The following is an 89,119-nucleotide window of genomic DNA, read 5'->3' as shown; positions in this document are numbered from 1 at the left end:
ATCACCGACCGCGGCAAGCGCCGCTGCGCTCACCGCGATCTTGACTCATCGCCGGAAAGCTAGCCGGGGCGAAACTTCCCGGTCCGCCCCTACACGGGGGTATGACCGAAGCCGAAACGCTCCTACTCGTCGAGGACGACCCGGTCATCCGGACGTTCCTGGCCGACAACCTCACCGCCGACGGCTACGAGCTGCTCGTCGCCGCGACGCTCGAAGACGCGATGCGCGAACTCGAGACCCAGCGCCCCGATCTCGCGATCGTGGACCTCAAGCTCCCCGATGGCTCCGGGCTCGAGCTCGTCCGCCGGGTCCGGGCGGCGGACGGCGTCAGCTCACGGCTGGACCCGTCGCTGCCGCTGATGATGCTCTCGGGCTCAGGCAGCGAGCTGGACCGCGTGCGCGGCTTCGAGCGCGGGCTCGATGACTACGTGGTCAAGCCCTTCGCCTACGGTGAGCTGAAGCTGCGGATCGCGGCGGTGCTCCGGCGCACCCAGGCCCGCGTGCATCGCGGGCTGCTGCGGGTGGGAGAGCTGGAGATCGACCCCGCGGCGCGCGTGACGACGCTGCGCGGGCGCAAGGTCGCGCTGGCGGCCAAGGAGTACGCGTTGCTGCGGACGCTCGCCTCGGCCCCCACCCGCGTGTTTACGAAGGAGGAGCTGTTGCGCGACGTGTGGGGGTTTCGCACCCACGGCTCGACCCGCACGCTGGACTCCCACGCGTGTCGCCTGCGCCAGAAGCTCCGCAGGCACGGCGACCAGTTCGTCGTCAACGTCTGGGGCGTCGGCTACAGCCTCCTCGACGGCCCGGCCGAGAGCGAGGCGGCGTGATCTTCATCGGGTCGAGCTGGCTGCTGACGCTCGCGTTCATCGCGTTCTACCTGCGCGCGCACCGCCGGCTCGTCCTGGTCGCGCGCGCCGCCCACGAGCTCCGCGGCCCCCTGTTCGCGATGCAGCTCGGCCTCCACGGCCTGGGCGGCGAGCCCGCGCGGGTGGCCGCGATCGAGCTCGAGCTCCAACGCGCCGGGCGTGCGCTGGACGACCTCACCGCCGCGCCGTCCGGCGCCCGCGCCGAGACGAGCCGCGAGCTCGTCGACCTGACCGAGCTGGTCGAGTCCTACGCTCCGGCGTGGCGTGCGCTGGCGTCGGGGTACGGCGCCGAATTGCGGGTGGAGCCGCCGCTGATCCTGACCCGGGTCGACCCGGCGGAGCTCACGGCGGCGTGGCCGCGCCGCCGCACGGCGCCCGCGCCGCCGGCGAGGTCCGGCGCGCCGACGACGCCCGCGACCTCGCCGCGCAGCGCGCACGCACCGCCCGCGCTCTCCACCCGCGCGTCTCGCGCAGCCGCCACGACGGTCTTCGCCGACCCGCTCCGGATCGCGCAGGCGTGCGCGAACCTCATCGGCAACGCCGCCGAGCACGGGGGTGGGGTGGTGCAGGTGCGGATCCGCGCCGGCGGGGCGCACGTGCGGATCGAGGTGGCCGACGACGGTCCCGGGCTGCCGATGAGCGTCACGGCCCTGACGGCGTCGGCGCGTACGAGGCGGGGGCGGCGCGGTCACGGCCTGGCGATCGCCGCCGCGATCGCCGAGCACCATGGCGGTCGCCTGCACGCCGCCCCGTCGGACGCCGGTGCGCGGTTGATGCTCGAGATGCCCGCGGCCAACGACCCGGTCGTCGCGTGACCCGGCGGCGGCGCGCGGCCGTGCTGCTCGGATTGGCGTTGCTGCTCGGGACGTTGTCGGCGACGCACATGGCCCGGCGCGAGGCGGCGCTCCGCGCGCAGCTCGGGCCGGTGGCGGACGTCGTGGTGGCGCGCGACGACCTGGCGGCGGGTCATACGCTCGAGCTCTCCGACCTCGGGGTCCGGACGCTGCCCGCGCGCTACGCCCCGCCAGGCGAGCCGGTGTTCGCGGCCGCGCTCGCCGGGCACAAGCTCGCCGTCGCGGTGCCCAACGGCGGCGCCGTGTCCGCCGAGCTGCTCCAGCAGCGCCCGCAGGCGCCGGAGTCGGCGATCGCGCGTGGGCAGCGCGCCGTGGACGTGGTCGCCACCGGCTCCCCGCAGGCGGTCGTCGCCGGGGCGCACGTGGACGTGCTCGTCACCACCGAGCGGCGCGACCGCACGAGCGGGGCGACGCGGGTCGCGCTCGAAGACGTTGAAGTGCTCGCCGCCAGAGCGCCCGCGCAGGCTGAGGACGCCGAGAAGGGCCGCGTCGACGCGACGCTGCGCGTCACCGCGGCGCAGGCCGTCTACCTCGCCGCCGCGCAGTCCTTCGCGCGCGACGTCCGCCTGCTCACCCGCGCGCCCGGTGACCGGCGCAAGATCGGCGCCCTCGCCGTCGACGACGGGCTGTGACGCTACTGTCCCGCGATGGTCATCGAGGACGCCGACACCCTCATCGCGCGCGCTCGCGAGCTCGCGGCACAGGGCGGACGGCGGATTCTCGGCATCGCCGGCCCGCCCGGGGGCGGGAAGTCGACGGCGGCGCGGCAGGTGGTCGCGGAGCTGGGGGAGCTCGCGCGGCTCGTGCCGATGGACGGCTTCCACCTCGCGCAGTCCGAGCTCGTGCGCCTCGGGCGGCGGGACAGGATGGGCGCGCCGGACACGTTCGACGTCGCCGGGTACGCCGCGCTGCTCACCCGCCTGCGGGGCGATGAACCCGTCGTCTACGCGCCCGAGTTCCGGCGTGAGATCGAGGAGCCGATCGCGGGCGCGATCGCCGTGCCACGCCAGGTCCCGCTCGTCGTCACCGAGGGCAACTACCTGCTGGTGGGCGACCACGGCTGGGACGCGATCCGGCCGTTGCTCGACGAGGCCTGGTACGTCGAGACCGACGAGGAGCTGCGGGTCCAGCGACTCATCCAGCGCCACATCCAGTTCGGCAAGACCCCCGAGTACGCGCGCGCGTGGGTCATGCGCAGCGACGAGCGCAACGCGCAGATCGTCGCCGCCACCGCCCACACGGCCGACGTCCTCGTTCGCTTATAGCTTGAGCTCTTGCAGCGTGTTCCCGCCGTCGACGACGAGCGACTGGCCGGTCACGTACGAGGCGCCCGGCGAGGCGAGGAACGCGATCACCTCGGCGATCTCGTCCGGCGTCCCCGGCCGCCCAACAGGAGTGTTCGCGCCCGCCCGCAGCTCTTCTTCGGTCGAGGAGCCGGTGGCGATCCACCCGGGCGCGACGGAATTCACCGTCACGCCGCGCGGTCCCAGCTCCAAAGCCAGGGCGCGGGTGAGCCCGTCAACGCCCGCCTTCGCCGCCCCGTAGGCGGCGGAATACAGCAGCGCGACGTGGGGCCCCGTGACCGAGGACACGTTGACGATCCGCCCGCCCGCGCCCAGCGCCGGCGCCACCAGCCGGCACAGACGGAACGTGGTGTGCAGGTTGATGTCGATCCCGCGCAGCCACTCGTCCTCGGTCAGCTCGCTGAACAGGCGATCCGGGGATGCGACGCCCGTCTGCACCATGCCCGCGTTGTTGACGAGCACGTTCACCGGCCCCGCCGCCTCGACCAGCCGCGAGGCGTCTTCCATCGACGTGAGATCGGCGACCACGCCCGTCACACCCAGCTCGGCGGCGCGATCGTGGATGCGCGCGGTCGTCGACGTGATCGTGACCTCGTGACCGCGTTCGGCGAGCAACCGCGCCGTCGCGTACCCGATCCCGTCCGCGCTGCCCGCGCCGGTGACTAGCGCGCGTCCCACAGCGCCTCCAGGCAGCGGTCGCAATCGGCGGCGGAGAGCACGAGCGGCGGCTTGATCTTGAGCACGTCGTCGAGGGGGCCGTCGGTCGAGATCAGGACGCCGCGCGCCTTGAGCGCTTCCTTGATCCGTTTGGCCTCTTCGCGGCTGTCGAGCTGGACGCCCAGGAACAGCCCGCGCCCGCGCACGTCGGCGAAGTCGAACGCCCGCAGCCCATCGACCAGCCGCGCCCCCATCGCCAGCGCGTTCGCCTGGAGCCGCTCGTCCGCGATCACGTCGAGCACCGCGAGCCCGATCTCCGCGGAGACCGGGTTGCCGCCGAACGTGTTGAAGTACTCCATCCCGGTCACGAACGAGGCCGCGATCTCCGGCGTCGTGACCACCGCGCCGAGCGGGTGGCCGTTGCCGATCGGCTTGCCGAGCGTGACGATGTCCGGCACGGCGCCATCGAGCTCGAAGCCCCAGAAATGCTCCCCGACGCGCCCGAAGCCGACCTGCACCTCGTCGGCGACGCACACCCCGCCCGCCTCGCGCACGGCCGCGAACGCGCTGCTGAGATACCCCGGCGGATAGACGATCTGCCCGCCGCAGCCTTGCACCGACTCGGCATAGAACGCCGCGGGCTCCTCGATCTGGGCCGTCAGCGACTCCAGCGCGCCCGCCTCGGTCGGCAGCGCGGCGACCCGCGTGCTCGCCGGCCGTCCTTCTCCGCCACGCCCGTTGAACTTGTACGGACTCAACGCGATCTGCGAGCGCAGGTTCCCGTGGTAGGCGTGATCGAGCACGATCACCTCGTCGCGCCCCGTGTGCGCCGCGGCGAGGCGCAGCGCTAGGTCATTGGCCTCCGAGCCGGAGTTCACGAAGAAGCAGACGTGCAAGGGGTCGGGGAGCGTCGCCGCGAGCCGCCGGGCGTAGTCGATCACCGACCCGTGCAGGTAGCGGGTGTTCGTGTTCAGCTGCGCCATCTGCCGCGCACCCGCCTCGACCACGCGCGGGTGGCAGTGGCCGACGTGGGCGACGTTGTTGACGAGGTCGAGGTACTCGCGGCCGCTCGCGTCATAGAGATACGCGCCCGCACCGCGGACGATGTGCAGCGGCTCGTCGTAGGCCAGCGAGAGCGCCTGGCTCATCACGACGGGGCGCCGGGCGGCGATGTCGGTGCGCGGCGGCCGCGCCGCGGTCCCGCCCGGGAGGCCGAGCAGCAGGTTGGGATCGGGGCAGATGCTGCGCCAGACGTCGGCCTCGTCGCTCAGCGCCACGCCTGGCAGGTCGCTCACGAGATCGGTGAAGAGCTGCAGGTGCAGGTGCGGCTCCCACCCGCCGTTGACCTCGGCCGCGCCGAGCCGGGCGATCTCCTCGCCGGCGCGCACCTCGCCGCGCGCGAGCGTCTCGGGGTCGAGATGCCCGTGCAGCGTCCAGAAGCCGTCGTGCTTGAGCACGAGCAGCCCGCCGTAGTCACCCTGGCGATTGCGGTTCTCACGCACCTCGACGACGCCGTCGAAGGGGGCGAAGACGGGCGTGCCGGCGGGGGCGAAGATGTCGACCGCCATGTGCCGCGTCCGCCAGCGCCCGTCGGGGGTCTGGAACTCGGGCGCGGTATAGATCGAGCGCTCCTCGTCGTAGCGGCCGATCGCCAGCCCGTGGACCGGCGGCATCCCGTTGCCGAGGTCCAGCAGCGGCGCCCCGGCCAGGTCGCCCTCCATGACGGGATACGCACGCTCGCGGGCGAGCCGTGCCCGCACGGCCCGTGAGTTCGGGCTCGCCTCATATCCGCAGGCATCCCTGAAGCGGAAGTGCGCCAGCGTCGCGTCCTCGCCTTCGAGGCGCTCCAAGACCTCGCGCACACCCGCCTGCGAGATCAGCAGGTAGTCGTTGTCAGGGGCCGCCGCGTGTTGCTGGGCGGCCATCGCGACGCTCATCTCCAGCCGCGCTCGCATCAGCCCGAACAGCACCGCGAGCTCGTCCTCGCGCAGCGGCGAGACCTCGTGGTAGCCGCGCACGACAGGCACGACCGCCCGCGCCGGGTCCTTCTGGCCCTGCATCGCGTAGGCGCCCGCGACCGCGAGCCCGCAGACGCGGGGGGAGAAGACCACGTCGCCGAAGTCGATCAACCCGATCACGACGCCCTCGTCGTCCACGAGGACGTTGTGCTCGTTGGCGTCGTTGTGGATGACCTGGTGGGGGAGGCCGTCGAGCGGCGGCAGGGCGATCCCGAAGTCCGCCGCGCGGCGCAGGTCCCACCGGTGCGGGCGCTCCATGTCGGGGTGGGTGAAGTCACGCAGCGCGCGGTCCACCCGCGCGACGACGCGGCCCAAGCTGGCGAGGTCGCCGCCTTGGTCGGCCCACGGACGCCCGTCGAGCCAGCTCAGCAGCCGAACCGTGTGGCCGTTGTCGGCACCGGTCCCGGCGAGCCGGGGGACGGCGGGCTCGTCGCGCAGGTGCTGCAGGACCGCGTCCTCGAGCGCGAGATCGGGGCGCGGCGCGTGGAGCTTGAGCACGTAGCGCGCGTTGTCCGTCTCCAGACGGAAGTTGTGGTCGTGCTCGCCGGGCAGCGCCGTGGCCGCGCCGTCCAGCCCGAAGAGGTCACGCGCGACGCGCTCGGGATCGATCATGCTTGCCAGCCTATGACGACCGTGCTCGTGACCGGCGCGACCGACGGCCTTGGCCGCGCCCTTGCTGGAGAACTGGTGCAGGCGGGTGACACCGTGCTGATCCACGGCCGCGACCCGCGCCGTGGCGAGGACGCGCTGGCCTCGACCGGCGCCTCGCAGCTCTTCCTCGCCGATTTCGCGCGCCTGGATGACGTGCGCGCGCTGACCGAAGCGCTCCCGCCGATCGACATCCTCGTCAACAACGCCGGGATCGGGTTCGGCGACCACCGCGAGGAGAGCGAGGACGGCCTCGAGCTGCGCTTCCAGGTCAACTACCTGGCCGGCTACCTGCTCGCGCGCGAGGTGCGACCGCCGCACGTCGTCAACGTCTCCAGCGCCGGCCAGGCGCCGATCGACTTCGACGACCCGATGCTCACCCGCGGCTACAGCGGCGACCGCGCGTATTGCCAGAGCAAGCTCGCCCAGATCATGCACGTCGTCGACCTCGCGGAGGCGGGAGCGACCGCCAACGCCCTGCATCCGGCGACGTTCATGCCGACCAAGATGGTCGTCGACGCCGGGATCAGCCCGCTGTCCTCGCTGGAGCAGGGCCTGGAGGCGACGCTCGCGCTGGTCCGTCGGACCGACGTCAGCGGTCGCTACTTCAATGGCTTGCAGGACGCGCGAGCGCAGGACCAGGCGTATGACGCCGATGCCCGCGCGCGGCTGCGGTCGCTCAGCGACGAACTGCTGGGGGCGAAGTCCTGACGCGCGCGCCTATGTAGGGCATGGACCTGCTCGACACCCTCGCCACCGACCTGCGGGAGCGCCTGCTGGCGGGCGCGGGTTCGGGGGACGAGGGAGACCTGCCCGGGCGCATTCGCGCGCTCGTGGATCGCGAGGCCGGCGTGCTCAGTGAGGACCGGCGCGCGGATCTCGTCGCGCGGATCGCCGAGCGGGCGTTCGGTCTCGGGCCTTTGGAGCCACTGCTGAGCGACCCGACGGTCGACGAGATCATGGTCTCCGGCGTCGCGCCGGTGTGGGTGGAGCGGCGCGGGCGGCTGGAGGCGACGGGGGTGCGCTTCGAGCGTGAGGCCGACCTGCGCGACGCGATCGAGCGCATCCTCGCGCCGCTGGGGCGGCGGGTGGACGAGGCGGAGCCGCTGTGCGATGCCCGTCTGCCGGACGGCTCGCGGGTCAACGTCGTGCTCCCGCCCCTGGCGCTGGACGGCCCCGCGCTGACGATCCGCCGCTTTCGCCGGCGCGGGTTCGCGCCCGCGGACCTGGTCGAGAACGGCACGCTGACCCGCCCGCTGCTGGACTTCCTCGGCCGCGCGGTCCGCGCCCGGGCCACGATCCTCGTCTGCGGTGGCACCGGCTCCGGCAAGACGACCACGTTGAACGCGCTCTCCTCGTTCGTGGGCGATGACGAGCGGGTGGTCACGATCGAGGACGCGGCCGAGCTGCGGCTCCGCCAGCCCCACGTGGTGCGGCTCGAGGCGCGCCCGCCGAACTTGGAGGGCCGCGGCGAGGTCACGATCCGGCGCCTGGTGCGCAACGCGCTGCGGATGCGACCGGACCGGATCATCGTGGGCGAGGTCCGCGGCGCGGAAGCGCTGGACATGCTCACAGCGCTGTCGACCGGCCACGATGGTTCCTTGTGCACCGTCCACGCGGGCTCGCCCGCCGAGGCCCTGCGTCGCGTCGAGGTGCTCGCGCTGATGTCCGACGTGGGCCTGCCGCACGCCGCGATCCGCGAGCAGATCGCCGACGCCTTCGACCTCGTGGTCTGCCAGGCACGCTGCGCCGACGGCTCGCGCCGCGTCACCGCGGTCTCCGAAGTCGTCCGCGTCGCCGCGGGCCCGGGCGCGCGGGAGCTCTACACGTGGCGAGACGGCACCCCGCACTGGGCCTCCGCGCTCGGCGACGAGCTGGCGGCGCGGCTGGAGGCCGCGGCGTGACCGTCGCGGCGGCGCGCGTGGGCGTCGCCCACGCCGGCTCGTGGCGCCGCGGGTGTGGCGCGCGCGGGCGGCTCGTGGCGCCCGGCGTGCGTTCGGCCGGCGTGGTCCCTCAAGCACCCCACGGGTGCCTCAGCGACCACTCGGCCGCGCGATGTGGTCACTTTGCCCCGTCCAGCGGGGAGAAGTGACCACTCGTGGCGGTGATGCTCGCGTTCGGAGCGGCGGCGGCCGCGGTCGCCGGGGTCTGGGAGTTGCTCGCCGCCGTGGAGCGCACGCGCGTCGTCGCGGCGCTCACCCGCACGGTCGCGCCCGTGATCCGCGCCGGACGCGAAGGCGTGTCGCCGACGACCAGTGAGCGGCGGCGCCTGGCGATCCTCGCCGCCGCGGCGCTCGCGGCGGCGGGATGGCTCGTCGGCGGGGTGCCGTTCGCGCTGCTTGCCGGCGTCGCCGGCCCGGTGACCGCGACCGCGCTCGTGCGCGCGCGCAGGCGACGCTTCCGCGCCGCACTCGCGGCCTCCGCGCCGGTCGTCGCACGCGCGTTCGCCGACGCGCTCAGCGCCGGGCACGCCGTGCGCGGCGCGCTCGGGATCATCGCCTCGAGCGTCCCCGGAGCCGCCGGCCACGAGCTCGACTCGGCGGCGCGAGCGATCCGGCTCGGCACCGGGACGGAAGCCGTGCTCGAGAAGCTCCGGCGCCGCGCCGCCTCACCCGCCTGGGACGCGATGGTCGCCGGCATCCTGCTCCAGCGCGACGCGGGCGGCGACCTGCCCGCGCTGTTGAGAGACCTCGCCCTCGCGTTGGAAACGGCCGCGCGGCAGGACCGGGACGCGATCGCCGTCACCGCGCAGGCCCGGTTCACGGCGCGGATCGTGCTCGTGCTGCCGGTCGGCGCCGCGCTCCTCGCCGAGCTCGCGCAACCCGGCCTGATCGCCGGCCTGTTCGGCAACCCGGTGTCGGCATGGCTGACCGGGTTCGCCGTCGTACTCCAGTTGATCGCCCTCGCGTCGGTGCGCCGCCTCGCCCGGAACGTGATCCGGTGACGACGGCGAGTGGGACCGCGCTGCCACAACCGCGACGCCGGCTGCCGCGCGCGCGGCGGCACCCGGCCGGAGCGCCCGCGTGAGCGTCGTTCTCGCCGCCCTCGCCGGCCTCGCCGCCGCCGCGGCGCTCACGGACCTGATCGAGGCGCGACGCCCGCGGCGGCGCCACCGCGGCGCCGCGCTCAAGCTCCTCACCCGCCTCGGCGCGATGCTCGGGTTCAAGCCCTCCGGTGGACTCTCGGCGAGAGCCGCCGCCGCGGGCATCGACCGTCCCACCAGCGAGATCGTCGCCCTCCAGGCGGGCCTCGCCGTGGTCACGACGCTCGCCACGCTTCCGGTCGCGAGCGTCGCGCCCGGCCGGCTCGGGCTCGCCCTGCTCGCCACGGCGCCGATCGCGGGCTATCTCGCGCCCGAGTACGCGATCCGCCGCCGCGCCCACTCGCGCGCCCGCGTAATGGACGCCGAGCTGCCCGACGTGCTCGACCTGCTCCGCGTCGCCGTCGCGGCGGGCCTCGCGCCGCGCCGCGCGCTCGCCGAGGTGGGCCGGCGCCACCCGGGGCTGCTCGCCCACGAGCTCAAGCGCGCCGCCGACCTGGCGGACATGGGGGAGCCGGCCACCCACGCCCTCGACCGCCTCGAGCAGCGCGCGCCGCCGGCCGCGTCTCTCGTCGCCGCGCTCAAACGAGCGGAGCGCCACGGCGCCCCACTTTCCACCACCCTGCAAGCCCAGGCGCTCCAGGCACGCTCCAAACGCGCCGCCAAGCGCAGCGAGCAAGCGGCCAAGGCCGCGCCCAAGATCCAGCTCGTGGTGGCGCTGCTGCTCGTCCCCGCGGTGCTGCTGCTCGTGGCCGCGGCGCTCGTGCCGGCGCTCACGACACGCTGACGCCATTTCCTCCCACTTCGCCCCCCACGAGGGCGAAGAACACCGTCAAAGCCGCAACAGACGCTGCAAACGCGCCGGCTGCATCTCGCCGTGCAAAACGCCGGTCGATCTGCACGAAATCCGTCCCACAACAAAACTCCCGCAAACGGGCCACTTTTCGCCGACCGCCAGCAACCGGATGAGCCAAAGTGGGGCGCGATGCGGGTTCTGTGTTGCAGAGTGGGACGAAGTGGGGTACTTTGACTCTTGCGAAGCCGTTCCCGGGTGGCGGGGCTCCTCCCACTCCGCCACCCGGGATCGACTGACCTCCCCTTCCGCTTCGCGATCTGACATGCGCCTTGGCCTTCACCGGCACCTTCGACCACAACCTCGACGCCAAGAATCGGCTGACCATCCCGTCGAAGTTCCGGGCGGAGCTCAGCAAGGGCGTGTTTCTTTCGAGGGCGATGGACAACTGCATCTCGCTGTATCCGTCACAGACCTATACGGACATGGCGGAGCAAGCCCTCTCGCAGGTGCGCAATCCGCTTTCACAGCAGGGGCGGGAGCTGCGGCGGCTCCTGTATGGCAACGCGTTGGAGACGGAGCTGGATTCCGCCGGCCGCGTGATGCTGACGCCGAAGTTCCTGGAGCACGCCGGGATCGGCCGCGAGGTCGTGATCACCGGCGTCGGCGACTGCCTCGAGCTCTGGGACCGCTCCACCTGGGAGGGCTACGAATCCGACCTCACGGCGCGAGCCTCTGATCTAACCGAGTCCCTTGGCCACACTACTTGACATGCCCCAGACGCACGTCCCGGTCCTCGCCGGTGAGCTGATCGAGGCGCTGGACCCGCGTGCCGGCCAGATCGCCGTCGACTGCACGCTGGGCGCCGGCGGCCACGCACGGCTCGTCGCCGAGCGGATCGGCCCGACCGGAACGCTGATCGCGATCGATCGCGACCCGACCGCCGAGGCCGCCTTCGCGCAGCTCGCGGCCGAGGTCGCCTGCGACACCCGCTTCATCCGCGCCGACTTCGTCAGCGGCCTTGCACAGCTGATCGAGGAGGGCGTCCGCGCCGACCTCGTCTACATGGATCTGGGCATGAGCTCGATGCAGGTCGACACCCGCGAGCGCGGGTTCGCCTACGCCTACGACGCGCCGCTGGACATGCGCATGGACCCCGACCAGGAGCTGACGGCGTTCGAGATCGTCAACACCTGGGACCGGCGCCGCATCACCCGCGCGCTGCGCGAGTACGGCGAGGAGCGCTTCGCGGACCGGATCGCGGGCGAGATCGTCCGTCGCCGCGCCAAGAAGGAGCTCGAGACCACCTTCGAGCTCAACGACGCGATCTCCGCCGCCATCCCGGCGCCCGCCCGTTTCGCCGGCGGCCACCCGGCCAAGCGCACGTTCCAGGCGATCCGGATCGCCGTCAACGGCGAGCTCGAGCAGCTCGACGAGGCGCTCCCGCTCAGCTGGAGCGTCACGAAGATCGGCGGCCGCATCGGCGCGCTGACCTTCCAGTCGCTCGAGGACCGCCGCGTCAAGCGCTTCTTCGCCGAGAAGGCGCGTGGCTGCCTCTGCCCGCCCGACCTGCCCGTGTGCGTGTGCGGAAACACGCCCGAGGCGGAGCTCGTGCACCGTCGCTCGATCGTGCCCACCCCGGGCGAGATCGCCGCGAACCCACGATCGAAGTCGGCTCGCCTCCGGGCCGTCCGCAAGCTCAGGGAGGAGCGCTAAAGCATGCCCGAGCACGCACGCGTAGCCAGCCGCACCGCACCCATCCATCCGCGCCGGGTCTCCGGCCCGTCGCGCCGCCTGGCGCCGGCCGTGGCGATCCCGCGGGGCCGGACGAGCGCGTTCGAGAAGCTCTCCCGCGTCCCCGACCATCGCGTCGTCGACCGCCTCCTACGCGGGCGCGCGTGCATCTGGCTGATCGGGATCCTGCTGGGCGGGATCGTCGCGATGCAGGTCTCGCTGCTGCGGCTGAACTCGGGCATCTCGCGCGCGGTGCAGACGCAGGGCACGCTCGAGCAGCAGAACATGGCGCTGCAGACGTCGATCGCCCAGTTGACCTCCAGCGACCGCGTCACCAACGGCGCGGCGCAGGGGCAGATGATCGACCCGCCCGCGGGTCAGACTCGCTACCTGACGGCGCGCCCGGACACCGACCCGGCCCGCGCCGCCCGGCGCTACAAGCCGCCGAGCGCGCTGGCGAAGGCGGTTGAGGCCAACCACGGCATGATCCCCGGCGTCCTCGCGGCTCCCGGCTCGGCCGCCGCGGCGCTGGCCGCCTCGCTCACCGGGGGCGCCACCGGCGCGACCCCGACCACCGGCGCGACCGGCGCCACGGGCACGACCACGCCCCAAGCCACGGCGACCCCGCCGGCGGCCACCCAGTCGACCGTGCCGCCCGTCGCCACCCCGGTCGCGACCCCCATCGCCACACCCACGCCCGTCGTGACCGCCGTGCCGACCGCTCCCCCGGTGACGACCGTTCCCGGCACGGGCGGGGCGACGGCTCCACAGGGATAGCGAGTGCAGCTCGTAGAGCGTCGCATCGGCCTGCTCTTCGCGGTCTTCCTGCTCGCGCTCGCGATCGGTGCCACCAAGGCCGCCTGGCTCGGCGTCGTCAAGGCCGGCCCGCTCAAGCGGGCCGCCGTGACGCAGCAGGAGGCGGACATCCAGATCCCCGCGCGCCGGGGAACGATCAGCGACATCAACGGCAACGACCTCGCCGTGTCCGAACCGGCCTATGACATCGCCGCGTCCACGTACCTGATGCCGGACGTGACCAAGGCGGCGGCCCAGCTCGCCCCGCTGATCGGGCAGCCCGAGGCCGTGCTCCTGGGCAAGCTCGCCAAGCGCACCAACTTCGTCTACGTCGGCCGCGGCGTCGCGGCGGCCAACGCCGACCAGATCCAGAAGCTCAAGCTCCCCGGTCTGACGTTCATCCCGCGCTACAAGCGCGAGTACCCGCACGACTACAGCGCGGCGCAGCTGCTCGGCAGCACCGGAACCGACGATCAGGGGCTCGGCGGGCTCGAGTACTCGCTCGACAAGAAGCTCACCGGCACCGGCGGCGTGCGGCGGGTGGTCAAGGACGCGATGGGCCAGCCGATCGAGATGCGCGACACCAAGCCGGTCCGGCCTGGCCACAACGTCCGTCTGACCCTCGACGCGAACATCCAGGAGAGCGCGGAAGACGTGCTCAAGGAGGTCGGCGCCAAGTGGAAGCCCAAGGGCGCGACCGCGATCGTCATGGATCCCAACTCCGGCGCGATCCTCGCGCTCGCGAACTGGCCGCTGGTGAACGCCAACGCGCTCGAGGAGGCCCCGGAGTACGCGCGCCAGAACCGCGCGATCGGGGCCACCTACGAGCCCGGCTCGACGTTTAAGGCCTTCACCGTCGCCGCGGCGCTCGAGGACGGCAAGGTCACGCCCGACACGACGTTCGACCTCCCGCCGGAGCTCCAGGTGGCCGACCGCACGATCAAGGACGCCGAGGCGCACGGCTACGAGACGAAGTCGGTCAGCGACATCCTCAAGGTGTCCTCGAACATCGGCGCGGTGCTGATCGCTAAGCAGGTCGGGACGACGGCCTTCGACGCATGGATCCACAAGTGGGGCTTCGGCAAGCCGACCGGCGTCGATCTCCCGGGCGAGCAGCAGGGCATCGTCCTCCCGCTCAAGGACTACTCGGGCGCGACGATGGGCAACCTGCCGATCGGCCAGGGCATCGCGGTCACGCCGATGCAGATGGCCGCGGGCTACGCCGCGATCGCCAACGGCGGCATCCTGCGCCCGCCCCACATCGTCGCCTCGGTCGGGGGCAAGAAGACCAAGGAGCCGGCCGGCCACCGCGTCATCTCCGCCGCGACGGCGGCCTCGCTGCGGACGATGCTCGAGGGCGTCCTCGGCCCGGGCGGCACCGCCTCCGGCGCCGCGATCGAGGGCTACGACCTCGCGGGCAAGACCGGCACCGCGGAGAAGCCGGTCAACGGCACCTACTCCAAGGACAAGTACGTGGCGTCCTTCGTCGGCTTCGCGCCCGCCAAGGCGCCGAAGCTGCTGGTCTCGGTGATGGTCGACGAGCCCAACGGCGACATCTACGGCGGCCAGGTCGCCGCGCCCGCGTGGAAGGAAATCGTGAACTTCTCACTGGGGTATCTGAAGATCCCACCCGGTTAGGCTGGATGGGTGGCTGTCGAAGTCTCCAATCAGTCGGTTCCGTTCGAGGACGTCGATCTGCTCGCGGGGGACGCCGCGCTGCGGGAGGCGCTGGTGCGCGAGGGCGCGGAGTGGGCGCTCGAGCGGGTGCGCGAGGCCGGGGCGGTGGCGGCCTCGGCCGAGGCGCAGGCCCACTCGCGGCGCGCGGAGCGCAACGAGCCGCGCCTGATCACCCACGATCGCTTCGGCTACCGGGTGGACGAGGTCGAGCTCGATCCGTCCTGGCACTGGCTGCTCGAGGGCGCCATTGCGCGGGGCATCTCCTCCTCGCCGTGGGCGGATCCGCGGCCGGGCGCGCACGTCGCGCGCGCCGCGCTGGAGTTCGTCTGGACGCACGCCAACGCGGGCGTCATGTGCCCGATCTCGATGACGTACTCCGCCGTGCCCGCGCTGCGGGTGGACCCGGAGATCGCGGCCGAATGGGAGCCGCGGCTCGCCGGCGGCGCGCTGTGCGGGATGGCGATGACCGAGAAGCAGGGCGGGTCCGACGTGCGCGCGAACATCACCCGCGCCGAGCCCGTCGGCGACGGCCGGTACGAGCTCACCGGCCACAAGTGGTTCTGCTCGTATCCGCCGTGCGACTTGTTCCTCGTGCTGGCACAGACCGCCTCGGGTCTTTCGTGCTTCGCGCTCGAACGCGGGGCGGGCATGGAGTTCCAGCGCCTGAAGGACAAGCTCGGCACTCGGTCGCTGCCGTCGTCGGAGGTCGAGTTCCACGCCGCAGGAGCCCGCCTGCTGGGCGAGGAGGGCCGCGGCGTGGCGACGATCATCGAGATGGTCACGCACACCCGCCTGGATTGCGTGATCGGCTCGGCCTCGTCGATGCGGCGCGGCGTGGCCGAGGCGATCTGGCACGCGCGGCACCGCTCGGCGTTCGGCGCGCGCCTCGTCGACCAGCCGGCGATGATCAACGTGCTGGCCGATCTGGCGCTGGAGAGCGAGGCGGCGACCGCGACCGCGCTGCGGCTCGCCCGCGCCTACGACGAGGGCGACCACGCGCTACGCCGGTTCGCCACCGCGATCGCCAAGTACTGGGTCTGCAAGCGCGCGACGCCGCACGCGGCCGAGGCATTGGAGTGCCTCGGCGGCAACGGCTACGTCGAGGAGTCGCCGATGCCGCGCCTGCTGCGCGACGCGCCGCTGAACGGCATCTGGGAGGGCTCGGGGAACGTCATCGCGCTCGACGTCCTGCGCGCGCTCTCGCGTGAGCCCGACGGGCTCTCGGCCTTCCTGGCCGAATGCGAGCTCGCCCGCGGCGGCAACGCGGTCCTCGACGACCATCTGGACGCGCTCCCGCGCTCGATCGACCCCTGGGGCGCGCGCCGCGCCGTCGAGGAGCTCGCGCTGGCCTTCCAGGCGTCGCTGCTGGTGCGGTTCGCCCCCGAATTCGTCTCCGACGCGTTTTGCGCCGCCCGCTTCGGCGGCGGCGGGCGGGTCTACGGAACGCTGCCGGCAGGTGTGGACGGCGCGGCGATTGTGGCTCGTGGACTAGAGATCGACTGAATACGCCGTGAAGACCCGCCGGAAGCCCAGCTCTAGGTAGACCCGCTCCGCCGGGTTGCCGTGGGTGACGGCGAGCCCGAGTGAGCCTCTCGTGCGCTGCAACGCCCGCGCGAGCAGCGCCCGCCCGGCGCCGCGCGCCTCTGGAGCGCGGAACACCTCGAGGATCCAGGGACCGCCGAAGGGCGCCGGCGCGTCGGCGATCGTCGCGATCAGGATCGCGCCGACGACGCGTCCGTCCTGCACCGCCAGCCCGCTTCCCGGCAGCAGCTCACCGAGCCCGCCGGCCAGGATGCCTTCGAGGTGGCGCAGCGCGTGCGGCGGCTCCATCCGATCCGGGTGCCCGGGGGCGAAGGCCGCGAGATAGACGGGCAACAGCTCGGTCGCGGGCCGGTCGACCGGGGTGAGCTCGAAGCGGGACGGGATCGGCGGGAGGTCGCGGAGGTCGTGCGAGTAGGCGTGGGAGTGGCGGTGCGGGCGCGCGCCGGCGGCCACCAGGGCGCGTCCGAGCTCCGGCGATCCGGCGATCCGCGTGTCGCGCAGCTCCGCCAACACGTAGGGCAGCGCCCGCTGCACCGGCACCTCGAGCTCGAACAGGTCCGCGACCACGCGGCCGTCGCGCAACACGTGCACGTAGCGGGCGAGCGGGATGCCGTCGGGATCGACGAGCGTGTGGCGTTCCGGGCGTTCCGGGTCGGGGACGATCGGCATGCCGACCATTCTCGCCGCCGGACGCGCTCGTAGACTGCCGGACGCATGACGCTCCGCGAGCTGCTCGGGGACGGCCCCGACGTGGTCGTAACGGGCCTGACTTTCGACAATCGGCTCGTCGCTCCAGGCACCCTGTTCTTCTGCGTGCCAGGGTTCACCCGCGACGGGCATGACTTCGCCGCCGACGCGGTCGCGCGCGGCGCGGTGGCGCTGGTGGTCCAGCGGCCGCTCGGGCTGGGCGTGCCGGAAGTGCTCGTCGAGGACGTGCGCGCCGCGATGTCCGTCGCCGCGGCGCGCTTCTACGGCGACCCGACCGCGACCCTGCGCGTCGCGGGGATCACGGGCACCAACGGCAAGACCACGACCGCGTTCCTGGTGCGGGCGCTGCTGGAGGGTGCCGGGCTGCAGACCGGGCTGCTCGGCACCGTCAAGTCGGTCGTCGGCGGGGAGGACCGCGAGGTCGTCCGCACGACGCCGGAGGCGTTCGACCTGCAGCGCACGTTCCGCGAGATGCTTGACGCCGGCGACGTCGCGTGCGCGATGGAGATCTCCTCCCACGCGCTGGAGCTCAAGCGTGCGACCGAAATGCACGTCGCGGCCGCGGTGTTCACGAACCTCACGCAGGACCATCTCGACTTCCATCCCTCGATGGAGGAGTACTTCCAGGCCAAGCGGCGGCTGTTCGCTTCGGAATTGACCGGGACGCGGATCGTCAACGCCGACTCCGACTACGGGCGGCGGCTGATCGACGAGTTCGAGTGCGTCACGTTCGCGATCGATCGCGAGGCGACGTACCGCGCGGTCGACGTGCGCACGGACGCCACGGGGTGCGACTTCACGGTGGTGTCTCCGGATGGGTCGTTCGCGGCGCGGGTGCCGCTCCCGGGGCGCTTCAACGTATTGAACGCGCTGGGCGCGTGGGGGGCGGCGCGGGCTCTGGGGGCTCCGGCGGCCGGGTTGGCCGCCTCGTTGGCGGGTGCGGTGACCGCCCCAGGCCGCTTCCAGCCGGTGGATGCGGGTCAGCCGTTCGGGGTGGTCGTCGACTACGCCCACAAGCCCGACGCGCTCGAGCAGGTGCTGCTCGCGGCGCGCGAGATGGCGTCCGGGCGGCTGATCGTGGTCGTCGGCGCCGGCGGAGACCGCGACCGCGGCAAGCGGCCGATCATGGGCGAGATCGCCGCGCGGCTGGCCGACGTCGCGCTGATCACGTCCGACAATCCCCGCTCGGAGCCGCCGGAGTCGATCATCGACGAGATCTGCGCGGGGATCGGATCGTCGCCGCACGCGTCGGTCTCGCGGGACGCCGACCGGCGGGCGTCGATCTTCCGCGCGATCTCGCTGGCGTCGCCCGGCGACGTGGTCGTGATCGCGGGCAAGGGGCACGAGCAGGGCCAGGAGTTCGAGAACGGCCGCAAGGAACCGTTCGACGACTCGCAGGTCGCCCGGGACGCGATCGCGAAGTACGTCACATGATCTCCTGGAGCGCGGCTGAGGTCGCTTCGGCGGGTGGTGCGTCGCTGGTGGCCGGCTTCGCCGAGAGCGGGCCCTCGCGGGCGGCGATCGACACGCGCGCGATCGCTTCGGGCGACCTGTTCTTCGGGCTCGTGGGCGAGCGGGTGGACGGCGGCCGGTTCGCCGCCGACGCGCTGGCCGCGGGGGCGTGGGGCGTCGTCGTCACGCCGTCGCATGCCGCCGGGCTGGCGGGCGGGGTCGTGCTCGTCGCCGACGATCCGCTGCTGGCGCTGCAGCGCCTCGCCACCGCCTGGCGCCGGGCGCTCGACGCGGCCGTGATCGGCGTGACCGGCTCGGTCGGGAAGACCTCGACGAAGCAGCTGATCGCGGCGCTCGTGGCCCCGCATCGGCGCGTGGCCGCCAATCCGGCCAATTTCAACACGGAGATCGGGCTGCCGCTGGCCGTGCTCGCCGCGCCGCCCGACACCGAGGTGCTGGTCCTGGAGATGGGCATGCGCGGGTTCGGGCAGATCGACGAACTGGCGCGGATCGCGGAGCCCGACGTGGGGGTGATCACCAACGTGGGGCCGGTGCATCTCGAGCTGGTCGGATCGTTGGAGGGCGTCGCGCGGGCGAAGGCGGAGCTGCTGGCGCACGTGCCGGTCGCGGTCGTCCCGGCCGACGAGCCGCTGCTCTCGCCGTATCTCCGCGATGACCTGGACGTCGTTCGCTTCGGCACGGACGTGATGCTCGAGGACTTCGACCCGCCGCGGGTGTCGATCCTCGCCCGCGAGTTGCGCGTCGAGTTGACGGTTCCGTTCACCGCTCGTCACCAACTCGTGAATCTGCTCGCGGCCGTCGCGGCGGCGCAGGCGGTCGGCGTAGAGCCGTCAGGCGCGGTGGACGTGGAGTTCGGGGCGCTCCGCGGCGAGCACATCGCGCTGCCCTCGGGCGTCGTGATTATCAACGACTGCTACAACGCCAACCCGCTCTCCATGCGCGCCGCACTTGACGATCTCGCCACGCAGGCGCCCGCTGGGGGGCGGCGTGTCGCCGTTCTCGGAGACATGCTCGAGCTGGGCGCGGGTGAGGCCGAAGAGCACCGCGCGGTCGGGGCGTACGCCGCGTCATCCGGGGTTGACGTGCTCGTCGCCGTGGGGCCTTTGTCGTCGGTCATGCCGGCATCGTTCGGCGGCGAGTCGTACGTCGCCGCGGATGCGACATCTGCGGCCTCGGTGGTCGCCGGCCTGGTTGCGCCGGGCGACGTCGTGCTGGTGAAGGCGTCGCGCGGGATCGGCCTGGAGACCGTCGCGGAGGCGCTCGCTCGTGGGTGAGGTCCTGATCGCGGGCACGGCCTCGCTGCTGATCTGCGTCTTTCTGTCGCCCAAGTTCATCTCGTTCCTGCGGGCGCGCGAGTTCGGCCAGAACATCCGCGAAGACGGCCCGGAAGGGCACCACGCGAAGGCCGGCACGCCGACGATGGGCGGGATCATCATCTTCACGGCGATCGCGGTGCCGTTCCTGCTGTTGACCGACTGGGGCTGGAGCGCCGTGGGCGTGTTCGGCGTGGCGGTGGCGTGCGCGCTGCTCGGCTTCGCCGACGACTACACGAAGCTCGTCAAGCGGCGCTCGCTTGGCTTGCGCGGGCGGACGAAGCTCTTCGTCACGGTGCTGATCTCGATCGGGCTCTGGCTGGTCGCGACCAAGGGCGCGGGTCTGCCGGACACGGTCAATCTGCGGATCGTCGACGCCTCGATCGATCTCGGGTTCCTGTACCCGGTCTTCATCTACCTGGTGGTGGCGGGGACGACCTCGGCGGTGAACCTGACCGACGGCCTGGACGGGCTGGCGGCAGGCTGTGCGGCGATCGTGCTGCTCGCGTACATCGCGATCACGTTCACGACGGGGCAGCTGGGGCTGTCGCTGGTCGCCGGCTGCCTGGTGGGCGCGTGCGTCGGGTTCCTGTGGTTCAACTCGTTCCCGGCGTCGATCTTCATGGGCGACACCGGGTCTTTGGGCCTGGGCGGGGCGATCGCCGGCATGGCCGTGATGACCAAGACCGAGGTGCTGCTGATCATCCTCGGCGGCATCTTCGTGATCGAGGCGCTGTCCGTGCTGATCCAGGTCTTCTCCTTCCAGACCTTCCGCAAGCGCGTCTTCAAGATGGCGCCGATCCACCACCACTTCGAGCTCGAGGCGTGGTCGGAGACCAAGATCATCCTGCGCTTCTGGATCGTCGCCGCGGTCTGCAGCGCGATCGGCTTCACGCTTTACCAGCAGTCCATCACGTAACTGCACCTTTTCTGCACCAACTCTGCGCACTGCGGGGTTGTCCGGGCGTTCTCGTGATGGGGTCCCAGGTCGAATGACGACCCCTCCCGAAAAGGAGCCTTCTCATGGACCTCGACCTCGTGCGCGAGACCGTCGCCGCCATCCCGCCCGGCGCCTGGATGAGCTACGGCGACGTCGCCGCGGCCGCCGGCGGTTCGGACATCCACGCCCGCACGCTCAACCAGCGCTTCATCCGTGAAGGCCTGGAGGGCGCCCACCGCGTCCTGAAGTCCGACGGCACGGTCGGCGGCACCGCCCTGGGAGACCCGGCCGAAGTCCGCCGCCGCCTCGAAGCCGAGGGCCTCGAGTTCGACGGCGGCCGCGCCAACAAGGCCGCCCGCCTGCGCCCACCGGCGGCGCTCGCCGCGCAGGTTGCGGCTGCCGTGGGCGACGGGGCCGGCGACGACGGCGCGGCCGTGGGCGGCGTGGACGAGGACGGACGCGCCTTCACCGGCACGGACGCCGCGCCGACCTCGACGGCCGCGGCGGCGTGAGACCCGCCGCCGACATCGCGGCGTCGCTCCCGACTCGGCGCCCGGGTTCACGCGGGCGCCGGGTCGACGGGCCGCGCCGTCTGACCCTCGCGACGCTCCTCGCGGCGGCCTTTCCGGCCGCCGCGAAGGGAACGCCCGGCGAGAGAAAGGTTCGTCGTGTACAGCACGGCTAAGTCTTCCCTCGCGCCGCACGGCGGGTCCTCGGCACCGGGTGGTCCGGGCCGATCGCTTGAATGGGTGCCCGTGATCGAGCGTCCGCCGCTTCCGCCTGGGCCGTTTCTCGTGCTCGGCCTCGCCCGTTCGGGGGTGGCGGCCGCCCGCGCGCTGACCGATCGTGGGCAGCGCGTGGTCGCCACCGACGCCCGCACCGTGAGCGACGAGGTCCGCGCGGCGCTGCTCGCGATGGGCGCCGAGGTGCGCGATGGCGAGGCGGGTGCCGACCTCCTGGACGACATCGCGACCGTCGTCAAGAGCCCCGGCGTGCCGCGCGAGGCACCGCTCGTGGCCACGGCCCTCATCCAGGGGGTCGAAGTCATCGGGGAGCTGGAGCTCGGGTGGCGCCTGCTCGAGAACGAGTTCATCGCCCTGACCGGTTCCAACGGCAAGACGACGACCGTCGAGCTGATCGGCCACATCCACCGGACGGCCGGTCTGCCGGTCACCGTCGCCGGGAACGTCGGCACGGCGCTGACCTCGCTTCCCGGAACGCTCGACCCTGACGCCGTGGTCGTGTGCGAGGCGTCGTCGTTCCAACTCGAGGACACGTTCGCGTTCGCACCCGACGCCGCCGTGCTGCTCAACCTCGCCGAGGACCACCTCGACCGCCACGGGACCTTCGAGAACTACCGCGCCGCCAAGCTCGCGGTCTTCGCCCACCAGCCTCCCGGCGCGCTCGCCGTCGTCCCGGCCGGCCTCGCGCTCGACGACGCGGGCGGCGCCGCCACGCGCATCACGTTCGGGGACGGTGCCGGGCCCGATCTCGCACATCGCGACGGCACGCTCTACTGGCGCGGGGAACGCTTGCTGGCCGCCGCCGAGATCCGGCTGCGTGGTCCGCACAATCGCGAGAACGCGATGGCCGCCGCTGGGGTGTGCCTGGCGCGCGGGCTCGATCCCGCCGCGGTCCGCGAGGCGCTGCGGACGTTCACGGGGGTCGCCCACCGGTTGGAGGAGATCGCGACGGTCGGGGGCGTGGCCTTCGTCAACGACTCCAAGGCGACGAACGTCGCGTCGGCCGAGGTGGCGATCCGGTCGTTCGAACGCGGTGTCCACCTGATCGCGGGCGGCAGCGAGAAAGGGTCGGACTTCGCGCCCCTCGCCGAGCCCGTCAAGGCGCGCTGCGAGGGCGTGTATCTGATCGGCGAGACCGCGCCGCGGCTGCACGCCGCGCTGACGTCTACGGGCGTCCCCATCGACGACGCGCAGAACCTCGAGCGGGCGTTCGCGCACGCCGTCGCCGCCGCGGGACCGGGGGACGTCGTCCTGCTCAGCCCGGCCTGCGCGTCCTATGACCAATACCGCTCGTACGAGGAGCGAGGTGAGCATTTCCGTGACCTGGTCGCCCAGCTCACATAATCCCGGAAGGCGTCGGGCGGGCCGCGTCGAATGGCCCTTCGATGGGCCGTCAAAAGCAGCAGCCGCTGGAGCATCGACTGCTGCTCACCGCCACGTTCTGCCTGCTGGCGGGCGGAGCGGTCATGGTCTACTCGGCGTCGTCGGCGCGAACCCTGCTCCAGGGCCAGGGGGACGGCACGTCGTACCTGGTCAAGTACGTCACGTACGGGGCGATCGGGCTGGTCGGGATGTATCTCGTCTCGCGCCTGAACCTGGAGCTGATCCGGCGCTACACGGGCGCGCTGCTGATCGCGAGCTTCGTGATGCTCGTGCTGGTCAAGGTCCCGGGCGTCGGCGTGCGCGTCAATGGCGCGCATCGCTGGCTGGGCTTCGGGCCACTCCAGTTCCAGCCGAGCGAGATCATGAAGATCGCGCTTGTCCTGCACATCTCAGGGGTGGTCGCGAACCGGCCGAAGATCGCCCGGTCGATAAGAACGCTCACCGGGCCGGTGATCGGCGTGTCGGCCGCGGCGGTGCTGCTGATCGCGATGCAGCCGGACCTCGGCACCGACCTCGTGATCTGCGCGACCGTCGCCGCGATGATGATCGCGGCGGGCCTGCCGATGCGGCAGCTCGGCCTCGCGTTCGGCGTCGGCGCGACGCTGGTGATGCTCTTCGCGATCCTCGAGCCCTACCGGCGCGCCCGGCTGACGAGCTTCTTGAACCCCTGGGACCACGCCGCGGGTGCGGGCTTCCAGGCGGTGCAGGGGCAGATCGCGATCGGCTCGGGCGGCCTGTTCGGCCACGGGCTGGGCGCGTCGATCCAGAAGATCTTCTACGTCCCCGAGGCCCACACCGACTTCATCCTCGCCGTGATCGGCGAGGAGCTCGGCCTGGCGGGCATCCTGGCGCTGCTGTCGCTGTACGGCATCATCGGCTACGCCGGGCTGCGGACCGCCCGCAACGCCGTGGGCATCTACTCCAAGTTGCTCGCCGGCGGCCTGACCTCGCTGATCCTGTGTCAAGCCACGCTCAACGTGTATGCCGTGCTCGGCCTCGCGCCGCTGACCGGCGTTCCGCTTCCGTTCATCTCCTCCGGCTCGACTTCACTGATCGTGCTGCTCGGCGCCATGGGCCTGCTGCTCAATGTGGCCGCCGGCGGCTCGACGCAGTTGCGGGTCGTGCCGGAGCCACGCTCGAGGGAGTCGCGTGACCGCGCCACCGAGGATCGTCATCGCGGCCGGGGGCACGGCGGGCCACGTGGTACCGGCCATAGCGGTCGCCGACGCGCTGCGAGCTGAGGGCGCCGAGGTCAGCTTCGTCGGCGGCGAGCGAGCTGAGGCGGAGCTGGTCCCCAAGGCCGGCTACGAGCTCGACACGCTCAACGTCGAGGGCCTGAGCCGCACGAACCCGCTCAAGGCCGCCCGCGCCCTCGGCAAGGCGGGCGCGGCGTTCGGTCAGGCGCGCAAGATCCTCAAGCGCCGGCAGGCCGACGCCGTGCTCGGGGGTGGGGGATACGTGGCGGGCCCGGTCGGCCTGGCCGCCGCGACGAGCGGCACGCCGCTCGTGCTCGCCGAGGCCGACAGTCACCTCGGGATCTCCAACCGTGCACTGGCATCGCGCGCCCGCCGGGTGTGTCTTGCGTTCCCGCTGGAGGGGCGGACGGGCGACCGCTACCGGGTGACGGGCCGGCCGGTGCCACCCAAGATGACCGATCGGGCGCTCGCCCGCGCGCAGCTCGGCATCGCGCCGGACGAGACGTGCGTGCTCGTGTTCGGCGGGTCGCTCGGTGCCCGCTCGATCAATCGCGCGGCTCCGATCGCGTTCAAGGACGCGCCGTACCGCGTCGTGCATGTCGCAGGCACCCGCGACTACGCCGATCTCTCCAGCCCTGGGCCGCACTACGTGCTGCTCGACTACCTGACGCCGTTCGGGATCGCGCTGGCCGCCGCGGACGTCGCGGTCGGCCGCTCGGGCGGGTCGGTCTTCGAGCTCGCGCAGTACGGCCTGCCGTCGGTGCTGATCCCGTACCCGCACGCCTCGGCCGACCACCAGAGCGCCAACGCGAAGTGGATGGCCGACGCGGGAGCGGCGCGGATCGTCCCCGACTCCGAGCTGACGCCGGAGCGCCTGCGCGAGACGACCGACGCGGTGCTGGCCGCGCGCGAGCCGATGTCACATGCCGCACTGTCGTTGGCCAAGCCGAACGCGGCGCAGGACATCGCACACGAGATCCTTGCCGCGGTTACAGGGGAAAGAGTTCATCCCTCCGAGTGACGGTGGATCGGGGCGGTGGTTGGGAGAGTCCTTCGTGCAGCCACCGTCCTCTCCGAACCGAAAGTCTCGATCCTCACCATGATCATCCGTACCTCTCTCGTCGGCCTCCTCGTCGCCGCGTCCGTCGGCATCGCCGCCTGTGGGGGCGGAGGCATCTCGCAGAAAGAGGCCGACCAGCTTCAGGACCGCGGCGTCGCGCTGCAGCAGAAGGCCGCGCAGATCTCCGCGGACGTGAAGTCCGGCAAGATCACCGCCGAGGAAGGCGCCAAGCAGCTCCAGAACGACGCGACGAACCTGGCCGACGACACGATCGACGCGGCCAACGGCTCCAACCTTCCGCCGGACGTCCAGAAGCAGCTCGACGACGCCAAGAAGCAGCTCGACGCCGCCAACGCCGGCAACTAGCGCTCATGCCGCGGCGACGCGGCCCCCAGCTTCGAAATCGAGCCCGCCCGGCACCCGCCGGCGGGCTCGTTTTGGTTCTTGATCGGACATCCGGCCAGAACCGCCGATTCGCTTAGGTTCGAGGTCAAACGGGTCTACCGTAGGCCCTGGCCGACTCCCCCTTTCGGCCGCTCCCCAACCTCGCTCTTAGGAGTTTCCATGCTGGCTCGTCCCGCTGTTCGGCGGCGCAGGCGCGTGCTCGCGTCCGCGTCGCTGCTGCTCGCCCTCGCAGTGCCCGCGACCGCTTCGGCCGCCGACCCGCTCTCGACCACGCGCGGGTTCACCGTCTTCACGGCGGGCGACGCCACTGTGACCGCCAACGAGAACGACGGCTCGATGGCGGCGGGCGGGGACCTCGTCCTCCCGGCGGGTGGTGACTACCGCGTCGGCAACAACGCCAAGAGCACGTTCACCGCGACCGGCACCTCGGCGCCGACCGCGCTGTACATCGGCGGCACCGCGCACATCAATGGCGGCAAGCTCACGGTCAACGGAAATCAATACGCCCGCGTGGTCAACTCGACCGGGTTGAAGGGCGTCAAGAGCGGCAGCACCGCCTCCATCACTCCCACGACCGGCAGCGGCTCGATCGCGATCAACACGGGCCAGGCGACCACGACCATGTTCGGCGCCCCGTCGAACGCGATCAACTTCACCTCCGCGTTCACCTCACTGCGTGCCGAGGCCGACACCTACGCGACGTACGCCAACGACCTCACCGTCAAGAACGCGACCGGTGGCACCCTCGACTGGACGACCGCGACCGTCAACCCGTACATCACACCCACGAGTGGGACGAACGTGTGGCGACTCACTTCGGACCAGTTGCGCCGCCTCGGCACGATCACCTTCCGCTCGATGCCGTCCAACGCGACGCTGCTGATCGTCGTCACCGACTGGACGACCGGCACCTGGAAGGCACCGAATTTCTCCGGCATCGGCATCGCACAGGCTGACCAGATCCTGATCGATTTCCCGACCGCGACTGCACTGACACTGTCCGCCGACAGCGCCACCGTCGAGGGTTCGATCCTCGCCCCGCGCGCCGCCCTGTCACTGCTCACCCACAGCAACGTCGAGGGTCAGATCGTCGCGGCGAGCTTCAGCCACACGGGTGGCGGTGAGATCCACAGCGCGCCGTTCGCGGGGGAGATCAAGTGCGTCACGGTGATCAAGCCGACGCCGACGCCGACGCCGTCTCCGACGCCGACGCCGACGCCGTCTCCGACGCCCACGCCCACGCCGTCTCCGACGCCCACGCCCACGCCGTCTCCGACGCCGAGCCCGACGCCCACGCCGACGCCGACGCCGTCTCCGACGCCGACGCCGTCTCCGACGCCGACGCCGACGCCGACGCCGACGCCGACGCCGACCCCGACGCCCACGCCGAGCCCGACGCCCACGCCGACGCCCACGCCCACGCCGACCTCGACCCCCGACCCCGAGCCCACACCCACCGTCTCCGCCCCCGACCCGCGCCCCGCCGACGAGCCCCGCGGCGAGGTCCTTGCCGCCACCGACACGCAGGTCAAGCCGAGCGCCCGCATCACCGGCCTCGCCGGCTGCGTCAAGACCACGAAGACGGTCAAGGTCTCGGGCACGCACATCCGCTCGGTCGCCTTCACGCTCGATAGCAAGAAGCTCCGCACGGTCACCGCCGTCAACAGCACGCTCGCCGTGACCAAGGTCACGGTCGGTCACCTCAAGGCAGGCACCCACACGCTGACGGCCAAGGTCACCTTCGCCGACGGGACCAAGAAGACCCTGAAGCTGCGCTTCTCGCGCTGCACGACCGCGAAGGTCGCGCCGCACTTCACGGGCTGAGCGACCGTCGAGTTTCTCGAGTACCGCTCGAGAAACTCGACGCTCGCGGGCGGTCAGCCAGCCTGATACGCCGTGAGGATCGAGCGCTCGCGAACCACCGCGAGCGCGAGCGTCTTGTAGCCCGCTTCGTCGAACAGCACGACCATCGAGTCGTCGTCGTAGCGCTGCACGACACCCGAGCCCCACTGTCCGTGCACCACGCGGGCGCCGACCGCGAACGGGAGGTCCGCCGGCGGCTTGTGCACCCGCCCCGCCTCGCAGTTGTCGCAAAACCCGCAGGGCGGCTCGAACGGCTCGCCGAAGTAGGACAGCAGGAACGCTCGCCGGCAGTCGCCCGATTCGGCGTAGGCGCGCATCATGTCCACGCGCGAGCGGTCGAACGAGCGGCGCATCTCCTCGGCCTCGGCAGCGCGCATCAGCGCGTCGGCCGGGGCGGAGTCCAGGCCCTCGACCTCGCCGTCGGTCCGCACGTGCAGCGCCCCCGCGTCCTCCAGCCGCGCCAGCGCGGAGGCGACCTTCGTCTGCGAGAGCGACAGGGAGTGCTGCAGCACGTCGGCGCCGACCGGATGCCCCGCGCTTCGCACCGCCTCGAGTACCTGTGCCAGCTCGTCGACCTCGACGTGCCCACCCGCGAAGAACCGCCGCAGCCCGACGTCCTCGGACCGGTAGTAGAGGACGATGTCCGCGCGCGCCCCGTCGCGACCGGCGCGCCCGATCTCCTGGTAGTAGGCATCGAGCGACTCGGCCACCTCGGCGTGAAAGACCCAGCGGACGTCGTGCTTGTCGATCCCCATGCCGAACGCGGTCGTCGCCACGACGACCTCCAGGTCCCCGTCCATGAAGCGCTCCTGCACGTCATCGCGCTCGTGCGGCCGCATCCCCGCGTGATAGGCGGCGGCGTTCGGGACCGCCGCGGCGAGCGATTCAGCCTCGCGCCGCGTGGAGACGTAGACGATCCCGGGCCCGCCGGACGCCGCGACCCGCTCCTCCAAGGCGCGCAGCTTCCGGTCAGCGCCCTGCTCGCCGTTGAAGCGCTCGACCGCGAAGTGCAGGTTGGGCCGGTCGAACCCGCGGATCAGGATGTTCGGGGAGCGCAGACCGAGCCGCTCGACGATCTCCTCGCGCACCGGCGGGGCGGCCGTCGCGGTCAAAGCGAGCACCGGCGGGCGACCGAGCGCGTCGATCGCCGGCCCGAGGCGCAGGTATTCCGGCCGGAAGTCGTGTCCCCACTCGGAGATCGTGTGCGCCTCATCGACGACGAACAACGAGATGTCGGCCACCGCGAGCTCGTCGAGCACCTGCGGCCGTGCGAGCTGCTCGGGCGCGAGGAACAGGAACTCGAGCGTTCCCTCCGCCAGTTCGTGCAGCGCATGCGCGCGCTCACCCGCCGGGATCGTCGAGTTCAGCTGCGCCGCGCCGCCGGCGCACAGCCCGCGCAAGGTCTCCACCTGGTCGCGCTGGAGAGCGATCAGCGGCGAGACGACCACGGTCGCGCCGGGCGTCAGCAGCCCGGCGATCTGGTAGATCGCGGACTTGCCCGAGCCGGTCGACATGACCACGAGCGTGTCGCGGCCGGCCAGCGCGGACTCGATCGCCTCCCGCTGCCCGGGCCGCAGCTCCGGGTAGCCGAACGCCTCGCGCGCGACACGATCGATCGGGGACTCGTCGGCCAGGGGCCCTAGATTGACAGGAATGGACCAACCCTGGTCAGGACGAAGACTGCACTTTGTGGGGATCGGCGGCGCCGGTATGAGCGGGCTCGCCGTAGTCGCGCACGCGCTCGGCGCGAGCGTCACCGGCTCCGATCGCGCGGCCGGCTCGCCCTACGGCGGCCCGCTGAAAGCGGCCGGGATCGAGCCGACGATCGGCCACGACGCCGCCAACGTGCCCGAGGGTGCCGAGGTCGTGTACTCGAGCGCGATCCCGCCGACCAACGCGGAGCGCCGCCCACCCGAGATGCATCGCGCCGACCTCCTCGGTGAGCTCACAAGGCTCAAGCCCACGATCGCGATCTCCGGCACCCACGGCAAGACCACGACGTCGAGCATGGTCGTCCACGCCCTCGAGGCCAAGAGCTACCTCGTCGGCGGGGAGGTGCGCAGCACCGGCTCAAACGCCGGTTGGGGGGACGACGCGTGGCTGATCGTCGAGGCCGACGAGTCCGATCGCAGCCTGCTCAAGCTCAGCCCCACGATCGCGGTCGTGACGAACGCTGAGCTGGACCACCACACGACCTACGCCTCCCAGCGAGACGTCGACGACACCTTCGCGCAGTTCCTCGCCAAGGCGACCCAGCGGGTCGTGCCCGAGAACCTCACCCGCCTCGCCGAGGACCCGACGACGTTCGCCGCCGAGCCCACGCTCAGCGCCGCGGGCTCGTCCTTCGACTTCGACGGTCACGTCGTCACCCTGCAGATCCCCGGCGCCCACAACGCCGCCAACGCCGCGGCCGCGCTGACCGCGATCAAGCTCGCGGGCGGAGACGTGGCCGCAGCAGCGCAGAATCTCGCCTCCTTCGAGGGAGCCGGCCGCCGGTTCGAGCGGCTCGGCACCACACCCACCGGGGCGCTGGTGGTCGACGACTACGCGCACCACCCGACCGAGGTCCGCGCCACGATCGCGGCCGCCCGCACCCTGCAGCCCCGCCGCGTGATCGCGTGCTTCCAGCCGCACCTCTTCTCGCGCACGCAGCGCGAGGCGACCGCCTTCGGCCGGGCACTCGCGCGAGCCGACCTCGCCGTGATCCTCGATGTGTATCCCGCCCGCGAACGCGCGGAGGACTTCCCGGGCGTGACCGGCCTGCTCGTGGCCGAGGCCACCGCCGACGCCGGCAACGGAAAACGCGTCGCCTGGATGCGCACCCACGCCGCGGCCGAGACCTTCCTGCGCAACGAGTTGTGCAGCGGTGACGTGCTGCTGACGATGGGCGCCGGCGACGTCGACTCCATCGGGCGGGCGCTTATATAGAAGGGACCGGCGGAACGGGGTCGAAGCTCTGCGCCAATGGTCGCCATGACCGTCACCCGCCGCGGCCGGCGCCTGTTGCGCCTCGCCGTCGGCCTCATCCTCGTGCTCGCGTTCGCGAGCGGCGGGTGGATGTGGCTGCGCGATTCCAGCCTCGTCGCGGTCCGCGACGTGCAGATCACGGGCGTGACCGCGTCCGACGGCGAGCAGGTCAAGGCCGCGCTCACGAGCGCGGGGCTCGATATGACCACGCTCCACGTGCAGCCGCAGGCGCTGAAGGAAGCGACCGCGAACCTGACCTCGGTCGAGTCGCTGAAGGTCCGCTCCGACTTCCCGCACAAGCTCTCGATCCAGGTGATCGAGCGTCAGCCCGTGGCCGCTCTGGCGACCAAGGGGGAGGAGCGGATCCCGGTCACGGGCGACGGCATCGTCCTGCGTGGCGTGACCGCCGAGCGCGACCTGCCGAGCCTCACGCTCGACGCCGGCGCGGTCGGGCCGAAGCTCACCGACCACCGCGCGCTTGGCGCGCTCAAGATCGCGGGCGCCGCACCCGATGTCCTCCTTCGACGCTCGAATGCGCTCGTCGTCAACGGGAAGGGCATCGTCGTGACGCTTAAGAATGGCCCCGAACTGGTGTTCGGTTCAGCCTCTGACGCGCGCGCGAAGTGGATTGCCGCCGCACGCGTCCTCGCCGAGAGCTCCGCTGCAGGCGCCACCTATTTGGACCTCCGGATTCCGGGGCGGGTGGCCGCAGGAGGGCTCGCGCCGATCGACCCGGAGGCCGATAACCCGAACCCTCAACCTGAGGCTCAGAATAGCCCAACTCTCAACCAAGGGTAGAGACTTTGGCATTCTGCAACGATCTTTGCGGCGGTTCGTTCTCGTTGACATTGGGAACGAAATCCCCGTACCTTGCGGTAATCCGCCCGGTCAGTGAGCGTGCTAAAACGCTCGACCCTAACTAGAGGCACGGACGGAATCTCTCATGGAAGCCAGCGGTTATCTCGCAGTCATCAAGGTCGTCGGCGTCGGCGGCGGTGGAACCAATGCCGTAAACCGGATGATCGACGCCGGCCTGTCCGGCGTGGAGTTCATTGCCGCCAACACGGACGCGCAGGCGCTCCAGATGACGGATGCGGACCTCAAGCTGCACATCGGCGCGAACCTCACCAAGGGGCTCGGCGCGGGCGCCAACCCGCAGATCGGCCAAGGCGCGGCGGCCGAGTCACGCGACGACATCAAGGAGGCGCTCAAGGGCGCGGACATGGTGTTCGTCACGGCAGGGGAGGGGGGCGGCACCGGTACGGGCGCCGCGCCGGTGATCGCCGAGATCGCCAAGAACGAGATCGGTGCGCTCACCGTGGGTGTGGTCACGCGCCCGTTCTCCTTCGAGGGCTCCCAGCGCGGCCGCCAGGCGCAGGAGGGCATCGACCGCCTGCGCGAGATGGTCGACACGCTGATCGTGATCCCGAACGAGAAGCTGCTCGCGATGGTCGAGCGCCGCACGAGCATCCTCGACGCGTTCCGCGAGGCCGACAACGTCCTGCGCCAGGGCGTCCAGGGCATCACGGACCTGATCACGATCCCGGGCCTGATCAACCTCGACTTCGCCGACGTCCGCACGATCATGGCCAACGCCGGGTCCGCGCTGATGGGCATCGGCACCGCCAACGGCGAGTCGCGGGCGAGTGAGGCCGCCAAGCAGGCGATCTCGAGTCCGCTGCTGGAGGAGTCCGTCGAGGGCGCCACCGGCATCCTGCTCAACATCACCGGTGGTCGCGACCTCGGCCTGTTCGAGGTCAACGAGGCCGCCGAGCTGATCCACTCCGCCGCCGACGCGAACTCCAACATCATCTTCGGCGCCGTGATCGACGAGGCGATGGGCGACGACATCCGCGTCACGGTGATCGCCACCGGCTTCGACCACGGCGGCGTGCGCGCCGCCCGCGAGGAACGGGCCCGCCCGCCGCGCGACCGCGGCCCGCGGATCGACGATCGCCAGCGCGATTCGCTCGTCATCCGCGACGACGATCTCGACATCCCGCCGTTCCTTCGCTGACGCACCGCTAAAGGATCGGCGTCCAATACGCCGATACCTGGAGGTGTGAGTGTCCAGCCGCGCAGGTCTCTGTTCTTCGCCCTCGTGGCGTGCGCGGTCTGGCTGGGTGTCCACGAGGTCCGCGTGGTCGGCTTCGACGGGATCTCGCTCGGCCCGCTGAGCTCCCGCTTCGCCCACGACGTCGTGCTCCTGATCGCCGCCGGCGCCTGCCTGCTGCGCGCCGCCACCGTCCGCGTCGAGCGCACCGCGTGGCTGCTGATCGGCCTCGGAGTCCTCGGCTGGACGTTCGGCGAGATCTACTACACGGCCGTGCTCTGGGATGAGAGCGCGCCGCCGATCCCCTCGCCCGCCGACATCGGCTACCTCGTCTTCCCGGTCGCGACCTTCGCGGGCATGATCTTCCTCGTCCGCGGACGCGCGAAGTTCACTCCGGCGCTGCTCGTCGACGGCATCGCGACCGCGCTGGCCGTCGCCGCCCTGAGCGCCGCGATCGTCTTCCAGACGGTCCTCGACCACGCCTCCGGCGACGTCGCCTCGGTCGTCACCTCGCTGGCCTATCCGGTCACGGATCTGATCCTCGCCGCCGTCGCCGTGGGCGCCCTCGCGAGCACGGGCTGGCGCGTCGATCGCACCTGGGCGCTGCTGACCGGCGGCATCCTGCTCTTCTGGTTCGCCGACTCGATGTACCTCGTGCGCACCGCGGAGGGCGTCTACGAGGCGGGCGGCTGGTTCGACGCGGGCTGGTGGGGCGGGCTGGTGATGATCGCCGTCGCCGCCTGGCAGCCGGTGCCGCTGCGCCGCGTCCGCTGCGCGGGTGACTCGCTGCGCCTGATCGCGGCGCCGCTCGCCTCCGGCGCGATCGCGCTCGAGCTGCTCGTCTACGGCTCGCTCGTCTCGCTCAACCCGCTCGCCGTCGGCCTCGCCGCCGCCGCGCTCGTCTTCGTGATGATCCGGCTGACGATGACGTTCCGCCAGAACGTCCGGATCCTGCGCGCGTCCCGCGACGAGGCGATGACGGACGCGCTGACCGGTCTCGGCAACCGCCGCGCTCTGACGGTCGCGCTGGACGAGGCCTTCGCCGAGGCCCGCGACGACTCCCCGCTCGTCCTCGCCATGTTCGACCTCGACGGCTTCAAGCACTACAACGACACCTTCGGCCATCCCGCGGGCGACATCCTCCTCACCCGCCTCGGCGCGAACCTGCGCAAGTACCTCGGCACCCGCGGCACCGTCTTCCGGATGGGCGGCGACGAGTTCTGCGCGCTGTTCACGCTCCACGCCGGCCAGGACCGGGTCGAGCTGCTCGACGGCGCCGCCCTCGCGCTGAGCGAGCACGGCGACGGCTTCTGGATCGGCTGCTCCTACGGCTCGATCGCCGTGCCGGGCGAGGCGACCGACGCGGCCGAGGCGCTGCGGATCGCCGACCAGCGCATGTACGCCCAGAAGCACGCGGGCCGCGCCTCGCCGTCGCGCCAGGTCAAGGAGGCGCTCCTGAGCGTCCTCGCCGCCCGCGACCCCGAGACCACCCGCCACGCCCGCGCCGTCGCCGCCCTCGTCGACTCCGCCGCGCAGCACCTCGGCCTCGGCCAGGACGAGCGCGAGACCGTCCGCCTCGCCGCGGAGCTGCACGAGGCCGGCCGGCTGATGCTCCCGTCGGGCTCGAGCCCCGACGACATCGCCCTCGCCAGCGAGCGCATGGTCGCCGCGACCCCCGCCCTCGCCCCCGCCGCGCACCTGATCGGCGCCGTCCACGAGCGCTGGGACGGGAGCGGCTTCCCGAACGGCCGCGCGGGCGAGGAGATCCCCCTCGGCGCACGCATCGTCGCCGTCGCTGACGCGCTGGAAGCGATGAGCGCCGACCGCACACCCACCGAGGCGCTCGCGGAACTGCAGCGCGGGGCGGGTACGCGGTTCGACCCGAGGGTCGTCGCCGCCTTCACCGCCACGGCCTCACCGCACGCCGTGCCCTTCGTGCTCTCCTAGCTGTGAGTCACACGCGGCCAGCGTCGCGTCCAGTAATAGACCGGTGTGACGAATCCACCGAAGACGACCAGCAGGATGGTCCAGGTCGTGCGCTGGGTGTCACTGAGTGAACGGTCCTGGTTGGCGTCGACGGCGAGGATGATCGCCGGCACAAAGTTCACCATCGTCCACAGGAGCATCAGGATGAGCGCCGCGACCGGGAACTCACCGTCGGCCGGCGGTGAGGCGATGAGTAAGACGACGAAGGTGAGGAAGATCGGGATCGGCAGCAGCGTCGCGACGCCGAGACACACCTCGAAGACCCGGCGAGTCCCGCTCACCTGACGCGCACGACGACGGACCTCGAGTAACCGAGGTCATACGGGAAGACGTCCTCGCGGCGGATGCGCAGGCGGATCGGGTAGCGACCGGTCCGGCCGGCGAACCGGTACGTCGACGCCCATGCGCCCTTCGACCCGCGGGCGCGTGCGGTGGCGAACGTGCGCCAGCGCCCGCCGTCGAACGCCTGCAGGTCGACGAGCTTGCCCGACCGCGGCACCGTCGCGCCACGCAGACCGAGACGGCCGGAGAAGCGCACGCGGCCGCCGCCGTCGAGCGTCCGCCGCGACGCATGGATCGTGCTGGACGCGCGCACGCGCAGCTGTGCCGTGCGGGCGAGCGGCGCGAGACCAGGGCTCCCGGCGAAGGCGAACTGCAGTTGCCGGCTCGGCCCGGCGGGGGCGCGATAGGAGAAGCGGCCCTTCGCGTCGGTCGCGACCGTGCCGGCGACGGTCGGCACGGCACCGGACGTCCGGAGCGTCTGGTTGACCGCGATCGCCTGCCCGCCCAGGGGCTGCCCGTCTCGGGTCGTGATCTGGCCGCGGAACGTCGCCGTCCGGCCATACGCGATCGACGCCGCACCGCCCCGCAGCGCCTGTCCACCGACGCGGAGTGACATCTCGCTCAGCTCGCCGTCGGTGACATTGCCCGCATTGTCACTCACGCTGACCCGGATGCCGACCCGCGCCGCGCTCCCTCGATCGAGCTTCGCGGTCAACCGGCCGTTCGCCAGCGTCGTCGGAAGCGCGCGGAACGGCTCACCGACCGAGTTGCGCACCGAGACCGTTCCGGAGGCGACGCCGGACGCGGCGTCCGAGACCGCCAGCGTGATCGTCTTCCCGCTCGCGCGCGTCAGCGTGACGGTCGGGGCGGTGCCATCGAGTTGGATCGACTTCGTCACCGTCGTCGCATTCCCGGCGGAGTCATCGACGACGAGTTTGAGCTCGTGCCGCCCATCGCCGACTGGGCCGAGACCGATCGGCGTGGTCGCGACGTTGGGGCAAGGCACCGGCCGTGTCGCGTCGCAGGCCGAGTCGGCCCTGGACGCCGGCGCCCCGTCGACCAGGAGTTGTCCCGACCGGATGCCCGCGTTGTCGGAGGCCGACCAAACCAGCGAGTCCGTCGGCCGTCGCCAACCGTCCGACGTCACGAGATCTCCTCCGAGCGATGCGACGGGCGCTGAGTCGTCCTGAAGCTTGACCGTCGCGCCGTAGAGGACGAATTGTGCCTGCGGCGATGACCCATTGCTCGTGTAGCAGAACTGCAGCGTGTCTCCGCCGCAGAGCACGCCCCATTTGAGCGAGCTCGTCGCGACCTGGATGACGCCGGTCTCCGCTCCGGAAGGAACTCCGATCGTGCACGGAAAGCCGGGTGACGGCTTGCACTGCTCCTTCCCGAACACGCCACCCACGAGCGACCCGGTCGCGTCTTGGAGGTAGAGATCCCAGCGACCGCCGTCAGGCTCCGGCGTTGCGGGATCGTCTGCCATCGCCTCGCCGTGGAGAAAACGACTGGCCTGCAGCGCCACGATCGTCGTCCCCGATGGCGCCACGAAGTTGAACGAGCCTCCCGACAGGTAGTTCGCCCGCTGCCGGCCGGTTGCGGTGACCGCCACGAGACCATCGGCGCAGTCGGTGTCGAACGCGACCAGACCGGGCTGGGGCCCGAGGTTGGCCGCGAAGTCCAGGTTCGGCGTCCACGAGTGATTGACCCCATTCGCCCCCGGCGCGTTGCAGGCGACCACGTCATACGTACCCGCCTCCGCCCGCGCAGGCGCGAGCGCGAAGAGCGCCATGACGACGAAGATGAAGGTCAAGGTCCTGCGCACGTGCGAGCGAAGTACCCGCTTCGCCCGCGGTTCAGCGGACGGTGATGACCACGGAGGCGGAGTACCCGAGCTCATACGGGAACAACGCTTCGCGGCGGATGCGCAGGCGGATCGGGAAGCGGCCCGCGTTGCCGCGGAAGTGGGCGACGGCGTGCCAGGCGCCGTCGCGACCGCTGGCGCGGACGGCGTCGACCGTCGTCCAGCGGCCGTTCTGGGAAGCCTGGAGGTCGACGATCTTGCCGCCGGGCGGCAGCGAGGTGCCGAGCATGCGCAGGCGACCGGAGAAGCGGACCGAGCCGGCGCCGGAGAGCCGGACCTTCGACGCGCGGATCGTCGCGCTGGCCGGGACGCGGAGTGCGACCTCGCGGGTGCGGGTGAGCATCCCCGCCGCACCCGGATAGACGACGGTCAGCCGCTGGCTCGGGCCGGCCGGGAGCGTCACCGAGAAGCGGCCGTCGGCGTCGGTGGTCGCGGTCGCCACCTGCGACGAGGTCGCGCCGGCGCGGTGCTGAATGCCGTTGAGCACGATCGGCTGACCCGCGACCGGAGCGCCGTCGGTGGACGTGAGCCGGCCGAGGACGGTGACCGCGCGGCCGTAGCCGACGGTCGCGCGGGCGTCCTGGACCTTGCGCGCGTGCCCGCTCCCGATGCGGGTGCTCAGGCTCATCGAGGTCACGAGCGACGCGATCGCGTTGCCGGCGTTGTCCGTCGCCGACACGCGGATGCCGTAGCTGCCCTTCACCGATTTCGGCACCGTGGCAACCAGCTTGCCGCCGCGCAGCGTCGTCGGAAGCGCGAGGAACGGCGCGTCGCGCTTGCCGCGGATCTCGATCGTCCCGCCGGCGACGCCGGACGACGCATCCGAGAGCAGCGCCGTGATCGTCCGCCCGCTCACCGGAGCCTCGGCGATCACCGGAGGCGTCCCATCGACATCGACGGTGCGGTCCGCGCGGGTGACGTTCCCGGCAGTGTCCTGCACGATCGTCGTGAGCGCATGGCGACCATCGATGACGCCCGTGAGGTCGTACGCCAGAGCGGACTGCGTCGGGCACGGGGCGGGGAGGTGGTAGTCGCACTCAGCGGCTTGGGACACCCGCTCCGCGCCATCGAGGATCATGCGGGTGAGGCGAATGCCGCTGGCGTCTGTGCCCGTGGCGGTGAACGCATCGGTGGGACGTCGCCAGCCGTCGAGCGGGCTCGAGAGGGCCAGCTCGGGTGCGACTGTGTCCTCGACCGTGACCTTGGCACCCTGAAACTGCACGCCGGCGTGCGGGCCGTCAGCGTTCGCGGTCGGGCAGGTCGCGGTGGTCGCGGCCGCCGCACACTCGATGCCGAGGGAGACGACGGGCTGCCCGACGGCGGTGTAGGTCGAGCTGACACTGCCCGTTCCGAAGCCGTTGACCCCTCGGCCGCAATAGGCCGGATAGATCAAGGTTGCGCCCGAGCAATAGTCGGGTCCCGAGGTGCCGCCGAGCACCACGGCACCGCCTGCAGACGTTCCCGCCCGCGCGACCGATACCCAGTACGGGGCGCCGACGGCGGCGCTCGTCGCGCGCGACTGCGTGAAGCGCCAGAAGGTGACGTCCTTGACCGTCGCGTCGGCAGGCGCATGGAAGACGAACGCCGCGCCGTCGTCGACGCGGACATTGGTCGGCGCGACCGCGGCGGAGCCCATCGTCAGGCCGGCCGGCGTCGAGCAACGCTCCAGCGGCGGTATCGAGAACGCCGATGCCGGCGGCGTTGACTTCCCTGCCCGGTTGTACGGCTCAACGGTCCATGCACGATTGATGCCGCCGCCGTCGCCGCCGACCGTGTTGCACGCCACGACGTCGTACGTTCCTGCCCGCGCAGAGGCCGCCGGCAAGGCCAGCAGTCCGACGATCGTCGCCACCAGCAACGCGGCGTCCTTGCGCATCAATCCGGCCAACACTGGCGGCGCAGAATAGTTGCATTACGCACACCGGACCACTCGCGCTAGGGTCCCGGCCCCATGGCCGTAGGTACAGAGACGCTCAAGCGGACCCCGCTATACGACCAGCATGTCGCCGCGGGGGCGAAGCTCGTCCCGTTCGCCGGCTGGGAGATGCCGGTGCAGTACGCGGGCATCAAGGAGGAGCACCTCAACGTCCGCGGCCACGCGGGGATCTTCGACGTCTCGCACATGGGCGAGATCGAGACCACCGGGCCGGACGCGGAGCGGTTCCTGCAGCGGATCCTCTCCAACGACGTCTCCAAGCTCACCGACGGCGGCGCGCAGTACAGCGTGCTGACCAAGGAGGACGGGGGCGTCCTGGACGACCTGTTCACCTACCGCCTCTCGCCGTATCGGTACCTGACGGTCACCAACGCGGCCAACCACGAGAAGGACCTCGCGTGGTTCCAGAACCACTCCGAGGGCTTCGACGTGACGCTCATCGACCGCCTGCACGACTACGCGATGCTCGCCGTCCAGGGGCCTGAGGCCAGAACGATCGTCGCGGGCCTCACCGAGGGCGAGCTGCCCAAGCGCTTCAAGACGGCGACGCTGACCGTCGCGGGCGCGAAGGACGTCCTCGTGTGCGGGACGGGTTACACCGGCGAGGACGGGGTCGAGCTCCTGGTCGCCCCGGGCGACGCGCCCAAGGTCTGGGACGCGGTGGTCGCCGCGGGCGCCAAGCCCGCCGGCCTCGGCGCGCGCGACACGCTGCGCCTGGAGGTCTGCTTCCACCTCTACGGCAACGACCTGATGGAGACCCGCGGGCCGATCGAGGCGGGTCTGGGCTGGTGCGTGAAGGAGGACACCGGCTTCATCGGCGCCGAGGCGATCAAGGTCGCCCGCGCCAACGGTCCCTCCGAGAAGCTCGTCCCGTTCGTGATCACCGGCCCCGGCATCGCCCGCCAGGGCAACGGCATCATCGGCGGCGGCGAGGTCACGTCCGGCACCCTGAGCCCCAGCCTGAACATCGGCATCGGCATGGCCTATGTCCCCGTGGACAAGGCCGAGCCCGGAACCGCCTTCGAGATCGACGTCCGCGGCAGGACGCGCTCCGCCGAGGTTCGCGAAAAGCCCCTGTACAAGAAGGAGAACTGACCCGTGGCCGAGGCCAGCTACCCCGACGACCTCAAGTACCACGCCGAGCACGACTGGGCGCGCGTCGACGGCGACACCGCCACGCTGGGCATCACCTGGTACGCCCAGGACCAGCTCGGCGAGGTCGTGTTCTTCGATCCGCCGGAGGTCGGCGCGACGATCACCAAGGACTCCCCGTACGCCGAGGTCGAGTCCGTTAAGGCCGTGTCGGACGTCATCGCGCCGGTCAGCGGCGAGATCGTCGAGGTCAACGAGGCGCTCAAGGACTCCCCTGAGCAGATCAATGACGACTCCTACGGCGAAGGCTGGCTGGTCAAGGTCAAGCTTTCCGATCCGTCCGAGATCGACGCCCTGATGGACTCCGACAAGTACCAGGAGTCGCTGTCATAAGCTGAGCGGCTCACTATGAGCCGCTACACATCCGCCACTGAGGCCGACCGGCAGGAGATGCTGGCGGCGGTCGGTGTTGAAACGATCGACGACCTCTTCGCCGACGTCCCCGAGGGCGTCAGGCTCGGCCGCGCGCTCGATCTCCCACCGGGTAAGCCGGAGCAGGAGGTCTACGCGAAGCTGCGCGACCTCGCCGCCAAGAACGTGTCCGCCGAGGACGAGCTGAGCTTCCTCGGCGCGGGCATGTACGACCACTACGTGCCGGCGCTGATCGACTCGATCCTGCAGCGGTCGGAGTTCCTGACGCCCTACACGCCCTACCAGCCCGAGATCAGCCAGGGCGGGCTGCAGGTGATGTTCGAGTACCAGACGGCGATCAGCGAGCTGACCGGCCTGCCGGTCTCCAACGCGTCCGTCTATGAGGGGCCGAGCGCGATCGCGGCCGCCGGCTGGCTCGCGCACACCCACACCAAGAAGACCCGGTTCCTGGTCTCCGAGGGCCTGCACCCGCACAGCCGCGAGACGCTCGAGACGACGTCCGCCGGCTGGGGGACGACGATCGAGACGATCCCGCTCGCCAACGGGCTCACGGACCTGCAGGACGTCGGCGACGACGTCGCGGCGGTCTTCCTCGGCCAGCCGAACTTCTACGGCGCGATCGAGGACCTCGAGACGCTGAGCCCGATCGCCCGCGCCACCGGCGCGCTGCTGATCGTCCAGTGCGACCCGCTCACGCTCGGCGTGCTGCGGCCTCCGGGCGACTTCGACGTCGACATCGCCGTCGGCGAGGGCCAGACGCTGGGCAACCGGCTGGACTTCGGCGGCCCGTCGTTCGGCTTCTTCGCCGCCAAGCAGGACTACATCCGCCGGATGCCGGGCCGGATCGCGGGGGAGACGACCGACGTCGACGGCCGCCGCGGCTTCGTCCTGACGCTGCAGACGCGCGAGCAGCACATCCGCCGCGAGAAGGCGACGCACAACATCTGCACCTCACAGGCGCTGAACGCGCTCGCGGGCGTGATCTACCTGAGCTGGCTGGGCCGCGAGGGGATCGTCGAGCTCGGCGAGCTGCTCGTCTCCCGCACCCACTACGCGCGGGAGACGCTGACGGCGCTGGACGGCGTCGAAGCCCTCCACGACCAGCCGGTGGTACGCGAGTTCGCGCTCAAGCTCGCCAAGCCGGCGGCCGAGGTCGTCGAGTTCTGCGCCGAGCGCGGCGTCAACCCGGGTCACCCGGTGGGCGAGGACGTCCTGCTGGTGGCGATCACCGAGCAGCGGTCCAAGGCCGACATCGACCGCCTGGCGGAAGTCCTGACGGAGGCGCTCGCATGAGCAGCATCACCGAGAACCGCCTGCACGCGGACCCGAGCATCGAGGGTCACGACCCGCATCCGCGCCGCAGCGCGCTGGTCGAGACCGACATGCAGCGCGACCGCGCGAAGACGATCTACGAGAAGTCCAAGCCGGGCCGCCGCGCGTTCGTGGCGCCGGAACTCGACGTGCCGTCGCACGCGCTCCCGGAGAAGTTCCGCCGCGCGGAGCCGCCGAAGCTGCCGGAGATCGCCGAGCCGGAGATCGTCCGCCACTACAACCGGCTGTCGAAGCGCAACTTCGACCTCGACACCGGCTTCTACCCGCTCGGGTCGTGCACGATGAAGCACAACCCGAAGCTGCATGAGCGCGTGGCCGCGCTGCCGGGCAACTCGAGGTTGCACCCGCTGCAGAACCCCAAGCGCGCTCAGGGCGCGCTGCAGCTGATGCACGAGTTGCAGGGCGCGCTGTCGGAGGTCGCCGGGCTCCCCCACGTCAGTCTCCAGCCGAGTGCGGGCTCGCACGGCGAGCTCGCCGGCGTCCTGCTCACCCGCGCCTACTTCGAGGACCGCGGGGACCAGCGGACGAAGATCCTCACGCCGGACACCTCGCACGGGACCAACCCGGCGACGGTGACGATGGGCGGCTACGAGGTCGTCAAGGTCGGCACCGACGAGCACGGCGGCGTCGACGTCGAGGACCTGCGGGCGAAGGCCGACGAGCAGGTCGCCTGCCTGATGCTCACCAACCCGAACACGCTCGGCGTGTTCGACCGCAACATCGAGGAGATCGCCAAGATCGTCCACGGCGTCGGCGCGACGCTGTACTACGACGGCGCCAACCTCAACGCGGTCATGGGTCGCACGCGGCCGGGTGACATGGGCTTCGACATCGTGCACTTCAACCTGCACAAGACGTTCACGCAGCCCCACGGCGGCGGCGGTCCGGGCGCCGGGCCGATCGCGGTCTCCGATCGCATGGAGCCGTACCTGACCAAGCCGCAGGTGGTCAAGCGCGACGACGGCACCTTCGACCTGGACTACGACCGGCCGAAGTCGATCGGCCGCCTGCGCGGCTTCCAGGGCAACTACGGCGTCTTCGTGCGCTCGTACGCGTACATCCTCAGCCTCGGCTCCGACGGCCTGCAGGAGGCGTCGGAGACCGCGGTCCTCAACGCCAACTACCTGCTCGCGAAGCTGCGCGCGCTCGGCGTGACGGAGTACCTCCCGCCGGCCTACGACCGCCTCTGCATGCACGAGTTCGTGCTGTCCGGCGCGCCGATGAAGAAGGAGCTCGACCTGCGCACGCTGGACCTGGCCAAGCGCCTGCTCGACCACGGCTTCCACCCGCCGACGGTCTACTTCCCGCTGCTGGTCGACGAGGCGCTGCTGATCGAGCCGACCGAGACCGAGACGATGGAGACCCTCGACCTGTTCGCCGAGGCGCTGGCGAACATCCTGCGCGAGGGCGCCGAGGATCCGGAGATCGCGCGCAACGCGCCGTACGGGACGCCGGTCCGGCGCCTCGACGAGGCGGGTGCGGCCAAGCGGCCGGTCATCCGCCAGCCGCTGTAAGCAGCGTCAACGTTCGTGACACCCGGCGGCCCTGCCGTCGGGTGACATGACATCGCGGTTTCGGCCGCACCGCGCGGATCGCGGGCCGTCCGCGTCAATTGCTTCTGACGTCGCGGTCCTGAAAGCGTCGCGCGCCTTTTCGCGCCCCGAGCGGCCTGGGGAGCCTCCCTGGCAAGGCAATTCAAACCTCGTAGGGGAGGAACCCTCATGTCCAGGATGTTCAAGGCCGCCACGGCGGCCACGCTCGCGTGCGGCCTGATGCTGCTCGGCGGCACCGGTATTGCCAGCGCGCAGGATGGTCCGGCGCGGCTCACGCAGGTGGTGCCGATGACCGGCAAGGCCAAGGGCGGCAAGACCTTCACCGGCACGTACACGATCCAGAAGTTCATCGCCAAGGGCGGCAAGCTCTACTCCGTCGGCACCGTCAAGGGCAAGCTCGGCTCCAAGAAGGTGACCAAGGACAACGTCCAGGCGCCCGCCGCCGTCGCCAACGCGACCGCGCCCGCGAAGGCCGCCCAGGTCCCGCCGGTCCCGCTCCCGCCGCTGCCCGCCGGCAACGCCTGCTCGATCCTTAGCCTCGACCTCGGCCCGATCAACCTCAACCTGCTCGGCCTCGTCGTCCGCACCGATCAGATCCAGCTGCGCATCGACGCCGTCCAGGGCCCGGGCAACCTGCTCGGCAACCTGCTCTGCGGCATCACCGGAATCCTCAACCCCTCCGGCACCCTCGCCAACACGCCGCTCGGCCAGCTCGCCCAGATCCTCAACGCGCTGCTCGCCCTCTCGCCCCGCACCGCATAGCAGCCGGTTGACGAATTCCGGTGCGCCCGCTGCGGCGCATCCGCGGCGCCTCGCGCCACCCACGCTGCTCACGTGCCAGAGGCACGCATCGCGAGCGCGGGCGGCCCGACGCACTGGCGGCTGCACCACATCGGTCGGACCGGCCATTCGCCAACCGACTCCAGCGAGCCAGACTCGAACCATGCATACCGCTCGTATACCGGGGTCAGACCCCGGTATACGACTTGCATGCAAGAGCCGCCCGGTACTCTGAGCCGCCAGCGATGGTGATCTTCTCTGGCATCCAGCCCACCGGGCGCAAGCATCTCGGCAACTACATCGGGGCCATCCTGCAGTACGTGGAGGGCCAGGATCGAGCGGATCCCGCGATCTACTGCATCGTCGACCTGCACGGCACGACGGTGGCGTACGAGCCCGCCGAGCTGCGCGAGCGCTCGCGGGACACGGCGGCGTTGCTGGTCGCCGCGGGGCTCGATCCGGAGCGCTGCGTGCTCTTCCGCCAGAGCGACGTTCCCCAGCACACCGAGCTCACGTGGCTGCTGTCGAGCGTGACGTCGGTCGGGCAGCTCAACCGCATGCACCAGTTCCGCGACAAGGCCGGCACCGCGCGCGACCGGGTGTCGGCGGGGCTGCTGTATTACCCGGTCCTGATGGCCGCCGACGTGCTCGCCTACCGCGCCCACGAGGTGCCGGTGGGGGAGGATCAGCGCGAGCACATCGAGCTGATGCGCGACGTCGCGGAAGCGTTCAACAAGCGCTTCGGCGAGACGCTGGTCGTCCCAGAGGGCAACATCCCCACGGTCGGCGCCCGCGTGCGCGACCTCAAGGAGCCCGACAAGAAGATGTCGACCACCGGCGGCACGCCCGCGGGCACGGTCTACGTCGACGAGGAGCCCGCCAGCATCGTCAAGAAGTTCAAGCGGGCGGAGACCGACTCGGGGCGCGAGATCGTGCGCGCCGACGACAAGCCCGGCATCTCGAACCTGATCGAGATCCTCGCCGTCGTGCGCGGCACGGCGCCAAACGCGATCGAGCACGACTTCGAGGGCAAGGGCTACGGCGACTTCAAGACCGCCGTCGGCGAAGAGGTCGCGGCCTGGCTGTCCCCGGTGCGCGAGCGCTACCTCGAGCTGCGCCAGGACACGGCGGCGATCGAGGAGATCTTCGAGGCCGGGGCCGCGAAGGCTACGGCGATCGCGGCACCGGTGGTCGCGGACGTGCGCGACGCGATGGGCGTCGGTAAGCCCGTCCGAAGCGCCACCTAGCCTTCGGGGCGTGCGGATCGCCCACCTCGAGCTGGACCTCGACGTCTTCGCCGGTCCCTTCGACCTGCTCCTCTCACTGATCCTGCGCGAGGAGCTGGACCTGCTCGAGGTCGACCTCGCCGAGGTCGTGATCGCCTACCTCGACCACCTCGAGTCACTGGAAGAGCTCGACCTGGAGTCCGCGACCGAGTTCCTGGTGCTGATCGCGGCGCTGCTGGAGCTGAAGTCGCGCCTGATGCTGCCCGGCGAGGAGGTCGAGGAGCTCGACGAGCTGCAGCCCGCCGAGGCCGCCGAGGAGCTGGTCGAGCGGATGCTGCAGTACGCGCGCTTCCGCGGCGCGGGCGCCCACCTGGCCGAACGTCACGCCTACGGCCAGTCCTTCCTGCTGCGCTCCGCCCGCCTGCCCGAGGGCCTGCGCAAGGTCCCGGTGGCCAGCGCCCAGGCGGCGTACGACCCGGCGGTGCTGGGCGCCTCGCTCGGCGCGCTGCTGCGCGTGCCGGCGCCGATCGACGTCACCCACATGGCGACCGCGCGCGTGACGGTCGGTGAGCGCCTGCAGATCCTGCGCGACCTCCTGCGCCGCGGCCGCTTCAGCTTCGACGAGGCCGTCAAGGACGCCGATCGCGTCACGGTCTGCGTGACCGTCTGGGCGCTGCTGGAGCTCTACAAGCGCGGCGAGGCCGCGTGGGAGCAGGATGAGCCCTTCGGCCCGATCATGGTCACCGCCGACGCGCCGCAGCGGGCGGCGGCGTGAGCGCGCGCACCGCCACCTCGCCCGGCGAGGCGCGCCGATGAACCTCTCCGCGCACCTCGAGGCGCTGCTCTTCCTCGCGCCCGACCCGGTCTCGATCGAGGAGCTCGCCGATGCGCTGCAGGTCGGTGAGGACGCGGTGACGCAGGCGTGCAAGGAGCTCGAGGCCGACCTCGAGGGTCGCGGGCTCGTCATCCGCCGGATCGCCGGCGGCCTGGCGCTCGCCTCGCACCCGGACGCCGAGGAGGCCGCCCGGCGCCTGCTCGCCCGCCCGCGCACGCCCGCCCTCACACCCGCCCAGGCGGAGACGCTCGCGATCGTCGCCTACCTGCAGCCGGTGAGCCGCCCCGAGGTCGCCCGCATCCGCGGCGTCGCCTCGGAGTCCGCGACCTCCGCGCTGGTCGAGCGCGGCCTGATCGAGGAGGCGGGGCGCTCGCAGTTCGGCGCGGTCCTCTATCGCACGACCGCGCTCTTCCTCAAGCTCTTCGGGCTGGACTCGCCGGAGGAGCTGCCGGATATCGCGCAGTGGGACCCCTCGCCCGAGGAGGCCACCGCGCTCAGAGATCGCCTGCTCCGCGCGGGTGAGGCCCGCGGCGAAGCCGCCGCCGCGCGGTAGGCCGTTGAGCGCGATGCGCAACTTCTCTGCGCTTGGCGGGTTGCGAGCGGTCGTGCGGAAACTGATCCTCGCGCTCGGCGCGATGGCGGCCGTGTGCTGCCTCTCATTCATCGGCCTGGCCCAGGCGCAGACACCCCCGGTGACCTTCTCGGTCTATCCGGTCCCCGGGACGCTCACGGCGTCCGCCAAGACCCAGATCAGCTTCCGCGGCGGCGACCCGGCGACGCTCGGGACGATCACCGTGAAGGGATCGAAGAGCGGCACCCACGCCGGGACGCTGAAGCCGCACTCCGACGGGCTCGGCGCCAGCTTCGTGCCCACCAAGCCGTTCACGGCGAACGAGAAGGTCACCGTCACGACGGACGACCAGATCGTCGGGACCGCCGCCGGCGACTACTCGTTCTCGATCGGCGAGAGCACCGGGCGCAAGAACCGCCCCGTCGAGGGCGCGATGGTCGGCAACGGCACCGTCCAGGGCTTCAAGACCCGCCGCGACCTCGCGCCGCCGTCGCTCACGGTGACCACCAACAAGCCCGGCACCGCACCCGGGCTGATCTTCCTGGCCCCGAAGGGCGGACGTGGCCAGGACGGCCCGATGATCGTCGACAACAGCGGCAAGCTGATCTGGTTCAAGCCGATGGAGGGCAAGCTCGCGGCTGACTTCCGCGTGCAGACCTACAACGGCCAGCCGGTGCTGACGTGGTGGGAGGGCGTGCTCTACGGCGGCGACGGCGACGGCGTCGGCCAGATCCTCGACTCGTCCTACACGCCGATCGCGCAGGTCCACGCCGGCAACGGCTACTCGTTCGACATCCACGAGTTCACGATCACGCCGCAGAACACCGCGCTGGTGATCGCCTACGAGCGCGACAAGCGCGACCTGCGCAAGTGGGGCGGTCGCAAGGACGCGCGCGTCGTCGACAACATCATCCAGGAGATCGACCTCAAGACCGGCCTCGTGCTGTTCGAGTGGCACAGCTTCGGCAACGTCTCGCCCGCCGACTCCTACACGCCGCCCCCGAAGGAGAACGGGTTCGAGTGGGAGTACTTCCACGCCAACGCGGTCACCATCGACACGGACGGCAACTTCCTCGTCTCCGGCCGCAACGTGTCGACGATCTACAAGATCAACCGCGCGACCGGCAAGATCATGTGGCGGCTCGGCGGCAAGCACTCCGACTTCAAGCTCGGCAAGGGCGTGCGGTTCGATTACCAGCACAACATCCGCCGTCAGGCCGACGGCACGCTGACGCTGTTCGACAACTCCGCGGCCCCGCCGACGAAGAAGGCCTCGCGCGCGATCACCATCCGCCTCGACGAGCAGGCCAAGACCGCGACGCTCGTCAACGCGTTCACCCACCCGGACAAGCTGCTCTCCTCCAGCCAAGGCAACAACGAGCGCCTGCCCAACGGCGACGAGTTCGTCGGCTGGGGCTCGCAGCGCTACTTCACCGAGTTCAGCCCGACGGGTGAGGTGCTCTTCGACGGCCACCTCGCCAAGGGCAACGACAACTACCGCGCCTTCCGGTACGAGTGGAGCGGCCGCCCGACCACGCCGCCGAAGGCCATCGCGAGCACCAAGAGCGGCAGCATCACCGCGACGGTGAGCTGGAACGGCGCCACCGGCGTGGCCCGCTGGGAGCTGCTCGCCGGCGCCGACGCGAACACGCTCGCCCCGATCGGGTCGGCCAACCGCGCCGGCTTCGAGACCTCGATCACCGCGAAGTCCACCGCCGCCGTCGTCGCCCTGCGCGCCTACGACGCCGCCGGCAACGTGCTCGGCACGAGCCCGGCGATCACACCCACCCGAGCCTGACTCATTGCTCAGCGCGCGGACGCGTAAGTCCGCGCGCTGACTTGGGGATATACCCCAGCCGAAATCCGGCGCGCTGTGCTCTCATGCGGGATTCGCGCGCGCGCCGCGATGAACCGGCTCCGCGGTGTCTCGGACCGCGCTATACCGACCGCGGAATGGGGCGCGAACGCAGCGCTGGAGACGATGTCGAGCTCGTCGCCGTGGTCGTCGGCGGGCAAAGTTGGGCATTTCCGCTGGCGGCCGTCGCGCGGGTCGTCGGCATGGTCGCGGTGTCCCCGCTGCCTGAGTCGCCGATGGGGATCCGAGGGGCGGTCAATGTCGGCGGAGAGATCGTGCCGGTCCTCGATCTCGATCTGCGCATCGGGCGTCCCACCACTGAGCGCGGTCCGAGCGCACGCCTCGTCCTGGCACGCACGAACACGCGCCGCGTCGCCCTGCCGGTCGACGACGTCCTCGGCGTGATCTCCATCGAGCGCGGCCGGATCGGCCCGCCGGTCGAGCAGTCACCGGCGCCGATGGCGGGCGTGGCGTCACTCGAGGACGGCGTGCTCGCGATCTACGACCTCGATGCCTTCCTCACCGCCGACGACGAGGTCGCGCTCGACGCGGCGCTCACGGGAGCAGCGCGCTGACGCTCCCGGGCGACGTCATGGACGAGGCCCGGACGCTCGTGCGCGACCGGCTCGGGCTCGACTTCCCCGCGCGCCGTGAGGCGGATCTCGAGCGCGCGCTCGACGGCGCCACCGACGCGCCGCGCGAGCTGCTGGACGCGCTGCGCGCGCAGCCGACCACCGATCCGCGCTGGCGCGCGCTGATCCGCGCATTGACGATCCAGGAGAGCTACTTCTTCCGCGACGCGGCGCTGTACGCCGCCCTGGTCGAGCGCGTGCTGCCCGACCTGATCGCCCAGCGCCGCGCGGCGGGCGACCTGCGCCTGTCGCTCTGGAGCGCGGGTTGCGCCGCGGGACAGGAGCCGTACTCGCTCGCGATGGTGGTCGACCGCCTGCTCCCCGATCGCACCGGCTGGCGGGTGTCGATCCAGGCCTCAGACCTCGACACGCACGCGCTCGAGGTCGCCCGCTCCGGCGTCTACGGCGACTGGGCGCTGCGCGACCTGCCCGTCTGGGCGCGCGGCCACTTCGACTCGCGCGATCCCAGGCGCCACGTCGTCGACGAGCGGATCCGCGCGATGGTGCAGTTCGCGCCGCTGAACCTCGCGACCGAGGCCTACCCCGGCTCGCTGGACCTGATCGTCTGCCGCAACGTCCTGATGTACCTGGCCGACGACATCCGCCACGAGGCCGTGGTGCGGCTCGGGCGGGCGCTCGCGCCCGAGGGCTGGCTGGTGGTGAGCCCGCTGGACTCCACGCCCGCGTCCGAGGCGAACCTGCTGGCGCCGGTGGAGCTCGCCGGTGTCCGGCTGCTGCGCCGGCGCGACAGCGCTCCACCGGTGCCCACCCAAGCCCAACCGGACCAGCGCAAGACGCCCGCCGCGCCCCCGCTCGAGTCCGCGCTCCAGCGCGCCCGCGCGGCCGCCGACCGCGGCCAGCTCGACGACGCCATCGCCCTCTGCCTGCAGGCGCTCCGCGACGACCCGCTCGACGCCGAGGCGCACCTGCTGACCGCCGCCGTCGAGGAGGAGCGCGGGGATCTGCCCGCCGCGATCGCCGCCGTCCGACGCGCGATCTACAGCGAGCCCGACTCGGCCAATGCCCACTTCCGGCTCGGCTCGCTGCTGTTGCGTCGCGGCGACGAGGAGTCCGGCCGCCGCAGCCTCACGACCGCCGCCGAGCTCTTCGGCGAGCACGCGCCCGCCTCGCTCCTGGCCCGGGTCGAGCGATGACGCAGACGTTCGATTGGGACCTGGCCCGCGAGCGCCTGGCGGCGGCGCGCCGCGCCCTCGTCGAGACTCAGACGCCCGAGGAGGAGCGCGCTGTGCTGGCCGAGCGCGCGCGCCTGCTCGCGATTCCCCCCGCCGCCGACACCGGCGACGCCGGCCGTGACTACGTGCGGATCACGCTCTGCGGCGACCGCTTCGCGCTCGCGGCGGAGCACGTGCTCGAAGCGACGCCGTTGGGAAGCCCGACGCCGGTGCCCGGCACGCCCGGCTTCCTCCTGGGCGTGGTCAACCATCGCGGGCGCGTGCTGCCGGTGATGGATCTGCGCCGCCAGCTCGTCCCGCACGGCGACCCAAGCGCCGAGCTGACCCAGACCGTCGCGGTGGCCGTCGACGGCATGACGTTCGGGATCGCGGCCGAAACCGTGGAGCAGACCACGCGCGAGCGGGTGCAGGACCTCGACCGCGACCTCGTGACCGTATTGGACCTGGAAGCGCTCGCCGCGGACCCGCGGCTGCGCATCGACGACGAATGAAAGAGATGCCGTGATGCGCAACCAGACGATCGGCCGGCGGATCGCCGCCGGATACGGCGTGGTGCTCGTGCTGATGCTCGGGACCGCGGTGTTCGCGATCCTCTCGTTGCGCTCCTCCCGCGAGAACTTCACCTCCGCGGTCGCGACGCTGCAGGACCGCGCCCTCGGCGGAACTGAGTCGCTTCAGGGCCTGGACGCGTCGTCGGTCGCGATGACGAGCTACCTCCTGACCGGCCGCGCCGCGACGATCGACACGCTCGAGGAGCGCTTCAAGGTGGCCCGCGCGGCCGCGGTCGGCGTGCGCGAGTCCAGCACGACGCCCGCGCAGGTCTCCGGCTGGTCGGAGGTCGTCCGCCAGCTCGACCAGTGGCACACCGCCGTCCAAAACGCTGTCGACCTCAAGCGGTCAGGTGACGACGCCGGGGCGCTGAAGGCCTACAACGAGAACGTCATCCCGGTCCGCTCGTCGATGCGCAACCTGGCCGTCGACCTCGTCGCGGCGGAGCGCAAGCGGTCAGGGACGACCGCCACGGAGGCGGCCGACGACGCGCTGCGCTCGATCTGGCTGCTCGTCGCAGTGGCCGCCGCGGCGATGATCCTCGGGGTCCTGATCGCCTGGGGGCTCGGGCGCGCGGTCACCCGCCACCTGCACGACGCGGTCGCCACGATCGCGTCGGCCTCCACCGGCATCCTCGCCGCCACCGCGCAGCAGGCCAGCGGCGCGGCGGAGGAGGAGACCGCGATCCACCAGACGACCGCGACCGCCGACGAGGTCAGACAGACCGTGGCGCTGACGACCGAGAAGGCGCGGCTCGTAGCCAAGGACGTGCGCGAGACGGCGGAGATCTCGCGCGACGGCCGGCGCGCCGTCGACGAGAGCGTGCGCGGCACGCAAGAGGCGCGGGCGCGGATGGAGGCGCTGGCGGAGCGCATCCTCACGCTCTCCGACCAGGCGCAGGCGATCGGCGAGATCGTCCGCACCGTCAACGGGCTCGCGGAGCAGTCGAACCTGCTCAGCGTCAACGCGGGCATCGAAGCCGCCAAGGCGGGGGACGCGGGGCGCGGCTTCGCCGTCGTCGCCTCCGAGGTGAAGTCGCTGGCCGAGCAGTCGCGCCAGGCGACGTCGCAGATCCGCGACATCCTGAGCGAGATCCAGGGTGCGACGCAGGCCGCCGTGATGGCCGCCGAGCAGGGCGTCAAGGCCAGTGAGGCGGGCGAGGCGATCACGACCGAGGCGGGCGAGGCGATCCGCCAGCTGGGCGACCGGCTCGCGCAGGCCGCGGACTCCGCCCAGCAGATCCTCGCGTCCTCCCAGCAGCAGATGACCGGGGTCGACCAGGTCGCGCTGGCGATGCAGAACATCCGCGAGGCGTCGTCGCAGAACATGGCCGCGACCCGCCAGGTCGAGCAGGCCGCGCGCGAGCTCGACAACCTCTCCAAGCGCCTCACCGACCTCGTCTCGCCGAACGGTCGCCGCGACCGCACGCTCGCGGGGGCGTATGCCGAGGCGTGACTCGGAGCTGATGGCGCGGCTGCTTGCGACGTTCGCCGTCGAGGCCGACGAGCACCTGGTCGCGCTCCGCCGCCACCTGCTGGAGCTGTCCGCCGAGCGGCCGGAGGAGGAGGCCCGGGCGCTGGTCGAGTCGACCTTTCGCGACATGCACACGCTCAAGGGCGCGGCGCGGTCCGTGGGTCAGCGCGACGTCGAGCGCCTCTGCGCGAGCTGTGAGGCGCTGCTGAGCGTCCTCAAGCGCTCGGAAACCCTGCCGGGCGAGGCGGTGATCTCCCTGCTCGACGAGGCGGTCGCGGCGATCGCGGTGCTCGTCGCGAGCGGCCCGGGGACGCCCGTGCCGCCGGACCTTCTGGAGCGCCTGGACCGCGCGGTGATCGACCCGGATGACATCGCGCCGCAGCCGAAGCGTGCACCGGAACCCGAACCCGAGCCCGAGCCGGCGGCGGAGCCGGATGCGCCGGTTGCCGTCCCCGGGCCCGCGGTCGCGGCCAAGCGCGCCGCGACGATCCGGATGGCGACCGACGACCTCGACGTCCTCCTGCGGCGGGGCGAGGAGTTGCTGGCGATCAAGCTCGCCGCGGACGAGTGGGTCACCGGCGCCGAGGCGTTCCACGAGCGGCTGCGCCACGCCCATCGCGCCGAGGACCCGCTGGCCGAGATCCGCGCGCTGGAAGCGACCGCGCGCGCGATGGTCACCGGGCTGCGGCGCGACCGGCGCTCGATCGCGGGCGCCGTAGACGGCCTGCTCGAGCAGGCCCAGCGCGTGCGCATGATGCCCGCCTCCAGCGTGCTCGACCTGCTGCCGCTGATGGTCCGCGACCTCGCGCAGAGCCAGGACAAGCGCGTCGAGTTCTCCGCCACCGGCGGCGAGCTGCGGGTCGACCGGCGGGTGCTGGAGGCGATCAAGGGCCCGCTCATCCACATGGTGCGCAACGCCGTCGACCACGGCCTTGAGCCCGCAGACGAGCGCACCGCGCTGGGCAAGCCCGCGATCGGCCGCCTCACGGCCACGGTCCGCCCCCTCGAACGCGGCCGCGTCGAGTTCGTCCTCACCGACGACGGCCGCGGGATCGACGCGCAGCGCGTCCAGGACGCCGCCCGCCGCGCGCGGATCGCGGTTCCGGCGTCCGAGGAGGAGGCGCTGGCGCTCGTCTTCCGCTCGGGGTTGAGCACGAGCTTCGTCATCACCGACGTGTCCGGCCACGGGCTCGGGCTGGCGATCGTCAAGGAGCAGGTCACCAAGCTCGGCGGCGAGGTCCAGCTCGACACCCGCCCGGGCGAGGGCACGACGATCCGGCTGATCGCGCCCGCGACGATCGCGACCTTCCGCGGCCTGCTGGTGCGCGCCGGCGAGCAGCGCTTCCTCCTGCCGATCGAGAACGTCGACCGCGCGATCGCCCCCGAGCCGCTGACCCAGGGCGGGCAGCTGAAGATCCGCTACGAGGGCGAGCTGCTGCCGTGCGCGCCGCTGGCGAACCTGCTCGGGATCGAGGCGTCGCACGCTCCGAGCGAGCGACTCGCGTGCGCGATCCTCAATGCTGGCGGACAGCGGGCCGGCGTCCTCGTCGACGAGATCGTCGGCGACCGCGAGGTGCTCGTGAAGGACTTCGAGCCGCCGCTGATCCGCGTGCGCAACGTCGCCGCCGCGGGGTTGCTCGGCGCCGGCGAGCTGGTCCTCGTCCTGCGCCCGGCCGACCTCGTCGCGGGTGCGGCCGAGGCGCGGACGATCGCTGACACGAGCCCCGAGATCGCCGAGCCCGCGCCGGAGCCCGACGGCCCGCCGTGGGTGCTCGTCGTCGACGACGCCGTCACCACCCGCGCGATGGAGCGCGGCCTGCTCGAGCTCGCCGGCTACCAGGTCAAGGTCGCCGTCGACGGGCTCGACGCGTGGACGACGCTCAAGAGCGAGCGCTTCGATCTCGTCGTCTCCGACGTCGACATGCCGCGCATGAACGGCTTCGAGCTCACCCAGCGCATCCGCGCCGACGAGCGCCTGCAGGACCTTCCGGTGGTGCTCGTCAGCGCGCTCGAGGCGCGCGAGGACAAGGAGCGCGGGATCGAGGTGGGCGCGAACGCCTACGTCGTCAAGTCGAGCTTCGAGCAGTCCAACCTGCTCGAGATCATCAACCGGCTCGGGGTCAGGCCATGATCCGGGTGCTGCTGGCCGAGGACTCCGCGGTCACCCGCGCCTACCTCAGCTACCTGCTGGAGGACGACCCGGGCATCGAGGTCGTCGGCGCCGCCAAGGACGGGCGCGAAGCGGTCGAGCTGGCCGCCAGCCTGCGCCCGGACGTGATCCTGATGGACGTCCACATGCCCAACGTGGACGGCTACGAGGCGACGCGCCAGATCATGGCGAGCACGCCCACGCCGATCGTGATGGCGACCGCGAGCTCCAGCCAGTCCGAGACCCGCGGCGGCTTCACGGCGCTTGAGGCGGGCGCGCTGATCCTGCTCTCGAAGCCACCGGCACTGTGGGACGAGGGGCATGAGGAGTCGGCCGCGGAGCTCCTGCGCACGCTGAAGCTGATGGCCGAGGTCAAGGTCGTCCGCCGCTGGAACGGGCGCCAGGTGAACGGCACGCATCCGTCCAACCGCTTCCCGCGCCCGCACGAGGCGAAGGTGGTCGCGATCGGCGCCTCGACCGGCGGCCCGCAGGCGATCTCCGCGATCCTGGCCGCGCTGCCGGGCACGCTCGGCGTCCCGGTGCTGCTCGTCCAGCACATCTCCGACGGGTTCATCGATGGGTTCGTCGAATGGCTGGGCACGCGGACGCCGATGGAGGTGGTGGTCGCGAGCCAGGGCGAGGCGTTGCGGGCGGGGACCGTGCACGTCGCGGGCGGCGGCCGTCACATGACGGTCACGCGCGACGGGCGCCTCAACCTCGACCATGGACCCCCGATGAACGGGTTCCGGCCATCGATCAGCAGGCTCTTCAGCTCGGTCGCGTCGACCTGCGGGCGTGAGGCGGTCGGCATCCTGTTGACCGGCATGGGCCGCGACGGCGCCGACGGCCTGCGGCAGATGCGCGACGCCGGCGGCCTGACGATCGCCCAGGACGAGGCGTCGAGCGTCATCTTCGGCATGCCCGGCGAGGCCGTCCGCCTCAAGGCGGCGTGCGAGGTGCTTCCTCCCGCCGCGATCGCGGAGGCGCTATGGGCCGTCGAGATGGAGCGGGTGCGATGAGCGAGATCCTGGTCGTCGAGGACAGCCCGACCCAGCGCGAGCAGCTGCTGTTCCTCCTGCAGCGCGCCGGCTACGAGACGATCGCGGCGCCCGACGGTGCGGCCGCCCTGGACATCGCGCATTCGCGCCATCCAGCGCTCGTGCTGACCGACGTCGTGATGCCGCGGATGGACGGCTACACGCTGTGCCGCGCGATCAAGGCCGACCCGGTGCTGCACGACACCCCGGTGATCCTGCTCACCTCGCTCACCAGCCCGCAGGACGTGATCGAGGGCCTCGCCTGCGGCGCCGACAACTTCGTCCGCAAGCCGTACGAGAGCGCGTCGCTGCTCGCGCGCGTCCAGCGCTGCCTGGCCGACGGCGTCGAGCGCAGCCGCGTGCCCGCCGCCGCGACGGTGGGCGCCGAGCGCGAGCAGGTGCTCGAGTTCCTCTTCTCCACGTTCGAGGAGACGGTTCACCTCGACGACGAGCTGACCCGCTCCTACCAGTCGCTGGACCTCCTCTACCGCCTCGCCGAGGGCCTGAACCGCTCCTCGACGCAGCACGAGGTGGTGCTCGAGGCGCTGGCACGGGCGCTCGAGCTGCCCGGCGTGCGCGGCGCGTGGATGGAGGTCGAGGGCGACCGCCTCGCGGGCGGGGCGGGGACGTGCTCGCGGATGACCTCGCTCGACCAGGCGCCGCCGGTGGACTTCACGGTCGAGCTGCGCAGCGGCGGCGGCGGGCTCGGCCGGCTCCAGCTCGTCGGCCCCGACGAGCGCCTGCTGGACGACGACGAGCTGCGCACGCTGGACGCGTTCGGCATCCAGGTCGGCGCGGCGCTGGATCGCGCGCTGCTGCAGGAGCACCTCGAGCGGCGGGTGCAGGAGCGCACCGCCGAGCTCTCGGCCGAGGTCGCGGCGCGCCAGCGGGCGGAGGAGGCCGTGCGCGCGATGGCGGCGATCGTCGAGTCCGCCGACGACGGGATGGTGCGGCTCGGCACCGACGGCCGGATCCAGACCTGGAACCGCGGCGCCGCGCGGATGTACGGCTACGTGGGCGACGAGGCGGTCGGCAACTCGATCGAGCTCGTGGCCTCACCCGACGAGGTCGACGAGCTGCGCTCGATCATCTCCCGCGTCGCGTGGGGCGAGTCGGTCGTGGGGCACGAGATGGTGCGCCTGACGCGCGACGGGAAGGAGATCGAGGTCAGCCTGACGCTCTCCCCGGTCCGCGACGCCGACGGCGCGGTCGTGGCGATCGCGGAGATCGCCCGCGACATCACCGCCCGTAAGGAGCTCGAGCGGGCGCTGCTGCAATCCCAGAAGCTCGATTCGGTCGGGCGGCTCGCGGGCGGCATCGCGCACGACTTCAACAACCTGATGACCGGCGTGATCGGGTTCTCCGAGCTCGCCCTGCCACAGCTCGACGAACCGCAGCGGACCTTCATCGAGGAGGCCAAGCGGGCGGGCGAGCGGGCGACCGAGCTCACCCAGCGGCTGCTGGCCTTCGGGCGCCGGCAGACCCTGCGGCCCAAGCCGATGGACCTCAACACCGTCGTGGCGGAGATGGAGACGCTGCTGGCGCGGCTGATCGGCGAGCAGATCGACATGGCGCTCGAGCTCGATCCCGCACCGTGCCCGCTCGTGGCCGATCGCAGCCAGCTCGAACAGGTCGTGATGAACCTCGCGATCAACGCCCGCGACGCGATGGACGGCCGCGGAAAGCTGCGGATCGCCACCGTGGCGAACGACGAGGGCCACGTGCGCCTGAGCGTGACCGACACCGGGACGGGCATGGACGCCGAGACCCAGACGAAGATCTTCGAGCCCTTCTTCACCACCAAGGAGGAGGGCAAGGGCACGGGCCTCGGCCTGTCGACGGTCTTCGGGATCGTCCACCAGAGCGGCGGGCGGATCGCCGTCGACAGCCGTCTCGAGCGCGGCACGACGTTCACGATCTTCCTCCCGCGCGGCGGCGAAGCGCTGGGGGAGGCCGACGCGGCGCAGCCCGCCGAGACGCCCGAGCGCGGCTCAGGTTCGGTGCTCGTCGTCGAGGACGACGACTCGATCCGCGCGCTGATGCGGGCCGTGCTGGAGCCGGCGGGCTACGAGGTGCGGCTGGCGGCCGGGGGGGAGGAGGCGCTCAACGGCGCCGACGCCGACCTGTTGATCACGGACATCCTGATGCCCGGCATGAACGGGCGCGAACTGGCCACGCGCATCACCGAGCGCGCTCCGGAGACGCACGTGCTGTTCATCTCGGGCTATACGGGCAAGGACACGCGGCTCCAGGACGGCGAGCGCTTCCTCGCCAAGCCGTTCACGCCGAGTGCGTTGCTGGAGCAGGTGCAGGCGCTGCTGACGGCTGATCGGTCTTAGCGGCGAGCTGGCCGCACGCGGCGTCGATGTCGCGCCCGCGGGTCAGGCGGACCGTCGCACGGAGCCCGTGCTCCTCGAGCGCGGCCTTGAACGCGTCGATCGAGTTCCGGGACGACCCGTCGTAGATGCTGTCGGTCGGGTTGTACGGGATCAGGTTGAGCTTGTAGATCTTCGGGTCCAGCAGCTGGGCGAGCTGGACGGCCTGCGCGTAGCCGTCGTTGACACCCGCAAGCATCACGTACTCGATGAAGATCTGACGGCGCTTTTTTACGTAATGGGCCTCGCAGGCATCGAGAACTTCGCGGATGGAGAAGCGCTCGTTGACGGGCATGATCTTCGAGCGCAGCGCGTCCTCGGGAGCGTGCAGGGAGAGCGCGAGGCGGATCGGCATGTCGCTCTCGGTGAGGCGCTGGATGCCGGGGACCCAGCCGACGGTCGAGATGCCGGTGCGGCGGTGGGTGATGCCGACGTCGGGCAGCTTGCTCGACGCGGCGAGCACGTTGTCCAGGTTCATCATCGGCTCGCCCATCCCCATGAAGACGAGGTGGTCGACCGGCTCGATGCGGCGGAAGTGCAGCACCTGGTCGAGGATCTCGGCCGCGGTCAGGTTGCGGCCGAACTTCATCGTCCCGGTGGCGCAGAACGTGCACGTGAGCGGGCAGCCGGACTGCGAGGAGACGCAGATCGAGCGGCGGCCGTCGCGGTAGCGCATCAGCACGGCCTCGACGGCGCGGCCGTCGTGGGTGTGGAAGAGCGCCTTGACGGTGCCGTCTGACGCGTGCGCTTCCTTGACCAACTCCAGCGTGGAGAAGGGGACGGCTTCGTGCAGGCGGGCGCGCAGCGCCGCCGGCAGGTCCGTCATCTCGTCGTAGCCGTGCGCGCCGTTGGCCGCCCAGCGCCACACCTGGCGCGAGCGGAACGCCGGCTCGCCCGCCTCGGCGAGGGTCCGATCGAGCAACTCGAGATCCACGCCACCTATCGTGGCAGGCCACTCGAATGCGCCTCGCCAAATACCTAGCCCATTCGGGGGTCGCCTCGCGGCGCGCCTCCGAGACGATCATCTTCGACGGCCGCGTGACCGTCGACGGCGCCGTCATCACCGATCCCGCTCGCGACGTGGACGACCTCAACATCGTCAAGGTCGACGGCAAGCGGGTCAAGACCGAAGGCCACGACCGGGTCGTCTACCTCCTGCACAAGCCGCCGAACGTCGTCTCGACGGTCAAGGACCCTGAGGGGCGCCGCACGATCGTGTCGCTGATCCCGAGCAAGGAGCGCCTGTACCCGGTGGGCCGCCTCGACTACGACACGACCGGCCTGATCCTGCTCACCAACGACGGCGACCTCGCCCACCGGCTCACGCACCCCTCCTTCGAGGTGCCGCGGACCTACCGCGCCCGCGTCGCGAACTCGCCGGTGCACGAGCCCGCGATGCGCGCGCTGCGCGAGGGCGTCGAGCTCGAGGATGGCGTGACCGCGCCCGCCAAGGTCCGCAAGATCGCCTCGAACCACCTCGAGCTGACCATCCGCGAAGGCCGCAAGCGCCAGGTCAAGCGCATGCTCGAGGAGGTCGGCCACCCGGTCCTCTCGCTTGAGCGCGTCGCCTTCGGGCCGCTGCGTCTGGGCGAGTTGGAGATGGGCGCCTGGCGCGAGTTGAGCAGGGTGGAGATCGAGCACCTGCGCGAGCTTGGTTGAATGGCGGACATGCGGCTGGTCGCGCTCCGAGGTGCCAACACCGTCACCGAGAACACCGCCGAGGCGATCCTCTCGGCGACGGACGCGCTGATGCGCGAGATCCTGTCCCGCAACGGCCTCGGCGCCGACGACCTCGTGAGCTGCATCTTCACGCTCACGCCGGACCTTGACGCGCAGTTCCCCGCGGTGGCGGCGCGCGAGATGGGTCTCTCGTCCGTCCCCCTGCTGTGCGCCCGCGAGATCCCAGTGCCGGGCGCGCTGCCGCAGGTGATCCGTGTGCTGATCCATGGCTACAAGCCCGACGGGACGACGCCCGAACACGTCTACCTCGGCGACGCGGCCAAGCTGCGCCTGGACCTCCAGGGCGCGCAGTGAGTCATCGACCCATCCGCTGATAGCGGCGGATCGCCAGCGGCACGAAGATCGCCATCAGCACCACGGCCCAGATCAGCGACGTGATCACCGGGTGCTGGAGCGTGAAGACGTCCGGCAGCGGGCCGGTGGGCGAGTGGAAGAGCTGGCGCATCGCCGTGGCCAGCGAGGTCAGCGGGTTGAGCTCCGCGATCTGGCGCAGACCGTCCGGCAGGCCGGCGACCGGCACGAAGATCCCGCTCAGGAACATCGCGGGGAAGATGATCGACATGACGATGCCGTCGGCACCGTCGGGGTCGCGCACCATCAACCCCACCCACACGCCGGCCCAGGTCACGGCGAAGGCCATGAAGAGCAGCAGCGCGAAGGCGCCGGCGGTCTCGACCACGCTGCCGTCCGGCGACCAGCCGACGATCAGGCCGCAGAGCGCGACCACGAGCAGCCCCCCGCACAGCTCGACCAACTCGGCCACCGTGCGGCCGGCGATCACGCTGCCGCGGGCGATCGGGAGCGTCCGGAGCCGGTCCATCAGGCCCGAACGGTTGTCGGAGGCGACGCCGACCGCGATCCCCGGCAGCGTGCCGATCATCGTCTGGGCGAAGATCCCGCTGACCAGGTAGGCGTGGTAGTTCCCGCCGCCTGGGACCTGGATCGCGGAGCCGAAGACGTAGGCGAAGAGCAGGACGAAGACGAGCGGCAGCAGCACCGCGCCGAACGCCTTCTCGGGGATGCGCGGGATGTGGCGCAGGCTGCGGCCGGCCAGCAGCCGGACCTCGTGAAAGGAATGGCTGATACGTGGTGCGCGGAGGACGTGAGCCGCCAGGCGAGCGTCCTCCACGGCATGCGAGCGCGCAGCGCGAGTCATGCCGCGCGTTCGCCGGCCAGCGCGAAGAACGCGTCGTCGAGCGTCGGCTGGCTCAGCGACGCCTCCTCGACCGTCAGGCCCGCTTCCTCGAGCATGTCCAGCGCCGCCTTCAGGTCCTTCGGCCCGTCGGGAGCGGGGATCGAGAGCGTGCGGGCGCGGACGTCCAGCTCCGGATCGAGGCGCTCGAAGACGCGCGCGGCGCCGGCCAGCGCCCCGTCGGCGGGGATCGTCAGGTGCACGCGGCGGTCGCCGACGCGCGCCTTCAGCTGGGCGGGCGTGCCGGCGGCGACGGTCTTCCCGCCGCGGAGCACCACGATCTCGTCGGCCAGGCGATCGGCCTCGTCGAGGTACTGCGTGGTGAGCAGCAGCGCGGCGCCGTCCTGCACCAGGCCTTCGATCGCGCCCCACATCTCGGCTCGGCTCCCCGGGTCGAGGCCCGTCGTGGGCTCGTCGAGGAACACGACCGGGCGATGCACGACCAGGCAGGCCGCCAGGTCGAGCCTGCGCCGCATCCCGCCGGAGTAGGTCCCGACCTGGCGGTCGGCGGCGTGCTCGATGCCGAAGCGGGCGAGCAGGGCCTTGGTGCGGGCGACGGCATCGCCCTTGGACAGCTTCTGCAGACGCCCGAGCAGCGTCAGGTTCTCGCGCCCGGTCAGGCGCTCGTCGAGCGAGGCCTGCTGACCGGCGAGCGAGATGCTCTCGCGCACGGCGCGTGGCTCGCGGGCGACGTCGTGGCCGGCGACCAGCGCGCGGCCGGAGGTGGGGGCGAGGAGCGTGGTGAGGATGCGCACCGCGGTCGTCTTGCCGGCCCCGTTGTGGCCGAGCAGGCCGAGCACGGTGCCCGGCTCGACGGTCAGGTCCAACCCGCTCAGCGCCTCGGTCTCCCCGAAGCGCTTGCCCAGGTCCTCGGTGAGGACCGCAGAGTCTCGTACGTTGTACGACATAGTACGGCGTACGATAGGAGTACACTGTACGTGTGTCAAGAGACGTTGAGCCGAAGGCGCCGATCTGGGCCCGCCCGGAGCCGCGCGGCCGCGGCCAGCGCGGCGGGCTCTCGCGGGCCGAGATCGTCCAGACCGCGCTGAAGATCGCCGACTCGGAGGGCCTGGCGGAGGTGTCGATCCGGCGGCTCGCCCGCGAGCTACGAGCGGGCGCGATGTCGCTCTATCACTACTTCGACTCGCGCGACGAGATCCTCGACCTGATGGGGGACTCGGTCGCCGCGGAGATGCTCGTACCCGAGCTGCCGGCCGACTGGCGCGAGGCGCTGCACGCCATCGCGATGCAGAGCCGCTCGGCGTTCCTCAATCACCGTTGGCTGCTCACGACCCTGCAGGACCGGCCGCGCGTGAGCCCGAACCTGCTGCGCCACATCGAGCAGTCCGCCCAGTCGGTGACCCAACTCGGGGAGCAGGGGCACCCGCCGGAGCTGCTCAGCGGCATCGTGATCGCCGTCGACGACTACACGATCGGCTACACGTACCGGGAGCTCGAGGGCGGCGGCAGCGACGACCGCGGGCGGAGGATGGCGAAGCAGTTCCGCGACGCCTACGACCAGCCGCACGTGCGCTACCTGCTCGAGAGCGGCGAGTTCCCGATGCTCGAACGCTTCGTCAGCATGGGCCAGCCGCTGATCACGCAGCCGTTCGAGGTCGGCCTGAACTGGCTGCTGGACGGCTTCGAGGCCTCGTTGCGCCGATAACCTCTTCTGCGATGGCCATCGAGTACGCCGAGAAGGTCCGCCGCATCCCCGTCTATCCGGCCGCCGACGGGTACGCGTCGGAGGGGCCGATCGCCAAGCTCGCGTCCAACGAGTCGCCCTACCCGCCGATCCCGGCCGTGATCGACGCGGTCACGAAGGCGCTCACCGGCCTCAATCGCTATCCGGACCCGACCAACGCGGCGTTGCGCAAGCGGCTCAGCGAGCGCACCGGCGTCCCCGCGCAGCGGATCGCGGTCGGCAACGGTTCCTGCGACATCCTGCTCGCCGCCGGCGACGCCCTGCTTGAGCCGGGCGCGGAGCTCGTCTACGCGTGGCCGTCCTTCAGCGTCTACCCGCACCTCGCGGCGGCTTCCGGCGCTCGCGCGATCGAGGTGCCGCTGGACGCCAAGCACTACCACCAGCTCGACAAGATGGCCGAGGAGATCACCGTGGCCACGCGCCTGGTGATCGTCTGCAACCCGAACAACCCGACCTCGACGGCGCTGCCGCTGGACGAGATCACCGACTTCGTGAAGTCCGTGCCGCGCCACGTCGCGGTGATCCTCGACGAGGCCTACATCGAGTTCAACGTCCTGCAGGACCCGGACGAGTCGATCGACCTGCTCGACAAGCACCCGAACCTGGTGCTGCTGCGGACCTTCTCGAAGGTCTACGGGCTCTGCGGGCTGCGGGTCGGCTACGCGCTGTGCGGGTCTGAGGACTTCCGGACGGCGGTCGACCAGGTCCGCCAGCCGTTCTTCTGCAACGCCGCCGCGCAGGCCGCGGCGCTTGAGTCCTTGAACCACACCGACGAGGTCACGCGGCGGGTGGAGCGCAACCTGGCCGAGCGGATCGGGCTGATCGACGGGCTGCGCGAGCTCGGCCTCGAGCCCGCGGAGTCGCAGGCCAACTTCGTCTGGTTCGACCTCGGCGAGGAACGTGTGGAGGCCGACGTCATGCGCGGGCTGGCCGAGCGCGGCATCCTCGTCCGCGCCGGCGGGGCGCTCGGGCGCGAAGGCGCGCTGCGGGTGACGGTCGGGACGCAGGCCGAGAACGAGCGCTTCCTGGAAACTCTGGGCGCGCTGTTGTAACCTCGCGGCTCGCGCATGGCTTCGACGCCCGCCATCTCCGCTCTTTCACACCGGAACCGGGCGTTCGGTCGTACCTACGCGTATTCCACCTGGCGATTTAGCTAGGCGCTCGGCCGGCGTGTGATCGCCGCCGCATCAAGGCCCAAGGGTCGAGCGCCGGAGCTCTCACGTCGTATGTTCTAGCCAGGCCTTTCCCAGGAGTACGCAAATGATGATCGTCATGAAGCCGACGGCCACCGAGGAGGACATCCTCTCCGTCATCGACCGCATCGAGAGCTGCGGTGCCAAGGCGCACCCGTCGCGCGGCGAAGAGGTGACCGTGATCGGCGCCGTCGGTGACCGTGAGCACGTGCAGCGGCTCAACCTCGAGCAGCACGCGGGCGTCGAGCAGGTCGTCCCGATCCTGAAGCCCTACAAGCTCTCCTCGCGGCAGTTCGCGGCTCATGGCGAGCGCACGGTGATCGAGATCGACGGGCGACTCATCGGCGGCGACCACTTCTCGATGATCGCCGGGCCGTGCACGGTCGAGTCGCGCGATCAGACGTTGACCACCGCGCACGCCGTCGCCGAGGCGGGCGCCTCGATGTTCCGCGGCGGCGCGTACAAGCCGCGCTCGTCGCCGTACAGCTTCCAGGGGCTCGGTCAAGAGGGCCTGCGGATCCTCGCCGAGGCCAAGGCACAAACCGGCCTGCCGATCGTCACCGAGCTGATGGACGCGCGTGACGTCGAGGCGATCCTCGAGGTCGCCGACGTCATCCAGGTCGGCGCGCGCAACATGCAGAACTACCCGCTGCTGGCCGAGATCGGGCGCACCGGCAAACCGGTCCTGATCAAGCGCGGGCTCTCCTCGACGCTCGAAGAGCTGCTGATGGCGGCGGAATACGTCTTGAAGGAGGGCAACCCGAACGTGATGCTGTGCGAGCGCGGCATCCGCACCTTCGAGACCGCGTACCGCTTCACGCTCGACATCATGGCCATCCCGATGCTCAAGGAGCTCTCGCATCTCCCGGTGATCGTCGACCCGTCGCACGCCCCGGGCCGGCGCGACATGGTCCTCCCGCTGTCGCTCGCCGCGGCCGCCGCGGGCGCGGACGGCATCATCGTCGAGGTGCACCCGAACCCCGAAGAGGCCATCTGCGACGGACCGCAGCAGATCTACAGCGACGCGTTCGGCGCGTACCTGGAACAGGTCGAGCGGGCGGCGGCGGTGGCCGGCAAGGTCCTGAGCGCCGCCGCGTGAAGGTCGCCGTCGTCGGCGTGGGGCTGATCGGTGGCTCGATCGGCTTGGCCGCCCGCCAGCGCCTCGGGGCGCACGTGAGCGGCTACGACCCGTCGGCGGCGGCGCGTGAGACCGCGATCGCCCGCGGAGCCGTGATCGAGGCCCACGGCTCCGTCGAGGCGGCGGTCGAGGGCGCGGACTTCGCCTTTGTCGCGGCGCCGGTGCAGTCGCTGGCCGCGATGGTCTCCTCGGTGCTGGAGGTGGCGGCCGACTCGTGCGTCGTCACGGACGTCGGGTCGGTCAAGCGGGCGGTCGCGGGTGCGATCGAGGACCCGCGCTTCATCGGCGGGCATCCACTGGCGGGTGCGGAGACCTCCGGCGTCGAACACGCCCGCGCCGATCTCTTCCAGGACGCCACCTGGTACCTGACGCCCACCACGGTGACCCGCGGCGTGGCCTACGAGCGGCTGCACCGGCTGATCACCCGCATCGGCGCGTGGCCGACGGCGATCGAGCCCGACACCCACGACGTCGTCATGGCCTCGGTCTCGCACCTCCCGCACGTATTGGCCAACGTGCTGGTGGCGCAGGCCGCGCGGGTGCTGAGCGCCGAGGGCGAGCGCCTGCCCGCCACCGGCCCGTCCTTCCGCGACGTGACCCGCGTGGCGGGCGCCAACTCCGTCGTGTGGGGCGGGATCTACCGCGCCAACGCCGACGCCCTGGTGGCCGCGATCGACGACATGGTCGGGCGGTTGACCAGCTTCCGCGACCAGCTCGCCTCCGGCGACGACGCCGGCATCCGCGAGTGGAACGAGTCCGCCCGCGAGGACCGCCGGCGCCTGCTCGAGTCCGACCTGGCGGGCGGCGAGGTCCACGAACTGCGGGTGCTCGTCCCCAACCGCCCGGGCATCGTGGCCGAGATCGCCTTGGCCCTGGGGCGTGCCACCATCGACATCGTCGACATGGGCCTCTATCCCTCTTCAGGCTCGCACGGTACGGTCGCCTTGTGGATACGAGGCGGCGTGGTCGCCGAGCAAGCTGAACGATTGGTCCGGGACCTCGGATTGGAGGTGGCTCGCGCATGACAACGACTCGGCCTTCGGCCTCGCGTTGTTGGGACGTCGCCCAGGGGGCGACCTCCCGGGCCGTGGGGGCTCCGTCGTGACCGGCGCTGATTCCACCGATCCCCCGCGCGGACGGGCGCGGCTGCGTGTCGTTCCGCCGCCGCCGGACGATCAGCCCCTAGACGAGACCGCGCCGCTGCGCGCCGTTCCGTCGCTCCGTCTTGTCCCGCCGTCGCGGCCTGTGCTGCCGCCCGATGACCCGCCGCGAGGTGCCGCGTGAACCGCCGTTTCGATCCATCCGGTCCACTCCGCGGGTCGCTGCGTGCGCCCGGCGACAAGTCGATGTCACATCGCGCGGCGCTGTTCGGCGCGATGTGCGACGAGCCCGTACGGGTCACCGGCTACCTCGAGGCCGCTGACACCTACTCGACGCTCAACGCCGTGCGCGCGTGCGGTGCGCTGGTCGAGGAGGGCGCCGACCGCGGCACGCTGACGATCCGCGGCGCCGGCCTGCGCGCGGCGGCCGAGGCGCACATCGACGTCGGCAATGCCGGCACGCTGATGCGGCTCGCGCCCGGCTGGCTCGCGGGCCAGCCCGGCGGCGAGTGGTCGTTCGACGGCGACGCGTCGATCCGCCGGCGCCCCGTCGACCGCGTGGCGATCCCGCTGCGGCAGATGGGTGCCTGGATCGAGACGACCGACGACCGCTTCGCCCCGTTCACGGTGCACGGCATGCCGCTGCGTGGCATCGAGTACGAGCTGCCCGTCGCTTCGGCGCAGATCAAGTCGTGCGTGCTGATGGCGGGCCTGCTCGCGTCCGGCACGACGACCGTGATCGAGTCCGAGCCGAGCCGCGACCACACCGAGCGCCTGCTCGCCCGCGCGGGTGTGCGCATCACCCGCGACGGCGACCGGATCGAGCTGACCCAGCACGACGAGCTCGAGCTGGGCGACATCCACGTGCCGGGCGACCCGTCCTCGGCCGCGTTCCACATCGCAGCGGCGATCCTCGTCAAGGGCTCGCGGATCGTCATCACCGACATGAGCGCGAACTGGACGCGGACGGGGTTCGTGCGGATCGCCGAGCGGATGGGCGCGGTCGTCATCGGCGACCTCGAGAAGCCCAACCCGGGCACGATCGCCCGCGACGAGCCCGTGTGCGAGGTCGACGTCGCCTCCGGCCCGCTGAAGGGCACGACCGTCGAGCCGCACGAGGTCCCGCTCGCGATCGACGAGCTGCCGCTGGTCGCCTTGCTCGGGTGCTTCGCCGAGGGCGAGACCGTCGTCACCGGCGCCCAGGAGCTGCGGGTCAAGGAGTCCGACCGGATCGCGACCGTCGTCGACGGCCTGCGCGGCCTCGGCGCCCACATCGAGGCCACCGAGGACGGCTTCGTCGTCACCGGCAACGGCGGCCTGCGCGGCGGCACCCTCGAAGCCCACGGCGACCACCGCCTCGCGATGCTCGGCGCGGTCGCCGGCCTCGCCTCCCGCGACGGCGTCGAAGTCGTCGGCATGGACGCGGCCGCCGTGTCCTACCCGGGCTTCGAATCCGACCTCGCCTCCCTCCTAAAGCCCACCTAAGGGGCCTGGCCCCTTAGGTGGGCTTTAGATCGCTTTCGGCGTCACGGCGTGGGTTCCGCGGCGAGCGCCTACCTAAACGCCACCTAAGGGGTCAGACCCCTTAGGTGGGCTTTAGGTTTCGCTAGCTCACGGTGTCGTGGTCGCCAGCGTGAACGTCAGCGTCTTGCCGTAGCTGCCCGTGCGCAACGCGTCGGCGGCCGCGATCGCCTGTTGGAACGTCACGGCCACGGCGTCGTTGGCCACCGGGGCGGCGTAGGTGAGCACCGCCGTCGGCGCCGCGGAGCCGCCGACCGGAGCGAACGCGCCGCCCGTCCCGCCCGGGCTGACAGCCCGCACGGACAGCGGCGTGGGCAGCGAGAACGTCCCGTTGACCAGGCGGCCGGTCGCGTTCGAGCTGGGATCGGAGACGCTCAACACAGCGTCACCCGCGCTCGAGACGACGTTCGCCGTCGTCCCGGCGGTGTACGTCCGCGCCACGCCCGGCGTGAACGCGCCAAACGCGGCGGGGGTGCCGAGTGACAGCGCCAAGGTCGCCGGCACGGTGGCACCGACGGTCCCCGGCGCGGTGGTCTTGACCACGGTGACGCCGTTGCCGTTGAACCCGGCCCAGTTCAGGTTGAACAGGTTGGCGCCGGTCGCACCGCCACTCACCGTGCGGAACACGAAGAACAGCTCGTGCTTGCCGGTCATCGCGATCGGGAACGTCTGGCTCGCCCACGTGGCCGTCCCGCCCGTCGACACCAGACTCGCCGTCGTCAGGATCGGGCCGGTGATCGAGTCCTGGCGGACCTCGATCGCCGCGAGCGGCGAGCCGGCCGTGCGCCCACCCGCCGCGTCCGCGTAGCGGAACGTGACCGACTCGATCCCGAACAGGTTGAACGGGCCGTTGAGCTGCACCCAGTCGCCCGCGCCGAGACCGGAGCGGTGCACACCGGCGCCGCCGTCGGTGTTGGTGGCCGTGTTGGTGCCCGACTGGGCCACGACGTGCTCGACCTCCTGGCGCTTCTGCCGCGTCTGGATCTGGCCGGTGCCCGTCAGCGACGGGACGCCGCCGGCCGCGCCCTTGTCGGCGTACGTCGCGCTGATGACGCCGAACACGTTGCCGCCGTGCGCCACGTCGTCGGCCTCGGTCGGCAGGAACCCGGTGCAGCCGGTGGTGGACGCCTCCGCGTGGCCATGGGTGTCATGCCCGAGGACGAACGTCACCTGGATGTCCTTGCAGTCGATCGAGGCGTCCTCCGGGTCGGTGACGACGACCTTGAACTGCAGCTCGTCCCCGAAGGAGAACAGCCCGCCGTCCAGCGGCGCGACGACCTCCACCTTCGGCGTCGTGTTGCCCGACGTGATGACCGTGCTGGTGGTGGTCTTCTCACCGGAGGAGTCGAGCACCGTCAGCGTGGCGGTGAACCGCCCGCGCGCCGTGTAGACATGCGTCGGATTCGGCTCGGTCGACTTCGCCGTGCCGTCGCCGAAGTCCCATTCGAAGCGGATCGAGTCACCCGGATCCTCGTCGAGCGACCCCGCGCTCGAGAAGTTGACCGTCAGCGGCGACGCGCCATCCGTGCGATCCGTGGTGAGCACCGCCTTTGGCGGCCGCTTGCCCTTGACGTACTCCCACTTGTACATGCCGGCGTCCGGGCTGATGACGTTGAACCCGTTGCCGTAGGTGAGCAGGTAGAACGCGCCGTCCGCGCCCCACTGCATGTCCATGGGGTTGTCGCACTCGAACTGGAACGTGCCCGCCGCGGTGTTCGCGCGGCTGCCGCAGTCCAGGAACCCGTTGATCTTGAAGATCCGGTTCTGGTCGTCGAGCTTGGCCTCACGCAGCGTGTCCTGCGTCCACTCGCCGAAGATCACCGAGTCGTCGTAGTACGGCGGGAACTTCTTCGGGTTCGGGTTGCTCGGCTCGTAGTTGTACTTCGTCATGCCGTGCGGGCCGACGCCCCCGGTGTAGAGCTCCGGGAACAGCCGCGGGCACTCGGTCGTCGAGCCGGGCGCGATCGCCCCCGGGGTGGGCGAGTAGTAGGCGAAGCAGGGCGTGCCCAGCGGCGCCGCGGCCAGGTTGTCGCGGTACGAGTACCAGATGTCCGGGTCGGTGACCGGCGGCACGTCGACCAGGCCGGGCTCCACGGACGGGCCGCCCTCGAGGTTCCAGCGCGAGTCGTTGTGCTGCGCAGGGCCGTCGCACTCGTGCACTTGCGCCGGGGTGTTCAGCGGCGTGCCCGCCGAGGTGGTGTTCGGCGCGAACTCGTGGAAGTTCCACTTGTAGTAGGGGAGATCGCGCTTGTAACAGGTCGGCCAGCCGTAGTTGGACGGCTTGCGCACGATCTCGTAGCGGCCGGTGCCCGACGGGCCGCGCGAGCGCTGCTGCGCGTTCGCGTCCGGCGAGTAGTCGCTGATGTACGCGACGTCGTTCTCGTCGACCTGGATGCGGAACGGGTTGCGGAAGCCCATGGCGTAGACCTCGGGCCGCGTCTTGGCCTGCGGCGCGCCCGCGACGAGCGGGAACAGGTTGCCGCTCGGGATCGTGTACGCGCCACCCGCGCCGAGGTCGGCCTTGTTCTGGTCGGCCGCGGTGATCGTGTCCTTGACCTTGACGCGCAGGATCTTGCCGCGCAGGTCGTTGGTGTTCTGCGACGTGCGCCGCGCGTCGCCGGTCAGCCGCTGATACCAGCCGCCGGGAGCGGCGGTCGCCGTGGTGAGCGTCGGCGACGTGCCCGTGAGCGCCGCGCCGTCACCGGTGATCTGCGCCTGGTCGGACTGCTGCAGCGCCCGGCGGAAGAACACGTTGACGTTGGCCGTGTTCACCGGCCCGCCACTGGTCTGGATATCGTCGGCGCCGACGTTGGGCAGCGCCTCCAGCGCCGCGTCGATCTGGGCGCTCGTCGCGTTGTAGGCGATCGGCGCCGTCGTGGAGCCGTTGAAGCTCAGCGTGAACGTGCCGCCGGTCGCGTTGGTGGCGCGGACGGTCTGCTGCTCGTCGGTGAGCTGGTCGTTGAACGGGCCGTAGCCGCCCGCGTTGACGCCGCCCGCGGGCGTGTCATCGCCGGTGACCATCCACATGTTGCCGTGCTTGTCGAAGTCGATGTCACCCGCGACGTGGCAGCACTCCTGGCGGTTGTTGGTGACCCGCATGATCTGCTGCTCGGTGCTCAGGTCCAGCCGCGGACCGGCTGCGTCCTCGACGAACTTGAAGCGCGAGAGCTGGAAGTAGCCGACGTAGGGATCCCACGCGGTCTTCGAGGCCGCCGTCGCGGGCGGGTTCGTCGTCGGCGTGGTCTGCGTGACGATCGAGCCGTCGGAGAGCTTGACGTCCTGGACCGTCATCGGCGAGTAGAAGAGGTACACCCACTTGTTGGTGGCGAAGTTCGCGTCGACGGCCGGGCCGTAGAGGCCGTCCTCGCCGTTGGTGTAGATCCGCTGCGTGGTAGGCAGGCTGGTGCTCGTGAAGTCGGCGATCACGGTGCTGGTGCCGGCGACCGGATCGTGCAGGCGCAGGGTTCCCAGGCGCGCGGTCTGGATCACGCGGCCGTCCGGGAGCTGGTCGAAGCCGACCGGCTCGTTGAGGTTCGGCGGAGCCGAGATCTTCGTCTGCTGGTAGTTCTTGAGCACGGTGGCGCCGCAGTCGCTGTAGACCGGATCGCTTACCCCGGCGGCCCAGTTGATCGCGCCCTTGAGGTGCGCCGTGAGGGTCGCGTCGAACGCCTCGGGCGTGTTCCCGAGTGCCGTGTAGAACGAGCGCCCGCCCTGGTAGTCCTTGCAGAACGAGACGGGATGGTTCGCGCCCATCGTGCCGCCCGCGATGCCGTCGAGCACCGCGCCCTGCGGCTGCGGGCCGAACGGGTCCTCGACGACCGACGCCAGGACGTGCGAGACGCCGCGGACATTCGTCGCGAGGTTGTACCAATGGTCGGTCCGCTCCCAGTAGAGCGGCAGCGGCTTGCTCGCGTCATGGACGCGGTCGAAGACCTTGACCGTGCCCGACTGCGCCGCGGTGCGGCTCGCCGCGCGGGTGCCGAGGGCGTTGGACAGGAACTGCCACGCCGGATCGGTCTCGATCGCCGAGCCGATCCCGACGAACCCGCCGCCCTTGCGGAAGTACGCCTCGAAGACCGTGCGCTGCGCGTCGGTCAGCGGGCTGGCTACGCCCGTGTTGAGGAACACGACCGCGCGGTAGATCTCCAGGTTCGCCGGCGTGAATTCAGCGCCGACGGCGGCCGGCGCGGGCGCCGTGACGGTGAACGCCCCGCCCGAACCCGCCGTGTTGATCGCCGCCAGTCCGGCCGTCGTGAGTGCGTCCTGCGTACTCGTGACCACGAGCACCTTCGGCGCCTCCGCGGCTTGCGCCTTGGGCTTCGCGGACGCCGTGGCCGGCACGACCAGGGCCAGGCTCAACAGAGCCAGGCCGATGCTTCCCCTCCCCATCGCCTCTCCTCTCCACTGCACGCGTGGCTGGACGCCGTTGCGTTTGTTGGGTGAGGCGGCAAATTACCCTCATGGACTTCTCATGTCAATTTCATGACGCGCGTCAGGCCAAGAGGGCCAGCATGCACGAGAGCGCGAAGATCAGGCAGCCGGCGGCGCCGTAGCGGCGCGCGGCGAGGCTCGCGCTGAGCACATGCTCCGGCGCGAACAGCAGGAACAGTGCGACGAGCAGCCAGAAGGCGGCGATGAGCCCAAGTGCCATGACCGCAGTTTCACACGGGGTTGACTTCGAGTGCACCATGAAGTGGTCATGTGCGGGGCATGAAGCGACTCCTCGCCGCCACCGCGGCTCTGACCGCCCTGCTCGCGGGCTCCGCGCACGCCGCCGAGCCGAAGCTCGAGGCCCGGGCGATCCTGCCCGCCGACGCGTCGTTCCCCGCGCCGTTCAACGGCGTCGTCAACACCGACCCGGTGTTCGTGCCCGGCTCCAGCCAGCCGGTCGGTGGGTTCTCGGCGCTGCTGGACGCCGGCAACGGCGACTTCTACGCCATGCCCGACAACGGCTTCGGCTCCAAGGCCAACAGCCGCAGCTTCATCCTGCGCCTCTACACGGTCCGCCCGAAGTGGAAGACCGAGTGGAGCGGCAAGGGCGACGTGAAGATCCTCGACGCGCTGACGCTGAGCGATCCCGACGCCAAGGTGCCGTTCCCGATCGTCAACGAGAACACGCCCGAGCGGATCCTGACCGGCGGCGACTTCGACATCGAGTCGGTCCGCCAGGCGCCGGACGGCACGTTCTACTTCGGGGAGGAGTTCGGCCCGTTCATCGTCCACGTCGACGGCAAGGGCCGCGTGCTCGACGCCCCGGTGCCGCTGCCGCGCGTCTTCTCGCCCGACAACCCGTTCCTGCTCGGCCGCACGCCGAACCTGGCGTCGAGCAACGGCTTCGAGGGCATGGCGCTCTCCAAGGACGGCAAGACGCTCTACCCGTTCCTCGAGGGCCCGCTGGTCGGCGACGACCCGCTCGTCCGCCACGTCTATGAGTTCGACGTCTCCGAACGCCGCTACACCGGCCGCAACTGGATCTACCGCATGAGCATCCCGGGCACGCTCGTCTCGGACGCCGTCGCCTACAGCAAGGACCAGCTGATCATCACCGAGCGCGACAACGGCCAGGGCCCGGCCGCCGCCTGGAAGAAGGCCTTCGTGATCGACGTCCCGGCCAACAAGCCGAACCTCCAGAAGCACGAGATCGTCGACCTGCTCAACGTCAACGACAAGGACGGCATCTCGGAGAACCCGATCCGCCCCGGCGACTTCGGCCTCGGCAACCCGTTCAAGTTCCCGTACCAGACCGTCGAGGCCGTGCTCCCGCTCTCGAACAACGAGCTGGCATTCGTCAACGACACCAATTTCGGGTCGACCGGCCGCAACCCGAATCTGCCGGATTACAGCGATTTCATCATCGTCAAGGTGCCCGGCATCAAGGGTTGACCTGAGGTGTACGTTCCGTCTCATGGGAGCCTCGGGAGGGCTCCCGGAGACGGGAAGGACTGGTGCAATGCACTTGCGCAGGGCGGGAACGATCGTGCTGACGATCGGTGGACTGGCCGTGGCCGGCGGGGCGGCGACGGCGCGTGCCGCGGACCCGGGTGAGCAGATCGCCCGCCTGCAGGCGATCAAACACGACCTCACACCCCCTGAGCGCAAGGTCGACAGCCGGCTCGCGGTCGACCTCCACAACCGGGTGAAGGCCGGCACCGCCGAGGTCGACATCGAGGCCGCGCCGGGCTCGGGCCTCGTCGCGCGCCTGCAGGCGCTCGGCGCCAACGTCCGCTACGCCTCGCCGCGCACCGGGGCGATCCGCGCCGCGGTGCCGATGAGCAAGCTCGCGACCGTCGCCGGCTGGAGCGAGGTCGAGCGCGTCCACGAGGCGGCGCGCGCGATGACCGCGAGCCTGCGCCCGCCCGAATCCAAGGACGTGCGCGCCGCCCGCCGCGCCGCGGCCATCCGAGCGGCCGCGGCAGTGGTCACCTCCGAGGGCGATGTCACCCACGGCGCCGACCTCGTCCGCGCCCGCGACCACGTCACCGGCATCGGGACGAAGCTATGCGTCCTCAGCGACGGCGTGGACTCGCTCGCCGACTCCCAGGCGGCGGGCGAGCTGCCCGCGGTCGACATCCTCGCCGACCAGGCCGGCGACGGCGACGAGGGCACCGCGATGCTCGAGATCCTCCACGACCTCGCGCCCGGCGCCGAGCTCGGCTTCGCCACGGCGTTCACCAGCGACGCCAGCTTCGCCGACAACATCGAAGCCCTGCGCTTCACCGCGCACTGCGACGTACTCGTCGACGACGTCCTCTACTACAACGAGAGCCCGTTCGAGGACGGCCCGATCGCCCAGTCGGTCAACGCCGTCACCGCCGACGGCGCGCTGTACTTCAGCGCCGCCGGCAACGAGGGCAACATGGTCGACGGCACCTCCGGCACGTACGAGGGCGACTTCCGGCCGTCCGGCCGTGGGATCGGCAAGTTCGCCGGCGACGCGCACGACTTCGACCCTGGGCCGGCGACGCAGATCGTCGACCCGATCGCGGTGCCCAGCGGCGGCGCAGTCGTGACGCTGTTCTGGGCGGAGCCGCTCGGCCATGCCACGTCGGACTACGACCTCTACCTCCTCAATGCCTCCGGAGGCGTCGTCGACTTCTCCCAGGACGTCCAAGACGGTGACGACGACCCGTACGAGATCCTCGGCACGCCCAACGCCACCGGCCTGCGCCTCGCCGTGGTCAAGTACGGCGGGGAGCCGCGCTACTTCCAGCTGAGCGCGCTGCGGGCGCGGTTCCGCTCGTCGACGGCCGGCGTTCCCGCGTGGGCGACCTCAGGCACGCTGCGTGGACACGCCGCGGCCGCTGACGCCTTCGCCACCGCCGCCGCACCCGCCGCGACGCCGTTCGACGTCGTGCTCGTGCCCGGTGACCCGCCGCACCCGTCGGGCCCGTTCCCCGGTGTCTTCACCGCGCTGCAGGCGCCGGAGATCTTCACCTCCGACGGCCCGCGGCGGATGTTCTTCCCCGCGCCGGTGACCCGCGCCAAGCCGGACATCACCGCCGCCGACGGCGTCAACACGTCGGTTGGAGGCTTCGACCCGTTCTTCGGCACCTCCGCCGCCGCGCCGCACGCGGCTGCGATCGCGGGCCTCGTGCTCTCAGGCAATCCGGGCGCGACGACCGCGGACGTCCGCGACGCGTTCAACGCCACCGCGCTCGATCTCGCACCCGCCGGCGTCGACACCCGCACCGGCCACGGTCTGCTGCGCGCCGACCAGGTGCTGGCCTACACGGGCGCGACGCCACAACCGCTCGTGCAGGCGCAGGCGCCCGCGGTCACGCCCGCCACCGGCGACGGCGACGCCTACCTCGAGGCGGGGGAGACCGGGACGCTCCGCGTGCCGGTGACCAACGCGGGCGACGGGACCGCGACCGGCATCAGCGTCACCGTGAGCACCGGCGACCCGCTGGCGACGGTCACGCCGCGCTCGCGCGCCTACGGCGATCTGCCGACGGGCGCGAACACCGCGCGTGACTTCACGCTCGCCCTCGCGCCCACCTACCCGCTCGGCAAGCGGGTCCGGCTCACCGTCCGCGTCACGTTCGCCGGCGTCCTCTCGCCGACGACGGCGACGTTCAGCATCGCGACCGGGCAACCGGCGACCACCGCGCAGCGCTTCGCCTATGCCGGCCCGCCGGTCGCGATCCCCGACGATAGCGCGCTCGGTGCCTCGGTGCCCGTTCCGGTCACCGGCGTCGGCTACGCGTCCAAGCTGACGTTCTCGATCGACGGCGCCACGTGCACGACCACGACGCCGTCGACGACGGTCGGCATCGACCACCCCTTCGTCGCCGACCTCACGGCCACGCTGGCGGCGCCGGACGGCACGACCGCGCGGCTGTTCACCGGGGTGGGCGGGAACGGCAACAACCTCTGCCAGGTGGTCTTCGACGACGGCGCGGCCAAGTTGCTGGCGAGCGCGCCGGCGTCCGCGAACCCGTTCACCGGCACGTGGAAGCCGGAGCAGCCGCTCGATGGGCTGCTCAACGGCGCCGCCGACGGCACCTGGACGTTCCATGTCACCGACGACGCCTCCCGTGACACCGGCTCGATCCGGGCGGTCTCGCTAAGCCTGACCGGGTTCCAGTAGAGCTGACAAGGCCGCGTCGACGTCCGCCTCGGTGTTGTAGAGGTGGAACGAGGCGCGGAGCTTGCCTGCGCGGGCGGCGGCCATGATCCCCGCCCGCGCGAGCTTGTCCGTCGCGCCTTCGAAGGCGGTCGAGACGATCGCGGAGTTCGACGGCTCGAGGCCGAGGCCGGCGCGGAACCGGTTGGCGAGCGCCAGGTCGTGATCGTGGATCGCCCCAACGCCGATCTCGTTGATCAGCGCCAGCGCCGGCTCCGTCCCCACCCACGAGAACCACGCGGGCGACGTGTCGAAGCGGCGGGCGGTCTCGGGGAGCCGCAGCGGCGGGCCGAACTGGTCCGTCAGCGGGTCGTTGGCGGCGAACCAGCCGGCCTGATGCGGGGTCATCGTCTCGCTCAACCGCTCGCTGAGGACCAGGAACGCCGTGCCGCGCGGGCACATCAGCCACTTGTAACACGCGCACGCCACCGCGTCGAAGCGCGACGCGTCCAGCGGCAGCCAGCCGATCGCGTGCGTCGCGTCGACCACGGTCATCGCCCCGTGGTGCGCCGCCGCGGCCGCGATGTCGTCCAGCGCCGCGACCTCGCCGGTGGACGACTGCACGGCCGACACGGCGACGACGTCGGTCGTGGCGTCGATCGCCTCGGCCAGCCGGTCCACCGGCACGACCTCGACGGTCACCCCGCGCCCCTCTTGGGCGAGGAACGGGAACAGCAGCGACACGAACTCCGGCTCGGTGGAGAGGACCCGTGACCCGGCGGGGAGCGCCGCCGCGACCTGCGCGATCAGCCCGGAGACCGTCGAGCCGACCGCCACGCGGTCGACGTCGGCGCCGACGAGCGTGGCGTACTGCGCCCGCGCCCGCCCGGTCACCGCCGTCCAGTGCTCCCAGCTCACCCGCCCCGCGCGCCAATCCCCCTGGGCCTGCTGGAGCGCGTCCCACACGGGATCGGGAGGGAGCCCGAAGCTCGCGGTGTTCAGGTAAATCGTCTCGGCGTGCCACAGCGCTTGCGCCTCGGCGACCGAACGCTCTCGGATCCCGGTCATCCAGGCAGCTTGCCGAATCGGACCACCGCTTCCCCGTACGGTCAGACAAATGACATTCCGCGTTCGCGCGCGGCTGCGTGCCAGAAGGCGGCTGCGCCTGTGCGGGTCAAACACGGCCTGAGTGGGAGACGATCGTTGAATGGGCGATGATCGCTCGGTTGACGTGCTGCACCAGGCTCTGATAGATCGACGTCTGATTGATAACCCGGCAAGAAGGAGGCGAGTCTCCTGGATGCGCCAAGGCCGGCCGCTGAGCTGCCCCAACACGTTCTCGTCATCGAGGACGAACGCAAGATGGCGTCGGTCCTGGATCGGGCGTTGGGGTTGGCTGGGTTCTGTGTCACCGCCGTGGGCACCGGGGAGCGCGGTCTCGCCGCGCTCAATGATGCGCCCTACGCGCTCGTGATCCTCGACCTGCTCCTGCCCGACGTGGACGGCGTCGCGGTGCTGGCGAGGGCGAAGGCGGTCGCGCCGGAGGTTCCGATCCTCGTCCTCTCGGCGGTTACGGACGTGCGCTCCAAGGTCGTATGCCTCGAGTTGGGAGCGTGCGACTACGTGGCGAAGCCGTGTGACCTCCCGGAGCTCGTCGCGCGCGTCCGGTTGCGCATCCGCCGCCCGGAGAACGGGATCGGCCGCCGGCTGACGCGCGGTGACCACGTCCTCGACCGGCAGCGCCGGGTGGTGCACAACGGCGGCGGCGACGTCCAGCTCACGACGCGCGAGTTCGTGCTGCTCGAGTACCTGATGGAGCACTCGGGCGACACCTGCAGTCGGGACGAATTGCTGGAACACGTCTGGGGATACACGTTCGACCCCGGGACGAACGTGGTGGACGTTTGCGTCGGCCGGCTGCGGCACAAGCTGGGCGGCGACTGCCTGGTGACGGAGCGCAATGTCGGATATCGCTTCGTGGACGCGTGAGCACAAGCTCGAGGTCGCGTGGGGCGTCTTCGCCGTCGCGAACTTCGTGGTGCTGTTCACGCTCATCGACTACCAGACGGTGCCCTTCCACTTCGTGTGGGTGAGCCTGACGCTGTTGTACGGCGCGCGAGTGTGGGGCATGGGCATGACCCTCGCGGTACTCAGCGCCGTGTGCGCGGCGAGCGCCGTCACGCTCGGCTACGCGGTCTCCCAGGACGTCGTGTCCGCCGACGAGCTCACCGAGATCCCGCTGATGAGCGCGATGTTCCTGGTGATGGTGTGGTACGCCCGCCGGCGTGAAGCCGCGCTCGACCAGGCGCGGCGGGCGGCCGATCGCGAGCGTGAGTTCATCCGCGACGCGTCGCACCAGCTCAAGACGCCGCTGGCCGTCGCCCGCGGGCTTGCGGACCTCCTGCGCGAATCCGAGCCCTCCCACTCGCGCCGGCGCGACATCGGCGATCTCGTCGAGGAGCTCGACCGCCTCGGCACCATCGCGAGGAGCCTGGTCATCCTCGAGGTGGCCGAGCAACCCGACTCCCTGGTGCGCGCCGACATCGACGTCGAGGACCTGGTCGTGTCGGCGGTCCGGCGCTGGAGTCGCGGAGTGCAGCGCGCGTGGCGCGTCGACGTCACGCTGGAGGGCACGCTCGCCGGCGATCGCGAACGGCTGGATGCGGCGCTGGATGCGATCGTCGAGAACGCCATCCAGGCGACGGGCGAGTCCGACCTGGTCGCCGTGCGCGCGTTCGCGGCCGGAACCGACGCCATCATCGAGGTGACCGACACCGGCGTCGGCATCCCGGCGGACCTGCTGCCGCGCATCTTCGACCGCTTCTCGCGCGGCCGCCCGATGCCCGGCAAGCACGGCACCGGACTCGGCCTGCCGATCGCGAAGGCGATCGTCGAAGCCCACGGCGGTGCGATCTCGGCGCGCAGCGTCCCGGGCGACAGCACGACGGTCGCGATCCGCCTGCCCGGCCTGGTGGCAGAGCCCGTACTCGAGCCGGCGCCGAGCGACCCGGAGCTCGCGCTCGATCCGTAGACCTGCCGTCGCCCGGATGACGCTGGATGACGGTGTATGACGTCGTTGCAAGGAAGCTGGATTCCGCGGTCTCCGATCTGAGATGAATGGCCGGTCCCGCTCACCCCACGGAGGGCGACCATGCATCACGGCCGGTCGATGGTCAACACGGTTCACGCGTTGTCGAGCGGGAGCCGGCGCGCACGCTTCCTGCCCGCGCTGACGCTGTTCCTTGCGCTCCTCGCGCCGGCGGCGGCGCACGGCTCGGCGATGACCGTCCACGCGCGCGATCTCGCCACCAATGCGGTCCTGGGCCAGTTCACGTACCTGGTCAACGTCGACAACACGCGCGACCCGCATGCCGCCAACGTGCTCGACCGCACCGGCGTCGCCCCGACCGAGAGCAACAGCCCGATCGTCGCCGAAGGCGACCAGAGCAGCCCGACGACGCCGAACCTCGCGCCGGGGCGGTACCTGGTCAGCGTCCGCTCGCCCGATCACAAGCTGTGGGGCAAGCACGTGACGATCCCGGCGAGCGACCCGCCGTCGACCGACGTCACGGTGGCCCTGCGCAACACGCCCCTGCCGCTCGGCAAGATCCGCGTGTTCGTGTTCGCGGACAACGCGTGGACCAACGGCGCCCCGGACACCGAGGAAGGCGGGCTGCAGGGCTTCCACGTCACGCTCGAGGAGCAGACCAACTCCCAGGTCAGCGTCGACTACTTCAACCACCCGTTGTGCGGCGGCACGTGCCTGACCGAGAACGACGGGTTCGTGCAGATCGACAACCTCGGGCCGGCGACCTACTTCATCTACGTCACGCCGCCGAACACCCCGTGTGACAGCGCCAACCCCAACAGCCGCTGGACGCAGACGACGACGATCGACGGCGGGCTCGGACTGCAGGCCGGCGTCGAGGAGAACAGCGACGGCACCGGCGCGCCCGGGGAGCAGCTCTGGGAGCCGCCCAACCGGCGCACCGCGTACTGGTTCGGCTTCGTCTGCTCGTCGATGGGCTTCGCGACCGCGGGCACGGGCTCGATCTCGGGCCAGGCGCTCAACTGGGTCGGCTGGCCGCCGTTCGACGTCCTCGTCCCGGACGCGTCCGAGCCCGTCGAGGAACCGTACATCGCGCTGAGCGACAGCACGACCGACCGCACGGTGTTCGTCGGCCGGGGCGACAGCGCCGGCAACTTCGCGGTGCAGGGCGTGCCGCCCGGCACCTACAACATGGCGGTCTGGGACGAGCAGCTGAGCTACATCATCCGCTTCCTCCCGGTGACCGTCGCCGCCGGCGAGCAGGTCGACGTGGGCCAGCTGGGGGTCTCGCGCTGGTTCGGCTGGCTGGACGGCGACGTGTTCATGGACACCAACAAGAACGGCGTGCGCGACGACGGCGAGCCCGGGATCGGCAACACCGACGTCGACCAGCGCTGGCGCGACGGGTCGATCAAGGAAGAGACGTTCACCGACGGCACCGGGCACTACGAGTACCCGACCGCGGAGGGCGGCCCGCTCGGCAAGTGGTTCATCGGCGAGCAGGGGTTCGCGCGCTTCTCGGCGCTGCCCGGCGCCTTCGTCCACGACGAGTACGACCCGAACATCGTCCATCACGTGCCGACCGACCTCGGCGGCGCGCTGCTGACCAACCAGCTGATCACCGAGGGCCATCGCGCCACCGTCGACTGGGGCAAGCAGCAGTACGACCCCGGCAAGCCGGGACAGATCGTCGGCATCACCTACTTCGCGACGACCCGCAACGAGTTCGACGCGCGCTTCCAGGCCCACGAGAACTACGAGCCGGGGATCCCGGACGTCACCGTGCGCCTGGAGGCCCCGAACGGCACGGTGCTCAACGAGTACGTCACCGACCACTGGCTCCAGCCCTCCGACGGTGACGGCCAGTCGTGCGACGTCCTGGACTCGCTCGGCGCCGACCTCAGCGGCGAGCTGAACCCGCTGGTCGGCCCGCACTGCGTCGAGGTGCCGCTCGCCGGCAACGAGACCAAGGACGGCGCGTTCGACGGCGGGTACGCCTTCGCCGACTACTGCCCGGTGGCGCGCGGCGGCTTCGATCACTTCGACGACAACGGCGACACCGTCTGCCATGACGGCCAAGGCCCGCAGGACCTCGTGGCGGGGACGTACGTCACGCACGTCCTGATGCCACAGGACGCCGGCGGACGCCCGCTCTACCACATCGTGCGCGAGGAGGACGTCAACGTCGACCTCGGATCCACGTTCGTGCCGGCGATCCCGCCGCCGCCGTGCGCCGGCGACCCGCACACCGTGCACATCGACCCGGTCGTGATGCCACGCGGAAGCCCGTATGACGGCCAGGACCGGCCGCTGTGCGACAAGCGCCTGATCGTCCTGCAGAACAACCAGAACGCGAACGCGGACTTCTTCATGCAGACGAACTTCGCGAACGGCAAGGACGTCGCGGAGCCCGGGCGGATCGTGGGCCTCGTCAGCGACGACATCTACTTCGACACCGACAAGCACTCGATCTGGTACGGCGAGCCGCGCCCGCTGGCCAACCTCCCCATCGGCATCCGCGACTACAACATGCGGCTGCTGACGACGGTCGACACGAGCGAGAACGGCGCCTATGAGGCGCTGCTGCCCTCGACCGAGACCTTCAACTGCCCGATCCCGCAGGGTCCCTGCCCGGGCATGTACGTCGTCGTCGTCAACGACCCCGGCGACAAGGACCACCCGAACCCGAACTACAACCCGGACTACCTGACGGCGTCTTCGGCGTGGGACGTCTGGCCCGGCCAGACCGACCAGCTCGACACGCCGCTGGACCCGATCTCGGGCACAGGCTGCGAGCCGGCGACGGGCACGCCCGAGCTGCTGCAGGTCGACAAGCCAGGGCGCGCGCTCGGGGAGCAGGGCCCGTTCGTCCGCTCGGGCGACGCGACGGCGGCCAACCGGCGGATCACGCTGCACGGCGTCAACTTCGGGACGATCGGCACCGGCGGCAACGCGGGCCAGGTCACGCTCTCAGACTCCCGCGCGCTGCAGTCGAGGACGTTCACCGGGCTCGCCACGGCGGCGCAGCTCGCGAACCTCAACGTCGGCGGCATCGTCAGCTGGAGCGACACCTCGATCGTGCTCCAGGTGCCGGCGGTGCAGGCGCTGCTGTTCCAGGCCGGCCCGCGGCAGCTGCTGATCCGCAAGCAGGGCGGCGACGGCGCACTGACCACCGTCAACGGCATCACGGTCCACGTGCTCGGTTCCGGCTACGACCCGCCGGTCGTGAAGGTCCCGCCGGCGACCGCCAACGGCACCCAGCTCCAGACCGCGATCAACGCGGCGCCGGCCAACAGCCTCGTGGTCCTCGGCGAGGGCACCTATCGCGAGAACGTGCTGATGTGGAAGCCGCTCAAGCTGCAGGGTCTCGGGGTCGGCGGCGCCGTCGGCACGGTCGAGCCCGGCGGGCCGCCCGCCGAGGACCCGCGGTTCCTGATCACGGGCTCCGCGATCAACGGCGCCTTCTTCGCGGACAACCAGACCAGCTGGAACGCCGCACTCACCGCCGCCGGGACGATGACCGGCGTCAACACCGCCCACCCGGTGCTCAAGGGCGCGGCGCTCACGGTCGCCGCCAGTGCAGCGACCGGCGCCTACCCGAGCGGCCTCGGAGCGGCTCGCATCGACGGCATCGGCATCTTCAACGGGCACGGCGAGGGAGCGGGTGGCATCCAGCTGCAGGCCGCCACGAGCAACCTCCAACTGACCAACGACGTGCTCGAGCACAACGGCGGCGTGTTCGGCGGTGGCATCGGCATCGGCCAGCCGTACTACGACGCCAACAACCAGGGCGTGAAGGTCCTGTATGACCGCGTGCTCGGCAACGGCGGGCTGACCCGCTCAGGCGGGCTCGGCATCTTCCGCAGCTCGAACAACTACGAGATCGCCAACAGCGTCATCTGCTCGAACTTCGGCGTCGAGTACGGCGCCGGCATCTCGCACTGGGGCCGCAGCCCCGGCGGGTCCATCCACGACAACCAGATCTACTACAACGAAGCCGTCGACTCCGGCGCGGGCATCGCGATCTCCGAGGAGACGCCGCTCCCCGTCAACGGGCAGAACGTGCTCGGCACCGGGTCGGGCGCGGTCGACATCGACCGCAACCGGATCCAGAGCAACTACTCCGGCGACGACGGCGGGGGCCTGTTCATCATGAACGCCCAGGGCGCGCGGATCAACCTTCGCACCAACCTGATCGTCGCCAACGGGGCGGCCGACATCGGCGGCGCCGTGATGCTCGACGACAGCACGAACGTGGCGATCGTCAACAACACGATCGCGAACAACGTCTCGACCGCGTCGTCGGAGAACTCCGACGGCAACCGCCACTCCGCGGGCCTGGCCTCCGAGGCCAATGACCCGCTGTTCCAGGCGACGATCCCGGGCGGACCGCGGTTCTCGCGGCCGGTCGCCCTGTTCAACAACATCTTCTGGAACAACCAGGCGTTCACCCTGTCCCAGCCGGGGCCAGGAGCCACGCTGGTCAACGCGGGGTTCCTGGACTTCGAGGTGCGCGGCACGCTGAACGCGGCCGACCGGTTCGAGCCGCGCTACTCGCTGATGACCAACGGCGAGCAGCTCGCGGGCGACGGCTCTTCGGTGACGATCCCCGGCGGCGGCGCGCCGATCGTGGGCTTCCCGACCAACGCCGGCCAGAACGGCAACGTCACGGGCGTCGATCCGCTGTTCGTCGCGCCCGTGCTGCTCGAGCTCACGGTCACCGGTTCGCGGCTGGACCCGCAGGTGGCCGCGGTGACGCTGACCGGCGCGGATCCGCCGGTCGGGCTGCCGGGCGACTACCACCTGCAGCCGGCCTTGGGGTCCAACCAGATCTCGGGCGCCGTCGACCGCGGCGTGCACTGCTCCAACACGCCCGTCCCGCCGCCGCTGAACCCGCTCGGCGCCTGCCCGGCGGGCGGGATCGAGGCACCGAACCTCGCGACTGACATCGACGGGCAGCTGCGACCGCAGTTGCGCACCCTCCGCGCCCGAACCCCCTGGGACTTCGGCGCCGACGAGCGGCCCACGGTGGGGTGAGCGAGATGGATAAGGCAATGGTGCACTCCTCGACGCGCCGGCAGTTCCTGCAGGCCGCGGGTCTCGGAGCCGCGACGGTGGCCGTGGGCGGCGGCGTGCTCGCTGCCACCCGCGGCGCCGTCCCGGCCGCGGCGCAAGTGACCGCGGTGAGCGCCCGCGATCGCGTCGTGCTGACCGGGGGGAACATCCTGCTCGCGGCGACCGACGGCTACATGACCGTGCCGGGCCGCGAGGACGACCCGCTCTACATCTTCGGCTTCATCCCGGTCATCGAGGACACGGTCGCGAACCTCGAGCACGACTTCAAGGGCCGCGCCCAGCACATCGCGCCGATCCTCGACACGACCGAGGGCGCCGACGTCTACGTCAAGCTGACCAACCTCGGGCTGGTCCAGCGGCCCGACCTCACCGACTCGCACACGCTGCACTGGCATGGCTTCCGCACGCCGACGGCGCTCTTCGACGGCGTCCCCGAGGTCTCGGTCGCCGTGCCGATCAGCCGCCAGTTCACCTACTTCTACCGGCCCCACAACGCCGGCACGTACATGTACCACTGCCACTTCGAGGACGTCGAGCACGTCCAGATGGGGATGACGTCGATCGTCTTCGTCCGCCCGGCGGGTCACCCGAACTGGGCCTACAACGACGCTTCGACCGCGTTCGACCGCCACTTCGCGATCCTGCTCAACGAGGTCTGGAACCGCTTCCACGACGGCGACCGCGACATCCAGGAGAGCATCGCGACCGACTATGACCCGCAGTGGTTCACCCTCAACGGCCGCTGCTATCCGCAGACCGTGCTGCCCAACGACGACCCGTCGCTGCCGGACGCGCTGCGGATCCGGACGCTGAACGCCAACAACGGCGACGAGGAGGCGAGCCAGCCGATCTCGGCGCTGATCCAGGTCAATCCGGGCGAGCGGGTCCTCCTGCGGCTCGCCAACCTCGGCTACCAGCAGCACGCGATGGAGTTGCCCGGCATCCCGCTGTTCGTGGTCGGGCAGGACGCGACGTTCCTCGGCGCGGGCACCAGCCTCGGCGTCACCTACGGTGACCGGCGGGTCACGACCAACACGCTGTATCTCGGTCCGGGCGAAGCGCGCGACGTGCTGTTCACCGCGCCGCCCTACAGCGCCTCCTCGCCGGTGTTCAGCGATGCCTGGGGGACGTACAACCGCTACTTCTTCCGCAACCGGGACTACCGCAAGCTCGCCAACGACGGCGCCCCGGGGGCGGGCGGTCCCAACGAGGCCGTGACCGGCCTCGGCGGGATGGCGACCGAGGTGCGCGTCTACGCGCCGGCGAGCGCCGTCCCCGCCCCGGCCACCGACTCGGCGGGACGGATCTCACCCAACCTGACCTACGTCCGGTGATGACGATGCTCAAGACAGCTGGACGACTCGCAGGGCTCGCGGTGTTGCTCGTCTGGACGTGCACGGCGCAGGCGGCGACGCCGAAGATCGGGATGGTCTGCAACGGGGGCGGCCCGGCCTTCGACCTGGTGGCGAACACGGGTGACATCGCGACGCCGGACGGCAACAGCGTCTTCATGTGGAGCTACGCGAACGCGAGCGGGCAATTCCAGACGCCGGGCCCGGTGCTGTGCGTCAATCAGGGTCAGACGGTCACGATCCACCTCCACAACACCCTGCCGGAGAACGTCTCGATGGTGTTCCCCGGCCAGGAGAGCGTCGCCGCGTCCGGCGGCAGCGCCGGATTGTTCACGCGCGAGGCGGTGCCCGGCGGCGATGTCACCTACTCCTTCGTCGCCACACGGCCGGGAACGTACCTCTACGAGAGCGGCACCGACACGCCCAAGCAGCTCGAGATGGGGCTCTACGGCGCGCTCGTCGTGCGCCCGGCCGGCTTCCCCGACAGGGCATACGGCGATGCCTCGACGCAGTTCGATCCCAACCGCGAGTTCCTGATCATGCTCAACGAGCTCGACCCCGACCTGCACCACGCCGTCGAGACGAATGGGACCTACGACTTCACGACGCTGCACAACCGCTACTTCAACGTCAATGGGCGCGAGTTCCCCGACACGGTCCAGGACAACGGCGTGTCGTGGCTGCCGAACCAGCCGTACGGCGCGCTCGTCCGCGTGCAGCCGTACTGCAACCCGTCGAACCCCGCGGACCCGCTGAACCCGCCGGGGTGCACCGCGGCGTCGCCCGCGAACCGGCTGCCGGCACTCATCCGGATGATCAACGTCGGCGAGCTCAACCACCCGTTCCACCCGCACGGCAACCACCTGCGGCAGATCGCGCAGGACGGCAGGCCGTTCGCGAGCGGTGCGTCCTCGGAGCACTTCGGCGAGACGATCGGCTCCGGGCAGAGCGAGGACTACCTGCTGACCTGGGCCGACCAGGACTTCTGGGACGTGACGGCGCGGCCGTTCCCGGGCGGGGTCGCGGGCATCGACTACCGCAACCTGACCTTCAAGGACGGCAACACGTTCTTCAGCGGCAACGCCTACCTGGGCCGCAAGGGCACGTTGCCCACAGGCGTCGTGTCACAGAACCTCTGCGGTGAGTGGTACTTCCCGTGGCACAGCCACGCGCTGAACGAGTTCGCGAACTTCGACGAAGGCTTCGGCGGCATGGCGACGCTGATGCGCGTCGACCCGCGCGGCGGCTGCTCCGCGTACCCGAGCGCGACCACGATCCTGGGTGGCGCGCTCAAGAGCGGCAGCGTCACCGATCTCAGCGTCGACGACGCCGACTACTACGCGGTGAACCCGAAGACGACGACACGCCCGACGGCGACGACCGCGGCGCAGACGACGGTCACCGTCGCGTCCGCCTCCGGCTTCCCGGCGGCCGGTGCGTACTTCGTCCGCATCGACAACGAGGTCCTGCAGGTCACGGGCGGCCAGGGCACGACGACCTGGACGGTCGCGCGCGGGCAGCTCGGCACGACCGCGGCCACGCACGCCGCCGGCGCCGTCATCACCGCGCTGGCCGACGACTGGTACGCGGGCTTCAGCGGGCTCCCGGCGGGTGCGCAGAACCTGAAGGTGAGCTTCAGAGGCAAGAACTGCGCGAACACCACCGGCACGGGGTGCGCGGCGCTGACGACCAACGTGCCGCAGCAGACGCTCAGGATCTGCAACTGGACGATCGCCGGCGCGACCGGCTGTGCGACGGCAACTTCGAGCGGCTGGGTGACGCTGCCGCCGCCGCCCGCTCAGCCACGTGCTGTCGGGTCGACCGAGGACCCGGCGCCGACGACCTGGACGCTGCCCGGCTCGGCGAGCGCCTACGTCGGCACGGGTGCCTACAAGGGCCAGGTGCGCGTGCTCGTGCACTCGCAGCGGTGGTCGGCGGCGAATCCGACCCCGTTCTCGACCTGGGGCAATGTCATGCAGCTCGTCTACGACGCGCCGTAAGGAGGAGAGGCACCGATGCGCACACGAGCGTACACGCGGGTCCCGCTGGTCCTCGTCCTCCTCACGGCGGCAACGCTGGCCGTGGGAGTGACATCGGCGTCACCGGCCAACCAGACGATCAACCTCTGCGCGACGACCGGGACCGTGACGCTGCCGGGCAACCTCGTCGTCGACATCTGGGGCTTCGTCCCCAAGGGCGTCGCCGCGAATTGCAGCGACGTGGCCGGTACGGCGACGATCCCCGGTCCCGTGCTCACGGTGGACCAGGGCGACGTGGTGACGCTCAATGTCACCAACGCGCTCCCGCCAGGGCACACGATCTCCGTCGAGGCGCCCGGGCTGAGCTTCGATCCCGGGCCCACCGACGCCGCCGTGGGGAGCACCGTCACACGGACCTTCACCGCCGGCGCGCCCGGCTCCTACCTCTACGAGAGCGTCGGCGGTGGAGAGCGGCAGACGGCGATGGGGCTCTACGGCGCGCTGATCGTCCGCTCCGCGACCGCGGGGCAGGCGTATGGCACCGCGGCGAGCGCGTATGACGTCGAGGCGCGGCTGCTGCTGAGCGCCATCGATCCCGCGTTCAACGCCGATCCGGACGGCTTCGACATGCGCGGCTACCGGGCGACGTACTGGCTGATCAACGGCAAGGCGCACCCGGACACGGACGTCATCCACGCCGCGCCCGGCCAGCGGGTGCTGCTGCGCTACCTCAACGCCGGTCACGACAACACGACGATGGTGCTGCTCGGGATGGACGAGCGCGTGATCGCCAGGGATGCGCAGGTGCTCGGCAACCCGTTCGACGCGCATGCCGAGACGATCCCCGCGGGCGCGACCGAAGACACCGTGGCGACCGTGCCGCCAGGCACCTCGGGGCTGACCCACGGGTTCCCGTTGTACAACCGCCAGCTGCAGCTCGGCAACGGTTCGCCGCCGTCGCCGGGGGGCATGCTGACCTTCATCCAGTCTCCGTGAGCGGACGCCGTGCCCGGACTCCCTTCGGCCACCCGATCGCGCGCTCGGGTTCTCGGCGGGGTGACCGGCGCGGTGCTGATGCTGGTCGCGATCGCGGGTTATGAGACGTCGCGTGACCGAGGGGAGAGAGCGGTGGCCGCGTCGCCGGCGGGGGCGAGGGCGGCCGCCGCGCCGCTGGTGTCGAACGCGGGGTTCGAGCGCCGCAGCGGCGTCCGGATCGTGCGCGTCGCGGTCTCGGGCGGCGGCGGGCTGGTGGATCTGCGCTATCAGGTGCTCGACCCCGACGCGGCGGCGTCGATCCACGACCTGGCGACGCCGCCGACCCTCGTCGAGGAGCGCACGGGCGTCCTGGTCGACGCGCTGTTCATGGACCACAGCCACAAGGGACGGCTGACGGCGGCGCAGACGTACTACCTCGTGTTCGACAACCCCGGAGGCCTCGTGCGCCGTGGCAGCCGCGTCACCGTGCAACTCGGAGCGGCGCGGGTGGCGCACGTGGCCGTGCGGTGACGGTCGATGGCGCGCCGCTTCCTCGCCGTCCTCACGCTCGCCTTCGCCGCGCTGGCCTCCGACGCGAGCGCCCACGCGGTCCTGACCCGCGCGACCCCGGCTGACGGCGCGCGCCTGGCGCGGCCTCCGCACGAGCTCCGGCTGGAGTTCAGCGAGCCGCTCGCGCCGCGCTTTCGCGTCGTTCGGCTGCTTGACGCGCGCGGCCGGAGCGTCGCCGGCACACGGGTGCGCGCCGGCGGCTCGCGAGGCGTGATCGTGACGCTTCCACGGCTCCCGCGCGGCGCCTACCAGGTGACCTGGGAGGTGCTCGCCGCCGACGACGGGCACGTCACCGGCGGCGCGCTCGCGTTCGGGATCGGGACGAGGCCGATCGCCGCCCGTGCGGCCGGCGGCCCCGGAGCGGCGCCCGCCCCGCTCGAAGCGGCGTTGCGCTGGCTCGACCTGACGCTGCTGGTGGGGCTGATCGGCGCGCTGGCGATGTCCGCGTTGCTCGGTCGGGTGGCATCGCCGATCGCACACGAACCGCTGCGCCGCCTGCGCGCCGCGGCCGCGATCGCGGCTGCGGCCGGGGCGGCGCTCGGGCTCGTCCTGCTCGCGCGCGAAGTCGCTCGCATCGGCTCCACGGTCGCTCCGGGCGCGAGCGTGGGGGATGTCCTGCGAACCCGCTGGGGCGAGCTCTGGCTCGCCCGCGAGGCCCTGCTCGCCGCGCTCGTCGCCACAGCGCTGGGGTGGCGCGCGTCGCGCGACCCGGCGGTCACGGCGCCGCGCCGGCACGCGCGGCGCGGGGCGGGCGGCGCGGCGGGGGAAGTCGGATCGTA

Annotated in this window: 72 protein-coding genes; 59 read left to right on the top strand and 13 right to left on the bottom strand. The window is 71.3% G+C overall.

Going from position 1 to position 89,119, the window contains the following annotated elements:
• Window positions 1-101 precede the first annotated feature (101 nt).
• The 4 genes from OM076_RS31540 to OM076_RS31525 are packed head-to-tail and all read left to right on the top strand — an operon-like array spanning window position 102 to window position 2,985.
• Window positions 102-827 (top strand): response regulator transcription factor, encoded by a 726-nt coding sequence (locus OM076_RS31540; RefSeq protein ID WP_270044118.1) that lies wholly within the window; start codon window positions 102-104, stop codon window positions 825-827.
• Window positions 824-1,681 (top strand): ATP-binding protein, encoded by an 858-nt coding sequence (locus OM076_RS31535; protein WP_270044116.1) that lies wholly within the window; start codon window positions 824-826, stop codon window positions 1,679-1,681. Before OM076_RS31540 ends, OM076_RS31535 begins: the two co-directional genes overlap by 4 nt.
• The gene (locus OM076_RS31530) at window positions 1,678-2,352 is read left to right on the top strand and encodes an RcpC/CpaB family pilus assembly protein (RefSeq protein ID WP_270044115.1); all 675 of its coding nucleotides are present in this window, start codon (window positions 1,678-1,680) and stop codon (window positions 2,350-2,352) included. The genes OM076_RS31535 and OM076_RS31530 overlap by 4 nt, the downstream gene beginning before the upstream one ends.
• A 15-nt stretch (window positions 2,353-2,367) precedes the next feature.
• On the top strand, window positions 2,368-2,985 hold the full coding sequence (locus OM076_RS31525; protein ID WP_270044113.1) for a nucleoside/nucleotide kinase family protein: 618 nt from the start codon (window positions 2,368-2,370) through the stop codon (window positions 2,983-2,985).
• Here OM076_RS31525 and OM076_RS31520 read toward each other — a convergent pair.
• Window positions 2,980-3,702, bottom strand: a complete 723-nt coding sequence (locus tag OM076_RS31520) for an SDR family NAD(P)-dependent oxidoreductase (RefSeq protein WP_270044112.1) — start codon at window positions 3,700-3,702, stop codon at window positions 2,980-2,982. The genes OM076_RS31525 and OM076_RS31520 overlap by 6 nt on opposite strands.
• The gene (locus tag OM076_RS31515; RefSeq protein WP_270044111.1) at window positions 3,687-6,311 is read right to left on the bottom strand and encodes an aminotransferase class III-fold pyridoxal phosphate-dependent enzyme; all 2,625 of its coding nucleotides are present in this window, start codon (window positions 6,309-6,311) and stop codon (window positions 3,687-3,689) included. Before OM076_RS31515 ends, OM076_RS31520 begins: the two co-directional genes overlap by 16 nt.
• A gap of 12 nt (window positions 6,312-6,323) precedes the next feature.
• Here OM076_RS31515 and OM076_RS31510 point away from each other — a divergent pair, with 12 nt between their 5' ends.
• From OM076_RS31510 to OM076_RS31470, 9 genes are all read left to right on the top strand, one after another.
• Complete coding sequence (locus OM076_RS31510) at window positions 6,324-7,058, top strand: SDR family NAD(P)-dependent oxidoreductase (RefSeq protein ID WP_270044110.1); 735 nt, start codon at window positions 6,324-6,326, stop codon at window positions 7,056-7,058.
• A gap of 20 nt (window positions 7,059-7,078) precedes the next feature.
• Window positions 7,079-8,251 (top strand): TadA family conjugal transfer-associated ATPase, encoded by a 1,173-nt coding sequence (locus OM076_RS31505; protein WP_270044109.1) that lies wholly within the window; start codon window positions 7,079-7,081, stop codon window positions 8,249-8,251.
• A gap of 203 nt (window positions 8,252-8,454) precedes the next feature.
• Window positions 8,455-9,291, top strand: coding sequence for a type II secretion system F family protein (locus OM076_RS31500; RefSeq protein WP_270044120.1), 837 nt, complete (start codon window positions 8,455-8,457; stop codon window positions 9,289-9,291).
• Between the two features lie 79 nt (window positions 9,292-9,370).
• The gene (locus OM076_RS46420; RefSeq protein WP_270044108.1) at window positions 9,371-10,174 is read left to right on the top strand and encodes a type II secretion system F family protein; all 804 of its coding nucleotides are present in this window, start codon (window positions 9,371-9,373) and stop codon (window positions 10,172-10,174) included.
• A gap of 338 nt (window positions 10,175-10,512) precedes the next feature.
• A complete protein-coding gene (gene mraZ, locus OM076_RS31490; RefSeq protein WP_270044107.1) occupies window positions 10,513-10,950 on the top strand; it encodes a division/cell wall cluster transcriptional repressor MraZ in 438 nt (145 codons plus the stop codon).
• Window position 10,951: 1 nt separating this feature from the next.
• A complete protein-coding gene (rsmH, locus tag OM076_RS31485; RefSeq protein WP_270044106.1) occupies window positions 10,952-11,896 on the top strand; it encodes a 16S rRNA (cytosine(1402)-N(4))-methyltransferase RsmH in 945 nt (314 codons plus the stop codon).
• Window positions 11,897-11,899: 3 nt separating this feature from the next.
• Window positions 11,900-12,691 carry a hypothetical protein gene (locus OM076_RS31480; protein WP_270044105.1) on the top strand — a complete coding sequence of 264 codons (792 nt, stop codon included), beginning with the start codon at window positions 11,900-11,902 and terminating at the stop codon, window positions 12,689-12,691.
• Between the two features lie 3 nt (window positions 12,692-12,694).
• Window positions 12,695-14,347, top strand: coding sequence for a peptidoglycan D,D-transpeptidase FtsI family protein (locus tag OM076_RS31475; protein ID WP_270044104.1), 1,653 nt, complete (start codon window positions 12,695-12,697; stop codon window positions 14,345-14,347).
• Between the two features lie 9 nt (window positions 14,348-14,356).
• Window positions 14,357-15,889, top strand: coding sequence for an acyl-CoA dehydrogenase family protein (locus tag OM076_RS31470; RefSeq protein ID WP_270044103.1), 1,533 nt, complete (start codon window positions 14,357-14,359; stop codon window positions 15,887-15,889).
• On the opposite strand, the gene OM076_RS31465 is transcribed toward OM076_RS31470, so the two are convergent.
• Window positions 15,875-16,597: a GNAT family N-acetyltransferase gene (locus OM076_RS31465; RefSeq protein WP_270044102.1), complete on the bottom strand. Its 723-nt coding sequence runs from the start codon at window positions 16,595-16,597 to the stop codon at window positions 15,875-15,877. The two genes, OM076_RS31470 and OM076_RS31465, sit on opposite strands and share 15 nt — an antisense overlap.
• Before the next feature lie 45 nt (window positions 16,598-16,642).
• Between OM076_RS31465 and OM076_RS31460 the strand changes: the two genes are divergently transcribed.
• From OM076_RS31460 to OM076_RS31420, 9 genes are all read left to right on the top strand, one after another.
• Complete coding sequence (locus OM076_RS31460; protein WP_270044101.1) at window positions 16,643-18,070, top strand: UDP-N-acetylmuramoyl-L-alanyl-D-glutamate--2,6-diaminopimelate ligase; 1,428 nt, start codon at window positions 16,643-16,645, stop codon at window positions 18,068-18,070.
• Window positions 18,067-19,383 carry a UDP-N-acetylmuramoyl-tripeptide--D-alanyl-D-alanine ligase gene (locus tag OM076_RS31455; RefSeq protein WP_270044100.1) on the top strand — a complete coding sequence of 439 codons (1,317 nt, stop codon included), beginning with the start codon at window positions 18,067-18,069 and terminating at the stop codon, window positions 19,381-19,383. Before OM076_RS31460 ends, OM076_RS31455 begins: the two co-directional genes overlap by 4 nt.
• Window positions 19,376-20,341 (top strand): phospho-N-acetylmuramoyl-pentapeptide-transferase, encoded by a 966-nt coding sequence (gene mraY / locus OM076_RS31450; protein WP_270044099.1) that lies wholly within the window; start codon window positions 19,376-19,378, stop codon window positions 20,339-20,341. The genes OM076_RS31455 and mraY overlap by 8 nt, the downstream gene beginning before the upstream one ends.
• 104 nt (window positions 20,342-20,445) lie before the next feature.
• Window positions 20,446-20,874 (top strand): MGMT family protein, encoded by a 429-nt coding sequence (locus OM076_RS31445; RefSeq protein ID WP_270044098.1) that lies wholly within the window; start codon window positions 20,446-20,448, stop codon window positions 20,872-20,874.
• Window positions 20,875-21,117: 243 nt separating this feature from the next.
• Entirely contained in the window at window positions 21,118-22,449 is a 1,332-nt protein-coding gene (gene murD, locus OM076_RS31440; protein ID WP_270044097.1) for a UDP-N-acetylmuramoyl-L-alanine--D-glutamate ligase, read from the top strand.
• A gap of 41 nt (window positions 22,450-22,490) precedes the next feature.
• Window positions 22,491-23,729, top strand: a complete 1,239-nt coding sequence (gene ftsW / locus OM076_RS31435; protein WP_270044096.1) for a putative lipid II flippase FtsW — start codon at window positions 22,491-22,493, stop codon at window positions 23,727-23,729.
• Window positions 23,689-24,705 carry a UDP-N-acetylglucosamine--N-acetylmuramyl-(pentapeptide) pyrophosphoryl-undecaprenol N-acetylglucosamine transferase gene (locus OM076_RS46415; protein ID WP_270044095.1) on the top strand — a complete coding sequence of 339 codons (1,017 nt, stop codon included), beginning with the start codon at window positions 23,689-23,691 and terminating at the stop codon, window positions 24,703-24,705. The genes ftsW and OM076_RS46415 overlap by 41 nt, the downstream gene beginning before the upstream one ends.
• 78 nt (window positions 24,706-24,783) lie before the next feature.
• Complete coding sequence (locus OM076_RS31425; protein ID WP_270044094.1) at window positions 24,784-25,110, top strand: hypothetical protein; 327 nt, start codon at window positions 24,784-24,786, stop codon at window positions 25,108-25,110.
• Window positions 25,111-25,308: 198 nt separating this feature from the next.
• Window positions 25,309-26,973: a choice-of-anchor A family protein gene (locus tag OM076_RS31420; RefSeq protein ID WP_270044093.1), complete on the top strand. Its 1,665-nt coding sequence runs from the start codon at window positions 25,309-25,311 to the stop codon at window positions 26,971-26,973.
• Between the two features lie 53 nt (window positions 26,974-27,026).
• On the opposite strand, the gene OM076_RS31415 is transcribed toward OM076_RS31420, so the two are convergent.
• A complete protein-coding gene (locus OM076_RS31415) occupies window positions 27,027-28,628 on the bottom strand; it encodes a RecQ family ATP-dependent DNA helicase (protein WP_372518102.1) in 1,602 nt (533 codons plus the stop codon).
• 37 nt (window positions 28,629-28,665) lie between these two features.
• Here OM076_RS31415 and murC point away from each other — a divergent pair, with 37 nt between their 5' ends.
• From murC to OM076_RS46410, 4 genes are all read left to right on the top strand, one after another.
• Entirely contained in the window at window positions 28,666-29,940 is a 1,275-nt protein-coding gene (gene murC / locus OM076_RS31410) for a UDP-N-acetylmuramate--L-alanine ligase (RefSeq protein ID WP_270044091.1), read from the top strand.
• A gap of 45 nt (window positions 29,941-29,985) precedes the next feature.
• Window positions 29,986-30,777 carry a cell division protein FtsQ/DivIB gene (locus tag OM076_RS31405; protein ID WP_270044090.1) on the top strand — a complete coding sequence of 264 codons (792 nt, stop codon included), beginning with the start codon at window positions 29,986-29,988 and terminating at the stop codon, window positions 30,775-30,777.
• Between the two features lie 145 nt (window positions 30,778-30,922).
• Window positions 30,923-31,996, top strand: coding sequence for a cell division protein FtsZ (gene ftsZ / locus OM076_RS31400; RefSeq protein ID WP_270044089.1), 1,074 nt, complete (start codon window positions 30,923-30,925; stop codon window positions 31,994-31,996).
• 45 nt (window positions 31,997-32,041) lie between these two features.
• The gene (locus OM076_RS46410) at window positions 32,042-33,979 is read left to right on the top strand and encodes a diguanylate cyclase domain-containing protein (RefSeq protein WP_270044088.1); all 1,938 of its coding nucleotides are present in this window, start codon (window positions 32,042-32,044) and stop codon (window positions 33,977-33,979) included.
• Here the strand turns inward: OM076_RS46410 and OM076_RS31390 are convergent.
• From OM076_RS31390 to OM076_RS31380, 3 genes are read right to left on the bottom strand one after another with little or no spacing between them, the layout of a single operon-like run.
• Entirely contained in the window at window positions 33,976-34,272 is a 297-nt protein-coding gene (locus tag OM076_RS31390; RefSeq protein WP_270044087.1) for a hypothetical protein, read from the bottom strand. The two genes, OM076_RS46410 and OM076_RS31390, sit on opposite strands and share 4 nt — an antisense overlap.
• 23 nt (window positions 34,273-34,295) lie before the next feature.
• Complete coding sequence (locus OM076_RS31385; protein WP_270044086.1) at window positions 34,296-36,125, bottom strand: hypothetical protein; 1,830 nt, start codon at window positions 36,123-36,125, stop codon at window positions 34,296-34,298.
• A 31-nt stretch (window positions 36,126-36,156) separates the two neighbouring features.
• Window positions 36,157-38,055 carry a carboxypeptidase-like regulatory domain-containing protein gene (locus OM076_RS31380; RefSeq protein ID WP_270044085.1) on the bottom strand — a complete coding sequence of 633 codons (1,899 nt, stop codon included), beginning with the start codon at window positions 38,053-38,055 and terminating at the stop codon, window positions 36,157-36,159.
• 60 nt (window positions 38,056-38,115) lie between these two features.
• Between OM076_RS31380 and gcvT the strand changes: the two genes are divergently transcribed.
• The 16 genes from gcvT (at window position 38,116) to OM076_RS31300 (ending at window position 57,148) form a co-directional block, all read left to right on the top strand.
• Complete coding sequence (gene gcvT, locus OM076_RS31375; protein ID WP_270044084.1) at window positions 38,116-39,195, top strand: glycine cleavage system aminomethyltransferase GcvT; 1,080 nt, start codon at window positions 38,116-38,118, stop codon at window positions 39,193-39,195.
• Between the two features lie 3 nt (window positions 39,196-39,198).
• A complete protein-coding gene (gene gcvH, locus OM076_RS31370; RefSeq protein WP_270044083.1) occupies window positions 39,199-39,585 on the top strand; it encodes a glycine cleavage system protein GcvH in 387 nt (128 codons plus the stop codon).
• 15 nt (window positions 39,586-39,600) lie between these two features.
• Window positions 39,601-40,917, top strand: coding sequence for an aminomethyl-transferring glycine dehydrogenase subunit GcvPA (gene gcvPA, locus OM076_RS31365; RefSeq protein ID WP_270044082.1), 1,317 nt, complete (start codon window positions 39,601-39,603; stop codon window positions 40,915-40,917).
• Between the two features lie 89 nt (window positions 40,918-41,006).
• Window positions 41,007-42,470, top strand: a complete 1,464-nt coding sequence (gene gcvPB / locus OM076_RS31360; protein WP_372518101.1) for an aminomethyl-transferring glycine dehydrogenase subunit GcvPB — start codon at window positions 41,007-41,009, stop codon at window positions 42,468-42,470.
• Between the two features lie 207 nt (window positions 42,471-42,677).
• Window positions 42,678-43,271, top strand: a complete 594-nt coding sequence (locus OM076_RS31355) for a hypothetical protein (protein WP_270044080.1) — start codon at window positions 42,678-42,680, stop codon at window positions 43,269-43,271.
• 263 nt (window positions 43,272-43,534) lie between these two features.
• Entirely contained in the window at window positions 43,535-44,536 is a 1,002-nt protein-coding gene (gene trpS, locus OM076_RS31350) for a tryptophan--tRNA ligase (protein WP_270044079.1), read from the top strand.
• Between the two features lie 10 nt (window positions 44,537-44,546).
• On the top strand, window positions 44,547-45,290 hold the full coding sequence (locus OM076_RS31345; protein ID WP_270044078.1) for a segregation and condensation protein A: 744 nt from the start codon (window positions 44,547-44,549) through the stop codon (window positions 45,288-45,290).
• Window positions 45,291-45,327: 37 nt separating this feature from the next.
• Window positions 45,328-45,903 (top strand): SMC-Scp complex subunit ScpB, encoded by a 576-nt coding sequence (scpB, locus tag OM076_RS31340; protein ID WP_270044077.1) that lies wholly within the window; start codon window positions 45,328-45,330, stop codon window positions 45,901-45,903.
• Window positions 45,904-45,955: 52 nt separating this feature from the next.
• Window positions 45,956-47,719, top strand: coding sequence for an arylsulfotransferase family protein (locus tag OM076_RS31335; RefSeq protein ID WP_270044076.1), 1,764 nt, complete (start codon window positions 45,956-45,958; stop codon window positions 47,717-47,719).
• Window positions 47,720-47,874: 155 nt separating this feature from the next.
• Window positions 47,875-48,351, top strand: a complete 477-nt coding sequence (locus tag OM076_RS31330; protein WP_270044075.1) for a chemotaxis protein CheW — start codon at window positions 47,875-47,877, stop codon at window positions 48,349-48,351.
• Between the two features lie 17 nt (window positions 48,352-48,368).
• A complete protein-coding gene (locus OM076_RS31325) occupies window positions 48,369-49,562 on the top strand; it encodes a CheR family methyltransferase (RefSeq protein WP_270044074.1) in 1,194 nt (397 codons plus the stop codon).
• Window positions 49,559-50,092, top strand: coding sequence for a chemotaxis protein CheW (locus tag OM076_RS31320; RefSeq protein WP_270044073.1), 534 nt, complete (start codon window positions 49,559-49,561; stop codon window positions 50,090-50,092). The genes OM076_RS31325 and OM076_RS31320 overlap by 4 nt, the downstream gene beginning before the upstream one ends.
• Before the next feature lie 13 nt (window positions 50,093-50,105).
• A complete protein-coding gene (locus tag OM076_RS31315) occupies window positions 50,106-51,605 on the top strand; it encodes a HAMP domain-containing methyl-accepting chemotaxis protein (RefSeq protein WP_270044072.1) in 1,500 nt (499 codons plus the stop codon).
• The gene (locus OM076_RS31310) at window positions 51,592-53,754 is read left to right on the top strand and encodes a hybrid sensor histidine kinase/response regulator (RefSeq protein WP_270044071.1); all 2,163 of its coding nucleotides are present in this window, start codon (window positions 51,592-51,594) and stop codon (window positions 53,752-53,754) included. Before OM076_RS31315 ends, OM076_RS31310 begins: the two co-directional genes overlap by 14 nt.
• Window positions 53,751-54,791: a chemotaxis-specific protein-glutamate methyltransferase CheB gene (gene cheB, locus OM076_RS31305; RefSeq protein WP_270044070.1), complete on the top strand. Its 1,041-nt coding sequence runs from the start codon at window positions 53,751-53,753 to the stop codon at window positions 54,789-54,791. The genes OM076_RS31310 and cheB overlap by 4 nt, the downstream gene beginning before the upstream one ends.
• Window positions 54,788-57,148: an ATP-binding response regulator gene (locus OM076_RS31300; protein ID WP_270044069.1), complete on the top strand. Its 2,361-nt coding sequence runs from the start codon at window positions 54,788-54,790 to the stop codon at window positions 57,146-57,148. The genes cheB and OM076_RS31300 overlap by 4 nt, the downstream gene beginning before the upstream one ends.
• Here the strand turns inward: OM076_RS31300 and rlmN are convergent.
• Window positions 57,090-58,118, bottom strand: coding sequence for a dual-specificity RNA methyltransferase RlmN (gene rlmN, locus OM076_RS31295; RefSeq protein WP_270044068.1), 1,029 nt, complete (start codon window positions 58,116-58,118; stop codon window positions 57,090-57,092). The genes OM076_RS31300 and rlmN overlap by 59 nt on opposite strands.
• A gap of 26 nt (window positions 58,119-58,144) precedes the next feature.
• Here rlmN and OM076_RS31290 point away from each other — a divergent pair, with 26 nt between their 5' ends.
• Window positions 58,145-58,843, top strand: coding sequence for a pseudouridine synthase (locus tag OM076_RS31290; RefSeq protein ID WP_270044067.1), 699 nt, complete (start codon window positions 58,145-58,147; stop codon window positions 58,841-58,843).
• Window positions 58,844-59,218 (top strand): chorismate mutase, encoded by a 375-nt coding sequence (gene aroH, locus OM076_RS31285; RefSeq protein ID WP_270044066.1) that lies wholly within the window; start codon window positions 58,844-58,846, stop codon window positions 59,216-59,218.
• Window position 59,219: 1 nt separating this feature from the next.
• Here aroH and OM076_RS31280 read toward each other — a convergent pair whose 3' ends face one another.
• Window positions 59,220-60,080, bottom strand: coding sequence for an ABC transporter permease (locus OM076_RS31280; protein ID WP_270044065.1), 861 nt, complete (start codon window positions 60,078-60,080; stop codon window positions 59,220-59,222).
• A complete protein-coding gene (locus OM076_RS31275) occupies window positions 60,077-61,024 on the bottom strand; it encodes an ATP-binding cassette domain-containing protein (protein WP_270044064.1) in 948 nt (315 codons plus the stop codon). The genes OM076_RS31280 and OM076_RS31275 overlap by 4 nt, the downstream gene beginning before the upstream one ends.
• A gap of 32 nt (window positions 61,025-61,056) precedes the next feature.
• On the opposite strand from OM076_RS31275, the gene OM076_RS31270 reads away from it, so the two are divergent.
• From OM076_RS31270 to aroA, 5 genes are all read left to right on the top strand, one after another.
• Entirely contained in the window at window positions 61,057-61,782 is a 726-nt protein-coding gene (locus OM076_RS31270; RefSeq protein WP_270044063.1) for a TetR/AcrR family transcriptional regulator, read from the top strand.
• An 11-nt stretch (window positions 61,783-61,793) separates the two neighbouring features.
• Window positions 61,794-62,873, top strand: coding sequence for a histidinol-phosphate transaminase (hisC, locus tag OM076_RS31265; RefSeq protein WP_270044062.1), 1,080 nt, complete (start codon window positions 61,794-61,796; stop codon window positions 62,871-62,873).
• Window positions 62,874-63,081: 208 nt separating this feature from the next.
• Window positions 63,082-64,113, top strand: coding sequence for a 3-deoxy-7-phosphoheptulonate synthase (gene aroF, locus OM076_RS31260; protein WP_372518100.1), 1,032 nt, complete (start codon window positions 63,082-63,084; stop codon window positions 64,111-64,113).
• Window positions 64,110-65,177: a prephenate dehydrogenase/arogenate dehydrogenase family protein gene (locus OM076_RS31255; RefSeq protein ID WP_270044060.1), complete on the top strand. Its 1,068-nt coding sequence runs from the start codon at window positions 64,110-64,112 to the stop codon at window positions 65,175-65,177. Before aroF ends, OM076_RS31255 begins: the two co-directional genes overlap by 4 nt.
• A 255-nt stretch (window positions 65,178-65,432) precedes the next feature.
• Window positions 65,433-66,737 (top strand): 3-phosphoshikimate 1-carboxyvinyltransferase, encoded by a 1,305-nt coding sequence (gene aroA, locus OM076_RS31250; RefSeq protein ID WP_270044059.1) that lies wholly within the window; start codon window positions 65,433-65,435, stop codon window positions 66,735-66,737.
• A 126-nt stretch (window positions 66,738-66,863) separates the two neighbouring features.
• Here aroA and OM076_RS31245 read toward each other — a convergent pair whose 3' ends face one another.
• Window positions 66,864-71,162 (bottom strand): ThuA domain-containing protein, encoded by a 4,299-nt coding sequence (locus OM076_RS31245; protein ID WP_270044058.1) that lies wholly within the window; start codon window positions 71,160-71,162, stop codon window positions 66,864-66,866.
• Between the two features lie 103 nt (window positions 71,163-71,265).
• The gene (locus tag OM076_RS31240; protein WP_270044057.1) at window positions 71,266-71,424 is read right to left on the bottom strand and encodes a hypothetical protein; all 159 of its coding nucleotides are present in this window, start codon (window positions 71,422-71,424) and stop codon (window positions 71,266-71,268) included.
• Between the two features lie 59 nt (window positions 71,425-71,483).
• Between OM076_RS31240 and OM076_RS31235 the strand changes: the two genes are divergently transcribed.
• Window positions 71,484-72,656, top strand: a complete 1,173-nt coding sequence (locus tag OM076_RS31235) for an esterase-like activity of phytase family protein (RefSeq protein ID WP_270044056.1) — start codon at window positions 71,484-71,486, stop codon at window positions 72,654-72,656.
• Between the two features lie 67 nt (window positions 72,657-72,723).
• A complete protein-coding gene (locus OM076_RS31230; protein ID WP_270044055.1) occupies window positions 72,724-75,363 on the top strand; it encodes a S8 family serine peptidase in 2,640 nt (879 codons plus the stop codon).
• On the opposite strand, the gene OM076_RS31225 is transcribed toward OM076_RS31230, so the two are convergent.
• On the bottom strand, window positions 75,340-76,407 hold the full coding sequence (locus tag OM076_RS31225) for an aminotransferase class V-fold PLP-dependent enzyme (protein WP_270044054.1): 1,068 nt from the start codon (window positions 76,405-76,407) through the stop codon (window positions 75,340-75,342). The genes OM076_RS31230 and OM076_RS31225 overlap by 24 nt on opposite strands.
• A 228-nt stretch (window positions 76,408-76,635) precedes the next feature.
• On the opposite strand from OM076_RS31225, the gene OM076_RS31220 reads away from it, so the two are divergent.
• The 8 genes from OM076_RS31220 to OM076_RS31185 all read left to right on the top strand — a co-directional run.
• Window positions 76,636-77,328 (top strand): response regulator transcription factor, encoded by a 693-nt coding sequence (locus OM076_RS31220; RefSeq protein ID WP_308214360.1) that lies wholly within the window; start codon window positions 76,636-76,638, stop codon window positions 77,326-77,328.
• Window positions 77,300-78,370, top strand: a complete 1,071-nt coding sequence (locus OM076_RS31215) for a sensor histidine kinase (RefSeq protein ID WP_270044053.1) — start codon at window positions 77,300-77,302, stop codon at window positions 78,368-78,370. The genes OM076_RS31220 and OM076_RS31215 overlap by 29 nt, the downstream gene beginning before the upstream one ends.
• Before the next feature lie 120 nt (window positions 78,371-78,490).
• Entirely contained in the window at window positions 78,491-83,425 is a 4,935-nt protein-coding gene (locus tag OM076_RS31210; RefSeq protein WP_270044052.1) for an SdrD B-like domain-containing protein, read from the top strand.
• A gap of 5 nt (window positions 83,426-83,430) precedes the next feature.
• Window positions 83,431-84,798 carry a multicopper oxidase domain-containing protein gene (locus OM076_RS31205; protein ID WP_270044051.1) on the top strand — a complete coding sequence of 456 codons (1,368 nt, stop codon included), beginning with the start codon at window positions 83,431-83,433 and terminating at the stop codon, window positions 84,796-84,798.
• Window positions 84,799-84,803: 5 nt separating this feature from the next.
• On the top strand, window positions 84,804-86,816 hold the full coding sequence (locus OM076_RS31200) for a multicopper oxidase domain-containing protein (protein ID WP_270044050.1): 2,013 nt from the start codon (window positions 84,804-84,806) through the stop codon (window positions 86,814-86,816).
• Window positions 86,817-86,831: 15 nt separating this feature from the next.
• A complete protein-coding gene (locus OM076_RS31195; protein ID WP_270044049.1) occupies window positions 86,832-87,791 on the top strand; it encodes a multicopper oxidase domain-containing protein in 960 nt (319 codons plus the stop codon).
• 132 nt (window positions 87,792-87,923) lie between these two features.
• Entirely contained in the window at window positions 87,924-88,301 is a 378-nt protein-coding gene (locus OM076_RS31190; RefSeq protein WP_270044048.1) for a hypothetical protein, read from the top strand.
• A 6-nt stretch (window positions 88,302-88,307) separates the two neighbouring features.
• Window positions 88,308-89,119: copper resistance CopC family protein (locus OM076_RS31185; RefSeq protein ID WP_270044047.1), on the top strand; the 812-nt coding region annotated here is incomplete at its 3' end.

Source organism: Solirubrobacter ginsenosidimutans (assembly GCF_027587205.1).
The sequence above is the reverse complement of the archived record's forward strand: the minus strand, read 5'-3'. Positions and strand labels throughout refer to the sequence as shown.

Coding starts and splice junctions, on each gene's coding strand:
- OM076_RS31320 (WP_270044073.1), top strand. CDS start 49,559: ATGACGCAGACGTTCGATTGGGACCTGGCCCGCGAGCGCCTGGCGGCG.
- OM076_RS31540 (WP_270044118.1), top strand. CDS start 102: ATGACCGAAGCCGAAACGCTCCTACTCGTCGAGGACGACCCGGTCATC.
- OM076_RS31280 (WP_270044065.1), bottom strand. CDS start 60,080: ATGACTCGCGCTGCGCGCTCGCATGCCGTGGAGGACGCTCGCCTGGCG.
- OM076_RS31525 (WP_270044113.1), top strand. CDS start 2,368: ATGGTCATCGAGGACGCCGACACCCTCATCGCGCGCGCTCGCGAGCTC.
- OM076_RS31510 (WP_270044110.1), top strand. CDS start 6,324: ATGACGACCGTGCTCGTGACCGGCGCGACCGACGGCCTTGGCCGCGCC.
- OM076_RS31230 (WP_270044055.1), top strand. CDS start 72,724: ATGCACTTGCGCAGGGCGGGAACGATCGTGCTGACGATCGGTGGACTG.
- OM076_RS31515 (WP_270044111.1), bottom strand. CDS start 6,311: ATGATCGATCCCGAGCGCGTCGCGCGTGACCTCTTCGGGCTGGACGGC.
- OM076_RS31500 (WP_270044120.1), top strand. CDS start 8,455: ATGCTCGCGTTCGGAGCGGCGGCGGCCGCGGTCGCCGGGGTCTGGGAG.
- OM076_RS31225 (WP_270044054.1), bottom strand. CDS start 76,407: ATGACCGGGATCCGAGAGCGTTCGGTCGCCGAGGCGCAAGCGCTGTGG.
- scpB (WP_270044077.1), top strand. CDS start 45,328: ATGAACCTCTCCGCGCACCTCGAGGCGCTGCTCTTCCTCGCGCCCGAC.
- OM076_RS31325 (WP_270044074.1), top strand. CDS start 48,369: ATGGACGAGGCCCGGACGCTCGTGCGCGACCGGCTCGGGCTCGACTTC.
- OM076_RS31465 (WP_270044102.1), bottom strand. CDS start 16,597: ATGCCGATCGTCCCCGACCCGGAACGCCCGGAACGCCACACGCTCGTC.
- ftsW (WP_270044096.1), top strand. CDS start 22,491: ATGGGCCGTCAAAAGCAGCAGCCGCTGGAGCATCGACTGCTGCTCACC.
- OM076_RS31210 (WP_270044052.1), top strand. CDS start 78,491: ATGCATCACGGCCGGTCGATGGTCAACACGGTTCACGCGTTGTCGAGC.
- OM076_RS31420 (WP_270044093.1), top strand. CDS start 25,309: ATGCTGGCTCGTCCCGCTGTTCGGCGGCGCAGGCGCGTGCTCGCGTCC.
- OM076_RS31505 (WP_270044109.1), top strand. CDS start 7,079: ATGGACCTGCTCGACACCCTCGCCACCGACCTGCGGGAGCGCCTGCTG.
- OM076_RS31215 (WP_270044053.1), top strand. CDS start 77,300: ATGTCGGATATCGCTTCGTGGACGCGTGAGCACAAGCTCGAGGTCGCG.
- OM076_RS31445 (WP_270044098.1), top strand. CDS start 20,446: ATGGACCTCGACCTCGTGCGCGAGACCGTCGCCGCCATCCCGCCCGGC.
- OM076_RS31300 (WP_270044069.1), top strand. CDS start 54,788: ATGAGCGAGATCCTGGTCGTCGAGGACAGCCCGACCCAGCGCGAGCAG.
- hisC (WP_270044062.1), top strand. CDS start 61,794: ATGGCCATCGAGTACGCCGAGAAGGTCCGCCGCATCCCCGTCTATCCG.
- OM076_RS31425 (WP_270044094.1), top strand. CDS start 24,784: ATGATCATCCGTACCTCTCTCGTCGGCCTCCTCGTCGCCGCGTCCGTC.
- trpS (WP_270044079.1), top strand. CDS start 43,535: ATGGTGATCTTCTCTGGCATCCAGCCCACCGGGCGCAAGCATCTCGGC.
- aroF (WP_372518100.1), top strand. CDS start 63,082: ATGATGATCGTCATGAAGCCGACGGCCACCGAGGAGGACATCCTCTCC.
- gcvPA (WP_270044082.1), top strand. CDS start 39,601: ATGAGCCGCTACACATCCGCCACTGAGGCCGACCGGCAGGAGATGCTG.
- OM076_RS31310 (WP_270044071.1), top strand. CDS start 51,592: ATGCCGAGGCGTGACTCGGAGCTGATGGCGCGGCTGCTTGCGACGTTC.
- rsmH (WP_270044106.1), top strand. CDS start 10,952: ATGCCCCAGACGCACGTCCCGGTCCTCGCCGGTGAGCTGATCGAGGCG.
- OM076_RS31275 (WP_270044064.1), bottom strand. CDS start 61,024: ATGTCGTACAACGTACGAGACTCTGCGGTCCTCACCGAGGACCTGGGC.
- OM076_RS31480 (WP_270044105.1), top strand. CDS start 11,900: ATGCCCGAGCACGCACGCGTAGCCAGCCGCACCGCACCCATCCATCCG.
- OM076_RS31355 (WP_270044080.1), top strand. CDS start 42,678: ATGTCCAGGATGTTCAAGGCCGCCACGGCGGCCACGCTCGCGTGCGGC.
- OM076_RS31405 (WP_270044090.1), top strand. CDS start 29,986: ATGACCGTCACCCGCCGCGGCCGGCGCCTGTTGCGCCTCGCCGTCGGC.
- OM076_RS31235 (WP_270044056.1), top strand. CDS start 71,484: ATGAAGCGACTCCTCGCCGCCACCGCGGCTCTGACCGCCCTGCTCGCG.
- OM076_RS31315 (WP_270044072.1), top strand. CDS start 50,106: ATGCGCAACCAGACGATCGGCCGGCGGATCGCCGCCGGATACGGCGTG.
- OM076_RS31245 (WP_270044058.1), bottom strand. CDS start 71,162: ATGGGGAGGGGAAGCATCGGCCTGGCTCTGTTGAGCCTGGCCCTGGTC.
- aroH (WP_270044066.1), top strand. CDS start 58,844: ATGGCGGACATGCGGCTGGTCGCGCTCCGAGGTGCCAACACCGTCACC.
- OM076_RS31200 (WP_270044050.1), top strand. CDS start 84,804: ATGCTCAAGACAGCTGGACGACTCGCAGGGCTCGCGGTGTTGCTCGTC.
- OM076_RS31330 (WP_270044075.1), top strand. CDS start 47,875: ATGGGGCGCGAACGCAGCGCTGGAGACGATGTCGAGCTCGTCGCCGTG.
- OM076_RS31455 (WP_270044100.1), top strand. CDS start 18,067: ATGATCTCCTGGAGCGCGGCTGAGGTCGCTTCGGCGGGTGGTGCGTCG.
- murC (WP_270044091.1), top strand. CDS start 28,666: ATGGACCAACCCTGGTCAGGACGAAGACTGCACTTTGTGGGGATCGGC.
- cheB (WP_270044070.1), top strand. CDS start 53,751: ATGATCCGGGTGCTGCTGGCCGAGGACTCCGCGGTCACCCGCGCCTAC.
- OM076_RS31205 (WP_270044051.1), top strand. CDS start 83,431: ATGGATAAGGCAATGGTGCACTCCTCGACGCGCCGGCAGTTCCTGCAG.
- gcvT (WP_270044084.1), top strand. CDS start 38,116: ATGGCCGTAGGTACAGAGACGCTCAAGCGGACCCCGCTATACGACCAG.
- ftsZ (WP_270044089.1), top strand. CDS start 30,923: ATGGAAGCCAGCGGTTATCTCGCAGTCATCAAGGTCGTCGGCGTCGGC.
- gcvPB (WP_372518101.1), top strand. CDS start 41,007: ATGCAGCGCGACCGCGCGAAGACGATCTACGAGAAGTCCAAGCCGGGC.
- OM076_RS31290 (WP_270044067.1), top strand. CDS start 58,145: ATGCGCCTCGCCAAATACCTAGCCCATTCGGGGGTCGCCTCGCGGCGC.
- OM076_RS31240 (WP_270044057.1), bottom strand. CDS start 71,424: ATGGCACTTGGGCTCATCGCCGCCTTCTGGCTGCTCGTCGCACTGTTC.
- OM076_RS31195 (WP_270044049.1), top strand. CDS start 86,832: ATGCGCACACGAGCGTACACGCGGGTCCCGCTGGTCCTCGTCCTCCTC.
- OM076_RS31460 (WP_270044101.1), top strand. CDS start 16,643: ATGACGCTCCGCGAGCTGCTCGGGGACGGCCCCGACGTGGTCGTAACG.